Origin of the sequence: Paraburkholderia piptadeniae (genome assembly GCF_900007165.1) — a bacterium.
Classification (GTDB): domain Bacteria; phylum Pseudomonadota; class Gammaproteobacteria; order Burkholderiales; family Burkholderiaceae; genus Paraburkholderia; species Paraburkholderia piptadeniae.
In genome coordinates this window covers 3,641-118,983 of record NZ_CYGY02000008.1, presented here as the reverse complement: position 1 = coordinate 118,983, position 115,343 = coordinate 3,641, and the positions used below count along the sequence as shown (strand labels likewise).

At 64.0% G+C, this 115,343-nt stretch carries 100 protein-coding genes, 1 tRNA gene, 1 pseudogene and 1 riboswitch (1 of these 103 cut by a window edge); of the genes and pseudogenes, 60 read left to right on the top strand and 42 right to left on the bottom strand.

Going from position 1 to position 115,343, the window contains the following annotated elements:
* From BN2476_RS02875 to BN2476_RS02865, 3 genes are all read left to right on the top strand, one after another.
* Window positions 1-278, top strand: the 3' portion of a protein-coding gene (locus tag BN2476_RS02875) for an ElaB/YgaM/YqjD family protein (RefSeq protein WP_007584918.1). The gene continues 25 nt to the left of window position 1, outside the view; the window shows 278 of its 303 coding nt (coding positions 26-303); its start codon lies off the left edge, out of view; its stop codon occupies window positions 276-278.
* Between the two features lie 123 nt (window positions 279-401).
* Window positions 402-785 (top strand): phage holin family protein, encoded by a 384-nt coding sequence (locus tag BN2476_RS02870; RefSeq protein ID WP_087732681.1) that lies wholly within the window; start codon window positions 402-404, stop codon window positions 783-785.
* Window positions 786-857: 72 nt separating this feature from the next.
* Window positions 858-1,334 (top strand): DUF3318 domain-containing protein, encoded by a 477-nt coding sequence (locus tag BN2476_RS02865; RefSeq protein ID WP_087732641.1) that lies wholly within the window; start codon window positions 858-860, stop codon window positions 1,332-1,334.
* 415 nt (window positions 1,335-1,749) lie between these two features.
* On the opposite strand, the gene BN2476_RS02855 is transcribed toward BN2476_RS02865, so the two are convergent.
* The 4 genes from BN2476_RS02855 to glyA form a co-directional block, all read right to left on the bottom strand.
* Complete coding sequence (locus BN2476_RS02855; protein WP_235850672.1) at window positions 1,750-2,682, bottom strand: RNA-guided endonuclease InsQ/TnpB family protein; 933 nt, start codon at window positions 2,680-2,682, stop codon at window positions 1,750-1,752.
* A gap of 155 nt (window positions 2,683-2,837) precedes the next feature.
* Window positions 2,838-3,449, bottom strand: coding sequence for a GspH/FimT family pseudopilin (locus BN2476_RS02850; protein ID WP_173819577.1), 612 nt, complete (start codon window positions 3,447-3,449; stop codon window positions 2,838-2,840).
* 172 nt (window positions 3,450-3,621) lie between these two features.
* Window positions 3,622-4,113 carry a transcriptional regulator NrdR gene (gene nrdR, locus BN2476_RS02845; protein WP_087732639.1) on the bottom strand — a complete coding sequence of 164 codons (492 nt, stop codon included), beginning with the start codon at window positions 4,111-4,113 and terminating at the stop codon, window positions 3,622-3,624.
* Between the two features lie 6 nt (window positions 4,114-4,119).
* Entirely contained in the window at window positions 4,120-5,367 is a 1,248-nt protein-coding gene (gene glyA, locus BN2476_RS02840) for a serine hydroxymethyltransferase (protein WP_087732638.1), read from the bottom strand.
* Between the two features lie 184 nt (window positions 5,368-5,551).
* Window positions 5,552-5,666, bottom strand: a riboswitch (ZMP/ZTP riboswitch).
* 190 nt (window positions 5,667-5,856) lie between these two features.
* On the opposite strand from glyA, the gene ydfG reads away from it, so the two are divergent.
* From ydfG to BN2476_RS02785, 10 genes are all read left to right on the top strand, one after another.
* On the top strand, window positions 5,857-6,603 hold the full coding sequence (gene ydfG, locus BN2476_RS02830) for a bifunctional NADP-dependent 3-hydroxy acid dehydrogenase/3-hydroxypropionate dehydrogenase YdfG (RefSeq protein WP_087732637.1): 747 nt from the start codon (window positions 5,857-5,859) through the stop codon (window positions 6,601-6,603).
* A 421-nt stretch (window positions 6,604-7,024) separates the two neighbouring features.
* Window positions 7,025-8,404, top strand: coding sequence for an RNA-guided endonuclease IscB (gene iscB / locus BN2476_RS02825; protein ID WP_143810885.1), 1,380 nt, complete (start codon window positions 7,025-7,027; stop codon window positions 8,402-8,404).
* 25 nt (window positions 8,405-8,429) lie between these two features.
* Window positions 8,430-8,900 carry a tol-pal system-associated acyl-CoA thioesterase gene (gene ybgC, locus BN2476_RS02820; RefSeq protein ID WP_087732636.1) on the top strand — a complete coding sequence of 157 codons (471 nt, stop codon included), beginning with the start codon at window positions 8,430-8,432 and terminating at the stop codon, window positions 8,898-8,900.
* 164 nt (window positions 8,901-9,064) lie between these two features.
* Window positions 9,065-9,742 (top strand): protein TolQ, encoded by a 678-nt coding sequence (tolQ, locus tag BN2476_RS02815; RefSeq protein ID WP_087732635.1) that lies wholly within the window; start codon window positions 9,065-9,067, stop codon window positions 9,740-9,742.
* Window positions 9,743-9,752: 10 nt separating this feature from the next.
* Window positions 9,753-10,199 (top strand): protein TolR, encoded by a 447-nt coding sequence (tolR, locus tag BN2476_RS02810; RefSeq protein ID WP_087732634.1) that lies wholly within the window; start codon window positions 9,753-9,755, stop codon window positions 10,197-10,199.
* Window positions 10,196-11,215 carry a cell envelope integrity protein TolA gene (gene tolA, locus BN2476_RS02805; protein WP_087732633.1) on the top strand — a complete coding sequence of 340 codons (1,020 nt, stop codon included), beginning with the start codon at window positions 10,196-10,198 and terminating at the stop codon, window positions 11,213-11,215. The genes tolR and tolA overlap by 4 nt, the downstream gene beginning before the upstream one ends.
* Window positions 11,216-11,341: 126 nt before the next feature.
* Window positions 11,342-12,634, top strand: a complete 1,293-nt coding sequence (tolB, locus tag BN2476_RS02800) for a Tol-Pal system beta propeller repeat protein TolB (protein WP_087732632.1) — start codon at window positions 11,342-11,344, stop codon at window positions 12,632-12,634.
* A 19-nt stretch (window positions 12,635-12,653) separates the two neighbouring features.
* A complete protein-coding gene (gene pal / locus BN2476_RS02795; protein WP_087732631.1) occupies window positions 12,654-13,160 on the top strand; it encodes a peptidoglycan-associated lipoprotein Pal in 507 nt (168 codons plus the stop codon).
* A gap of 15 nt (window positions 13,161-13,175) precedes the next feature.
* Window positions 13,176-13,925: a tol-pal system protein YbgF gene (gene ybgF, locus BN2476_RS02790; protein ID WP_087732630.1), complete on the top strand. Its 750-nt coding sequence runs from the start codon at window positions 13,176-13,178 to the stop codon at window positions 13,923-13,925.
* A 222-nt stretch (window positions 13,926-14,147) separates the two neighbouring features.
* Window positions 14,148-14,223: transfer RNA gene (locus BN2476_RS02785), tRNA-Lys, on the top strand.
* Between the two features lie 153 nt (window positions 14,224-14,376).
* Here BN2476_RS02785 and BN2476_RS02780 read toward each other — a convergent pair.
* Together BN2476_RS02780 and BN2476_RS02775 are read right to left on the bottom strand one after the other, a co-directional pair.
* Window positions 14,377-15,441: a glycosyltransferase gene (locus BN2476_RS02780; RefSeq protein WP_087732680.1), complete on the bottom strand. Its 1,065-nt coding sequence runs from the start codon at window positions 15,439-15,441 to the stop codon at window positions 14,377-14,379.
* Entirely contained in the window at window positions 15,441-16,688 is a 1,248-nt protein-coding gene (locus tag BN2476_RS02775) for an oligosaccharide flippase family protein (protein ID WP_087732629.1), read from the bottom strand. The genes BN2476_RS02780 and BN2476_RS02775 overlap by 1 nt, the downstream gene beginning before the upstream one ends.
* Before the next feature lie 284 nt (window positions 16,689-16,972).
* Between BN2476_RS02775 and BN2476_RS02770 the strand changes: the two genes are divergently transcribed.
* Window positions 16,973-18,232: a glycosyltransferase family protein gene (locus BN2476_RS02770; protein ID WP_087732628.1), complete on the top strand. Its 1,260-nt coding sequence runs from the start codon at window positions 16,973-16,975 to the stop codon at window positions 18,230-18,232.
* 115 nt (window positions 18,233-18,347) lie between these two features.
* Here BN2476_RS02770 and BN2476_RS02765 read toward each other — a convergent pair whose 3' ends face one another.
* A complete protein-coding gene (locus BN2476_RS02765) occupies window positions 18,348-19,493 on the bottom strand; it encodes an acyltransferase family protein (RefSeq protein WP_087732679.1) in 1,146 nt (381 codons plus the stop codon).
* A 390-nt stretch (window positions 19,494-19,883) separates the two neighbouring features.
* On the opposite strand from BN2476_RS02765, the gene BN2476_RS02760 reads away from it, so the two are divergent.
* Window positions 19,884-21,392 carry an O-antigen ligase family protein gene (locus BN2476_RS02760; RefSeq protein WP_087732627.1) on the top strand — a complete coding sequence of 503 codons (1,509 nt, stop codon included), beginning with the start codon at window positions 19,884-19,886 and terminating at the stop codon, window positions 21,390-21,392.
* Between the two features lie 72 nt (window positions 21,393-21,464).
* Complete coding sequence (locus tag BN2476_RS02755; protein WP_087732626.1) at window positions 21,465-22,724, top strand: glycosyltransferase; 1,260 nt, start codon at window positions 21,465-21,467, stop codon at window positions 22,722-22,724.
* A 128-nt stretch (window positions 22,725-22,852) separates the two neighbouring features.
* On the opposite strand, the gene BN2476_RS02750 is transcribed toward BN2476_RS02755, so the two are convergent.
* Together BN2476_RS02750 and BN2476_RS02745 are read right to left on the bottom strand one after the other, a co-directional pair.
* Window positions 22,853-24,598 (bottom strand): FAD-dependent oxidoreductase, encoded by a 1,746-nt coding sequence (locus BN2476_RS02750; RefSeq protein WP_087732625.1) that lies wholly within the window; start codon window positions 24,596-24,598, stop codon window positions 22,853-22,855.
* 255 nt (window positions 24,599-24,853) lie between these two features.
* Complete coding sequence (locus BN2476_RS02745) at window positions 24,854-25,525, bottom strand: LbetaH domain-containing protein (RefSeq protein WP_235850671.1); 672 nt, start codon at window positions 25,523-25,525, stop codon at window positions 24,854-24,856.
* A gap of 198 nt (window positions 25,526-25,723) precedes the next feature.
* On the opposite strand from BN2476_RS02745, the gene BN2476_RS02740 reads away from it, so the two are divergent.
* Window positions 25,724-26,404 (top strand): hypothetical protein, encoded by a 681-nt coding sequence (locus tag BN2476_RS02740; protein WP_087732624.1) that lies wholly within the window; start codon window positions 25,724-25,726, stop codon window positions 26,402-26,404.
* Window positions 26,405-26,574: 170 nt separating this feature from the next.
* Here BN2476_RS02740 and BN2476_RS02735 read toward each other — a convergent pair whose 3' ends face one another.
* The 9 genes from BN2476_RS02735 to BN2476_RS02695 all read right to left on the bottom strand — a co-directional run bounded on the left by BN2476_RS02735 (window position 26,575) and on the right by BN2476_RS02695 (window position 39,057).
* Window positions 26,575-27,900 (bottom strand): glycosyltransferase WbuB, encoded by a 1,326-nt coding sequence (locus BN2476_RS02735; RefSeq protein ID WP_087732623.1) that lies wholly within the window; start codon window positions 27,898-27,900, stop codon window positions 26,575-26,577.
* Window positions 27,901-28,017: 117 nt separating this feature from the next.
* Window positions 28,018-29,160, bottom strand: coding sequence for a glycosyltransferase family 4 protein (locus BN2476_RS02730; protein WP_087732622.1), 1,143 nt, complete (start codon window positions 29,158-29,160; stop codon window positions 28,018-28,020).
* Between the two features lie 104 nt (window positions 29,161-29,264).
* Entirely contained in the window at window positions 29,265-30,236 is a 972-nt protein-coding gene (locus BN2476_RS02725; RefSeq protein ID WP_087732621.1) for a GDP-L-fucose synthase family protein, read from the bottom strand.
* Between the two features lie 9 nt (window positions 30,237-30,245).
* Window positions 30,246-31,367, bottom strand: a complete 1,122-nt coding sequence (gmd, locus tag BN2476_RS02720) for a GDP-mannose 4,6-dehydratase (RefSeq protein ID WP_087732620.1) — start codon at window positions 31,365-31,367, stop codon at window positions 30,246-30,248.
* A gap of 59 nt (window positions 31,368-31,426) precedes the next feature.
* On the bottom strand, window positions 31,427-33,649 hold the full coding sequence (locus BN2476_RS02715) for a polysaccharide biosynthesis tyrosine autokinase (RefSeq protein ID WP_087732619.1): 2,223 nt from the start codon (window positions 33,647-33,649) through the stop codon (window positions 31,427-31,429).
* Between the two features lie 80 nt (window positions 33,650-33,729).
* Window positions 33,730-34,869, bottom strand: a complete 1,140-nt coding sequence (locus BN2476_RS02710) for a polysaccharide biosynthesis/export family protein (RefSeq protein ID WP_087732618.1) — start codon at window positions 34,867-34,869, stop codon at window positions 33,730-33,732.
* Window positions 34,870-34,923: 54 nt separating this feature from the next.
* Window positions 34,924-36,309: an undecaprenyl-phosphate glucose phosphotransferase gene (locus tag BN2476_RS02705; RefSeq protein WP_087732617.1), complete on the bottom strand. Its 1,386-nt coding sequence runs from the start codon at window positions 36,307-36,309 to the stop codon at window positions 34,924-34,926.
* 65 nt (window positions 36,310-36,374) lie between these two features.
* Window positions 36,375-37,979: a mannose-1-phosphate guanylyltransferase/mannose-6-phosphate isomerase gene (locus BN2476_RS02700; RefSeq protein ID WP_087732616.1), complete on the bottom strand. Its 1,605-nt coding sequence runs from the start codon at window positions 37,977-37,979 to the stop codon at window positions 36,375-36,377.
* 76 nt (window positions 37,980-38,055) lie between these two features.
* Entirely contained in the window at window positions 38,056-39,057 is a 1,002-nt protein-coding gene (locus tag BN2476_RS02695; RefSeq protein WP_087732615.1) for a GlxA family transcriptional regulator, read from the bottom strand.
* A 946-nt stretch (window positions 39,058-40,003) separates the two neighbouring features.
* On the opposite strand from BN2476_RS02695, the gene BN2476_RS02690 reads away from it, so the two are divergent.
* The 3 genes from BN2476_RS02690 (at window position 40,004) to BN2476_RS02685 (ending at window position 43,103) form a co-directional block, all read left to right on the top strand.
* Entirely contained in the window at window positions 40,004-42,202 is a 2,199-nt protein-coding gene (locus tag BN2476_RS02690) for a hypothetical protein (RefSeq protein ID WP_235850670.1), read from the top strand.
* A gap of 201 nt (window positions 42,203-42,403) precedes the next feature.
* Window positions 42,404-42,544, top strand: coding sequence for a hypothetical protein (locus tag BN2476_RS47140; protein ID WP_162849224.1), 141 nt, complete (start codon window positions 42,404-42,406; stop codon window positions 42,542-42,544).
* A gap of 85 nt (window positions 42,545-42,629) precedes the next feature.
* The gene (locus BN2476_RS02685; RefSeq protein WP_087732614.1) at window positions 42,630-43,103 is read left to right on the top strand and encodes a GDP-mannose mannosyl hydrolase; all 474 of its coding nucleotides are present in this window, start codon (window positions 42,630-42,632) and stop codon (window positions 43,101-43,103) included.
* 131 nt (window positions 43,104-43,234) lie between these two features.
* Here BN2476_RS02685 and galU read toward each other — a convergent pair whose 3' ends face one another.
* A complete protein-coding gene (gene galU / locus BN2476_RS02680; protein WP_087732676.1) occupies window positions 43,235-44,152 on the bottom strand; it encodes a UTP--glucose-1-phosphate uridylyltransferase GalU in 918 nt (305 codons plus the stop codon).
* 184 nt (window positions 44,153-44,336) lie between these two features.
* Here galU and BN2476_RS02675 point away from each other — a divergent pair, with 184 nt between their 5' ends.
* From BN2476_RS02675 to BN2476_RS02665, 3 genes are all read left to right on the top strand, one after another.
* Window positions 44,337-45,398 (top strand): GlxA family transcriptional regulator, encoded by a 1,062-nt coding sequence (locus tag BN2476_RS02675; protein ID WP_087732613.1) that lies wholly within the window; start codon window positions 44,337-44,339, stop codon window positions 45,396-45,398.
* 302 nt (window positions 45,399-45,700) lie between these two features.
* A complete protein-coding gene (locus BN2476_RS02670) occupies window positions 45,701-46,069 on the top strand; it encodes a hypothetical protein (protein ID WP_087732675.1) in 369 nt (122 codons plus the stop codon).
* A 270-nt stretch (window positions 46,070-46,339) separates the two neighbouring features.
* Window positions 46,340-47,152 (top strand): mechanosensitive ion channel family protein, encoded by an 813-nt coding sequence (locus tag BN2476_RS02665; protein WP_087732674.1) that lies wholly within the window; start codon window positions 46,340-46,342, stop codon window positions 47,150-47,152.
* A 117-nt stretch (window positions 47,153-47,269) separates the two neighbouring features.
* Here BN2476_RS02665 and BN2476_RS02660 read toward each other — a convergent pair whose 3' ends face one another.
* A complete protein-coding gene (locus BN2476_RS02660) occupies window positions 47,270-47,959 on the bottom strand; it encodes a DedA family protein (RefSeq protein WP_087732673.1) in 690 nt (229 codons plus the stop codon).
* A 320-nt stretch (window positions 47,960-48,279) separates the two neighbouring features.
* Between BN2476_RS02660 and mutL the strand changes: the two genes are divergently transcribed.
* Both mutL and miaA read left to right on the top strand, forming a co-directional pair.
* Window positions 48,280-50,313, top strand: coding sequence for a DNA mismatch repair endonuclease MutL (mutL, locus tag BN2476_RS02655; protein ID WP_500043118.1), 2,034 nt, complete (start codon window positions 48,280-48,282; stop codon window positions 50,311-50,313).
* Between the two features lie 34 nt (window positions 50,314-50,347).
* A complete protein-coding gene (miaA, locus tag BN2476_RS02650) occupies window positions 50,348-51,334 on the top strand; it encodes a tRNA (adenosine(37)-N6)-dimethylallyltransferase MiaA (RefSeq protein WP_087732612.1) in 987 nt (328 codons plus the stop codon).
* A 72-nt stretch (window positions 51,335-51,406) separates the two neighbouring features.
* Here miaA and purM read toward each other — a convergent pair whose 3' ends face one another.
* Window positions 51,407-52,474, bottom strand: coding sequence for a phosphoribosylformylglycinamidine cyclo-ligase (purM, locus tag BN2476_RS02645; protein ID WP_087732611.1), 1,068 nt, complete (start codon window positions 52,472-52,474; stop codon window positions 51,407-51,409).
* Window positions 52,475-52,581: 107 nt separating this feature from the next.
* On the opposite strand from purM, the gene BN2476_RS02640 reads away from it, so the two are divergent.
* The 8 genes from BN2476_RS02640 to BN2476_RS49260 all read left to right on the top strand — a co-directional run bounded on the left by BN2476_RS02640 (window position 52,582) and on the right by BN2476_RS49260 (window position 59,334).
* Window positions 52,582-53,658 (top strand): AI-2E family transporter, encoded by a 1,077-nt coding sequence (locus tag BN2476_RS02640; RefSeq protein WP_087732610.1) that lies wholly within the window; start codon window positions 52,582-52,584, stop codon window positions 53,656-53,658.
* Window positions 53,659-53,701: 43 nt separating this feature from the next.
* A complete protein-coding gene (gene hda / locus BN2476_RS02635; RefSeq protein WP_087732609.1) occupies window positions 53,702-54,454 on the top strand; it encodes a DnaA regulatory inactivator Hda in 753 nt (250 codons plus the stop codon).
* A 34-nt stretch (window positions 54,455-54,488) separates the two neighbouring features.
* Window positions 54,489-55,175 (top strand): histidinol-phosphatase, encoded by a 687-nt coding sequence (locus BN2476_RS02630; protein ID WP_087732608.1) that lies wholly within the window; start codon window positions 54,489-54,491, stop codon window positions 55,173-55,175.
* Window positions 55,172-56,803: a polynucleotide adenylyltransferase PcnB gene (pcnB, locus tag BN2476_RS02625; protein WP_087732607.1), complete on the top strand. Its 1,632-nt coding sequence runs from the start codon at window positions 55,172-55,174 to the stop codon at window positions 56,801-56,803. The genes BN2476_RS02630 and pcnB overlap by 4 nt, the downstream gene beginning before the upstream one ends.
* A 48-nt stretch (window positions 56,804-56,851) precedes the next feature.
* On the top strand, window positions 56,852-57,454 hold the full coding sequence (gene folK / locus BN2476_RS02620) for a 2-amino-4-hydroxy-6-hydroxymethyldihydropteridine diphosphokinase (protein ID WP_087732606.1): 603 nt from the start codon (window positions 56,852-56,854) through the stop codon (window positions 57,452-57,454).
* An 11-nt stretch (window positions 57,455-57,465) separates the two neighbouring features.
* Window positions 57,466-58,146 carry a deoxynucleoside kinase gene (locus BN2476_RS02615; RefSeq protein ID WP_162497857.1) on the top strand — a complete coding sequence of 227 codons (681 nt, stop codon included), beginning with the start codon at window positions 57,466-57,468 and terminating at the stop codon, window positions 58,144-58,146.
* 42 nt (window positions 58,147-58,188) lie between these two features.
* Window positions 58,189-59,004, top strand: a complete 816-nt coding sequence (panB, locus tag BN2476_RS02610; protein WP_087732604.1) for a 3-methyl-2-oxobutanoate hydroxymethyltransferase — start codon at window positions 58,189-58,191, stop codon at window positions 59,002-59,004.
* A 198-nt stretch (window positions 59,005-59,202) separates the two neighbouring features.
* The gene (locus BN2476_RS49260) at window positions 59,203-59,334 is read left to right on the top strand and encodes a hypothetical protein (RefSeq protein WP_268957851.1); all 132 of its coding nucleotides are present in this window, start codon (window positions 59,203-59,205) and stop codon (window positions 59,332-59,334) included.
* 33 nt (window positions 59,335-59,367) lie between these two features.
* On the opposite strand, the gene pabB is transcribed toward BN2476_RS49260, so the two are convergent.
* From pabB to grpE, 5 genes and pseudogenes are all read right to left on the bottom strand, one after another.
* Entirely contained in the window at window positions 59,368-61,248 is a 1,881-nt protein-coding gene (gene pabB, locus BN2476_RS02605; protein ID WP_087732603.1) for an aminodeoxychorismate synthase component I, read from the bottom strand.
* Window positions 61,249-61,272: 24 nt separating this feature from the next.
* Window positions 61,273-62,406: a molecular chaperone DnaJ gene (dnaJ, locus tag BN2476_RS02600; RefSeq protein WP_087732602.1), complete on the bottom strand. Its 1,134-nt coding sequence runs from the start codon at window positions 62,404-62,406 to the stop codon at window positions 61,273-61,275.
* A gap of 261 nt (window positions 62,407-62,667) precedes the next feature.
* Window positions 62,668-64,620 carry a molecular chaperone DnaK gene (gene dnaK, locus BN2476_RS02595; RefSeq protein WP_087732601.1) on the bottom strand — a complete coding sequence of 651 codons (1,953 nt, stop codon included), beginning with the start codon at window positions 64,618-64,620 and terminating at the stop codon, window positions 62,668-62,670.
* 281 nt (window positions 64,621-64,901) lie between these two features.
* Window positions 64,902-65,306 (bottom strand): annotated as a pseudogene (locus BN2476_RS02590) (thioredoxin family protein); the annotation flags it as partial.
* Window positions 65,307-65,324: 18 nt separating this feature from the next.
* Window positions 65,325-65,924 carry a nucleotide exchange factor GrpE gene (gene grpE, locus BN2476_RS02585; RefSeq protein ID WP_087732599.1) on the bottom strand — a complete coding sequence of 200 codons (600 nt, stop codon included), beginning with the start codon at window positions 65,922-65,924 and terminating at the stop codon, window positions 65,325-65,327.
* Window positions 65,925-66,268: 344 nt separating this feature from the next.
* On the opposite strand from grpE, the gene BN2476_RS47135 reads away from it, so the two are divergent.
* On the top strand, window positions 66,269-66,430 hold the full coding sequence (locus BN2476_RS47135) for a hypothetical protein (protein ID WP_162849223.1): 162 nt from the start codon (window positions 66,269-66,271) through the stop codon (window positions 66,428-66,430).
* Here BN2476_RS47135 and BN2476_RS02580 read toward each other — a convergent pair.
* From BN2476_RS02580 to hrcA, 3 genes are all read right to left on the bottom strand, one after another.
* Complete coding sequence (locus BN2476_RS02580) at window positions 66,402-66,809, bottom strand: RNA-binding S4 domain-containing protein (protein ID WP_087732671.1); 408 nt, start codon at window positions 66,807-66,809, stop codon at window positions 66,402-66,404. The genes BN2476_RS47135 and BN2476_RS02580 overlap by 29 nt on opposite strands.
* A gap of 97 nt (window positions 66,810-66,906) precedes the next feature.
* Entirely contained in the window at window positions 66,907-67,977 is a 1,071-nt protein-coding gene (hemH, locus tag BN2476_RS02575) for a ferrochelatase (protein ID WP_087732598.1), read from the bottom strand.
* A 184-nt stretch (window positions 67,978-68,161) separates the two neighbouring features.
* Window positions 68,162-69,181 carry a heat-inducible transcriptional repressor HrcA gene (gene hrcA / locus BN2476_RS02570; protein WP_087732597.1) on the bottom strand — a complete coding sequence of 340 codons (1,020 nt, stop codon included), beginning with the start codon at window positions 69,179-69,181 and terminating at the stop codon, window positions 68,162-68,164.
* A 306-nt stretch (window positions 69,182-69,487) separates the two neighbouring features.
* Between hrcA and BN2476_RS02565 the strand changes: the two genes are divergently transcribed.
* The gene (locus BN2476_RS02565; protein ID WP_087732596.1) at window positions 69,488-70,390 is read left to right on the top strand and encodes an NAD kinase; all 903 of its coding nucleotides are present in this window, start codon (window positions 69,488-69,490) and stop codon (window positions 70,388-70,390) included.
* Window positions 70,391-70,471: 81 nt separating this feature from the next.
* Window positions 70,472-72,139: a DNA repair protein RecN gene (recN, locus tag BN2476_RS02560; protein ID WP_087732595.1), complete on the top strand. Its 1,668-nt coding sequence runs from the start codon at window positions 70,472-70,474 to the stop codon at window positions 72,137-72,139.
* Window positions 72,140-72,209: 70 nt separating this feature from the next.
* On the opposite strand, the gene glnE is transcribed toward recN, so the two are convergent.
* Window positions 72,210-75,002, bottom strand: a complete 2,793-nt coding sequence (glnE, locus tag BN2476_RS02555) for a bifunctional [glutamate--ammonia ligase]-adenylyl-L-tyrosine phosphorylase/[glutamate--ammonia-ligase] adenylyltransferase (RefSeq protein WP_087732594.1) — start codon at window positions 75,000-75,002, stop codon at window positions 72,210-72,212.
* Between the two features lie 186 nt (window positions 75,003-75,188).
* Here glnE and BN2476_RS02550 point away from each other — a divergent pair, with 186 nt between their 5' ends.
* From BN2476_RS02550 to BN2476_RS02525, 6 genes are all read left to right on the top strand, one after another.
* Entirely contained in the window at window positions 75,189-79,427 is a 4,239-nt protein-coding gene (locus BN2476_RS02550) for a YhdP family protein (RefSeq protein WP_087732593.1), read from the top strand.
* Between the two features lie 167 nt (window positions 79,428-79,594).
* Complete coding sequence (locus tag BN2476_RS02545) at window positions 79,595-80,443, top strand: carbon-nitrogen hydrolase family protein (RefSeq protein ID WP_087732592.1); 849 nt, start codon at window positions 79,595-79,597, stop codon at window positions 80,441-80,443.
* Between the two features lie 99 nt (window positions 80,444-80,542).
* Complete coding sequence (gene tldD / locus BN2476_RS02540) at window positions 80,543-82,009, top strand: metalloprotease TldD (RefSeq protein ID WP_087732591.1); 1,467 nt, start codon at window positions 80,543-80,545, stop codon at window positions 82,007-82,009.
* A gap of 386 nt (window positions 82,010-82,395) precedes the next feature.
* Window positions 82,396-83,469 carry a 3-deoxy-7-phosphoheptulonate synthase AroG gene (aroG, locus tag BN2476_RS02535; RefSeq protein ID WP_087732590.1) on the top strand — a complete coding sequence of 358 codons (1,074 nt, stop codon included), beginning with the start codon at window positions 82,396-82,398 and terminating at the stop codon, window positions 83,467-83,469.
* Between the two features lie 185 nt (window positions 83,470-83,654).
* Complete coding sequence (locus BN2476_RS02530; RefSeq protein ID WP_087732589.1) at window positions 83,655-83,993, top strand: type II toxin-antitoxin system RelE/ParE family toxin; 339 nt, start codon at window positions 83,655-83,657, stop codon at window positions 83,991-83,993.
* The gene (locus BN2476_RS02525; RefSeq protein ID WP_087732588.1) at window positions 83,990-84,325 is read left to right on the top strand and encodes a helix-turn-helix domain-containing protein; all 336 of its coding nucleotides are present in this window, start codon (window positions 83,990-83,992) and stop codon (window positions 84,323-84,325) included. The genes BN2476_RS02530 and BN2476_RS02525 overlap by 4 nt, the downstream gene beginning before the upstream one ends.
* Window positions 84,326-84,437: 112 nt before the next feature.
* On the opposite strand, the gene BN2476_RS02520 is transcribed toward BN2476_RS02525, so the two are convergent.
* The gene (locus BN2476_RS02520) at window positions 84,438-85,007 is read right to left on the bottom strand and encodes a cob(I)yrinic acid a,c-diamide adenosyltransferase (RefSeq protein WP_087732670.1); all 570 of its coding nucleotides are present in this window, start codon (window positions 85,005-85,007) and stop codon (window positions 84,438-84,440) included.
* A 245-nt stretch (window positions 85,008-85,252) separates the two neighbouring features.
* On the opposite strand from BN2476_RS02520, the gene BN2476_RS02515 reads away from it, so the two are divergent.
* The 8 genes from BN2476_RS02515 (at window position 85,253) to proC (ending at window position 94,156) form a co-directional block, all read left to right on the top strand.
* Complete coding sequence (locus BN2476_RS02515) at window positions 85,253-86,668, top strand: FAD-binding oxidoreductase (protein ID WP_087732669.1); 1,416 nt, start codon at window positions 85,253-85,255, stop codon at window positions 86,666-86,668.
* Window positions 86,669-86,732: 64 nt separating this feature from the next.
* The gene (locus tag BN2476_RS02510; protein WP_087732587.1) at window positions 86,733-88,238 is read left to right on the top strand and encodes an FAD-linked oxidase C-terminal domain-containing protein; all 1,506 of its coding nucleotides are present in this window, start codon (window positions 86,733-86,735) and stop codon (window positions 88,236-88,238) included.
* Window positions 88,239-88,471: 233 nt separating this feature from the next.
* Window positions 88,472-89,560, top strand: coding sequence for a glycolate oxidase subunit GlcE (gene glcE, locus BN2476_RS02505; protein ID WP_087732586.1), 1,089 nt, complete (start codon window positions 88,472-88,474; stop codon window positions 89,558-89,560).
* 7 nt (window positions 89,561-89,567) lie between these two features.
* On the top strand, window positions 89,568-90,794 hold the full coding sequence (glcF, locus tag BN2476_RS02500) for a glycolate oxidase subunit GlcF (RefSeq protein WP_087732585.1): 1,227 nt from the start codon (window positions 89,568-89,570) through the stop codon (window positions 90,792-90,794).
* A 144-nt stretch (window positions 90,795-90,938) separates the two neighbouring features.
* Window positions 90,939-91,637, top strand: coding sequence for a YggS family pyridoxal phosphate-dependent enzyme (locus BN2476_RS02495; protein ID WP_087732584.1), 699 nt, complete (start codon window positions 90,939-90,941; stop codon window positions 91,635-91,637).
* Window positions 91,638-91,912: 275 nt separating this feature from the next.
* A complete protein-coding gene (gene iscB, locus BN2476_RS49460; protein ID WP_328590273.1) occupies window positions 91,913-92,704 on the top strand; it encodes an RNA-guided endonuclease IscB in 792 nt (263 codons plus the stop codon).
* Between the two features lie 25 nt (window positions 92,705-92,729).
* The gene (locus BN2476_RS49455; RefSeq protein WP_328590272.1) at window positions 92,730-93,344 is read left to right on the top strand and encodes a hypothetical protein; all 615 of its coding nucleotides are present in this window, start codon (window positions 92,730-92,732) and stop codon (window positions 93,342-93,344) included.
* The gene (gene proC / locus BN2476_RS02485; protein WP_087732583.1) at window positions 93,341-94,156 is read left to right on the top strand and encodes a pyrroline-5-carboxylate reductase; all 816 of its coding nucleotides are present in this window, start codon (window positions 93,341-93,343) and stop codon (window positions 94,154-94,156) included. Before BN2476_RS49455 ends, proC begins: the two co-directional genes overlap by 4 nt.
* 87 nt (window positions 94,157-94,243) lie before the next feature.
* On the opposite strand, the gene ubiA is transcribed toward proC, so the two are convergent.
* The 7 genes from ubiA to recG form a co-directional block, all read right to left on the bottom strand.
* Complete coding sequence (gene ubiA / locus BN2476_RS02480; RefSeq protein WP_087732582.1) at window positions 94,244-95,107, bottom strand: 4-hydroxybenzoate octaprenyltransferase; 864 nt, start codon at window positions 95,105-95,107, stop codon at window positions 94,244-94,246.
* A 181-nt stretch (window positions 95,108-95,288) separates the two neighbouring features.
* Window positions 95,289-95,777: a Dps family protein gene (locus BN2476_RS02475; RefSeq protein WP_087732581.1), complete on the bottom strand. Its 489-nt coding sequence runs from the start codon at window positions 95,775-95,777 to the stop codon at window positions 95,289-95,291.
* Window positions 95,778-95,950: 173 nt separating this feature from the next.
* The gene (locus BN2476_RS46350; protein ID WP_160111663.1) at window positions 95,951-96,109 is read right to left on the bottom strand and encodes a hypothetical protein; all 159 of its coding nucleotides are present in this window, start codon (window positions 96,107-96,109) and stop codon (window positions 95,951-95,953) included.
* A gap of 256 nt (window positions 96,110-96,365) precedes the next feature.
* Window positions 96,366-97,814, bottom strand: coding sequence for a catalase (locus tag BN2476_RS02470; protein WP_087732580.1), 1,449 nt, complete (start codon window positions 97,812-97,814; stop codon window positions 96,366-96,368).
* Window positions 97,815-97,879: 65 nt separating this feature from the next.
* Window positions 97,880-98,014, bottom strand: a complete 135-nt coding sequence (locus BN2476_RS49255; RefSeq protein WP_268957850.1) for a hypothetical protein — start codon at window positions 98,012-98,014, stop codon at window positions 97,880-97,882.
* A 173-nt stretch (window positions 98,015-98,187) separates the two neighbouring features.
* Entirely contained in the window at window positions 98,188-99,147 is a 960-nt protein-coding gene (locus BN2476_RS02465) for a LysR substrate-binding domain-containing protein (protein WP_087732579.1), read from the bottom strand.
* A gap of 113 nt (window positions 99,148-99,260) precedes the next feature.
* Entirely contained in the window at window positions 99,261-101,483 is a 2,223-nt protein-coding gene (gene recG, locus BN2476_RS02460; RefSeq protein ID WP_087732578.1) for an ATP-dependent DNA helicase RecG, read from the bottom strand.
* A 238-nt stretch (window positions 101,484-101,721) separates the two neighbouring features.
* Here recG and queA point away from each other — a divergent pair, with 238 nt between their 5' ends.
* The 5 genes from queA to secF all read left to right on the top strand — a co-directional run bounded on the left by queA (window position 101,722) and on the right by secF (window position 107,791).
* Complete coding sequence (queA, locus tag BN2476_RS02455) at window positions 101,722-102,783, top strand: tRNA preQ1(34) S-adenosylmethionine ribosyltransferase-isomerase QueA (protein WP_087732577.1); 1,062 nt, start codon at window positions 101,722-101,724, stop codon at window positions 102,781-102,783.
* Between the two features lie 128 nt (window positions 102,784-102,911).
* Complete coding sequence (gene tgt / locus BN2476_RS02450) at window positions 102,912-104,117, top strand: tRNA guanosine(34) transglycosylase Tgt (RefSeq protein WP_235850669.1); 1,206 nt, start codon at window positions 102,912-102,914, stop codon at window positions 104,115-104,117.
* 209 nt (window positions 104,118-104,326) lie between these two features.
* Entirely contained in the window at window positions 104,327-104,656 is a 330-nt protein-coding gene (yajC, locus tag BN2476_RS02445) for a preprotein translocase subunit YajC (protein ID WP_012401902.1), read from the top strand.
* 120 nt (window positions 104,657-104,776) lie between these two features.
* On the top strand, window positions 104,777-106,822 hold the full coding sequence (gene secD, locus BN2476_RS02440; protein ID WP_087732576.1) for a protein translocase subunit SecD: 2,046 nt from the start codon (window positions 104,777-104,779) through the stop codon (window positions 106,820-106,822).
* Window positions 106,823-106,840: 18 nt separating this feature from the next.
* Window positions 106,841-107,791: a protein translocase subunit SecF gene (gene secF, locus BN2476_RS02435; RefSeq protein ID WP_087732575.1), complete on the top strand. Its 951-nt coding sequence runs from the start codon at window positions 106,841-106,843 to the stop codon at window positions 107,789-107,791.
* Between the two features lie 98 nt (window positions 107,792-107,889).
* Here the strand turns inward: secF and BN2476_RS02430 are convergent, their stop codons facing one another.
* Window positions 107,890-109,167, bottom strand: coding sequence for an MFS transporter (locus tag BN2476_RS02430; RefSeq protein WP_087732574.1), 1,278 nt, complete (start codon window positions 109,165-109,167; stop codon window positions 107,890-107,892).
* Window positions 109,168-109,235: 68 nt separating this feature from the next.
* Here BN2476_RS02430 and BN2476_RS45280 point away from each other — a divergent pair, with 68 nt between their 5' ends.
* The gene (locus BN2476_RS45280) at window positions 109,236-109,448 is read left to right on the top strand and encodes a hypothetical protein (protein WP_143810884.1); all 213 of its coding nucleotides are present in this window, start codon (window positions 109,236-109,238) and stop codon (window positions 109,446-109,448) included.
* Here the strand turns inward: BN2476_RS45280 and BN2476_RS02420 are convergent.
* The 3 genes from BN2476_RS02420 to BN2476_RS02410 are packed head-to-tail and all read right to left on the bottom strand — an operon-like array spanning window position 109,438 to window position 111,192.
* A complete protein-coding gene (locus BN2476_RS02420; RefSeq protein ID WP_087732572.1) occupies window positions 109,438-110,007 on the bottom strand; it encodes a YceI family protein in 570 nt (189 codons plus the stop codon). The genes BN2476_RS45280 and BN2476_RS02420 overlap by 11 nt on opposite strands.
* 40 nt (window positions 110,008-110,047) lie before the next feature.
* Window positions 110,048-110,611, bottom strand: coding sequence for a YceI family protein (locus tag BN2476_RS02415; protein ID WP_087732571.1), 564 nt, complete (start codon window positions 110,609-110,611; stop codon window positions 110,048-110,050).
* A gap of 8 nt (window positions 110,612-110,619) precedes the next feature.
* Window positions 110,620-111,192: a cytochrome b gene (locus tag BN2476_RS02410; RefSeq protein WP_087732570.1), complete on the bottom strand. Its 573-nt coding sequence runs from the start codon at window positions 111,190-111,192 to the stop codon at window positions 110,620-110,622.
* A gap of 408 nt (window positions 111,193-111,600) precedes the next feature.
* Between BN2476_RS02410 and BN2476_RS02405 the strand changes: the two genes are divergently transcribed.
* The 4 genes from BN2476_RS02405 to BN2476_RS02390 form a co-directional block, all read left to right on the top strand.
* On the top strand, window positions 111,601-112,329 hold the full coding sequence (locus tag BN2476_RS02405) for a paraquat-inducible protein A (protein ID WP_087732569.1): 729 nt from the start codon (window positions 111,601-111,603) through the stop codon (window positions 112,327-112,329).
* A 7-nt stretch (window positions 112,330-112,336) separates the two neighbouring features.
* Window positions 112,337-113,005: a paraquat-inducible protein A gene (locus BN2476_RS02400; protein ID WP_087732667.1), complete on the top strand. Its 669-nt coding sequence runs from the start codon at window positions 112,337-112,339 to the stop codon at window positions 113,003-113,005.
* Window positions 113,002-114,642 carry a PqiB family protein gene (locus tag BN2476_RS02395; RefSeq protein ID WP_087732568.1) on the top strand — a complete coding sequence of 547 codons (1,641 nt, stop codon included), beginning with the start codon at window positions 113,002-113,004 and terminating at the stop codon, window positions 114,640-114,642. The genes BN2476_RS02400 and BN2476_RS02395 overlap by 4 nt, the downstream gene beginning before the upstream one ends.
* Window positions 114,639-115,343, top strand: a 705-nt coding sequence (locus BN2476_RS02390) for a PqiC family protein (protein ID WP_143810888.1), incomplete at its 3' end; no start/stop codon positions are given. The genes BN2476_RS02395 and BN2476_RS02390, both read left to right, overlap by 4 nt.

Here is a 115,343-nt window from a genome sequence, read left to right as displayed (position 1 = left end):
TGATGTCGGATATCAAAACCGTACTCGCAGACGCGGAAGATCTGCTGAAGCAGGCCGCGAGCGCCACGGGCGAACGCGCTTCTGAACTTCGCGAGACGGCGCTCTCGCGTCTCAAGCAGGCGAAGGAAAAGGCTGCCGACGTGCAGGTCGTGGTTGTCGAAAAAGGCAAGAAAGCCGCTCGCGCCACCGACGACTATGTCCATGAACATCCGTGGGCGTCGATTGGCATCGCAGCCGGCGTTGGCGTGCTGGTGGGCCTGCTGATCAATCGCAAGTAACACGCGCGACGCGCGCCGGCTGCGCAATCGAGCGGCCGGCGCGCTTTGCTGACTTGCAGACCGGCGCGCGAGCGGCCGGTCGGCTCCATCTACGCGCATCCTCGCGCGCAACACGCTCAAGCCATGATCGACACACAATCGCACAGCGGGGACCGTGGGCCATTGCGGCGCATCCTCAGTTCGTCCTTTTCGATCCTGCAAACGCGGCTCGAACTGATCGGCATCGAGCTGGCCGAGGAAAAAGACCGGTTGCTGATGGTGCTCTTCATGGGGCTCGCCGCCATGATGCTCGCGACAATGGCGTTGATCGCGCTGACCGCGCTCATCGCGATCGCCTTCTGGGACACCTACCGATGGCAGGCGCTCGCCGGCATCACGATCGTCTACGCAGTCGCGGCGATCGTTTTTGCGCTCAAGGCTCGCAGCGGCTTGCGCAATGCGCCGATGATCTTCGAAGCCACGCTCCACGAATTCCAGAAAGACCGCGAGATCTTCCGCAAACACTGAAGGCAGCGCGCCGCCCTTGGCTGTCCGTCGACAACGCCTTTGATCAACCCTTCGATCAACCCGCGATCCACCATGAGCCAGGTCCATTCCGATAACGCATTTCGAAGCCACGGCCATACCGGCAAAAACCTGAGCGCGCCACATCTGCGCGCGCTGCGCAAGGAACTGCTGATCGTGCGAGCGGACGTCGAACGCATGGAACTCGCGCGGGCGACGCTCGATCTGCGCAGTGCCGTCACGCATTTCAGCTGGCTCAAGTTCATCGTGCCGGGCTTCGGCGCGATGCCCTGGGGACGCCGTCGCGGCGCGGCTGGCGGAATCGGCGCGCTGCTCAGGGAGTACCCGCTGATCAGTTCGATCGTGTCGCTCGTGCTCGCGAAGCCGATCCGCAACAAGGTAACGGCGACCGCGAAGCCCGTGCTCAAGTGGGGCAGCCTCGCGCTGGCGGCATGGGAAGCGTATCGCATCTACAGACAGGTCAGGCGTGAAGCTGACAAACCCGCGGCGACCTCCGCTGGCGCGAAAGACGCCGATATGAACCCGCCCTGACGTGGCTCGTGTCGATTGTTCAATCATCGATCGCGTGCTCCAGCATTCGTCAGAGACTGCGTCCGCTGAGCCACGGTTGAACCTCGTGCCCGTCGCGTCAAGAATGAGCGTGCCGCACGCGTCGTCAGCCATCGGTCCGTTCCCGACCGGTTGCGCTTCGAGCGTATAGCCGCCGTTCGAATCGTCGGCGGACAGAATACGCAAGTGATAGTTCGCCTTCCCCGCCTGCGGCGCCTGGTTGAAACCAATGGGTAACGGCGCTCCATCCACGTACGCGGACAACTTCACGAACTGCGCCGCAGAGCGTCCATCCTGTGCGACTTTGCGATATGCGGGAGACAGGACGGTACTTCGAAGACGGCGAGCGTCGCCGCGATCGCCATCGCAACCACGAGTTCGATTGACGTCCCCGCCCTCAGCCTAAGGCTGCCGCTGTCGCGGAAACGACGGGGATTCCTTCTGCAAGTGGGTCACGTCCGACCCCGGCTATCGGCTCATTCGCGGTGGCTTGACCGGCCCCCGCTGCAAACTGCGCTTCCATACGTTCCAGCCCCCGCTGCAGAATGATGCGGGCCGCGTTGGTGTCCCGGTCGTGCAGGACGCCACACAAGGCGCAGGTCCACTCGCGTACCGCGAGTCCGGTCGGCCCGCTGGGCCCGGTGCGCGATCCGCAACAGGAACAGGTCTGGGTGGAGTAGCGCTCATCGACTTCCTCGAACCACACGCCCGCGTCATCGCTCTTGTATTGCAGCATGGTCCGGAACGCACTCCAGCCTGCGTCGAGTACGGACTTGGCCATACCGGTCCGTGCCAGGGCAGAGGCGTTCACATTGCTGACGAAGATGGCACCGTGCTTGCGCACGAGTGCCGTTGAAGCCTTGTGCAGGAAATCCTTTCTGCTGTTTTTGATCTTTGCATGCAGCGCGGCGACTCGCTTCTTTTGCCGCGCGCGCTGCGCTACGCCCAGCGCCGCCTCGTACCTGCGGTAGAAGCGCTGTGCCTCGAGCGGCTCACCGTGACTGGTCTTTGCGAAATCCTTCAGGCCCAGATCGATGCCGATCGCACTGCGTCGCTGTTGCGGCTCCACCTTCTTCACCTTCACCGTCACGTTCAGGTACCAGCGTCCGCGCGCATCCTCGCTGAAGCAACCGGCCCCGAGCTCGTAGCCGGACAGACCGTAGCTGTCCCAGAGCGACAGAGGCCGGTCGAAGCCGGACATGAACAACTGCCCGTTGCGAAAGCGTAGCGCTGACGCCTTGAACGGCACCCACCCAAGACTGCGGCGCGAACCGGACGATACCCGCCGGCGCAGCTTCACCTTGCGGGCCTGAACCCCGCCGCGTGACATACTCGGCGCTGACCGCCTGGATCGTCTGGGAGTGCAGCCTGACGCCAGCCTTTGACGCGCCGCTGGTGTACCGATCTATCTCGTAGTTGCCGATAAAGCGCCGTTCGCGCTCCCACACCTTGTGCGAGAGCTCATTCGAATAATTCCAGACCCGGTTAACCCAGAACGCCTTGTCCAGCAACTCCGACGCGTGCCGGTCCTTCAGGCGGACTCTGAGCACGCGTGTCGTGGTTGTCGGACCAGGCTTGATTATTGGCATAGAGCAAATTTAATGACAATGCAACCAAAGTCAAGTCGACCTGCAGTCGACGCGCTCTACATCCCCCATGTGAACGAACGTGAACGAAGGGCTTTCCGCGCTTCCTGGTAAAGGTGAGGTTGGTGAGCGCGCCCGCGATGCTGACATCTGTGAGGTCGGGTTGCACGCGCAACGGATAGAAGCCTCCCGGGTGCTCGATCATCACGGCCCATCCGCATGACCAATCCACAGCGCCCGTCTTGCACGCCTGTCCGACGGCAAGGCAATGACGCGCCGAATCGACCCGGCACACTGTCACGCGCACGCCGCGCCTCAGTGCTTCGCCGCGTGCGTAACTGAGCGTGAACAGCAGCACGCGGGCACGCGCGTCGACCTGATCGCGCATGTGCCAGGCCACGAACGAAGGCACGCTCATCGTCGTGACGATCACGAGCAACGCGATTACGACAAGCGTCTCGAACAGTGTGAACCCGCGACAGACACGCCATGAATGAGCATCACGTTTCATCAGCATTCCTCGATTTCTGCCAAGAACGCGACGACTCTAACGGCCTGCGGCGACGCTCACAATTAGCCGGATGGCCAGGTGGCGGACGCGCGAATCCCTGCACGACAATGCACGTGCATCAGATGGATTCGCGGGTGGACTTCAGGGAGAAAAAATGCGGATGCGCGAACAATCAGCGCTTGCGGGAAGGCTTCGCGGGAGCGGCCGGTGCGTTCATCCGGCGAAACTCTTCGATGACGTCTTCAAACTCGGAAACGTCTTCGAAGCGCCGGTAGACGGAAGCAAAGCGCACGTACGCGATGGTGTCGAGCGCGCGCAACTCGTTCATCACGAGTTCGCCCAGACGCTCGCTGCGCACTTCGCGCTCGCCGCTGCCAAGCAGCTGATACTCGATGCGCGACGCTGCGGCATCGACCGCGTCGGCCGCAACGGGGCGCTTGCGCAGCGCCAGTTGCATGCTCGCGACGATCTTGCGGCGATCGAACTCCGTGCGGCTGCCGTCCTTCTTTACGACGGCGGGCAACGCCAGCTCGACCCGCTCGTATGTCGTGAAACGCTTGTCGCAGGCCGGGCAGCGGCGACGGCGCCGGATCGCGGCGCCGTCCTCCGATACGCGCGAGTCGACGACCTGCGTATCGTCATGCCGGCAAAAGGGGCAGCGCATGGCAGCTTAACGGTAGACCGGGAAACGTTGCGTCAGCTCGGCGACCTGCGCGCGTACGCGTTCGATCGTGGCCGTGTCTTCCGGATTGTCCAGCACGTCGGCGATCAGGTTGCCGACCTGCTCGGCTTCCTTCGTGCCGAAGCCGCGCGTCGTCATTGCCGGCGAACCGAGACGGATGCCGCTTGTGACGAACGGCTTTTCCGGGTCGTTCGGAATCGCGTTCTTGTTCACGGTGATGTGCGCCGCGCCCAGTGCCGCTTCCGCGGCCTTGCCCGTGATCTTCTTCGCGCGCAGGTCGACCAGCATCACATGGCTTTCCGTGCGACCCGACACGATGCGCAGACCGCGCTTGACGAGCGTCTCGGCGAGCACGCGTGCGTTCTCCACCACGCGCTGCTGGTATTCCTTGAATTCCGGCGACAGCGCTTCCTTGAACGCGACCGCCTTGCCCGCGATCACGTGCATGAGCGGTCCGCCCTGAATGCCAGGGAAGATCGCCGAATTGATCTGCTTCTCGTACTCGGCCTTCATCAGGATCACGCCGCCGCGCGGACCGCGCAGGCTCTTGTGCGTGGTCGTCGTGACGAAGTCGGCGAACTGCACGGGGTTCGGGTACACGCCCGCAGCGATCAGGCCGGCGTAGTGCGCCATGTCGACCATCAGATACGCGCCGACCGACTTCGCGATCTTCGACAGACGCTCGAAATCGATGCGCAGCGCGAACGCCGATGCGCCCGCGATGATGAGCTTCGGCTTGTGCTCCTGGGCGAGCTTTTCAGCCGCGTCGTAGTCGATGTCTTCCGCTTCGTTCAGGCCGTAGCTGACCACGTTGAACCACTTGCCCGACATGTTGACGGGCGAGCCGTGCGTCAGGTGGCCGCCGTGCGCGAGGCTCATGCCCATGATTGTGTCGCCCGGCTTGAGCATCGCGAAGAACACGCCCTGGTTCGCCTGCGAACCCGAGTTCGGCTGGACGTTCGCGGCTTCCGCGCCGAACAGCTGCTTCACGCGGTCGATCGCCAGCTGCTCGACGACGTCGACGTACTCGCAACCGCCGTAGTAGCGCTTGCCCGGATAGCCTTCGGCGTACTTGTTCGTGAGCTGCGAGCCCTGCGCGGCCATCACGGCCGGGCTCGTGTAGTTTTCCGACGCGATCAGTTCGATGTGCTCTTCCTGACGGTGGTTCTCGTCCTGGATTGCCTTCCAGATTTCGGGGTCGACGTTGGCGATGGTGCTTTGGGCTCTGTCAAACATGCTGGTTCCGTTAAGTGTGTTCAGGTTGACCGGATCGTGCGCAGGTCGTGTGCCGGGAGCGTAGTGGGTACGCAGCACTGCTGGCCGCTGCTGATGGTGGGAGCCTTGACGTGGCGCGTGAAGGAGGTGCCGCACACGCGAAGCAGGACAACCACCGGCAGCGCAAACGACGGCGCGCTCGAAACATGGCTGCCCAGGCGAACGGCAAAACGGCACCCTGCGCTTCACGGTGGGATGCTCCACCTTGAACCCGTCAGGCTTGACAGCTTCGGGTTCTATCGCCAGTCACGCAGGGGTGAGCGCGTTAGTTTATTGGAACCAGGGGGAATAGGCAACCGAACCGCCAGGCGCGCCGCGCCCGCCGCCAGAAGCCCCGCAGCGCCGCTCGGCGTGCCGCCCGGACGTGCCTTCGCGCGGCGGGGTCATTCTTGCCGCAGCTCGCCATTGGAAGTAGGCTTGTGGCCTTTCTCCACCGACCAGGGAACAGCAATGATCGTGTTCGTTACGGGGGCGTCCGCTGGGTTCGGCGCCGCTATCGCCCGGGCTTTTGTCAAAGGCGGCCACCGCGTCGTCGCCACCGCGCGCCGCAAGGACCGTCTGCAGGCGCTCGCGGACGAACTCGGCGATAACCTGCTGCCGATCGAACTCGACGTGCGCGACCGCGCGGCCGTCGAGGCGGCTCCCGCCGCTCTTCCCGCCGACTTCGCCGCCGTCGACGTGCTCGTCAACAACGCCGGCCTCGCGCTCGGACTCGAGCCCGCCCAACGCGCGGATCTCGACGACTGGACGACGATGATCGACACCAACTGCGTGGGTCTCGTGCAGGTCACGCGAGCATTCCTGCCCGGCATGCTCGAACGCGGCCGAGGGCATGTGTTCAATCTCGGATCGGCGGCGGGCTCGTGGCCGTATCCGGGCGGCAACGTGTACGGCGCGACCAAGGCGTTCGTGCGCCAGTTCAGCCTGAACCTGCGCGCCGACCTCACGGGCACGCCGATTCGCGTGACGGACATCGAGCCGGGCCTGTGCGGTGGCACCGAGTTTTCGAACGTGCGGTTTCGCGGCGACGACGCAAAGGCCGCAGGTATGTACCAGAACGTGCAGCCCCTCACGCCCGAAGATATTGCCGATTCGATCTACTGGGTCGCGACGCGACCCGCGCACGTGAACATCAATTCGATCGAGCTGATGCCTATCGCGCAATCGTTCGCCGCCCTGAGCGTTCATCGGGGCTGAGCGTCGCCGCGACGTCACATCGAACGGACACAGTCGGGTGCGGCCGTGCAATTCATATGCCTTAAAATGCGGCGGTCTTTTGCGTTCCGGTAAAATGCGCCGCTGTCAATCACCCCGGCCTGAAGGCCGAGGCTTGAGGAGGAGCACCTCTTGAGTCTGAGATTGACCAGACCCAGCGCGGTGACGCGCTACGTTGTGCAGAAGGCAGCCGACCCACCGTCGAATCCTTCCTCAGTTCGACGCTCTGGAAGTTGCAGCAGCAGACAAGCCCCGGGTAGGTACGAAACGGGCTGCGACGGGTGAGCTACCTCACCACCTGCTACACAACATGGTCGAGGGGAGCGGAGCCACACGGCTCCCGTCACAAGGCCCGTAAGGGCTGGCAGCCGGAAAGACGGCATGGATTAAAAAAGGAGCTGTTTTGGCGGTTTTCGTTCTCGATAAGACAGGCAAGGCGTTGATGCCGTGCACCGAGAAGCGGGCGAGGCTGTTGCTCGCGCGCGGCCGGGCACGCGTGCATCGCGTCATGCCGTTCATTATCCGGCTCGTGGACCGCGGCGCAGCTGCGAGCAACCTTCAGCCCCTCCGCATCAAGCTCGACCCGGGCAGCAAGACTACCGGAGGGGCACTGGTGCGTGACACCGATGTGCTCGCCCCCTCTACAGGCGAGATGCAGCGCGGGGCCGCGGTTCTCAACCTGTTCGGTCTCGTCCATCGCGGCCGGCAAATCAGCGCGGCGCTCACCGCGCGCCGCGCGATGCGCCGCCGGCGCCGTGGCAACCTGCGCTATCGGGCGCCACGATTCCTGAATCGCACCCGTACAGAGGGATGGCTGCCGCCCTCGCTGCAGCACCGGGTCGACACCATCATGGCCTGGGTTCGGCGCATTTCGCGCTGGGCTCCGGTGACGGCGCTGTCCAGCGAGCTGGTCCGCTTCGACATGCAGGCCCTCGACAACCCAGACATCGAAGGTGCCGAGTACCAGCAGGGCACGCTGGCGGACTACGAAGTGCGCGAGTACCTGCTCGAGAAGTGGGGTCGCGTGTGTGCCTACTGCGACACGACTAACGTGCCGCTGCAGACTGAGCACATCGTGGCCCGAGCGAGGGGCGGCTCGAACCGGGTTTCCAACCTGACGCTGGGGTGCGCGCCGTGTAATCAGAAAAAGGCAGCCTTGCCCGTTGAAGTCTTCCTGGCGAAGGACCTCAAGCGATTGAGCGCAATCCTCGCGAAGGCGAAGCGCCCGCTCAAGGACGCGGCGGCGGTCAACACCACCCGCTGGGTGCTAGCCAATGCGCTCAAGACAACCGGGATGCCGGTGGAGTTGGCGTCAGGTGGGCAAACAAAGTTCAACCGCACCCGGTTTGCGATCCCGAAAACGCACGCACTGGACGCAGTTTGCGTCGGCGCGGTCGCGGCGGTGTCGGGCTGGCGCGCGCCGACCCTGGTGGTGAAATGTGCGGGCCGGGGCAGTTACCAGCGCACGCGCCTGGACCGATATGGTTTTCCACGCGGGCATCTGACCCGCGAAAAGCGCGTGCACGGTTTCCAGACTGGTGACCTGGTGCGCGCCAAGGTTCCCTCCGGTCAGAAGGCGGGAACGCACATAGGCCGCGTCGCGGTGCGCGCGACGGGCTACTTCAACATTCAGTCGGCTGGCGAGGTGGTGCAAGGCGTTGCGCATCGCCATTGTCAGCTGGTTCAGCGTAGCGACGGTTATGGTTACTCAAGACAGCTTTACCCAAAGGAGACGCAGGAGAAGGCCGTGCTTCGTACGGCGCGCTATCCCTTCCCGGCCTGAAGGCCGGGGTTTCCCGCACAAACTGATGAATATGTCTGAAAGTCAGCCTGGCGCCGAAATTGGCTTTATCTGGCCGATTCGCGTGTATTACGAAGACACCGACGCTGGCGGCATAGTGTTTTACGCAAACTACTTGAAGTTTTTTGAGCGTGCCCGCACCGAATGGCTGCGGGCATGCGGCGTCGATCAACGCAAGCTGGCCGAAGAAACGGGCGCGCTTTTCGTCGTGCGTAGCACCGCGCTCGACTATCGAGCCCCGGCGAGGCTCGACGACTTGCTGCGCATCGTCAGCCGGATCGAGCGGATCGGCCGCGCGTCGGTGGATTTCGTCCAGGAAGCCTGGCGCGACGACACGCTGCTGGCAACGGGCACGATCCGCGTGGGCTGCGTCGACTCGACGGCGATGAAACCGGCCGCCATTCCTCCGCCTGTTCTCACTGCGTTGCGGCGCGGATCGGACTCAAACGGCGCGAGCGTGTCAACGGCAGGCAATTAAGTGTCGTTGTTACCTCGACAGTGAATTCGTAACGGTCACAACAAGACCAAGCATGGTTCGGCGAAGGATCCGCCGAAGCTTCCGGTTTGCCGACTGAATGCCAACCGACCGCTTCGAACCGCCTTTCAGCCGGATGCCCTCCCGGGACGTTACAGCGAAACTCTATGAACACTACTCAAGATCTTTCGATCATTTCTCTTGTTCTCAATGCGAGCCTGCTGGCGCAGGCGGTGATGGGGCTGCTGCTGCTGCTGTCGCTGATGTCGTGGACTTTCATCTTCCGCAAGTGGTTTGCGATTCGCCGCGCGCGGGCGCAGACTGAACGTTTCGAACGCGATTTCTGGTCGGGCGGCGACCTGCAGGCGCTGTATCAGAGCGCCGCGAACAACCGTCACACGATCGGGGCGCTCGAACGTATCTTCGAATCGGGCATGCGTGAGTTTCTGAAAGGCAAGGAAAAGCGGATCAACGATCCGGGTGCGATTCTCGACGGCGCGCGCCGCGCCATGCGCGCCGCATTCCAGCGCGAAATGGACGTGCTCGAAGCCAACCTCGCGTTCCTTGCATCTGTCGGTTCCGTCAGCCCGTATATCGGTCTCTTCGGCACGGTGTGGGGCATCATGAACGCGTTCCGCGGTCTCGCGAACGTCCAGCAGGCGACGCTTGCGAACGTCGCGCCCGGCATCGCCGAAGCGCTGACTGCAACGGCCATTGGTCTCTTTGCCGCCATCCCCGCCGTCGTCGCGTACAACCGCTACGCGCACGACATCGATCGCCTGGCGATCCGCTTCGAAACCTTCATCGAAGAGTTCTCGAACATCCTGCAACGCCAGGCCCATTAAGGAGTCCACGATGGCCGGTTCAGTTCGTTCCAGCATGCGCGGCAGCCGCTCGCGCCGCGCGATGTCCGACATCAACGTCGTGCCGTACATCGACGTGATGCTCGTGCTGCTCGTGATCTTCATGGTGACGGCCCCGCTCGTCGCGCCGTCGATCGTGAACCTGCCGACTGTCGGCGGCGCCGCGCCCCAGCAGCAGACGCCGCCCGTCGTCGTCAACATCCGCGCGGACGGCAACATGAGCGTCAAGTACAAGGACGACGCGGGCACGACCCAGCAGGAGACGATGACGCAGGCCGACCTGCGCAGCTTCGTCACTGACCGTGAGGCATCGCATCCGGATCAACCCGTCGTGATCGCCGCCGACAAGACCGTGAAGTATGAAGTCGTGATGAACGTGATGTCCGACCTGAAGGCTCGCGGCGTCAAGCGCGTTGGATTGCTCGTCAAATCGCAATGATCCGCCGACCGAAAAACGTCTATCCGCTGCAACCGCCGCGCGAGCGCGGCACGGGGCGCGCGTTCGCGCTCGCCGCGCTGATGCACGTGCTTCTCGGGTTCTTCCTGTATCACGGCATCCACTGGCAGAACAGCACGCCCGCGGGCGCGGAAGCCGAACTGTGGACACAGGTGCCGGATACGCCGGCGCCGCGGCCCGCTCCGCCGCCGCCCGCGCCCGTGAAGCCCGCGCCGCAGGTCAACAACGAAGAGGCTGACATCGCGCTGCAGGAAAAGAAGCGTAAACAGCAGGAAGCGCAGCGTCAGGCCGAACTCGCCGAGCAGCAGCGTCAACAGAAATTGCAGGCCCAGCAGGAAGCGGAAGCGAAGCGCCAGCAGCAGCTGGCCGCGGACCAGGCGGCGGCCGCCGCGGCCGCGAAGCTCAAGCAGCAGCAACTTCAGCAACAGCAGCAAGCCGAAAGGTTGAAGCAGCAGCAACTGGCCCAGCAGAAGCAGGAGCAGTTGAAGAAGCAGCAGGAAGAGCAGCAGAAGGAACAGCAAGCGAAGCAGGCTCAGGCCGAAGCACAGGCCAAGGCTGAGGCGGCGAAAGCCGCGAAAGCCAAGGCACAGGCGCAGGCCGAGGCTGCGAAGAAGCTCGACGCGGAGCGTCGCGAGCGTCTCGCCGCGATGCAGGGTATGGCGGGCGGCGAAGGCTCGACGGGCAACGGTCTGGCGAAGAGCGGCACGGGCAGCGGCGCGGGCGGCAACGCCACGTCGCCGGGCTATGCGGAGAAGGTGCAGCGCCGCGTGCGTCCGAACATCATCTGGTCGGGCGATACGGCGGGCCTCGAAACCGTGGTTGACGTCCGCTGCGCGCCGACGGGCACCTTGCTGAGCGCAACGATCAGGCGCAGCAGCGGCAACTCGGCGTGGGACGACGCTGCGTTGCGCGCCGTCCAGCGCTCGGACCCGATGCCGCAAGACGTCAACGGCAAGACGCCTCCGAGCTTTACGATCACACTGCGTCCTGCCGCCTGAACGCGTGGAACCGCGTTGAACGGTCCGCCCGCCTTGCAAGTGGGCGACCGGGAACGATTTCTGCGTATGGCGGTCTGTTTGTAATCCTGGAGTGTTAGAAATTCGTTTTTGGGGAATTTATACAGAATGAGTTTGATGACCAAGCTAGGCCTGCGAGCGCTCGTAGCGTCGTGCCTGATCGCCGCCGGCGGTGCCGCCCATGCACAACTCAACGTCCTCGTGACGGGCGTAGGGTCCACCCAGTTCCCGATTGCCACGGCAAATTTTGCCAACGAGGCCAATTCTCCCCAGCAGATCAGCGCGATCGTCCGTCAGGACCTTCAGCGCAGCGGTAAATTCACCAACATCGATGCCGGCGGCTCGCCCGTTTCGGAAGGCGATTCGGTCGATCTGGGCGCGTGGAAGGCCAAGGGCGCGGATGCGTTCGTTGCGGGCAGCGTCACGCGTCTGCCGAACGGCCAGTACCAGGTGCGCTTCAAGCTGTACGACACCGTCAAGCAGCAAAACCTGGGTGGCCTCGAGTTGACCAGTCCCGAAAGCGGCCTGCGCATGAGCGCGCACAAGGTCGCGGACTATATCTATGCAAAGTTGATGGGCGGCCGCGGCGTGTTCGCGACACGCCTGTCGTATGTGATCAAGACGGGCGGCCGCTACCAGCTGCAGATTTCGGATTCGGACGGTCAGGACGCGCACATCGCGCTCTCCAGCCCCGAGCCGATCATTTCGCCCGCCTGGTCGCCGGACGGCACGAAGGTCGCGTACGTGTCGTTCGAAAGGAAGAAGCCGATCGTCTACATCCACGATCTGCCGACGGGCCGCCGCGTCGTCGTGTCCGATCAGAAGGGCAACAACAGTGCACCGGCATGGTCGCCTGACGGCCGCACGCTCGCCGTCGCCCTGTCGCGCACCGGCAATACGCAGATTTTCGCCGTCAACGCCGACGGCAGCGGCCTGCGCCGTCTGACGCAAGGCACGTCGATCGATACTGAGCCGTCGTACTCTCCCGACGGCCAGTGGATCTATTTCACCAGCGACCGCGGCGGCCAGCCGCAAATCTACAAGATGCCGGCCAGCGGCGAAGGCTCGGGCGGCGCGCAGCGCGTGACATTCAGCGGGAACTACAATACGAGTCCACGCGTGAGCGCGGACGGTAAGCAACTCGCATACATCTCGCGCACGGGTGGGGGCTTCAAGCTGTACATCCAGGATCTGCAGTCGGGCGTCGCGACGGCGCTCACCGATACGACACATGACGAATCGCCGAGCTTCGCGGCGAATGGTCAGTACATTCTTTACGCCACTCAGGTGAACGGCCGTGGCGTGTTGGCCGCAGTTTCGACCGACGGTCGTACGCGGCAGGTCCTGTCCGTTCAGGGGGGCAGCGTACGCGAGCCTTCCTGGGGCCCGTTTATGCAATAACACACAAGGAGAATGAAGCATGATGTCCAAACTTCGTATCGCGTTTGCCGTGACCATGGTCGGCGCGCTGGCTGCCTGTCATTCGGGCGTCAAGCTCGACGAGAACGCCAACAAGGGCGGCGCAGGCGCGCAACCCAACCCGAACGATGTCGCCACGGTGAACGTCGATCCGTTGAACGATCCGAACAGCCCGCTCGCGAAGCGCAGCATCTATTTCGATTTCGACAGCTACTCGGTCAAGGACGACTACCAGCCGCTGCTGCAGCAACACGGACAGTACCTGAAGAGCCATCCGCAGCGTCACATCCTGATCCAGGGCAACACGGACGAGCGCGGCACGAGCGAGTACAACCTGGCACTCGGCCAGAAGCGTGCTGAAGCGGTCCGCCGCGCGCTGTCGCTGCAGGGCGTTTCGGATTCGGAAATGGAAGCCGTGAGCCTCGGCAAGGAAAAGCCGGTGGCATCGGGTCATGACGAAGCGTCGTGGGCGCAGAACCGCCGCGCCGATCTCGTCTATCAACAGTAATAGGTGGCAAGCCGTATGACGCACCGTTTCTCCTGGCTGCGCATGGCCGCAGCCGCTTGCGTCGCAGGGACGGTCGCGATGGCCCTGCCCGCTCACGCAGGCATGTTCGACGACGATCAGGCTCGCCAGGCGATCCTCGATCTGCGCAGCAAGACTGATAGTCTGTCGAGCCAGCTGTCGGCGGCTCAACGCACGATCCTCGATCAATCCAACCGTCTCGACCAGCTGAACCAGCAGGTCGCGACGCTGCGTGGGCAGAACGAGGACCTCGCCAACCAGCTCGCCACGTTGCAGAAGCAGCAGAAGGACTACTACACCGACCTCGACGGTCGTCTGAAGAAGTTCGAGCCGCAGCAACAGACGGTCGATGGCGTCGAGGGCACCGTGCAGCCCGGTGAAACGGAGGCGTTCAACGCGGCTTCGCAGCAGTTCCGCAACGGGGACTTCAAGAACGCGGCGACATCGTTCCGCAGCTTTATCGCGAAGTACCCGCAAAGCCCGTATCAGCCGACTGCGCAGTACTGGCTCGGCAACGCGCTGTACGCGCTGCGCGACTACAAGGGCTCGACGGCCGTCTGGCAAGGCGTCGTGCAGCGGTATCCGCAGCATCCGCGCGCGCCGGAAGCGTTGCTGGCAATCGCGAACAATCAGCTCGAACAGGGGCAGAAGGCCGCCGCCAGAAAAACGCTCGAGCAGATCGTCGCGCAATACGGCGGCTCTGATGTCGCGCAGTCTGCGCAAAGCAAGCTTTCGCAGATCAAGTGATTTTGCGGCGTCCGGTTTGCGCCGGGCGCCGGGTTGCTGGATGTAGGCGCAGTAAAACACGCAGTGTCGAGGTTCGATAACCGATACGCGTGCCTCTCGCTGGAAAGCCCGGGACCTGGCGGTTTCGGGCTTTTCGTTTTTCGGGCTGCCCGCCGTCGGCTAATTTGCTCGGCGCATTGTTGACAGCCCATGCCCTCGCCGATATAATTTCGCTTCTCTTTTGGGTCGTTAGCTCAGCTGGTAGAGCAGCGGACTTTTAATCCGTTGGTCACTGGTTCGAATCCAGTACGGCCTACCAAAGGATATGGTGTTACACGAACGGCCTGCCTATAAGCAGGCCGTTTGCTTTGGCGGCCCAGTTGCAACTCAGACGAGCGCAAGGCTCGAATGTTATGCACTGCCAATCAAACTGAAATCAGAGCGCCGCGGTGCAACAAGTGCGATCGACGATCTAAACCCGCGCCGCCACCTTCCTCGCGACATCGAGATACCGCTCGGCCGTATCCTTCAACGTGAGCCCGACGAGCGTCCGCTGCACCCGAGGCTGCGCGAGCGCGCCGAGCAGCGCGGCGGCATAAGCGGCCGTATCGTCGGTATCGACCAGTTGCACGCACGGCAGCGTCTTCGCGAACTGGAACGGCATGATCGTACTGGCGACGACGGGAATCCCCGAAGCCAGCGCCTCCAGAAACGCGATGCTGTGCCCCTCAGAACGCGACGGCATCGCGAACACATTGGACGCCCGAAGCACGCCGCACACATCCGGGTGCGGCCCCTCCACGGTCACCCGCTCTTCGAGCGCAAGCTTCTTCACCAGATCCTGAACCGCCGCCAGATAAGCCGGGTCCTCGACCACGCCATACAACTGCAGCCGCACATCCTTCACCTGCGCCGCGACCTCGCGAAACGCGTGCACCGTTTGCAACTGGTTCTTCACCGACGTGTATCGCCCGATCTGCACGATCTGCAGCGGCGCATCGCCGTCGCGCGGGCGATCGTCGAATGCGAAGCGCGTCGTGTCGACGCCGTTCGGGATCAGCGTCAACGACGGATGCGCGCGAACACTGTTCGTATAGTCATGCAGATTGGCCGGCGATACGCCGATCACCGCCCTCGCCCGCGACGACAATACCCGTTCGACGTAGCGAAAGAGCGCCCGCTCGAAATCGTTGACGGCCGAATGCATCACGTAGATTACGGGCACTTTGGTCGGGAGCGCGCGTGCGTAGAAAGCGGGAATCGTCGCGTGAGCGAACATTACATCGGGCCTGAAATGCCGCAGCACGCGCGCCAGAAAGACTAGCTTGCCCGGCAGTGTCGAACGCCTGCAAGGAAACACGCACTCGACGCCGTGGCTCGCGAGCTCGCGCGTGAGCGGCGCGAAATCCGCATGCTCCGGCAACAGCGACGTCACGCCGACCACGCTTCCCTCGCGCTGCTGATGGATCGCGAGATCCTTCGCGAGCACCTCCGCGCCCGACAGACGCGGCTCAAGCACGAGATGAAGTATCCGCATCAAAGCACCCTTGCCGTCCGATACGCCATCCATATCGCCGCGCAACTCAGTCCAAGCGTCATGGCCCATGCAATGCCAATGACGCCCCAGTAGTGCGTCGCGGGCGGCACGCAGGCGAGCAGCACGATCACCTGGATCACCGACGCCTGCGTGGTCACCTTCGCGTCGCCGACCGCACGCAGATACGAGACCAGCACCGCAATCAGCGCGCCAATCGCCATGTTGATCACGAAGATCTTGAAGAGCGGCACGGCAGGCAGCCACGCCGGTCCGAGAATCAGCGAAAAGAGCAGGTGCGCCGCGAGCCGCAGCACGATCACGACGACGACGAGCCCCAGTGCGATCAAACCAATATAGCGCCTGAAAAGCCGCGCCGCGACCTTGGGATCGGCCCGATGTCGCGCCGCGAAGGTGGGAAACAGGTACTGCGACATCGCGATCGCGGCATCGGCGAGCAGCATCTGTGCGAGCCGCGACGACATCTGATACGCGCCCAGTTGCGCCGGGCCCAACAGTTTGCCCACCACCACCTTGTCGAACTGGTTCAGCACGAGATTGACGACACTGCCCGCCCAGATCCAGCGGCTGAATCCGATGTAGTGACCGATGCCCGACCAGCGCAGACGAATGGGCGGACGCGGATTCATCGTGATCCACGTCAGCGCCGTTTTCAGCAATTCGCCGACGATCATGCCTAGCAGCACCGAATACGCGCCCGCACCCGCCAGCGCGAGCGCCAGTCCGAAGCAGCAATCGACGAACGCGGCCGATATCTCGACGAGCGCGACATGCTGGAAGCGCCGGTCGCGCTGCACGACGTAATACGCCGGCGACGCGACGCCGCGCAGCAGCGGCAGCAGCGCCGCGAGCTGCAACAGCAGCAGCGCGCCGCCCAGATGGAACTGGCTGTTCATGAGCGGCGCAAGCGCGACGAGCGCCGCGCCGATCAGCACGCCGCGCGACGCGAGCGTGGTCCAGACGGCGCCCAGCTCATCGCGCGTCGGCGCGGCCTGCCCCTGTATCACGGCCTGGGACAGGCCCGTATCGGACAGCGCCTCCGCAATCGCGACGGCGAGCAGCGCGACGCTCACGCTGCCGATCGCCTCCGGCCCGAGAATGCGGCCGATCGCGAGAAACTTGATGGCCACGAGCCCGCGCATCAACACCTGCTGCAGCAATACCCATGTCGCCGCGCTCGAACCCAGACTCGCCCTGAACGAAAACGCCGGTAGCCTCATCGTCCGCAATCTACTTCTCCTTGTTCCGTCAATGCAGTGCATCGTCACGAGAAAGCGCGGTGTCGAGGCGATGCGCCATGTCTCACGCACACGCGCAGGGACGACGCGCCGCCGGCGCAAACACGTCGTTCTTCAAGGTAACTCGCCACACCCGCGCGCGAACGCCATCAGTCAGTCAGAATCGGCAACACGCAATGCGGGCTGTCCGTTCGCGCCAAAGATATGGCGAAATTGTCGGTTCGCGCCGAAAGCAGGATGCTAAGGTGGACCCAATACTGCCCGTCATGATCACCATGGAACGCGCAACTCACCTCGTGCCCATCGAAGCTCCCATCGCCGATGCCGCCAGGCTCGGCTACGTCGTCATCATCGAGCCGAATTTCACGGGGCATCGCTGGCGCTACGTCGAATGGATCGCGCAGACCTGTCTCGAAGCGGGCTATCCGTGCCTCGTCGTGACAGAGAACTCGAACGAGGACCATCGGCTCGCACGCGAGATCATGGCCGCGAACCGCGAGGACCTGCAGATCGCGTTCGTCGATGCGGAAAGCCAGCGTCCGAGCCGCGGCCTGAGGCGCGTCAGCTACGCGCGCTTTCATGCCTATTTCAAGCTCGCTTACGACTCCGTCAAACGTGTCGAGCGCGTGCGCCTCGTCGTCGTGCCCTACGTCGACTACTTCTTTCATGCGCTGCCGCTGCTCGGCACGCCGTTCGGCAGGGCGCCGTGGATCGCCATCACGATGCGCGCGACCTTCCACCATCGCAAGGTCGGCGTGCGCACGCCGGGGCGGCCGCTCGTCAATATGCTGAAGTCGCTGCTGTTTCGCCGGGCCGTGCATACGAAAGGGCTGCGCACGCTGCTGTCGATCGATCCGACGCTGGCCGAGTGGGTCGGCCGCGCGAAGCCGAAACATGGCGCGAAAGTCGAATACGTCGCCGATCCGTTTCCCGATGCGAAAGCGGAAGACCCGCTCGTCGCGCGCGAGCGCCTCGGGCTCGATCCCGACGGCCGCTATCTGCTCGTCTACGGCTCGATCAGCGAGCGCAAGGGCGTCTGCGAACTCACGGAAGCGCTCGCGGGCATGACGGACGCGCCGACCTTGTTGCTCGCGGGCGAACAGGACCCGGACATTCGCGGCTTCATGCGCGCATTCATTCCGATTCTCAAGCCTGCACCCGTGATCCTCGACCGCTTCATTTCGAACGAGATGGAACGCGACCTGTTCTCCGCCTGCGACGTCGTATGGCTCGGCTACAAGGGCCACTACGGGATGAGCGGCGTTCTGGTGCAGGCGTACCGCTTCGACAAGCCCGTCGTCGCGACGAGCGAGGGGCTGATCGGCTGGTTCAGCCGCGGCGGGCAGCTCGGGCCGTGCCTCGACGATCTGTCCGCGCAATCGATCAAGCGCGCGCTCGACGACATCGCCGCGAAGTGGCGCAGCGGGGAACCGCATCGGCGGCCTCTCGATCATCTGCTCGCGCGCAACACGCTCGGGCAATTCAAGGAAACGCTGCGTCAGGCGATCACCGAAGCCGTTGCGACGCGTGCCTGAGCCCCGCTTCTTACGACCAGCGGCGAGATTCGCGCGGACCTCACGCGGCGAGCTCGCGTGGCGTTTTCGACGGAGATGCCTCACGGGCAGTTATCGCTACGCGGACATCAGCGCATCAGGACAGTTGGCCGCCAACAGGCATTTCTTCGCGCACCGACGCATTTCGCTTGGCCGGAAACAGCGCATTGCGCAGCCGCAGGAACGGATACTCGACGGCGCGCGTCATCGCGTAGCCCGCGATGATGGCGACGGCCGCCTGCGCGGTCAGCGCGAGCGCCCATACGACGATGGGCGGCATGCCGAGCGCCGTCGCCTTGTGGATCACCATGTCGCCGGGCGCGAGCGCGAGCGAGTGCCACAGATAGATACCGTATGAGTAGACGCCGAGCCACGCGATCGCGCGATACGCAAACGACGTGCGCACCTTGGCCGAGTGCTCGAGCATCAGCACGATGAACGCGCAAAAGCCGAGCGCCTGAATCGTGTAGCCGATGCTCTCGTCGAGTGCAATATGCTTTGTCGCGAACGCGAGCCACGCGACGAGCACAGCGACGACAGCGAGCAGCATGCCCGTCTTTTTCGCAAGACGCTGATACACGTCGGGCTTCATCCAGTAGATCGCGGCGAGAATCACGCCGTAGAGCAGGCTATCGATCCGGTACTGCGTATAGAAAAACGCCGGGTCCACGCCGCCTTTCGCCACTTCGATGCAACGCGCGATCAGCACGATTACGCAAATTCCCCCTAGAACGCCGATGATCGAACGGGCGCGCATCTGCCAGCGCGCGAACAGCAGTAGCACGGCGGGCAGGAACAGATAGAAGTGCTCTTCGACGGCGAGGCTCCACGTCTGCGTAATCGACGTGCCGAAGTAGTTTTGCAGGTGGGTCAGGTTCTGCCACAGGAACGAGTCCAGCGGGTGACGTCCGACGATTGCGTGAAAGAGGATCAGCACGTAATACGCGGGCCAGATCTTGAACATCCGGCGCACGATGAAGCGGCGCGCGTCGACGTGCCCCTTCTCGGCGTATTGCCGCAGCAACAGTCCGCCGACGAGGAACCCGCTCAGCGTGAAGAACAGGTTCACGCCTTCGCGGCCGAAGTTCTTCAGCGGATACTCGATGATCGAGATCAGCGTGCTGCCCGTGTTGACGGTGTGGAAGTGAAAGCCCATTACGGCGAGGATCGCGATACCGCGCACGAAGTCGAGTTCGACCGACCTGCCCCGCACCATCGATTCCGCGCTGCCGAATAGCTTCATGTTGTTCCCCTCCGACATCGTTTGCTGTCGTTGGTCGTTGGTCGTTTCGTTGTTCGCGAGCCGCCGTGCGCAGAACCGCCCACCCTGTTTTTGGCCCATGCATGGCCGCGTTCGACGGGCACTGCCGGCACGGTATCAGTCATGTTGCTTGCTACTGCGTGCACCCGTGCGCCAAGTTGCCGTCGTTCTCGGACAGCGTCGTTAGACGTGCGAAACCGTCTGACGAACGGCATCTGGCCGCATCGGTCGACCCCGCCAGAACCCAGGCGAAATACGCCTCGCGCGGACTTGAGCGGAAGCCGGCCATTTATATTCAGACTGAACAGTGGCGCGCGTCGCCCTGCCACGATGAACGCACCGCACACCCCACCGGGAGAGGGAGAATCGTCGATGCGCAACAAGTACGCTACGTTGTGGATCTGGATGTGCATCTTTCCGCTCGCGCTCGACTACAAGGCTCCCGACGCAGATTCGGGTCACGCCGCCCAGGTGCTGCTCGTCCTCCCCGTCCTCGCGGCCGCCGTCGCGCTGATGTTCATCGCGCCGCGCTTCAAGCAGCCATCTCCGTTGCGCAGCTTCGTCACGTTCTGCCTCGTGCTGAGCGTGCCGTGCAGCCTGATTTCGCAACTCGTGCAGGGCAACGATTTCGGCAACTATATGCGCGTCATCCTGCCCTTTCTGCTGTTTCTGCTCGGCTATGAGATGGCTTGCCATCCATGGCACGAAGACCGCATCGGACAGATGGAAAAGGCGCTTTTCTGGGCCAACCTGGTCGCTCTGATCTTCACGCTGATCTTCGGCATCGCGACGAGCGGCGGACTCGGCGCGATTGCCGACGTGCGCTATCGCATCGTCTCCGTGACGCTGCTCGGATTGCAGGGCGTGCTGCTGCACGAGTTCGTCCTCGCGCGGCGCTTTTCGCCCTTCATGCTGGCGACCTTTCTCGTCACCGTGCTCATCGAGCTGCTGAGCGTCACGCGCAGCCTGCTGGTGGGCACGGTGGTGCTGTTCCTGTTAGCCGCGTGGATGAGCGCGCCATCGGCGCGCCATCTGCTGAACTCGGCCGTGCGCGTGTTCATCGTGAGCGTCGTGATCGGCTCGATGGCCGCTGCCGCCGTATGGAGCTTTCCGTCCGTCAGCAAGCACTGGACGCAGCGCTTCGACGCCGCGGCCAACACCGAAACCGGCAAGGACCCGACGACGATCACGCGTCTTGCCGAAATCAAGGACCAGTTCGACCAGGTCACCTCGTCGACGCAGACGCTGCTGCTCGGCGAAGGCTACGGCCACTACTATCGCTATTCGCCGCAGTATCTGCCCGATCTCGCGGGACAGATCACCAAGAAGGATTTCTATGCGATCCACGAGTGGGCGGCAGGCCACAACTTCTGGATCTATCAGTTGTTCGCGGGGGGAATTCTGTTCGGCATTGCGCTGCCCGTCGCGGTGGTCTTCGTGCTCTGGCGTTGCTCGCTTGCCTACCGGAGATGGCGCGCGCGCTCGCCCGGCACGCCGCTGCTGCCCGTGTTCGGCCGCGCGATCCTGCAACTGGCCGCGCTGCCCGCGACGTCGATCGGCGGCAATCCGCTCGGCCCGCGTTTCTCCGGCCTCGTATTCGGCGTCGCGCTCGGCCTGACAGTCGCCACCTATTGCCGGCTGCGTCGTGAGCTGGATGCGAAAGCACGCTCGCGCGTCGAACCCGTGGTGCCGCCGCAGGCATCGAGGACGCCGGTCGGCGCAAGACGTCCAACGCCAGGGCCAACGGGACAACCGACGCGGCCCGCGCCGTTTGCATCCGCTGCGCAGCACGACGCGCTTCAGGACACGAGCGACACCGAGCCCTTCGATGCAAGCCGCGCGGGCGGCATGCGTCAGCGCCGCATGCCGGCATCCGCATGAGCGGCCCACGCCTGGCATCCGGTTCGATTGCGTCACGCCATTTCCTTTTGCACTACGCCGCATGACTTGCCAATGAAAATCCTTCATCTGCTTTCGACAGTCGATCCGCGTGCAGGCGGGCCGACTGAAGGTGTCCGACAGAGCGGCGTCGCGATGGCGTCGCTGGGTCACGAGATCGAAGTGGCATCGCTCGATGCCACCGATGCGCCCTATGTGCGCGACTTCCCGCTGCCCGTGCATGCGCTGGGCCCCGGGCGCAATTACTACGGCTTCACGCCCAGCTATGTGCCGTGGCTGGGCCGCGAAGCACAGCGCTTCGACGCGGTGATCGTGCATGGCCTGTGGCAATACCACGGCTTCGGCGCGTGGCGCGCGCTGCGCGGGTCCAACGTGCCTTATTACGTGTACACGCACGGCATGCTCGACCCCTGGTTCAAGCACACCTATCCGCTCAAGCATCTGAAGAAATGGGCGTACTGGCCGTGGGCCGAATATCGCGTGCTGCGCGACGCGGCCGCCGTGATCTTCACGACGGAGGAAGAGCGGCTGCTCGCGCGCCAGTCGTTCTGGCTGTATCGCGTGAACGAGCGCGTCGTGCCGTTCGGCACCAACGCGCCGCCGCCGCATGCGCGAGCGCTGCGCGAAGTCTTCCTGAATGCGTATCCGCAATTGCGCGGCAAACGGATCGTGCTGTTTCTCGGACGCATTCACGAGAAGAAGGGCTGCGACCTGCTGATCCACGCATTCGCCGATCATGCGCAGCGCGACCCCGAAGCGCATCTCGTGATCGCCGGTCCCGATGCGACGGGTTGGCAGCGTCCGTTGCAGGCGCTGGCGCGCGCGTGCAGCATCGAGGAGCGCGTCACGTGGCCCGGCATGCTGCAAGGCGATATGAAGTGGGGCGCGTTCTATGCAAGCGATGTGTTCGCGTTGCCGTCGCATCAGGAGAACTTCGGCGTCGCCGTCGCCGAGGCGCTGGCGTGCGGTCTGCCCGTACTGCTGTCCGACAAGGTCGGCGTATGGCGCGAGGTGGAAAGCGATCACGCGGGATTGGTATCGAGCGATACCGTCAGCGGCACGCAGCGCAACCTGCTGAACTGGCATTCGCTCGACACAGTCGACAAGGCAAAGATGCGCGAGCAGGCGCGCAGAACCTTCGACGCGCGCTTTGGGATCGCGAGCATGGTCGATGCGTTGACGGCGTTACTGCAGCCTCAGGCGGTCGGGACGACGATCGCGTCACGCGTGGCCGATGCGCAGCAGAATGCACCTGGGGCTGCTGCGGGCAGGGCTTCGAAGGCGGCGGCGCAGAAGGAGCATTCGGTCAGTTGAAGCCGCGTCACGCGCCGCAAGACGCTGCGCCCAAATAACAAATCCCGCGACACATATCGCGGGATTTTTACTGTCAGATCCGTATTCGCTCTTTGAGCGCTCGCCTGAATCCGAGCGCATGCAGCCCCTCACACCGCCTCATTACCCCCCGCCCGGACCAGCGACTGCGCCGCAATCGGCAGCGTGCTCACTTCGGGATTCGGCACGTTGCCGAAGCGCGCGTTGGCGGCTTCGCCGATCGGCACCACGGTCGCCGTGTCGGGCTTGCCGAGCCGTTGCACGAGATGCTCGCCGAGCCGCAGCGCGAGAGCCGAGATCGTGATCGTCGGGAAGTTCGCCCCGACGGTCGGAAACACCGAACTGCCCGCGATATACAGATTGCTCACGCCGTGCATCTTGCAGTCGCGATCGACGACGCCCTCGCGCGACGAATCGTGCATCCGCGTCGTCCCCATGTGATGCCATGTGCCTTCGAGCTTCGCGGGCCACGACGTGCGCCCCGTCAGCGGCTCGTCGAGTTCGACCTCGCCGACGCCCATCATCTTCAGTTCGTCGGCGAGCAGCTGGAAGGTGCGGTCGAACGTGCGCTGCACGAGCTCCGTCAACCGCCAGTCCACTTTCACGCGCGGCAGCCCGAGCCGGTCCTTGCGATCGGACAGCGTCACGCGGCTGTCGCGATTCGGCTCCGCTTCGACGATCGCCTGCAGCTTCACGTCGGATATCAGCGCGCGCAACTGCAACAGACGCGTCAGCCCGAAGCCGATCGTATCGACGGGATGCGCGGCCATCGTCATGTAGTCGTCGCGCGCGCGCCGGCCAGGCTGCTCCTTGCGATGCAGCGCCTCGCGGCAGCGGATCAGCGCCTCCGATCCCGCACTGCCTTCGCCGAAGAAGCGCGAGAAGAACCACACGCGCGAGTTGAGCAGCTTCTCGCGCATGATCACGTCGTGCGTCAGCGCGAACTGCGACGAGATTTGCGTGCCGTGCGCCGCGACGACGGGGTTCTGATAGTGGTACTTGATGTCGTAAAGCTTGTTGCGCGCCCATCGCTTCGAGAACTTCACGTTGCCTGTCATCAGGCGCGGATGGTCCATGAAGAAGCGGCCGACCAGATCGTTTCCATTGCCGAGGCCCGCCGCCTGCACCTTGTTCGACGCGAGCAGAAGACGCGCGTTTTCGATGCCGCCTGTCGCGAGCACGAATAGCTTCGCGTTCATGCGCACGCGCTTGCCCGTGAGCGTCGCGATATCGACGCCCGTGACTTCTTTCGCTTCGCTGTCGGTGTCGATGTTCACCACGTTCGCGTACAGGAACACGCGCACGCGCTCCGAGCGGCGCAGCACTTCGCGATACACCTTGCCGAAGCGCACTGGCGGGCTGAACTGCGAGACGGTGTCGCGCACGTTGCCCGACATCAGCGGATAGCGGCGCACATCGTGCCGGTTGATCTGCTGCTCCCACCACGCCGGATCGAAGTTGTCCGGTCCGAGCTTGAGCAGCGTGTGCGTGCGCTGATAGTACGGCATGAGTTCGTCGAGGCCGAACGGCCAGCCGCTGTGCGCGACCCATTCCTTTTTGTCGAAGTCCCAAGGATCGAGCGGCCGGCACCAGCCGCCCCAGCAATTGCTGCTGCCGCCGAGATAACGGCTCCTGCAGCCGTCCGCGAATATGTATGGGATGCCGACGTTGTCGCCGCGATAGAGATCGCGCGTCTCGTCGTCCGCCTTATAGCCGCCGCTTTCGAGCACGCAGCATTCGATGCCCGCGCGATCCAGTTCCATCGCGAGCGTGATACCCGCGACGCCTGCCCCGATGATGCATACGGTCGTCGACACAGCGACGCCCTCTTCGACACTGCGGGTATCGATAAACATCCCCTGCTCCCAGCCTTGTGTTCTGTTCGTACCTTCTACGGCCGTATGCGACTCCGTCCGTTCTGGCCCCTCGCCGAGCCTGCGAGCCAGGCTCGTCGTGCAGCAACGCATTGCAGGTTTGCGCCGTCGCGGCGCGTCGCGGCGAGTAGTGATTTCCCCCAGCCGCCCATGCCTACGTAGGATGATGGCTCTGCGCTACTCCGTTCATCCGCCAACATCGCGCTTCCGGCAGACAGACCATGCATCCGATGCACGTTATGAGGCGCCGCCCACATCCCCTTCGAAACGCTTGCGAATGAAGCGGCAAGGATTGCCACCGTACACGCCTTCAGCATCGAGCGAACGGTGCACGACCGAAAGCGGCGTCACCACTGCGGATCGCCCTATCGTCACGCCCATCTGCACGACGCACTTCGACGAGATCCACGCGCCGTCTTCGATGACGATCGGCGCGACGCGCAGATCCATGTTCGTGCGCATCTCATGCGAGCCTGAACTCAGGAAAGTCCCCTGCGAAATGCAGACATTCGAGCCGATACGAATCGGCGCCTGGTTGTAGATCCATACATCGACGCCGAACCAGCAGCTGTCGCCGACCGTGAGATTCCACGGTGCCTTTACGCGCACGGGGTGCACGAAGCGACAGTTCGCACCGATCTTCGCGCCGAAGAGCCGCAGCAGCGCAACGCGCACCGACGACACGGGCAGCAGCTTGTTGTTGATCACACAGGCTTCGACAAAGAACCAGATGAACTCGGTGAGAAAACCGCGCGACGCGACATAGTTGCCCTTGCCCGCGCGGCTCAGGTCGATCACGCGGCCCGTCTGCGAGGACTGCTGCGCGGCGGCCGGCCCCGATGCGCGCGTGTCTTGCACGTCTTCCTGCTGAGCGTTCCGGCCGATCGTGGAGCCGATCGTATTGTTCATACTCTTCTCCAGTGATGGAGCGCTGTCTCGTGTCCGGCCATCAGGCCGTCTGTCGCGCCCTTTCGTCATCGATTATCTGGTCCGTGCACCCGCGCGGACGATGGCTGGCCGCGCGGGGCGCAATTTTGGCGGATCCATGCAGAGTGTCCGGTTCACCATGGAAGCAGACTTCGACGTTTGCACGGGAGGAAGACGACGATGGCCGCTCATCTTCATTCGCGACAACGCTCGCCGCTTGAGTATCCGCTGCGCAGTGCGAATCGTTCGCGTGCGTGGCTGCAGTCGATCGCGCTCGCGTCGGCGCTGCTGTCGAGCGTTGCGCTGATGCCGGGCGCCCATGCGCAGAACAACAACGCTGCACCCGGCAATGGAGCGAAGGCCGCTGCGGCGGCCAAAAACAATGCGAACGGCGCACCTCCAAAAAAGACAGCGGCGCAACGCACGCAGGAAGACGCGCAGCGTCTGCTCGGCGGTCCGAACGCATCGCTCGGTGGCTATGAAATGGACGGCGCGACACCCGATTCGGAACGCGAGTCGCTGCTGAACAGCGAACGCATGCGCGTCGCGAAGCCCAATGCGCAGGCCGCGGGCGGTCCTGCCGCGGCGGGCGGCAATGGCGGCAATGGTGCAAACGCAGGCGCGGCGGGCGGCAAAGGCGCGGCGAACGCCGTCGCCATCAAGCGGCCCGCGCGCGGCGGCGCAGCGGCAAATGCTGGCGCGGCAAACGGCGCCGTTGGCGGCGTCGCGGGCCCGGCAGGAGCTGCGGGACAGCGCGGCGGCGCGATGCCTCCCGGCGATGCGGGCGTTGCCGCCAATGCCGTCTACGGCAACCCTTACATCAACAAGGGAGGACGCGACATCTATCGGTCGCCGTGGTGAGCGCGTTCGTTGCATCTGTGTCAATCGACTCGACGTGACATGTAAAAACGAAGAGGCTGCATTCGAACTGCTTTCGTGCCGTTCGAATGCGGCCTCTTCACTTCAGGCGTTTGACGCGTTGGAACGCGTCTATCGTGAAGGCGCGCCGCAAGCAAAGCCGGCGCTGCACCTCACTGATGCACTTCACCCACTTTCGACTCGTCGACGGGCGCCGACAGGACGCCGCCATTCGTCGTGGGCGCGACGACAGGCGGAGCCTCCGTCGTGGGCGTTCCCTCGCCCGTGAGCAGCGCGAGACGTGTATCGAGCGTCAGCAGCGTCGAAAGCGGCGAGAGCATCGTCTCGGCATAACGCCGCCCCGCTGCGCCGAGCGCGGCACGCCGCGTCCCATCGCCGGCGAGTGCCGCGATCGCCTCGACGAGCGCGCCCGTGTCCTCGGGCGGCACGATCACGCCGATGTTCGCGACGGCTTCGTACAGCGACGTGCCCGGGCGCGCCATCGCGATCACGGCGCGGCCGCTCGCGAGCATGCCTGTCAGCTTCGACGGCATCACGAGATCGGCGGCATCGCCGCGCTGAGGCAACACGTGAATGTCGGCGATGTTCAGCAGTTCGTTGAGCGACGATGCCGGCTGCAGCGGCAGAAAGCGGCAGTTGCGCAACCCTTCGCAGCGCTTCACGAGGTCCGCCCGCGCCGCGCCGCTACCGCAGAACACGAAGCTGATGTCGTCGCGCGCGTCGAGCGCGGCGGCCGCCGCAGCAAGCGTCTCGATGCCCTGCTTCGCACCCATGGCGCCCGAGTAGAGCACCACGGTATGGCGCGCCGGGATGCCGAGCGTCTCGCGATACTCGCTCGCGCGCTCGAGCGGAAAGATCGCGCGCGTATCGACCCAGTTCGGCAGGAACTCGGTCTTCGCCGTCTCGACGCCTTTGCCGACCGCCCGCTTGACCATCTGACTCGAGATCGACGACACGACGTCGAAGCGCTTCAGGATCACGCGCTCGACCCAGTAGGCGAGGCGCGCGGCGCGTCCGCTTTTCAGAAGGCCGAGATCGAAGGCCGCGTCCACTTCGTAGTCCTGGATGTGCAGCCACGCCTTCGCGCCCGTGACGCGCGCGAGCGCAAGTGCGCCGGGCGCGCACAGCATGGTCGGCGCGATCAGTATCACGGCGTCGGGCCGCCATGCGATCTGTCGCGCAAGCAGCGGTAGCGACGACAGCGCGAACGACGCCAGATGCGTCATCCGCTTCAGCCCGCTTTGCCGCGCGGGCACCCATAGCGGCGCTCGCCAGATACGCACGCCGCGCATGACGTCGCGCCGGTAGCGCCACATCGAATAGCCTGCTGCGACTTTCCATTCAGGGTAGTACGGCGGCGCGCAGACTACGCGCACCTCATGGCTGCATTCCGCCAGCATCTGGGCCATTTCGGCTGTGTATTTCCCCGCTCCCGAAAGCTCGGGTGCGTAATTGAGGCCATAGATCAAGATCTTCATATTTGACATCCACGTCGAATGCCCGTCATGCGGCAGCGGACGGCGCTACGCCTTCCAACCACTACCTTGCGCGGCCACGGCATGGTCAGGCTGTGGTAGCCGCGCAATCGATCGATCTCAATCGCTCAGCATCAGCGCGCAACCGCGCGCAATGTTGGCCGCGGCGGACGGCGGATCGAAACGCCGTATCACGTCCATGCAGCGGCGCGCCGTCGCTTCGGCGTCCGCGAATGCTTCCGTCGCTTTCAGCAGCGTGCGCTCCAGACCCGCCGCATCGCCCGCGCTGAATGCATAGCCGCTCACGCCGTCGTGCACGAGCTCGGGCACGCAGCCGCAGCTCTCGCTGACGACAGTGGGACATCCATGCGCGAGCGCCTCGTTGACGACGAGCCCCCAGGGTTCGCTGCGGCTCGGCAGCACCAGACAGGTCGCGCCGTAGTACTCGCGCGACAGCGGCTCGTCCTGCAGGCTGCCAACGAACGTAATCGCATGCTCCATGCCCAGCTCGCTGACCCTCTTGCGCAACGCGCCTTCGAACGCCCCCGTGCCGATGATGCGCAAGTGCGGATCGGGCAGACGCTTCGCGAGTCCCGCGAATGCGTCGATCAGCGTCGTGATGCCTTTCTCTTCGGACAGACGCCCGACGAACAGGAACACGTGCGGATTACCCGCGCGATAGTGCAAGCGCTCGGCAAGCGCGCGCTCCGGTGAGAACGTGACAGGCAGCGCGGCCGCCTGGCACGGAATGAAAATCTTGTCGGCCTTCGCGCCAAGCGACATCAGATATTCGCGGCTGCGTTCGCCGAAGCCGAAATAGCCGTCGCACAGCGAGAAGAACACGCGCTTTGGAATCGACGTCAAGAGGCGCTTTGGACGATCGCGCGCCGTCGAGTCGCAGAACACGGCGCGTCGCTTGCCGGTGACGATGCACGCGGCGAGCATCGCCCAATACTCGGGCCGGTGATAGCCGGGCAATACGATCAGATCCGATTTTGCCTTCATTACTTCCCACACGAGGCGCGAGGTGAGGCGCAATGTCGGCACGTCCTCGTAGCAGCCGTCGAAGAGCTTGTGCATCGGATAACGGTGATACGAATAATCGACGTCAGAAAAACCCAGCCGGTCGTGCTCCGTGTCCGCGATCTGCACCATCGAATAGCGGATCGCACCCGCGGCCGAAATGCTGTGCAACGCAGAGAACACGGCGCCCTTGTGCCGTGACCACACGACGTTATGAAAGATCGTGACCGACGCATCCATTTCTTACAGTCCTCATTCGGTCGAAACTGTCGACTGCCCTAGAAAAAGAACGGACGTCACCCTAATCCCGGTCCCAGGCAACGTCCGTCACCAGGAACGGTACTTCAGGCGCGCGCAGCCGTCTCAAAGGAAGGCGTGGCGAATTTCTCCTCGTACTTCGCAGCAAACTCCCGATACGTATTGCTTATCCCATCGACTAGGCCGATGCTCGCGCGCCAGCCCATTTCCGCCAGGCGCGATACGTCGAGCAGCTTGCGCGGCGTGCCGTCCGGCTTGCTCGCGTCGAACTGCAACTCGCCTTCGAAGCCGACCACATCGCAGATGATCTGCGCCAACTCGCGGATGCTCAGGTCTTCTCCGACACCGACGTTGAAGACACCCGTGTTCACATCGTGCTCGAGCACGAAGAGCGTCGCCGCAGCGAGATCGTCGACGTGCAGGAACTCGCGCCGCGGCGTGCCGCTGCCCCACACAGTCAGCGTCGGATCGCCATGCAGCCGCGCTTCGTGCGTCTTGCGGATCAGCGCGGGCAGCACGTGGCTGTTCTTCAGGTCGTAGTTGTCGTTCGGTCCGTACAGGTTGGTCGGCATCAGCGCGACGTAGCGCGTGCCGTATTCGCGGTTGTACGCGTCGCAGAGCTTGAGGCCCGCGATCTTCGCGATCGCATACGCGTCGTTGGTCGGCTCGAGTTCGGAAGTCAGCAGATACGCCTCGCGAATCGGCTGCGGGCACATCTTCGGATAGATGCACGACGAGCCGAAGAAAACGAGCCGGTCGACCTTCGCGCGATACGCCGCGTGAATCACATTGGTTTCGATCACGAGGTTCTCGTAGAGAAACTCGCCTGGCTGCGTCGCGTTAGCCATGATGCCGCCGACCCGCGCCGCGGCGAGCAGTACGACGTCGATCTGGTCGCTCGCGAAGAAGCGGTTCACGGCGGACTGATCGGTCAGATCGAGTTCGGCGTGGGTGCGCGTGATGACGCCCTCATAGCCCGCCGCCTTGAGCTTGCGCACAAGCGCGGAACCGACCATGCCTCGATGTCCCGCGACAAAAATACGTGTCTGCTTGTCCATTTCAGTGACTCACTCGTGATGTTCAAGTGCCTTGAAGCCGGCCAGTGTCACCAGCGCATCGCGTCGTGCGATCTGATAGTCGGAACGCACCATCTCCTTCACCAGTGAATCGAACGATATCGTCGGCTGCCAGCCGAGCTTCGCGTAAGCCTTGGAAGGATCGCCCAACAGCGTCTGTACCTCCGCGGGGCGGAAGTATCGCGGATCGACGCGCACGATGATGTCGCCGGCCTGGACTCGCACTTCCGTGTGTGGATTGACATGTTCAACGACTCCCACTTCATTCTCGCCAGAGCCCTGGAAGCTGATCGTGATACCCAGTTCGGCAGCTGCACGTTGAACGAAATCGCGTACGCTGTACTGCGCACCCGATGCGATCACGAAGTCTTCAGGCTGATCCTGCTGCAGCATCATCCACTGCATTTCCACATAGTCCCGCGCATGCCCCCAGTCCCGAAGCGCCGACAAGTTTCCGAGGTAGAGCACTTTCTGCAGGCCTACCGCGATCCTCGCGATCGCTCGCGTAATCTTGCGGGTGACGAAGGTTTCCCCTCGCACTGGCGACTCATGGTTGAACAGAATCCCGTTGCAAGCATAAATCCCGTACGCTTCGCGATAATTGATCGTCGTCCAGTATGCGAACAGCTTGGCGACGGCGTAAGGGCTACGCGGATAGAAAGGCGTTGTCTCGCGCTGCGGCACTTCCTGCACGAGACCAAAGAGTTCTGATGTCGACGCCTGATAGAAACGCGTCTTCTTTTCGAGGCCATTGGCGCGAATCGACTCTAGCAGGCGCAACGTCCCGAGGCCATCGGCGTTCGCGGTGTATTCGGGCTCTTCGAACGATACGGCAACATGGCTCTGCGCAGCAAGGTTGTAGACTTCATCCGGCTTCACGTGCTGCATGATACGCATCACGCTGGTTGAATCGGTCATGTCACCGTGATGCAACTGGAGACATCGGTCCGGATCATGAACATCACGATAAAGGTGATCAATACGATCAGTATTGAACAGTGAAGTGCGACGCATGATGCCATGCACTTCGTAACCCTTGTCGATCAACAACTCCGCCAGGTATGAACCATCCTGGCCGGTGACGCCCGTAATCAAGGCAACCCTCTGAGTCATTATGTTCTCCTGATGAATGACGTCGGACCACGGCGCGGCCCGCCGCACAGGAACAGCGTTTAGCCTGCGATACTCTCGTAACCGTAGTAACCGCCGCGATAACCCGAGCCGATAAACGCGCCCGCCTGCGGTACGTCGGTCAACAACACCCCCTGCAAATTCACGCCGCCATTGCGCAGACGCTTCGCGGTCTCCGCGAGCTCGCCTACCGGATGGCGTCCGTGACGAATTACGAGCAACGTCGTCCCCACGTGCTTGCCGATCACGGTCGAGTCGGTGACGGCGAGGACGGGTGGCGTATCGATGATGATCAGGTCGTACTGCTTCTTGAGTTCGTCGAGCATCGTTTCGAACCGCTTGCTCATCAGCAGCTCGGACGGATGCGAGGGCAATGAGCCCTTGGTCAGCACGTCGAGACCCGGAAGCACTTCGCGCTGGATCGACGATTGCAGGTCGCCGCCGCGCAGCACGTCGGATAGACCCGGCTGATGCTGCAGGCCGAAGTGCGAATGCACATCGCCGCGCCGCATGTCGCCGTCGATCACCAGCGTGCGCTTGTTCACGGAGGCGACGAGCGCCGACAGGTTCACCGACAGGAACGACTTGCCCGCGTCGGGACGCGAGCCCGTCAGCATGACGACGTTGCTCTTGCTGTCCTCGACGGTCAGTTGCAGCGAGGTGCGCAGATTGCGCACGCCCTCGACGGCAATATCCTGCGGCGCCTGTTCGGCGAGCACGTGCAGGCCGCGCCGGCGCATCATCACGTCCTGCTGCAGGCGCAACTGCTGCTCGCTGCGCGGCACGACGGCGAATACGGGCACGCCCAGCGCGGCTTCGAGTTCGTCCGGACGTTCGACGCCGCCATACAGCGTCTTGCGCACGAACGCGAACACGATACCGATGAAGAGGCCCGCGCCGAAGCTGATCACGATCACGACCAGGCGCTTCGGACGCACGGGATCGTCGGCCGCTTCAGCGAAGTCGACGATGCGCACGTCGCCCACCTGGCCCGCCTTAGCGATGCGCAGTTGCTGCGCGCTGTTCAGTAGGTTCGTGTACAGCTCGGTATCCACGTGCACGTCGCGCAACAGGCGCAGCGCAGTCTGCTCGGTATCCGGCAGCGACTGCACGCTCTTGCCCATCGTCGCGAGATTGCCTTGCAGCGCCCTGATCTGCGCGTCGAGCGCCGCCACGGCCGGGTGATTCGCTGTGAAGCGCTGCGACATCTCCGCGCGCTGTGTCTGCAGATCGACGAGCTTGGTCTTGTTGTCGACGATCTGTTGCAGCAGCAGCCGGCTTTCTTCGCTCAGATCGACGGTGCCGTGCTGGTTGCGGAACGAGTTGTAGCGTTGCTCGGCGGCGTCGAGTTCCTTGCGCAACTGCGGCAATTGCTGGTCGAGGAACGCGAGCATGTGCTCGGCTTCCGACGAGCGGCTCTCGATGTCCTGGCGGATGAACTCGCGCGCCATGTTGTTCATGATGTCGGACGTGAGCTTCGGATCGCTGCCTTCGAGGCTCGCGCGAATCACGCCCGACTGCAGCGTCGATTCGGCAACCTCCATCGACTTCTGCAGACGTTCGACCGTCGTCAGCGTCGAGCCGCGCGTGATGTCGTAGCGCGTGCCCGGCGCACCGATGAGCGCATCGACGCGCAACGCGATCGGGCCGACGGGCGTTTCGCGCACGACGTTTTCGCCGACATGCCCTTCGAGGATCGCGACGCCGTCAGGACTGTTCAGCACGAAGTCGCCGTTCTGTCCGGCGATCAGCGTGAAGTCCTTGTCGTACATATCTTTTGCGGTGTCGAACTGCGACACCTTGATGCTCTCATTGCCCCACGCGTAGCTCGAAAGCTGCAGCGCCGGCGGCAGCCTGAAGCCCCACTTGCCGTTCATCAGCGGGGCGATCAGCCCGCCGACGAACGGCAGTGCGTGGGGGCGCGCGGCAATATCGAGGTGCAACGCCTTGACGGTCTCCTCGGTCACGAGCCGTGACTTCATCAACTCGATCTCCGCGGCCGTCGACGGCTTCGTATCGAACATGCCCGTCAGCGGTTGGAGGCCGTCCTGCTTGTTGTTGTCGGCCTTATCCACCACATGAAAAAGGACATCTGCGCGATACACGGGCGTCGCCAGAAATGCGTAGGCGGCGCCCAGCGCCGTGATGGCCAGCGTAATCAACAGAATCGACTTCCAGTTCGCAACGATGGCCTGCAGATAATCTGTCAGGTGCATCTCATCGGAACTGACGTCCGTATAGCGATTGTCAAAGTTGATAGCCATTTGCGTGATCCATCAAGTAACCACACTGTCGGAAGCATTGCGTTGCTGCACCCCGTTATTGCACGACGCATTCGTCACCCTTACTTCGCGAGCAATGCAGCCGTCACGCCAGCATTGATTGCAGGCAACAGCAGCGACAGCACGCGGTTGAATTTCACGAGACCGTTGTTGTCGACGTACACCACGTCCTTCGGCTCAAGATTGAACTGGTTCGCAAGCACCATCGAAGTCGGCGACGTCGCGTCCAGGTGGTAGATCTGGGGCTTGTCGCTCATCGAATTGCGGATCACGAACGTTTGCTTCGCGTAAGCCGTGTTCGGGTTGAGGCTGCCCGCCTGCGACAACGCTTCCGCCAGCGTCAGGCGGCCGTCGCGCATCGGCAGGATCGTCGCCGGCTTGTTGACTTCGCCCATCAGATAGATGCCGTACTCGTCGCGCGACCCGACCCGAAGCAGGTCGCCGCCCTGCAGATAGAGTTGCGTCGGCGCGCGGCCCGCCCTGATGAGGCCCGGCACGTTGATTTCATACGTCTTGCCGTCACGCACGAGTTCGACATGGCTCTGATCGGCATTCGGCGTGAAGCCGCCCGTGCGGTTGATCGCTTCCGTCAGCGACATCGGAATATCGTTGACCTGCGCGGGCCCCGGCGCATGCACTTCGCCATCGACATACACCTGCGCCGCACGGAACGCAGCGACACGCACTGTCACTTCAGGCTTCTGAAAGACGACGCTCAGCTTGCGATACAGCTCTTTCTGCACCGTCGCTGCATCTTTGCCGCCCACATGGATCGTCCCTGCGTACGGGAACTGGATATTGCCGTCGGCGTCGACGAGAAAGCCGATGCCCGGATCGTTCTTGCTGCTCGAAGGCGATGGCTGGCCGAGCGCGGCCGCCAGCTCAGGGTGATCCCAGACGGTGATCTGCAGCACGTCACCCGGGCCGAGCTTGTAGGTGGGCGCCTTGGGGCTCAACAGCGACGCGATCTGCTGATCCACTTGCGTCGCCTGCCCGTTCATCGAGCGCACGAGCTTCAGGTTGATATCGGTGATGGGAATCTGGACATTCTGTTCGGGTTCGCTGCTGTATTCACCGCCCGTCTCGGGCAGCGTGGGAGGCGATTCGAACCGTTGTCCGGGGACGATGCTGCAGGCGGAGAGCAGCATCACGGACATCGATAGCACCAGCGGCGCGCACACGCTTATTCGTTTCTGGTTCATGGCATTTCCTCCTTGCAGGGGAGCTTGATCCTTGTTCATTGGCTTGCCCCCATCTCAGTACGCGTTGGTATGAATGAAGCCCTTGACGATCGTGGCGCCGATGATTCGCATGTCGAGCCAGAAGGTCCAGTGCCCCAGGTAATACAGATCGTGCGCGACGCGCCGCTCCATCTTTTCGATGCGGTCTGTTTCGCCGCGAAAGCCGTTGATTTGAGCCCAACCTGTGATACCCGGCTTGATCCTGTAGCGATGGATATAGCCGGCCACGACCTTCTGATACAGATCGTCGTGTTCGAGTGCGTGGGGGCGTGGCCCGACCACGGACATGTCGCCGCGCAGCACGTTGAAGAACTGCGGCAACTCGTCGAGACTCGTGCGGCGCAGGAATGCGCCGACCCTGGTGATGCGCGGATCGTCGCGGGTCGCCTGGCTGACCTTGCCGGCTTCCTCAGTGTGCACACGCATCGAACGGAATTTATAGATTGTGAAAACGCGACCATCGGCCCCCTTACGTTTCTGCCTGAAAAAAACGGGACCGGGCGACGATAGCTTGACGGTAATCGCAATCGCGATCAGAAGCGGCGCGAGGCCGATGATCGCGCAAGCGGCGAACACCCGGTCGAAAAGATCCTTCTTGAAGAGCGCGCGCGACGACAGCGGCGACGCGACGAGGTTGATCGCAGGCACCCCGAGCAGCTCGATCACGCTGCTGGTGTCGAACAGCGCAAGGCTGCGCACGTCCGGCATGAAGCGGATGTTCACGAGGTCGTTGCGAAACTCGGTGACGATGCGAAAGATCGTGCGCTCGTCAGTGAGCGACAGCGCGAGCCATAGCTCGTGCACGTCGTTGCAGCGTACGTACTCGGCGAAACCCTGCTGCGAGTCGAAGCAGGTCACACGCGGATTCGTCAGCGGCGACTCTTCGGGATGCGTGTTCAGCACGGCCATCGCGCGAAAACCCGTGGCCGGCTGCGATTCGATGCGTCGCAGGATCTGGTCGCAATGGCCGCCGCTGCCGACGATCGCCACCTGATGCAGGTTCCAGCCGGCGCGGCGCGCGCGCGCGAGCACTGCGTGCGCGATCAGCCGCCAGGCGATCAGCAGACCGCCCGCCATCGCGGTCCAGTACGCGAACCACAGCCGCGAGACGATGTCGATCCGGTGCAGCGAATACATCAACGCGAGCGCGCAGCCCTGCACGACGAGCCACGCGAGCGCGACCTGTCCGGCGAGCGCGAGCTTCGAGCGGCCGCGCCAGGACTCGTAGACTCCGAAAGCAGGGAACATCGCGAGCGCGAAGGCCCCCGAGAAAAGGACAAATGCGTCGTAGAACCCTCGCTGCGAGAATTCATCGAAGCGAATCTGCGATGCGACGGCGGCGCCGAGGAGGATCAGCGCCACGTCTGCAACCCGCGCAAAAAAGTCCTGTAAGTCCCGCATATCAGTCACCCTGCCATTCGTCGTTCGTTGCCTTTCGTCCGGGTGTTGCGCATTTCAGCGCCGCGCTAACTCGCTGCGGGAGTCGGGCCGTGCCCTGTGTCCTGACTCTCGCCCTTGTCCTGCGTGTGGCTTTCGCCGTGCGACTGACTCTGGCCTTGCGCCGGACCGCAGCGCCCATACGTGTCGTCGAAGCGCACGATGTCGTCTTCGCCCAGATACGAACCCGACTGCACCTCGATGATTTCGAGCGGCACCTTGCCGGGGTTTTCCAGCCGATGCCGCACGCCGAGCGGGATGTAGGTCGATTCATTTTCAGTCAGCAAGAACTGGTCCTCGCCGCGCGTGACGAGCGCCGTGCCGCGCACGACGATCCAGTGCTCCGCGCGATGGTGATGCAGTTGCAGCGACAGCTTGGCCCCCGGCGTGACCACGATGCGCTTGACCTGGAAGCGATCGCCGTGATCGATCGAATCGTAGAAGCCCCACGGACGGCGCACCTTGCGATGCGAGTCGGCCTCGGGCGCCTTTTGCGCCTTGATGCGGGCGACGAGTCCCTTCACGTCCTGCACGCGCGAGCGATCCGCGACGAGCACGGCGTCCGCCGTTTCGACGACGACGACATTCGTCGTGCCGACACACGCGACGAGCCGCCCTTCCGAATGCGCATAGCTCGTGACGGCGCCTTCGAACATCACGCGGCCGCGTCCCACGTTGCCCGCTTCGTCCTTCGGCTGCGCGGCCCACACGGCGTCCCACGAGCCGAGATCGGACCAGCCCGCGTCGAGCGGGACGACGACGCCCGTCGACGTCCAGCCCTCCGACACGTTCAGACGCTCCATCACCGCGTAGTCGATCGAATCGGCGGGCGAACGTGTGAACGCGTCCGCTGCGGGACGGAAGGTCGTGCCGTCGAACTGCCCTTGCACAAACGACGCGAGGCACGCGGCGTGCATGTCGGGCTGAAGCGATTGCAGCGTCGCGAGCCACACGCTCGCGCGCATCACGAAGATGCCGCTGTTCCACCAGTACGTGCCCGCCGCAACGTATTGCCTCGCGAGCTCGGCAGCGGGCTTTTCGACGAAGCCGTCGATCTCGCGCGCTTCGTCATCCAGCTTCCTGCCGACGCGGATATAGCCGAAGCCCGTTTCGGGCCCACGCGGAGGCACGCCGAGCGTCGCGATCGCGCCGCGCCGCGCATGGCGCGCGGCAACCTCGATCGCGCGCTGCAACGCGGGCACATCGGCGATCGAATGATCGGACGGCATCACGACGAGAATCGCGTCGTCGCCGTTCGCGCACGCGAGCGCGGCCGCGAGCGTGAGGGCGGGCGCCGTATCGCGCCGTGCCGGCTCGACGACGAGCCGCGGCGTGCAGCCGTTGCACGTCAGCTGTTCGGCGATCACGAAGCGATGCTCTTCGCCGCACACGACGATAGGCGTGCTCGACACCTCCCAGCCCGCAGGAAAGCCTTCCATCCGGTGAACGGTGTCCTGCAGCAGCGATTCCGAACCGACCACGCCGATCAATTGCTTCGGAAAATGTTCACGCGACATCGGCCACAGTCGGGTGCCCGATCCGCCCGCCAGTATCACCGGCACGATGTGCGTGCAGTCCGGCAACGAACTCGCCGGCGCTTCCGCATTCGTCGGATTTTTCTGGTCGACTGTCATGTACGCACTCCTTAATGTCTGCCCTTGATGGCCAGGCATGTCTACCTGAGACGCGTTTTCAGATCGCGGCCGGCGTTCAGATGCCGGCTTCGCGCCGGGTCTTCATCCGATATTCCGTCGGCGAGACTTTCATCCGCTTGCGGAAGATCTTCGCGAGGCGATCGCCGTTGCCCATTCCCGTGCGCCGCGCGATCTTGTCGACGGGCAGTTCGGAGTCGGTCAACAGGCTGCAGGTGATCGCGAGCCGTGCGTGCAGCAGGTAGTCGGACGGAGTGACGCCCACTTCCATCTTGAAGCGGCGCAGGAAATTGCGTTCGCTCATCGCGGCCACCTGGGCCGCGTCCGCGATCGAAATCGACCGCTGGCAGTTCTCCTGTAGCCAGCGCGCCGCCGCGCGCACCTTGTCCGCGGGGCTGCGGCCCGTGCTGTCGCCCAACAGCGACATCAGACTGTCGCCCGCATCGGGCATCAGTCGTTCGGCCACGTTACGCGCCACGTCGATGCCCAGATCGCGCTTGATCAGCATCAGCGCGCTCTTCATCGATTCGAGGCGATCGTTCGCTTCGTTGCCGTTTTGGTCGTCGCGCTCCTCGCGCACGTTGTAGCTGCCGAAATCGCGTTGCTGCACGCCGTTGATGCACGCCGCTTCGAGGAGCGCGCGCCCTTCGCCGATCGGACGCACGGTGCTCGTGTTCGCATGAACGCGCCGCAGCCACGCAATGAGCCGTTCGTCGCGGGACGCGCTGCGCGCACCCTTGCCACCCGCCACGAACAGCGCATCGAATCCCATGTAATGCCGCGCATCGAGCCCGTCCGTCCAGACGCGAATCGATGAAGAGCACGTGATGTTGCCGCCCGAGGCCGACAGGAAACTGACGTCGTAAGTCCAGCCGTGGCTGGCGGATGACGCCAGTTCGTTAGCTGCGTGAAAGACCTCGGCGACGATCCCCGCGCCAAGAAGGGAGCAACCGTCGAACAACAAAATAGCAATGTGGCGAGTGGCGGTTGCGTAGTGCGCGCTGCGCTCAGGCGCTCGTACCCAGCCGACCATTGGAGTTTCCAAACTTGCATACGCCATGACTCTTCCCCCTTGACCTTCCGGCGTGGAAAGAACTAGTTAAATCCAAGCGATGTGCAGTGCATCATACGCATTAAAAAAACAATCCCGGCGGACAGTGACTGAAACTGACGATGTATTGGCGTATTCGGTCCGATTGCTGATCGAAGCCTTTCAGCCCGCATTTGACAATCACATAAAGCCGATTAATACGGCTTACGCGCCGGCGAACGAATTCGCCATTTCATATCACAAATAGGGCGCTTCCGGCTCCGCCCCGCCAGGCTTGACACAAAGCATTACAATTTGTTGCAATTACTGGACCACCCCACAAGGGAACAGCAATTTTTTCAGCCTCGCTTTAGCGCCTGTAATAGTTACTCACGAAACAGCCATTCGAGCTCTGACTGGCATTTTGCTAATATGAAATTAAAGCCTTATTAATATGATGAAAAAAGCGATCGCAATGCTCAGATTACGAATTATAAGAAGACGAAAACCAGCCCGAATAATTAATTCTTTTCGTCTTTAGATTCGGATATAAATAAAACCATTAATGTTTCAAAAGCGAAACATTAAAGCCGGATAACGGGTGCCGCAGCGCTGGCGAAACGGGGTGAAGCGGCGACTTTGGCGGCTCTTGCCGGTCCGTCCGGGCGCGCAAACGCTTGTCGTATGGCCGCCGAGCCTTATGCGACACGGATAATGCGCATTAGGCGAATGACGCCAATTGACGAGCGTCGCGACGACGCAACATTCGCATTCATCCGCCATTGAAGTTGCGTACGAACACTAAAGAACGTCCAATTCCTGCTAAGTGCGGGGTGTAATCTTGGTCGCTCCAATGCGTACCAGGTCATCTATTACCGTCACGGGGGAGAGAATGACTGATGGCGACCACTCGCCTTGCAAAAGATACGTACTCCGGCCGAAGTGCATCGCTGATGCGCTCGATGTGTCCCTCGTCATGCGTGCGTCACTGCTTGCCCTAGCGGTCGCGATGGCGAGCGGCTGCGACAGTGCCTCAGCCGATAACGCGCAGGCTCCGGTCTGGACGAAATGCGCCGACGAGCATGGCACCTGCTCGTTCAGCGGCACGCGCGACGTCCGTTATGGGACAGAAGCGCGCAATACCGTCAAATCGCTGACGAACGGCACTTCGTGCGATAACGGCGTATTCGACGATCCAGCGCCCGGCGAAGAGAAGCAGTGCTGGATTTCAGGAAGCAACAGCGCGGCCGGTGCGTCCGGCGCTGCGGCGAAAGCCAGCGGGACACCCGCTGCGTCGCCTCGCGCAACGGCCGACAACGACGCCAGGCAAGCGACAGCACAACCGTATTCGAGCCACTCTCAGGCACTCCGCTGTAACGGCTCACCGGATGTCGCGGCGGCGAATCCGCAAGGCGGCCTCATCGAAGCGGACACGCCGGATAGCGACGGCACGCGTCTTTTTACGCTCGATCGTTCGTTCCGCGTCGCCATCACGACCCGCGCATCGCGCAACGACAAGCTCGCATGGCAGATCCGCGATGCGTGGGGCACCGTACAGGCAAGCGGCGCATACGAGGTCGCGCAGGGCGCGCGTCAGGTCACGTTGAATTGCACGTCGACGCTTGCGGGCTACTTCGCGTTGTCGGCCTCGCTCGAACAGGAGCATGGGCAGTTGCCCGCGCGCGGCACGCGTCCCGAAGGCATCGCCACGTTCGGCGTGCTGCCCGATGTGTCGGCAAGCGTGCCGCCCGTGCATTTCGCGCGCGCGGACCTGCACCGCTTCGGCGGCCAGGGCACGGCGTTCGTCGCGCAGGGACAGCACTGCTGCGACGGCGACGGCTATCGTCCTCTGTATCCGCAGCTCGGCCTCACGTGGGTCAACGACAACCGCAACTGGTACACGGAAGAGCCGGACCGCGCGAACACGTTCGACCCCGCTACCGCGAAACTCTCGCCGTGGTTTCGCAAAGGCGACCTGTTGCGTCTGATCCAACTCGACGGCTTTCCTGGCTGGGCGAGTCCAACAGGCAAGCAGACGCACAGCTATCTGCCGAAATCGACGGGCGCATTGCGCGAGTACATGCAGCGCGTCGGCACCGAATCGAGCCGCGTGCGAACCACGGTCTTTGCGGCACAGTCGAGCAACTACTATCAGGTCACGTGGGAGCCCGATGCGGGAGGCGGCCTGCCCTGGAAAGACACCGACGCAAATTTCGTCGAGCTATACAAGGCCGTGTACGAAGGCATCCACGCGACCGATCCGAATGCCGTCGTGATGGGGCCGACGTATGGCTCCGTGACGGGCAATATCGAATCGCTCAGGCGTCTCGCGCCGCTCGGCCTGGCGAAGTACCTCGACGGCATCGCGATTCACGGCTACTACGATCCGAACGGCCCCAGTCCGTCGCATCCGCCCGAGCGCCTGATGAACGCCAGCGATCCGCAACAGGCTCAATACGCGCTGCCCACTTCGATGCGCGCGCTACGTCGCTTGATGGCCGCGCAGTACAAACCGGGCGCAAAGCTCTTCGCGACGGAAACGGGCATCAGCTACGACGTCGGCGAACAATACGGCCCGCACTATCCGACGGGCGACGTGCTCTACGCGCAAGGCGCCGTCGTCGCGCGCACGCATCTGATCCTGCTCGGCGAAGGCGCGGACATGACCTACATCTTCTATTCGAACGACACGCCCGATGCCACTCCGGGCTACGGTGTGTTCTTCGACCTCGATCATCCGAAGGGCGATTTCGGTCCGGGCGCGATCAGTCCGAAGCCCGCGGCGCTCGCGGTCGCGGCGATGACGCGGCTGATCGACGGCACGGCCACGCTCGGTCCCGTCAAGCGCACGCCCGCCGGCGTCTATGCGTATGCTTTCCAGCGGCTGAACGGCGGCAAGATCGTCACGGCCGCATGGACGCACGACAACGCGAAGTGGAACAAGTCGACGCACTTCGATCCGAAGGCGGGCGTGCCGTGGCGTCTGCAAGTGGATGCGCCCGGCACTTCGGGCAAGGTGACGGTGTTCGACATGATGGGCAATCCGTCGAGCGTGCCCTATCAGAACGGCTACGCGACGCTCGCGCTGACGGAGACGCCCGTCTATGTGGTGTCGTCGAACGCCGCCGTGATGAAGGCGAACGTCACGACACCGGCGGGCTATATCGCGCCTTGATGCGGGCTGCGATGCGCACGTGACGCGTGCCGTCCGCACGCGTCACGTACGCGGATTTGTCCATACGTGACGAGATTTAGGCGTGATACGACAGAACCGCCTTTTATTGCTGCGGATAGACTCTTTGCAATGCCGCAAGCGAGGCGCCGCCCGCGCGCTGCGCAGCGGGCGCGCGCGAAGGCACGACTAGGGAGTGGTCGGATGAGTGGCTTCGCCTGGATCATGGTGGTGGTCATCGCAGTGCTGGCTTCCGGGCTGATTCTGTGCGCGGCCATCGTCATTGTCATTGCCGTTCTGTTCGCCACGTCGTCCCGGCTTTTCACCCGCGAATCCGATCAATAAACCCGCAGGCCTGCGTACGCCGGCTTCGCGCTAACGCGTCGACCTCGCCGCGACTGCACCCACACGACATTGACGAGAGACAGACATGGCCACCACATGTGCCGATTTCCTCGAAGCAGACGATTTCCTTCAGGTCGTACGGATGACACCTCTCGTGTCGATCGACCTGATCGTGTGCGACTACGCGGGGCGCGTGCTCGTCGGACACAGACGCAATCGTCCCGCGCTCGGCACATGGTCCGTGCCCGGCGGGCGCATCTGCAAGAACGAGCGGCTCGACGCGGCCTTCACGCGCGTCGTCGACGCGGAGCTGGGGATTTCGGGCATGGAGCGCTCGGCCGCGCGTTTCGGCGGCCTGTTCGAGCATCTCTATAGCGACAACTTCGCGGGCGCGGACGAGATCACCACGCACTACGTCGTGATCGCGTATTTTATGACGCTCGAGAGCACGGCATCCGTGGGCCGCTTCGATCAGCACAGCCGCTATATCTGGCTCACGCCCGAAGACCTGCTCGCGCACGACGGCGTCCACGAGAACACGAAGGCGTACTTCCGTTAGCGCCACAGTCGGTCCGCCGTCGAAAGATGTCGCGGACGCGAATGAAATGCGGCGCTGCGGAGTGCGCCGCATTTCGTGGTCGCGCGATACCGGATGCGCGCGAAACCGGATGCGCGAAGCAGCCTACGCAATCAGACGCTGCTCGCCAGGTCCGCCAGCGTTTCCCGCGCGCCCCCGGCGCGATGCGCGCGGCCGCGCAGATACGCTTCGAACGGGCCCTTGACCTCGGGGTGGCGCAGCGCGAATTCGACGGTCGCTTTCAGGTAGCCGAGCTTGCTGCCACAGTCGTAGCGCTTGCCGTGGTACTCGTACGCGAGCGCCTGCTCGCCGCCGAGCAGCGCCTGAATCGCGTCGGTCAGCTGGATCTCGCCGCCGGCGCCCGGTTGCTGACGGCGCAGGTGATCGAAAATCGACGGCATCAGCACGTAGCGGCCCACTACGCCGAGATTCGATGGCGCGTCTTCCGGCGCAGGCTTTTCGACGATGCCCGACATCTTGTAGAGCCGCTCGTCCCAGCGCTTGCCGCCGATCACGCCATACGAGCGGGTTTCGTGTTTGCCGATTTCCTCGACGCCGACGATCGAGCAGTGATAGTGGCTGAAGAGCTGCACCATTTGCGACAGCACGGGCGGCTCGCCGTCGAGCAGATCGTCGGCGAGCATCACGGCAAACGGCTCGCCGCCGACCAGCTTTTCGGCGCACAGCACCGCGTGGCCGAGCCCGAGCGGCTCCGGCTGGCGCACGTAGCAGCATTCGACGTGGCTCGGCTTGATGTTCTGCACCAGCTCCAGCAACGCGAGCTTGCCGCGCGCGAGCAGCTCGCATTCGACCTCATACGATTTGTCGAAGTGGTCCTCGATCGCGCGCTTGCTGCGTCCCGTGACGAAGATCATCTCGGTGATCCCCGCCGCGATCGCTTCCTCGACCGCGTATTGAATCAACGGCTTGTCGACGACGGGTAGCATTTCTTTCGGGCTTGCCTTCGTCGCCGGAAGGAAGCGCGTGCCGAGTCCGGCCACGGGAAATACGGCCTTGCGCAGGGTGAGCATGCTCGCCTCTTTGAGTGGATTGATCAGCATCGATACGCCAGCGTATTCCGCGAATATCGAGCCGATCTGCCAACTTCTCGTTTTTTTCCGACTCCAATCGACAGCGGGTAAAAACGTCGGCCTATGATTGACGCAAAGCATACAGACCTTACTCTTTCGCCGTCCTCGGCACTGGAGACAGACGATGCGATATGAGCATGCGGTGAATCAGTGGCTGGATTCATCCTCGTACAGCGCAGTCGTCAACGTCGGGCACATGGTCAAACGCATCGGTATTCTCGTTTTTGAACGATTTCCGTTAAGCGACGTGTGTCTGCTTGCCGACGCATTCCGACTCGCCAATGAAGCCCAGGCGGATCAGTCTGGCGAGGGTTCGGGCGTCGAACCCTCGTATTCGATCGTGATGCTGTCCGAAATGGGCGGCAGTGTAGTCAGCAGCTGTTCGCTGCGCGTGTGGACAGAGAGCCTGAATGGCCCGCTGCTGAACGGCTTCGACACGCTGTTCATCGTCGGCGGTCCGGGCGCGTCGCGCGCGAAGGCGAACGAGCGGCTGATCCGGCGGCTGCGCGCAATCGCGCCGAAAATCCGCGTCGTCAAGGCGCTCGACGAGGGCCTCGGCGTGCTCGCCGCCGCCGATCTCGCATTCGAACGGCGCGGCTGGCGCAACGTGCCCGGCGCGGCCGATCCGTTCGGCAGGCCGCTCGCGCCCGTCCCGAACGATCCGCAATGGCAGATCGAGTCCGGCGCAACGCTCGATGTCGACGCGCCCGTGCGTTCGATCGCGGCGGCGCTCACGGTCATCAAGCGCGACCACGGCACGCCGATGGCGCGGCTCGTGTCGGAGCGCGCGCTGTCGGGCGCGTCGCGCCGCCTCGATGCGCTTCTCGACGACGACGAGAAGAAAGGCATCAGCCGCAAGATCACGACGGCCGCGCACTGGATACGCGAGAACTACACGCGCCATATAACGGTAGCCGAGGCGGCCGAGGTCGCGAAGATGAGCGAGCGTAATTTCCTGCGCCGCTTCAAGTCGCAAATCGGGCTCACGCCGTCGGAATACCTGCTGCGCGCGCGGCTCGACGCAAGTTGCCTGCTGCTCGCGGAGACGGACATATCGATCGACGGCATCGCGCGCCGTTGTGGCGTGCGCAGCGGCGATGGGCTCGCGAAGATCTTCCGCAAGCGCCTGTCGATCTCGCCGACCGACTATCGCGCGGCGCACCGGCGCACCGTTTCCAAAGGCTGACAGGCGGGCGGCTCGCGGACGCGGCGACAAGCGATCCGCGTCACGTTCGCCGTCACGATGAAAGCGCAAGGGTCTCCGGGCAACAGGAGACCCTTGCGCTTCTTGCATTCGCCCTGCCAAGCAGGCGCGCTGGCTCATCGCCTGTCGTGCGCGGCCAACGCGTTATTGGGGACTCCGTATATTTGCATTTATCGAGATGAAAAGACGTGCAATCATCCCGCGGCTACTCGCGGTGCCGGTTGCAACACGTCGACGACACATGGCGAGCAGCGTTCGCAATACAACGCTTTGATCTCAACGTCATGGTCAATTTCCTGCTCGATCTGATTTCGAACCTGGTCATCCTCGCCGTCATGCTGACAGCATGCAGCCTGTTCAACGGGATGAGGCCCGGCGCGAAAGCGAACGGCTATCTCGTGTTCTTCGTGTTCATCGCGATCGCGCTGGCGTTCGATGCCGCGCTGACCTTTCTGGTGTTCGCCGATTCGCAGACGCGCTACGGCAAGTTCAGCACCACGGAATCCTTCATGCAGCGCTTCGCCGCGTATCTGACGGCATCCGGCATCGCGATCTGTCTGGCGCGCATGCGCAGCCGCAAGGCGTCACAGGGGGCGCAAGGCTCTGCCGTCATCCGGACGTCGTCGTACACCAAATCGCAACTCCCCATGTAGGCAGGCCGGAAGGCCGGGAATACGTCTTGCTAACCGCCGCGCCGTCGCCTATAACATTCGATGATTGCAGGCGGCGCGACTTGCGCCGTCCTTCTTGCATATCGGGAAACCAGCCTCCTCCAGCCGTTCGCCGTACCAGATAAAACGTCGTGCAGCACAAGCGATGGACGCGGCGTCGCTTCCTCCAGCGGACTCGTCCGCGCCGTGTTCCTTCGCGTCGTCGCATGCACGCAGGTCAGTCAAGCGCAAACCGACTCAAGCGAGGGAATCGTGGACATTGAAGCCGTACGCGTCTTTCTAATGACCCGGGGCATCGACTTCGGGACCAAGGTGCTCGGTGCGATCGTTCTATGGATCGTCGGGCGATGGGTGATCGGGCTCATCACCGGCCTGATCCGCAAGCTGCTCTCGCGCAACAGCAAGGTCGATCCGACGCTTGCGCACTATCTCGGCTCGATACTCGCCGGCATCCTGAACCTGCTGCTGGTGCTGGCGATTCTGCAGGTGTTCGGCGTGCAGACGACCTCGTTCGCCGCGTTGCTCGCGGGCGTCGGCCTTGCAGTGGGCACGGCCTGGGGCGGGCTGCTCGCGCATTTCGCGGCGGGCGTCTTCATGCAGGTACTGCGGCCGTTCAAGGTCGGCGATTTCGTGACGGCGGGCGGCGTCACGGGCACGGTGCAGGAGCTGGGCCTGTTCGGCACGACGATCATCACGCCCGATAACGTGTTGACCATCGTCGGCAACAACACGATCTTTTCCGGCGTGATCTCGAACTTCAGCGCGCAGCCCGTGCGGCGCGTCGAGCTGACGGCGAAGGTGGCAAACGGCGTCGATCCCGTCGATGCCGCCAATCGCCTGCGCGCGGCCGTGACGAAGATTCCGAATGTCTCGCAGAATCCGGCGCCCGATGTCGAACTGATGTCGTTCACGCCGGAAGGTCCGCTGCTGTGCGTGCGGCCGTACACGCACAACGACAACTACTGGCAGGTCTACTTCGATACGAACCGCGCGATCGTCGAGACGTTCCGCGAAGCGGGGTATCCGACGCCCGAAACGCCTTTCGTGCGGCGCGCGGCCGCGTAGCTCTTTGTGCGGCGCGCGGCTTCGCCGTTCTCTGTTTGTCGCGTGGGGATTGCTTCCTTTGCGCGTGCGGGCGTTTGAGGGCACTCCCCTCGCACGCCCCCGCGCTTATTGCCCCGCTCATTGCCCCGTATGGTTGCTCGCCGACCCTGTCGGCTGACGCTTGCCGCGCATCATCTTCCACACTGCGCCGAGCGCCACGGGAACGATCGCCGCGCCGATACCCACCAGCACGATCACATTCAGATACTGGCGAATAAACGGAATGTTGCCGAAGAAATAGCCGAGCAGCGTGAGCAGCAGCACCCAGAAGAACGCACCCGCGATATTGAACAACTGGAAACGCCGGACGCCCATCTGCGACGCCCCCGCTACGAATGGCGCGAACGTCCGCACGACGGGAATGAAACGCGCGAGCACAATGGTCTTGCCGCCGTGGCGCTCGTAGAAGTCGTGCGTCTTGCGCAGCGCCTCGCGATCGAGAAAGCGTTCGAGCACGGGAATGTGCGAGTTGAACACCTTCGGTCCGAGCGCGCGGCCGATCAAATAGTTCACGGTATTGCCGAACACGGCCGCGGCCAGCAGCAGCACGATCAGCAGTTCGATGTTCATTGCGCCCGCCGCGCAAAACGCGCCGCCGATGAAGAGCAGCGAATCGCCGGGTAGAAACGGCAGCACCACGAGACCCGTCTCGCAGAACACGATCAGGAACAGCACCGCGTAGACCCACGCGCCGTATTGATGGATGAAGACTCCTAGAAACTTGTCGATGTGCAGGACAAGATTGACGAATTGCAGCAGCGTGTCCAAAGATCGTCCTTTAAAAAGCAGATGGCTGACATGACGGGCGCGGCGGCCGTCGCGTGCGGCATGCGAAGCGAAATCACGATTCGCGACCGAGCCTAGACTTGACCGCGCCATGATACCGAAGTGCCATGACGTCTTGAAAAAAAGTCGCGGGCCTCGATCGGCTCGATCGCGGACTCAACCGCACGTTCAATCGCAGATTCAGTCACGCGCTCAGACGATCTGCGACGAATCGCTATAATTTCGCCATGTCCGCGATCCCCGAATCCTCCGAAACGCCCGACGGCAACAAGCCCGCGACGAGCCCTGCACCCGGTCCCGCGTTGGACCAGGCTTCGGACCCGGCTTCGAGTCCCGCTGCGAACGCTGTCGACAGCGCCGTCACGCCGCGTGCATTGCGCGCGATCCAGCCGCTTCCCGACCAGCTGATCAGCCAGATCGCCGCTGGCGAAGTGGTCGAGCGGCCGGCATCCGTCGTCAAGGAAGTGCTCGAAAACGCGCTCGATGCAGGCGCGAAGACGCTGCGCATCCTGCTCGACGAAGGCGGCGTCAAGCGCATCTCGATCACCGACGACGGCTGCGGCATTCCCGAAGGCGAACTCGCGCTCGCGCTGATGCGCCATGCGACCAGCAAGATCCGCTCGCTCGCCGAACTCGAAGCCGTTGCGACGCTCGGGTTTCGCGGCGAGGCGCTCGCGTCGATCGCGTCGGTATCGGAAATGTACATCACGAGCCGCACCGAGCATGCTTCGCACGCGATGCGTATCGATGCGCAGACGGGCGCGCTGTCGCCCGCTGCCGGCACGCGAGGCACGACGATCGAAGTGCGCGAGCTGTACTTCAACACGCCCGCGCGCCGCAAGTTCCTGAAGAGCGAGCAGACCGAACTCGGCCATTGTCTCGAGATGATCCGCCGCGCCGCGCTCGCGCGCCCGGACGTCGCGATTTCAGTGCTGCACAACGGACGCGCCGTCGAGCACTGGAATGCGAGCGATCCCGCGACGCGCGTCGCGAAGATTCTCGGCGAGACGTTCGCGACTGCGCATCTGCCCCTCGACGAATCGGCGGGACCGCTCGCCGTGTATGGCTGCGCCGGTCTGCCGACGGCGAGCCGCGGACGCGCCGATCAGCAGTATTTCTTCGTCAACGGCCGCTTCGTGCGCGACAAGCTGCTCACGCACGCGGTGCGTGCCGCGTATGAGGACGTGCTGCATGGCGACCGCTTTCCGTCGTACGTGCTGTTCCTCGATCTGCCGCCCGAGGCCGTCGACGTGAACGTGCATCCGTCGAAGATCGAAGTGCGCTTTCGCGATTCGCGCTCGATTCACCAGTTCGTGTTCCATGCGGTGCAGCGCGCGCTCGCACGACATGCGGGCGCGTCGCCGGAGACGACATCGGGTGGCCACGCCGCGCGCATCGAGCCGATGCCGTCCGCGACGCCTACATCGACACCGTCTTCGTTCGGCTCGACGCCGCTCGGCGGCGGCTTCAAGGTCAGCGACGGCGGCAGCTCGCAGCCCGGCAACACATGGCTGCGCCAGGCGCGCATGACGCAAGGCACGCTGCCCGTCGCGCAACCGCTCGCGCTCTACGATGCGCTGTTCGGGCGCAAGGACATCGGCGCGGGCACCGCGCAAGGCACGACGGCGCTCGAACTGCGCGACGCGGACGACAGGCCCGGCACGGCCGATTATGGCCGCGCGCCCTCGCCTTCGGGCTTCGCGCCACAGCAGCAGCCGCAAGGCGCGCCGCAGACTTTCGACACGAACGACGAGCAGCCGCTCGGCTTCGCGCTCGGCCAGATCCACGGCATCTATGTGCTCGCGCAGAACGCGCGCGGCCTCGTGATCGTCGATATGCACGCGGCGCACGAGCGCATCCTGTACGAGCAGTTCAAGAACGCGCTCGCCGACCGGACGATCGCGGTGCAGCCGTTGCTGATCCCGTTGTCGATGACCGCCGATGGCGTTGAAATCGGCGTTGTCGAAGAAGAGCGCGAGACGCTCGATGCGCTCGGCTTCGATCTCGCCGTGCTGTCGCCGACGAGCATCGCGATTCGCGCCGTGCCCGCGCTCCTGAAGGATGCCGACTTGCAGTCGCTCGCGCGCGCGGTACTGTCCGATCTGCATGCGTACGGCGGCTCGCGTGTGCTGACCGAGCGGCAGCACGAACTGCTCGGCACGCTCGCGTGCCATCACGCGGTGCGCGCGAATCGGCGTCTGACGCTCGACGAGATGAACGCGCTGCTGCGCCAGATGGAAGCGACTGAACGCGCGGATCAATGCAATCACGGACGTCCGACGTGGTATCAGCTGACGCTTGCCGATCTCGACCGCCTCTTCATGCGCGGACAATGAGCGGCTCCGCTGTCCCATTCCGCTCACGCCTGTCATGACGCAGCACGGACCGCACCAAGAAGCGCAGCAAAAAGCGCAGCCCGTCGCCTGTCTGCTCGGCCCGACCGCCTCCGGCAAGACGGCCGCCGCGCTCGCGTTCGCCGCGCGCGCTCCCGTCGAAATCGTCAGCGTCGATTCGGCGCTCGTCTATCGCGAGATGGATATCGGCACCGCGAAGCCGTCGCCTGAAGAACGCGCCGTCGCGCCTCATCATCTGATCGATATCGTCGATCCCATCGACGCGTACTCGGCGGCCGATTTTCGCGCCGATGCGTTGCGGCTCGTCGGCGAGATCGTCGCGCGGGGTAATGTGCCGCTGCTGGTCGGCGGCACGATGCTTTACTACAAGGCGCTGACGCAGGGCCTGAACGATCTGCCCGCCGCCGATCCCGACATGCGCGCGACGCTCGACGCCGATGCCGCGCGCGAGGGCTGGCCCGCGCTGCACGCGCGCCTCGCCGACGTCGATCCCGTCACGGCCGCGCGCCTCGCGCCGAACGATTCGCAGCGCATCCAGCGCGCGCTCGAAGTGTTCATGCTGACGGGCCAGCCGATGTCGGCGCTGCTCGCCGCGCCCGCTCGCGACGACGACGCCGCGCGCCGCTATCGTTTCGTCCCCATCGCGCTGGAGCCGTCCGATCGCGGCGTGCTGCACGCGCGCATCGCGCAGCGCTTCGATGCGATGCTCGCGAACGGTTTCATCGACGAAGTGAAGGCGCTGCGCGCGCGCGGCGATCTGCATCCGGGCTTGCCGTCGATGCGCTGCGTCGGATACCGGCAAGCGTGGGAATATCTGGACGGCGAGACCGACTACGACACCATGCGCGACAAGGGCATCTTCGCGACGCGCCAGTTGTGCAAGCGCCAGCTGACGTGGCTGCGCGCGATGCCGGAGCGCATCGTGATCGACTGCTGCGCGGGCGATGCGACGGCGCAGGCGTTGCGTGCGATCAAGCGCGTGACCTCGGGCGCTGACAAATAAGACGCGAACATATGAAAAAAGCCGCCGGGCTTCGCAGCCGGGCGGCCTTCTGACCTTTCAGCGACGCAACGCTCAGACCACGACGGTCTGCGCCTCGCCTTCCTTGCTGGCGCGCACCGCGCCGATCTTCCACACCTGCTCGCCCGCTGCGGACAGCAGGCCGATCGCCTTTTCCGCATCGGCGGCGGACACGATCACGGCCATGCCGATGCCGCAGTTGAACACGCGATGCATTTCCGCATCGGCGACACCACCGTGCTTTTGCAGCCACGAAAACAGCGGCGGCAGCGGCCATGCGCGGTGATCGAGCTCAGCCGTCAGGCCCTCTTTCAGCACGCGCGGAATGTTTTCGACCAGACCGCCGCCCGTGATGTGCGCCATCCCCTTCACTTCGAGCTGTTGCATCAGCGCAAGCAGCGGCTTCACGTAGATGTGCGTTGGCGCCATCAGCGCTTCGGCGAGCGAGCGGCCGTCGAAATCGGCGTTCAGGTCCGGCTGCGCGCGCTCGATGATCTTGCGCACGAGCGAGTAGCCGTTCGAATGGATGCCGCTCGACGCGAGGCCCAGCACGACGTCGCCGGGGACGATCTTGCTGCCGTCGATGATCTTGCTCTTTTCGACCGCGCCGACGGCGAAGCCCGCGAGGTCGTATTCGCCATCGGGGTACATGCCCGGCATTTCAGCCGTTTCGCCGCCGATCAGCGCGCAGCCGGCCAGCTCGCAGCCCGTCGCGATGCCCTTGACGACGGTGGCCGCCGTGGCGACGTCCAGCTTGCCGCACGCGAAATAGTCGAGGAAGAAGAGCGGCTCGGCGCCTTGCACGAGGATGTCGTTGACGCTCATCGCGACGAGGTCCTGGCCGACGGTATCGTGCCTGTTCAGCTGGAACGCGAGCTTCAGCTTGGTGCCGACGCCGTCCGTACCCGACACGAGCACGGGCTCCTTGTACTTCTTCGGCACCTCGAACAGCGCGCCGAAACCGCCGATGCCGCCCAGCACGCCGTCGCGCAGCGTCTTCTTGGCAAAGGGCTTGATCGCGTCGACGAGGGCGTCACCCGCGTCGATGTCCACGCCTGCGTCGCGATACGACAGACCTTGGGCCGAATCAGGGGAATTCGGGGCGGATTTCGGTTGATTCATGAGGGGAGAGCTCGGAAGGTCGGTAAAATGCGATTTTACCCGATGCCGGCCGCGTGGCTGGAATTTGAAACGCCGCCTCCGACGACACGACACCTGGGAAAGCCGCTTTGCAGCAAAACAGTCCGATCCTCACGCCGTATCAGCGCCGCGCCTTCATCTGGCTTGCCATCGCGCTAGCCGTGGGCATTCTCATCTGGCTGCTGAGCCCCGTGCTCACGCCGTTCCTGCTCGGCGCAATCCTCGCTTACATCCTGCAGCCGGGCGTCGCCTGGCTCATGCGCCGGCGCGTGCCGCGCGGCCTCGCCGCGCTTCTGATGATGCTGCTGTTCGTGTTGATCGTCACGCTGCTGGTGCTGCTGGTGCTCGCCGTCATCCAGAAGGAAGTGCCGCAACTGAAACAGCAGGTCCCCGGATTCTTCTCGCACCTGCACGTGTGGTTGCAGCCGAAGCTCGCCGTGCTGGGCCTGACCGATCCGCTCGACTTCGCGAGCATCCGCGACATGGTGATGAGCCAGCTCGAAGGCAGCGCGCAGACGGTCGCGCTGTATGCGTGGACGTCGATCCGCACCAGTTCGAACGTGATGATCACGTTGGTCGGCAATGTGGTGATGGTGCCGCTCGTGCTGTTCTACCTGCTGTACGACTGGAACGCGATGCTCGCGCGCCTGCGCGGCTTTATCCCGCGCCGCTGGTTCTCGAAGACGATCCACCTCGCACGCGACATGGATCACATGCTGTCGCAATACCTGCGCGGCCAGTTGCTCGTGATGGGCGTGCTCGCCGTGTTCTACGCGGTCGCGCTGTATATCGCCGGCTTCGAGATCGCGCTGCCCGTGGGCATCTTCACGGGGCTCGCCGTGTTCATCCCGTACATCGGCTTCGCGACGGGCCTCGCGCTCGCGCTCGTCGCCGCGCTGCTGCAGTTCGGCAACTGGTACGGCTTCGGCGCCGTTGCCGTGGTTTACGGGATCGGCCAGATACTGGAGAGCTTCTTTCTGACGCCGCGGCTCGTCGGCGAGCGGATTGGCCTGCATCCGCTCGCGGTAATCTTCGCGCTGCTCGCGTTCGGCCAGCTGTTCGGCTTTTTCGGCGTGCTGCTCGCGCTGCCCGTAAGCGCGATCCTGTCGGTCGCGCTTCGAGAGTTGCGGCAGAGCTATCTGTCGAGTTCGCTTTACAAGAATTGATCACCTGTCGGGTTATTCAGGGCTCATTTACGGCTTATCTATCGTGTCGCGCCAACTGACGCTCGATCTCGGCACCCCGCCGCCATCGACATTCGACAACTTCTTCGCCGGCGCCAACGCCGAGCTGGTCACGCGCCTGCGCGAACTGGACGCGGCGCTCGCGGCGGGCCCCGTCGCGGACCGCACGTTCTACGTGTGGGGCGAGACGGGCAGCGGCCGCACGCATCTGCTGGAAGCGCTCGTCCACGAAGCGCCGCCGGGACACGCACGCTATGCCGGCCCGCAGAGCAGTCTCGCCGCGTTCGCTTTCGACCCTTCCGTCGCGCTGTATGCAATCGACGATTGCGACCGCCTGTCCGGCGCGCAGCAAATCGCAGTCTTCAACCTGTTCAACGAAGTGCGCGCGCATCCGACGAGCGCGCTCGTCGCGACGGGCAACGCCGCGCCGATGGGGCTCGAAGTGCGCGAGGACCTGCGCACGCGCCTCGGCTGGGGCCTCGTGTTCCACCTCGCGCCGCTCGCCGACGAAGGCAAGGCAGCCGTGCTGAAGCACGCGGCGCGCGAGCGCGGCATCAATCTCGCCGACGACGTGCCCGCCTATCTGCTCACCCATTTCCGCCGCGACATGCCGAGCCTGATGGCGCTGCTCGACGCGCTCGACCGTTTTTCGCTCGAACAGAAGCGCGCGGTGACGCTGCCTCTGTTGCGCACGATGCTCGCGTCGCCCGGCAACGGGGGCAACAGTGGCAACAGCGGCGGCGACGGGCCCGACGGCCCGCGCCGTATCGCGTCCTGAGCCTCGTCATCCGCTTCAAGTAAAATAGTCCCCCATGGCCAACCTCGCACTCTTCGACCTCGATCACACGCTCATCCCCACCGACAGCGACCACGAATGGGGACGCTTCATGGTGAAGCTCGGCATTGTCGACGCCGAGAATTTCGCGCGTGAGAACGACCGCTTCTATGCCGACTACAAGGCCGGCAAGCTGGATATTCATGCGTATCTGGTCGCCATGCTGACGCCGCTCGCGAAGTATTCGCGCGAGCAGCTCAAGGCGTGGCACGACCAGTACATGCACGAAGTGATCAAGCCCGCGATCATCCCCGCCGCGATGGAACTGGTGCGCAAGCATCGCGACGCAGGCGATCTGTGCTGCGTGGTCACTGCGACCAACGAGTTCATCACGGCGCCGATCGCCGAAGCGTTCGGTGTCGAGAAGCTGATCGCGTGCGAAGTGGAGACGGTCGACGGCCATCCGGCGTCGGCCTACACGGGCTTTCCGAAGGGCACGCCTAGCTACCGAGAAGGCAAGATCGTGCGCACGGAGGAGTGGCTCGCGTCGCTTGGCAAAACCTGGTCGGACTTCGAGCGCAGCTATTTCTACAGCGATTCGCACAACGACATCCCGCTGCTCGAAAAGGTCACCGACCCGATCGCGACCAACCCTGACGACACGTTGCGCGCGCACGCGCAGAAGCACGGCTGGCGCATCCTCGAACTCTTTCAACCCACGTGATCAAGAAACTCATTCGCAAGCTTTTCGGACAGGACGCGGACTCCGCCGACGAGGCCGTGCCGTCCGCTCCAACCGACAACAATCCGCCCGACGGCAATGGCCATGAACGCGCTCGCACGGGCCGCACGGCCGCCGCGTCGAAAGGCAGCGCTGCATCGCCAAAAGGCGGCTCGCGCCGCAAGCCGGCCCCGGCAGCCGTACCCGAGCCGGACGCGCCCGTCATCATCTCTTCCGATATTCACGGCATCGACCCGTCGCTGATTTCGCGCAACGCGATCCGCGTCACGGAAGGCCTGCAAGAAGCGGGCTTCCGCGCGTTCATCGTCGGCGGCGCGGTGCGCGATCTGCTGCTCGGCATCGCGCCGAAAGACTTCGACGTCGCTACCGACGCCACGCCCGAACAGGTGCAGAAGCTCTTTCGACGCGCGCGCATCATCGGACGGCGCTTTCAGATCGTGCACGTGCAGTTCGGCCAGGAAATCATCGAAACCTCGACGTTCCGCGCGCTCGTCGACGCGCCGGCCGCCGACGCCAACGTCAGCGCCGCGCCGCCGCGCCGCCTGAAGCGCGACGAACTGGACCGTCGCACGCATGCCGTCGACGCGAGCGGCCGCGTGCTGCGCGACAACGTCTGGGGCGAGCAGCACGAAGACGCGACACGCCGCGACTTCACCGTCAACGCGATGTACTACGACCCCGCCACGCAGACGGTGCTCGACTATCACAACGGCATGTCCGATGTGCGCGCGCGCCTGTTGCGCATGATCGGCGACCCGGCCACGCGCTATCGCGAAGACCCGGTGCGCATGCTGCGCGTCGTGCGCTTCGCCGCGAAGCTCGATTTCGAAATCGAGGAAGCGACGCGCGCGCCGATCACGGATCTCGCCGATCTGATCAACAACGTACCCGCCGCACGTCTCTTCGACGAGATGCTGAAGCTGCTGCTGTCGGGCCATGCGCTCGCGTGTCTGCAGCGTCTGCGCAAGGAAGGGCTGCACCACGGCCTGCTGCCGCTGCTCGACGTCGTGCTCGAACAGCCGCATGGCGAGCGCTTCATCACGCTTGCGCTGAACAACACCGACGCGCGCGTTCGCGCGGGCAAGCCGGTCTCGCCGGGCTTTCTGTTCGCCACACTCCTGTGGCACGACGTGCAGCAACGCTGGCAGCAATACCAGGCGAACAGCGAATACCCGGTGCCAGCGCTGCATCAGGCGATGGACGACGTGCTCGACATGCAGACGGAAAAGCTCGCGATTCACAAGCGCTTCTCGTCGGACATGCGCGAGATCTGGGGCCTCCAGCATCGCCTCGAAAAACGCTCGGGCCGGACCGCGCTGAAGCTGCTGGAACACCAAAGATTTAGAGCGGGGTATGATTTCCTCCTGTTGCGCTGCGAATCGGGCGAACTGGATGAGTCGGTCGGTTCGTGGTGGACGGAGTTCATCGAAGGAGACGCCGCCGCGCGCGAGGCACTGCTTGCGCAAGGCGGGAAGGACCGGACGCCCAGAAAACGACGGCGACGCAGCAGCCGCAACCGCAGCAAACAGGGCGACGGAATGGAGGGCGGCACGGGTTCAGGAAACCGCGCAGCAAACGATGCGAGCCAAGACGGCCCGTGTGAAGACTGACGCAGTTCCGGCGCGCGCCGTCGAACGCAAGTTGCAGGAAGTTATGCCATGACGGTTGCCTATCTCGGCCTGGGCGCGAATCTCGGGGACGCGCGCCAGACCCTGAAAGACGCGGTGGTGTGCCTCGCACAACAGCACACCATCACCGTGCTCGCGAAATCGAGCCTCTATCGAACCGCCCCGATCGACGCGGGCGGCGATGACTATCTGAATCTCGTCGTGAAGCTCGAAACGACGATGCCCGTGCGGCATCTGCTCGCGCTGTGCCACAAGATCGAGCATCAGTTCGGCCGCGAGCGCCCCTTTCGCAACGCGCCGCGCACGCTCGATCTCGACATCCTGCTTTACGGCGAACACGCAATCGACGAACCGGATTTGATCGTGCCGCATCCGCGCATGACGGAGCGCGCGTTCGTGCTCGTGCCGCTCGTCGAAATCGAACCCACGCTGATCATTCCGCAACGCGGCCGCGCCGATTCGTTTCTTGCGGCCGTCGCCGATCAGCGCATCGAAAAGATGAAGTCGGCATGTCAATGTCCGATGATGAATGCGGCAAATTCAGCGGCAAACTCGGCGACAGACGCAGCGACAAGCTCGACAAAAAGCGGTGACAACGAAGCGGGCCGCGCCCCCAAGGGCGGTAGCCGATGAACTCGCTGCCGATGACCGCCCCGCCACTTACCGTCACCGCACCCGACCTGCGTCCGCCGCACGGCTATCTGACGATCGAAGGACCGATCGGCGTCGGCAAGACCTCGCTCGCGCGCCGTCTCGCGCAACGCTGGTCGATGCACGAACTCTTCGAGCGCCCGCACGAGAATCCGTTTCTCGAACGCTTCTATCGCGACACATCGCGCTATGCGTTGCCCGCGCAACTTAGCTTCGCGTTGCAGCGCGCGCAGCAGGTGCAGGACATCGACGCGCTGCGCACGGCGGGCACGCCGCTCATCACCGATTTCATGACGCAGAAGAACGATATCTTCGCGCGTCTGACGCTGCAGGACGACGAATATCAGCTGTATCGCGCGCTGGCTGCGCGGCTCGAAGTGCCTGGCCCGGCGCCGGATCTGATCATCTATTTGCAGGCGAGCCCCGAGGTGCTGTTCTCGCGCATCCAGAAGCGCGCGGTGCCGATGGAGTTGCAGATCTCCGATGCGTACCTGCGCTCGCTGTGCGACGCGTACAACGAGTTCTTCTATCACTACGACGGTGCGCCCGTTCTCACAGTCAACGCCGAACATCTGAATCCGCTCGATTCCGACGCGGACCTTGCTTTGCTCGTTGAGCGCGTCGAAACGATGCGCGGGCGCAAGGAATTCTTTGTCAAAGGCTCCGCGCTATAGCGTCTGGCTGTAGCGCGCTGCCGCACTTCCAACGGACATCCCATGACCTATTTGCAGGAGACGAGCCGCAGCGCCGTCACGGTCCCGAAACTGCAGGCGATGCGCGCGGCCGGCGAGAAAATCGCCATGCTCACGTGCTACGACGCGAGCTTCGCGGCGCTGCTCGACCGCGCGGGCGTCGACGTGCTGCTGATCGGCGACTCGCTCGGCAACGTGCTGCAAGGGCAATCGACGACGCTGCCCGTCACGCTCGATGACATCGCTTATCACACGGCCTGCGTCGCGCGTGCGCAGCCTTCCGCGCTGATCGTCGCCGACATGCCGTTCGGCACATACGGCACGCCCGCCGATGCGTTCGCGAGCGCCGTGAAGCTGATGCAGGCGGGCGCGCAGATGGTGAAGCTCGAAGGCGGCGAGTGGCTCGCGGACACGGTGCGCTTTCTCGTCGAACGCGCGGTGCCCGTGTGCGCGCACGTCGGGCTCACGCCGCAATCGGTGCACGCGTTCGGCGGCTTCAAGGTGCAAGGCAAGACGGAAGCGGGCGCGAGCCAGCTGCTGCGCGATGCGCGCGCGATGCAGGACGCGGGCGCGCAACTGATCGTGATGGAAGCGATGCCGACGCTGCTCGCCGCCGAAGTCACGACGCAACTGCGCATTCCGACGATCGGCATCGGCGCGGGCGTCGAGTGCTCGGGTCAGGTGCTGGTGCTGCACGACATGCTGGGCATTTTCCCCGGCAAGCGTCCGCGCTTCGTGAAGGATTTCATGCAGGGACAGCCGAGCATTCTGGCTGCCGTCGAAACGTATGTGCGTGCCGTGAAGGACGGCACGTTTCCGGGTCCCGAGCACACGTTCTGAGTGCACGCCGTGAACGCACGCGGCGGCGAGTGGTGATACATACATCCGGCGCCGCTACTGTTGGGGTTCAGTCGCCAACTGAAGCTGAACCGGACGTCTCGAATCTTTTCGGACCGGTCCGATCCGGCGTGCAATTCCCATCGTCTATCTTCGTTCTCTTTCCAACGCGCTGACCCGCGCGTCAACGGAGAGACGACCATGAGCCCCTTTTGCCTGATCGACGTCACGAGCATTCGTGACCACGCAAGCCACTCGCATCAACACGACGTCACCTGGCACGAGCGTCTTGCCGCTTGGATCGGGCGACTGATGCATCGCCATCACGGCTGATGCGTACCCTCTCCGATCTGCCGGCCAGAACGATCAACCGATAATCCGCGCCGGCAACGCTCCGCGCAGCGCATTGCAGAGCATCAGCGCTTCTGCGTTCGACACATCGTCCCGAGTCAATACGCGCTCGCCCGCCTGCATCGCGGGATCGTCGAGCAGCACGCTCCGCATCACGCCCGGCAACACGCCAGACGACAGCGGCGGCGTCCACCACCGGCCCTCCAGCTTCACGAACACGTTTGATCGTCCACCCTCGGTCAACTCGCCTTTCTCGTTGAAGAAGAGCGTATCGAACGCATCATGCGTTTCGGCTTCGCGCCAGCCGCGATCGTATTCCGCACGACGCGTCGTCTTGTGCAGCAGCAGCGGATCTGCCGCCTGCGTCGTCGCGAACCCGTGATCGGGGCCGAGCAGCACGCCGACCACTTCCTCCGTCAGCGGAACGAGTAGCGCGGAGGTGATTTCCACCTCGCCCGCCTTGTCGAGCATCAGCCGCATCCGGTGCGGCGTGTGGGCTCGCAGCGCGGCGCATTGCGCGGCGAGCTTCGCGCGCACGGCCCCTTCGTCGAAGGCGAAGCCCAGCCAGCGAGTGCTGTTTCCAAGCCGCGCGATATGGCGATCGAGGTAGCGCACGCCATCCTCGCGCGTCGCATACATCGTTTCGAACAGCTGGAAACCGGGATCGGCTTCTGTCAGGAAACGCGCTTTCAATTTGCACTCCGCGTATTCGTCTTGCGCGACGCTATCGAGCACGATACCCGCGCCGATGCCCATTTCGCCGCGCCGCCGGCCATCTTCCGTCGGCGCACCGAGCGTCAGCGTGCGGATCGCCACCGACAGGCAAAAATCACCGCACTGCCGGCCGACCGCTTCGCCGAGATCCGGCTGCGCATCGAGCCAGCCGATTGCGCCCGTGTACAAGCCGCGCCGCGTCGATTCGAGCTGTTCGATCAGTTGCATTGTCTTGTGCTTGGGCGCGCCCGTGATCGAGCCGCACGGAAAGAGCGCGCGCAGGACCTGGGCGAGGGTGGTGCGCGCCCGCATCGTCGCCGTGACGGTCGATGTCATCTGCCACAGCGACTGATACGGCTCGATCGAAAAGAGCGCCGGTGTCTTCACCGTGCCCGTTTCGGCGATCCGCGACAGGTCGTTGCGCAGCAAGTCGACGATCATCACGTTTTCGGCGCGATTCTTGGGATCGTGGGCGAGAAAGTCGGCGGCCGCGCGGTCTTGCGCGGCATCCGCCGAGCGCGGCATGGTGCCCTTCATCGGTCGTGTACGCAGCGAAGCGCCCTTCTTCTCGACGAACAGCTCCGGTGAGCACGACACGACCCAGCGGCCGTCCGGCAACGCGATCAGCGCGCCGTAATGCACCGACTGCCGCGCGCGCACCCGCCGGAACAGCGCGGTGGGCGTGCCGAACACGTCGAAGTCGAGCCGGTATGTGTAGTTGATCTGATAGGAGTCGCCGGCGCGCAAGGCGTCGTGGATCGCGCCGATGGCCTGCGTGAACTCGCGTTCGTCAACGCTCGCCTCGACGCCGCCGATGCCCGCCACCGATGGCTCGACAGCCGCGCTGTCATATAGCGCGAGCCATGTGTCGACCTCGTCGCGCGACATCTTCTGGCAGGAATCGAACAACAAAAAACGCAGCGTGCCGGCGGCGCGCTGCGTCTTCTGATGCATGGCCTGTCCGAACTCGTAGTCGGCCAGCACGACCGCGAAAAGGCCGCCGTCCACATCGGCCGACGTCGCCTCGCAGACGGCATCCAGCCGCGCGACGTCAGTGCAGGCGCGCTCGTGCCGGAAGCCGGTATAAAGCCTGCTCGACCGGCGATCTGGAGTCGAGTCGCAGTCGTCCAGCAACGCGAAGACGGTGCCTCTTTCGTGAGCCGCTGTTTCGTGAGACGTCATGCATACCGCCAACTTCAGAGCGCGTTAGTCGAAGAAACTCTTGACCCGGTCGAACCAGCTCTTGCTCTGCGGGCTGTGACGCGCGCCGCCTTCGACCAGCGATTTCTCGAACTGCTGCAACAACTCGCGCTGCGACTCGGTGAGCTTGACGGGCGTTTCCACCTGCACATGCACGTAGAGATCGCCAGCAATGCTCGAGCGCAGACCCTTGATGCCCTTGCTGCGCAGACGGAACGTCTTGCCCGACTGCGTGCCTTCCGGCACCGTGAAGCTCGCGCGCCCTGCGAGCGTCGGCACTTCGATCTCGCCGCCCAATGCTGCCTTCGTGAACGGAATCGGCATCTGGCAATGCAGGTCGTCGCCGTCGCGCTCGAACACCGGGTGCGCCTTGATGTGAATCTCGACGTACAGGTCGCCCGACGGACCGCCATTGATGCCCGGCTCGCCGTTGCCTGCCGAACGGATGCGCATGCCGTCGTCGATGCCTGCTGGGATCTTCACTTCCAGCGTCTTGGTTTCCTTCGTCTTGCCCGCGCCGTGGCAATGCGTGCAAGGCTCAGGAATGTAGGTGCCCGTGCCGTGGCACTTCGGACACGTCTGCTGGATGCTGAAGAAGCCCTGCGACATCCGCACCGCGCCCGCGCCGTTACAGGTCGGGCACGTCTCCGGCTTCGTACCCGGCTTTGCGCCCGAGCCGTGACAGACTTCGCACGACACCCAGCTCGGCACGCGGATCTGAGTATCGTAACCGTGCGCGGCCTGCTCGAGCGTGATTTCCATGCTGTAGCGCAGGTCGGCGCCGCGATAGACCTGCGGACCGCTGCGGCCGCCGCGTCCACCGCCCGCCGCCTGGCCGAAGATGTCGCCGAAAATATCGCCGAATGCGTCGGCAAAACCGCCGAAACCCTGAGCGCCCGCGCCCGCCATGTTCGGATCGACGCCCGCGTGGCCGTACTGGTCATAGGCCGTGCGCTTTTGCGAGTCCGACAGCATTTCATAGGCTTCCTTCGCCTCTTTGAAATGCTCTTCCGCATCCTTGTTGCCGGGATTGCGGTCGGGGTGGTACTTCATCGCGAGCTTGCGATAAGCCTTCTTGATTTCGTCGTCGCTCGCGTTCTTTGCGAGGCCCAGAACGTCGTAGTAATCCCGTTTCGCCATATCGGTTCAACGCCATCCGCGCAATGCGGCGCGGCGGCTCCTCTTGAATGCTGGAGTCTCGCGACTCGTAAGGCTCGGGCCTCGACCGCAATTACGGGTCAAAAGCCGCGCCCTCCATAAAACAAATGTGCCCGGAGAGCCAAAAAGGCTCGCCAGGCGCGTGATCCGGTCGAACGTCCAGACTTCCGTCAGACGCCGACCTCCTGCAGCCGGGCTGCGCATATCGCCATGCGCAGCCTTGCGGTCAAAGAGCAACCCGGCTTAGTCCTTCTTCACTTCCTTGAACTCGGCGTCCACGACGTCGTCGGCCTGCTGCTGGCTCGCGCCCGAAGCTTCCGCGCCGGCCGCGCCACCCGCACCCGCGGCGCCTGCTGCACCTTGCGCCTGCATGTCCGCGTACATCTTTTCGCCGAGCTTCTGCGACGCCGTCGCAACCGTCTCGATCTTCGCTTCGATCGTAGCCTTGTCGCTCGAGCCGTTCTTCAGCGTCTCTTCGAGATCCTTCAGCGCGGCTTCGATCTTTTCCTTCTCACCCGCGTCCAGCTTGTCGCCGTACTCGGTGAGCGCCTTCTTCGTGCTGTGGACCAGCGCGTCGCCCTGGTTGCGGGCATCCGCCAGTTCACGCAGCTTGTGATCTTCTTCCGCGTTCGCTTCCGCGTCCTTCACCATCTTCTCGATCTCGGCTTCGGACAGACCCGAGTTCGCCTTGATCGTGATGCGGTTTTCCTTGCCCGTCGCCTTGTCCTTCGCGCCGACGTGCAGAATGCCGTTCGCGTCGATGTCGAAGGTCACTTCGATCTGCGGCACGCCGCGCGGTGCGGGCGGAATGCCTTCCAGGTTGAACTCGCCCAGCAGCTTGTTGCCCGCCGCCATTTCGCGCTCGCCCTGGAACACCTTGATCGTCACGGCCGACTGGTTGTCGTCCGCCGTCGAATACACCTGAGCGTGCTTCGTCGGGATCGTGGTGTTCTTGTTGATCATCTTCGTCATCACGCCGCCGAGCGTTTCGATGCCCAGCGACAGCGGCGTCACGTCGAGCAGCAACACGTCCTTACGGTCGCCCGACAGCACCTGGCCCTGGATCGCCGCGCCGACAGCGACGGCTTCGTCCGGGTTCACGTCACGGCGCGGTTCCTTGCCGAAGAACTCCTTCACCTTTTCCTGCACCTTCGGCATGCGCGTCTGGCCGCCGACGAGAATCACGTCGTCGATTTCGCCGACCTTCACGCCTGCGTCCTTGATCGCGATGCGGCACGGTTCGATCGTGCGCTCGATCAGGTCTTCGACCAGCGCTTCCAGCTTGGCGCGCGTGATCTTCAGGTTCAGGTGCTTCGGACCCGATGCGTCCGCCGTGATGTACGGCAGGTTGATTTCCGTCTGCTGACCCGACGACAGCTCGATCTTCGCCTTTTCAGCGGCTTCCTTCAGGCGTTGCAGCGCGAGCACGTCCTTCGACAGATCGACGCCCTGCTCTTTCTTGAACTCGCCGATGATGTAGTCGATGATGCGCTGGTCGAAGTCTTCACCGCCGAGGAACGTATCGCCGTTCGTCGACAGCACTTCGAACTGTTTTTCGCCGTCCACGTCCGCGATTTCGATGATCGAGATATCGAACGTGCCGCCGCCCAGGTCGAACACCGCGATCTTGCGGTCGCCCTTTTCGGCCTTGTCCAGACCGAACGCGAGCGCAGCCGCCGTCGGTTCGTTGATGATCCGCTTGACTTCCAGGCCGGCGATGCGGCCCGCGTCCTTCGTGGCCTGGCGCTGGCTGTCGTTGAAGTAGGCCGGCACCGTGATGACGGCTTCCGTGACCGTCTCGCCGAGGTAGTCTTCAGCCGTCTTCTTCATCTTGCGCAGGACTTCGGCAGACACCTGCGACGGTGCGAGCTTTTGCCCGTGTGCTTCGACCCATGCGTCGCCGTTATCGTGCTTGACGATCTTGTAGGGCATCAGGCCGATGTCCTTCTGCACTTCCTTTTCTTCGAAGCGGCGGCCGATCAGGCGCTTGACCGCGTACAACGTGTTCTTCGGATTGGTGACCGACTGACGCTTCGCCGGCGCGCCGACGAGCACTTCGTTGTCGTCCATGTAGGCGATGATCGACGGCGTGGTACGAGCACCTTCCGAGTTCTCGATCACCTTGACCTGGTTGCCTTCCATCAGCGCCACGCACGAGTTGGTGGTGCCGAGGTCGATGCCGATGATTTTGCCCATTTTTACTAATCTCCTGACTTTGATCGTTGCGGGCATCGCTGGCTGGCCCATCCGGCCACCGGGCGCCCCGCCCTGAATTTCAACCTGCACTCAACATAAGTGCAGCCGCATCGTTTTCAAGACCCCAAATACGATGCGGTCATTAAATTTTTTCAATCGGTACGGCCGTTGTCCGAGGCTGGTTTGCCGGTCTCGCCAGCGGCGCCCGGGCCGGATGCGCCCGAGCCGGCCGCTGCCCCGGCGCCGGACGCGCCTTGTCTGGCCGTGCCTACGCCGGACGCGCCTAGACCGGCCGTGCCTACGCCGGCCGCGCGAATTTTCTCACGAGCCGCTGCGACGGCCGCCTCGAACTGCGTAAGGCCGTGCCAGCCGGTCGCCCGGCCGAGGCGCTTGCCGCGATGAAAGAAGAACCACGTCGGCACGCCGTGCAGCATGAAGCGCCGGCCGAGATCGCGATGCTCGTAGACGTTGCTGTGAAACCACCGCAGGCCGAGCGCGCGGATCGCGTCCGGCTGCGCGAGCATCGCCTTCTTCGCGATCTCGCAGTTATAGCAGTCGAGCCCCCAGAAAAACACCACGGCCAGATCCTCCCCCGCGGACTGCAGCCCGACGTCGAAGGTCTCAGCGGTGAGTTCCTGCATGTCGAAGGCCGCGAACGCGGCGCTGTCGACGGGTATGCCGGCCATGTCGGTACGGACAGGCGCTTACTTGGGCGCCGCGACCGTCACCAGCGCCGGACGCAGCACGCGATCTGCGATCACGTAGCCCTTTTGCAGCACGGAGACGACGGTGTTCGGCTCCTGCTCGGCCGGCACCATTGAAATAGCCTGATGGCGATGCGGATCGAACTTCTCGCCGACCGGGTTCAGCGCGACGACCTTGCCCTTTTCGAGCGCGCCCGTCAGCTGACGCAGCGTGAGTTCGACGCCTTCGCGCACCTTGGCCAGATCGTCGGTCGAATGCGCAACGGCGGCTTCGAGGCTGTCGACGACGGGCAGCAGATGCTCGGCAAAACTTTCGATCGCGAATTTGTGCGCCTTCGCGACGTCTTCCTGGCCGCGGCGGCGGACGTTTTCCGTCTCCGCTTTCGCGCGCAGGAAACTTTCCTGCAGTTCCGCTACTTTCGCCTGAGCTTCCGCCAGCGCGGCGTCGACACCTGCCTGCGCGGCTTGCGCCGGCTGTTCGGCAGCACCCGCTTCCGGCTGCTGTGCCTGCTGCTCGCCCGATGCAGCTTCTGCGGCCTGGCGCGCTTCGTCGGCGGGCGTGGGGTTCTGGCTCGTCGGTTTCTCTTGCGTGTTTTCCATGTCGCTGAAATTCAAAAAATTAAGGCCAAGAAACGGCGGCAGGGTCATGCGGATCACCCGATGGGCGTCGTGCCGCTACACCCGCCGGCCGCGCATCAACCATTCAAGTTAGGGCGCATACGCCGTATTTCAAGGCACCCGCAGGTCTTTTTGCACCTTGCAGACGCCCGGAAATGCGCGGTAACAAGCATTTCAGGCGCGTCATCATAATAAGATTGAGCGCGCTGCGCGAGTGTCCTAAACTCATCTTGAGCGTCCGAAAAGGCACGTTAACCCTAACCTGACGCCCACCTTACCACTGGCTGAACTGCCCGTTTCCGCTTGCAATCTCCAAGGGGAGTACCGTGAAACTGACCTTCGCTATTTCGGTGGTCGCAATGGTACTCATTGCAGGCACGACGACCATCTGCATGTCCGGGGCCGTCAACGACCGCACCACCGAGTACGGCGGCGTGCACGCGACGATCGAACAGCTGTTCAACCCCTACTGGAAATTTTGTCGATAACGCGTCTGTCGCGCTTGGTCGGCCGGCCATGTAATCCGGCGGCCGGCTCTCGATACGTCTTGCGCCGCTCGTGCTCGATCTGGCGCTTCTGCCTGCTCTCTTCGGTTTCCGCGTAAAGCGTCTGCGCGACGCTCGCCGGGCCGCGCACGTCGCATACGCCGAGCACCTCGACCTGCCACACGATCCGTTCGATTTCGATCTCGACCATATCGCCGACGCGCACATCCTTCGCCGGCTTCACGGCCGCACCGCCGATCCGCACCCGGCCTTTCTCGACGGCGTCCGCCGCGAGCGAGCGCGTCTTGAAGAAGCGCGCGGCCCACAGCCATTTGTCGATGCGCAAGCGCGCGCCAGGTTCGGTGGAAATCTTGTAGTTCATCAGTCCTTCTTCGAGCGCCCGAGGCGCGGTCATACGGAGCACGTCTGGAAAGACGTCAGCCGCACATGAATGCACATTGCATGCCGGACACGGAATTTCAAGCCACGGATGCGTTTTGAGGCGCGTTCGCCTGAACCGGCCAGCCTTGCAGATGCTGCGCGACGATTTCGCCGAGCGCCGCGATCCATGCCGGCGACGCGTTCAGACAGGGAATCGCGTGAAAAACTTTCCCGCCCGCATGAATGAATTCATCACGCACTTCCATGCCGATTTCCTCGATGGTCTCGAGGCAGTCGGCCGTGAAGCCCGGGCAGAACACATCCGCGCGACGCACGCCCGCCGCGCCCAGCTCCTTCAGTGTCGGCGCCGTATAAGGCTGCAGCCACTCCGCCTTGCCGAAACGCGACTGGAACGTCACGCGGCACTCGACGGACGAGAGCCCGAGCGCGTGCATCAACAGCGACGCCGTCTGCTGACATTGCTCGTGATACGGATCGCCCAGGTCGAGCGTGCGCTTCGGCACGCCGTGGAAGCTCAACACGAGCTTGTCGCCCGCCGCGAAATCGGGACGGCCATGCGTGTGCCAATAGTGGTTCACCTGCGCGGCCAGCGCCGCGATATATGCGGGATGGTCCGCGTACTGGCGTACGGTGCGGATTTCCGGCTGGTTGCGCATCCGCTTGAGCGCGGCGAATGCATCGTCGAAGGCTGTGGCCGTGGTCGACGACGAATACTGCGGGTACATCGGCATCAGCAGGATGCGCTCGGCGCCTGCCAGCTTGAGCTGGTTAAGCATCGCGGGAATGCCGGGCGTGCCGTAGCGCATCGCGTAATCGACGATCACCGCGTAATCGTTCACCTGCAGCAGATGCCGCAGCCCTTCCACCTGCTTCTCCGTATGCACGCGCAACGGCGAGCCCTCCTGCATCCACACGGCCGCGTACTTCTTCGCCGATGCCACGCCGCGAAACGGCAGGATCAGCAGACGCAGGATGATCTGCCACAGGAACGATGGAATCTCGACCACGCGCGGATCGGACAGGAACTGCGCGAGATAGCGCCGCACGGCGCGAGGCGTCGGCGCATCGGGCGTACCGAGGTTGATGAGCAGTACGGCGACACGATGTGCCGCGGCAGGCTGCGAAGGTCGCTCGAGGTCGAAGCGCATAGGCGGGAGATACGCCGCGCAGGCGCGGCACGTAATGGTCGTATCGAACGTATTGGGCTGGAGAACATTATAGCGGCGCGGTCTTCCGCCGATACCTGGCCATTCGGCCAATTGGCACGGCGAAAAACGCCGCGCATGATGACCATCAGGACGGCGGCGATGTGCCCACGAATGCAGCGCGCCTTTATTGCTGGCTTAGCGTCATCGAAAGCAGGCGCGCGGTGATGTCGACGATGGGAATCACGCGGTTGTACGCCATACGCGTCGGCCCGATCACACCGAGCGTCCCAACGATCTGGCCGTTCACCTCGTACGGCGCGGTTACGACGCTCATCTCCTCGATGGGGACGAGATTCGACTCGCCGCCAATGAATATCTGCACGCCTTGCGCGTGACTCGACACGTCGAGCAACTGAAGGAGACTCGTCTTTTGATCGAACACATCGAAAAGCTTGCGCAGCCGCGCCATGTCCGAAGAAAGATCGGCCACTTCAAGCAGGTTGCGCTCGCCCGAGATCAGCACGGTTTCGCCCGTGTCTGTGACGTCGGTGCTCGCGGTGACGGCCGCGTGCATCAGCGTCGTCATGTCGCCGCGCAATTCGTCGATCTCTTCGCGCAGGCGCCGGCGCACCTCGTCGAACGACAGGCCCGCGAAGTGCGCGTTGATGTAGTTGGATGCCTCGGTGAGCTGCGACGGCGTGAAATCGCGCTGCGTCGCCATGATGCGGTTCTGCACGTCGCCTTCGGGGGTCACGATAATCAAGAGGATGCGCTTGTCGGACAGGCGCAAGAATTCGATCTGCTTGAATACGTGGCTGCGGCGTGGCGTGAGGATCACGCCCGCGAACTGCGACAGGTTGGACAGCACGCTCGCCGCCGCTGCGACCACCTTCTGCGGTTCGCCCGGCTGAAGCGTGGTCTTGACCGCGCGCATCACGGCATCGTCGTCGGCGGCGGGCTCGACGGTCAGCATCGTATCGACGAAAAGCCGGTAGCCGCGTGGCGTCGGAATGCGTCCCGCCGACGTATGCGGACTGATGACGAGGCCCAGTTCCTCCAGATCGGACATCACGTTGCGGATGGTCGCCGGGCTGAGCTCGAGCCCGGAGTACCGCGACAATGTGCGCGAGCCAACCGGCTGACCCTCGGCAATATATCGCTCGATCAGCGTTTTCAGGAGGGTTTGTGCGCGAGGATCTAGCATGGCGAGGAAATTTTAGCGTAATGACCGAACAGCGAACCGAACAGCCGTCCATACAGCGGCAAACACACGCCAGCACGCAACGCAACGGGTGCGCCGCAGCAGGCCACGCGCCGCGCGGCACCCCATCCGCGCTCGCGCCGCCGCTCGTTCGCCTATGCAGTCGTCACGTCTGTCATCAGGACTTCACCATTCTAACGATAATCGGCCAATGGCTGGACGGTTGCGCGCGGCGACGGGGCATCCGCCGGCCCGGCGCGCCCGCCGCCAACGGTTCTTTTCGGGTCGCACCTATGGTGTAATGCCGGCATGCAAGCTAACAGCCAGTTCAAGACCGTTGCGCTCGTCGGGCGCAGCAATACGCCGGGCATCGGAGAGCCGCTGACCGCGCTCGCCACGTGCGTCGAAAAGCTCGGCTTCGAGGTCGCGTTCGAGGCGGAAACCGCGCAGGAAATCGGCGTGACGCGCTGGCCGATGCTGCGTCCCGCCGAGATCGGCGCGCGCGCGGACGTCGCGATCGTGCTCGGCGGCGACGGCACGATGCTCGGCATCGGCCGCCAACTGGCACCGTACAAGACGCCGCTCATCGGCATCAACCACGGGCGGCTCGGCTTCATCACCGACATCCCGTTCTCCGACATGCGCGAGATCATCCCGCAGATGCTGTCGGGCAGCTTCGAGCGCGAAGAGCGCACGCTGCTCGAATCGCGGATCATGCGTGCCGGCCAGCCGATCTATCACGCGCTCGCATTCAACGACGTCGTCGTGAACCGTTCGGGCTTTTCGGGCATGGCGGAACTGCGCGTATCGGTGGACGGGCGCTACATGTACGACCAGCGCTCGGACGGTCTGATCGTCGCCACGCCGACGGGCTCGACGGCTTATGCGCTGTCGTCGCAGGGGCCGATCCTGCATCCGCAGCTTCAGGGCCTCGTGCTCGTGCCGATCGCGCCGCACGCGCTGTCGAACCGTCCCATCGTGCTGCCCGACGATTCGAAGGTCAGCATCCAGATCATCTCGGGCCGCGACGTCAACGTGAACTTCGATATGCAGTCGTTCACCGCGCTCGAACTGAACGATACGATCGACGTGCGCCGCTCGCGCCATACGGTGCCGTTCCTGCACCCCGTTGGCTACAGCTATTACGCGACGCTGCGCAAGAAGCTGCACTGGAACGAGTACCCGTCGCGCGAAGACGACCCTGACGACTGAACCGGCCCGCACCGCCCGCAAACGTAGCAAGACACTGTAACGCCAACCATCACACGCAAAGCCACGCCAGACAGACGAGCCATGCTCCGCCACCTCTCGATACGCGACTTCGTCATCGTCGCCGCGCTCGACCTCGAATTCGACAGCGGCTTTACCGTCTTCTCCGGCGAAACGGGCGCCGGCAAATCCATTCTGATCGACGCGCTCGCGCTGGCGCTCGGCTCGCGCGCCGATGCAAGCGTCGTGCGCACGGGCGAAGCGCGCGCGGACATCACGGCGGAGTTCGAAACGCACCCGCTCGTCGATGCATGGCTAGACGAGCAGGCGCTCGCCGCGGGCGAACCGGAACATGACGACACGGTGATGCTGCGGCGCGTGATCGATGCGAACGGCCGCTCGCGCGCGTTCATCAACGGCACGGCAGCGACGCTCACGCAACTGCGCGAAGTCGGCGAAATGCTCGTCGACATACACGGGCAGCACGCGCATCAACTCCTGATGCGGCCCGACGCGCAGCGCGATCTGTTCGATACGCACGCGGGGCTGCTCGACACGACGGCTGCCGTCACACGCGCGTGGCGTGCATGGCGTGACGCGGCGCAAGCCGTCGAAACAGCGCAAACAAAAGACCGCGAACTGCAACTGGAACGCGAGCGGCTCGCGTGGCAGCTCGCCGAACTGGACAAGCTCGCGCCGCAGCCCGGCGAGTGGGAAGAGGTCAACGCGGAGCATCGGCGGCTGTCGCATTCGGCGAATCTGATCGACGGCGTGCAGGGCGCGCTGTCCGCGCTGTCCGAATCCGACGGCGCGATGATCGGGCATCTGTCGTCGATCATCTCGAAGCTGCGTGATCTCGCCGAGATCGATCCCGAACTGAACGACGCGCTCGCCGCGCTGGAGCCAGCCGAAATCCAGCTGCAGGAAGCCGCGTACTCGCTGAGTCATTACGCGCAGCGGCTCGAACTCGATCCCGATCGGCTCGCTCAGGTCGAAAAGCGCCTCGACGCGCTGCATTCGGCTGCGCGCAAGTTCCGTCTGCAACCCGAAACGCTGCCGCAAGAGCATCAGGAGCGCCGCGAGCAACTCGCGAAGCTCGACGCCGCCGCCGACCTCGACGCGCTGCGTGCCGCCGAGGCCAAGGCAAAAAACGCGTACGTCGCCGAAGCGAAGGTGCTGTCGAAGGCCCGCACGAAAGCTGCGAAGGCGCTGGGCGCGGCCGTGACGACGGGCATGCAGGAGCTGTCGATGGCGGGCGGCAGCTTCGAAGTCGCGCTCGTGCCGCTGCCTGAAGGCGGCGCGCATGGGATGGAGCAGATCGAATTCCGCGTCGCCGGTCATGCGGGCGTGCCGCTGCGGCCGCTCGCGAAAGTGGCGTCGGGCGGCGAGCTCGCGCGTATCAGTCTCGCGCTCGCGGTGATCGCGAGCACGGCGAGCCCCACGCCGACGCTGATCTTCGACGAAGTGGACACGGGTATCGGCGGCGGCGTCGCGGAAGTGGTCGGACGCCTGCTGCATCAGCTGGGCGAGCATCGCCAGGTGCTGTGCGTGACGCACCTGCCGCAAGTCGCGGCACGCGGCGATCACCACTACCAGGTCGCGAAGAGCGGCAACGGCAAGGGCGGCACGATCAGCACCGTCACGTCGCTGGACAAGACGAGCCGTGTCGAAGAAGTCGCGCGCATGCTGGGCGGCCTGGAGATCACGGCCACCACGCGCAAGCACGCGAAGGAAATGCTCACGACAGCCTGAATCCCGAACGGCGCTCGTCCTCAGAAAGCGCAGTGAAACGAACGCCCTCGCCGCAGCACCGCGCCATCAACTATCCAAACACCCGCTTCCACAAGCGCAACACGGCCTCACGTTCCTTCTCGACGGTCCGCGGCTCGACGCGTGCTTTCTCCATGCCGTCGAGCCGCAATTTGTGTTGCAGCTTGCGATACGTCCGGTAAGCCGCGCCGACGGTATCCGCCTCCTCGCCGCTCATCAGGCCGAAGCGCGATACTTCGCGCAGCAACGCGATGTTGCCCGTGTTGCGGATCAGCTCGGGATCGCGCGCGGCATGTAGCAGCACCCAGTACTGCACGGCGAACTCGATATCGACCATGCCGCCGCGATCGTGCTTCAGATCGAACAACTCGGTGCGATTCGGATGGCCTTCTTCGACACGCCGGCGCATATCGACGATCTCGGCGGCAAGCGCAGCCGCGTCGCGCGGCGTCGTCAGCACCTGCTCGCGGATCGCCTCGAACTTCGCGCCGATCTCGGGATCGCCCGCGCAATAGCGCGCACGCGTGAGCGCCTGGTGCTCCCAGACCCATGCCGTATTGGCCGCGTCGCCTTCGCGCAGCTGATAGCGGCGGAATGCGTCGAGGTCCGTCACGAGCAGACCCGACTCGCCGTTCGGACGCAGCCGCAAATCGACGTCGAACAGAATGCCCGCGCCCGTCGCCGTCGTGAGCCACGTGATCAGACGGCGCGTGAACGTCGCGTAGATGTCGGATGCGTTGTCGTCCGGGTCTTCGTAGAGAAAGATCAGATCGAGGTCCGATGCGTAGCCGAGCTCCTTTCCACCGAGCTTGCCGTACGCGATGATCGCGAAGCGCGGCACGTCGCGATGGCGCTTGGCAAGCTGGTTCCAGACGGCTTCGATCGTCACGTCGAGCACGGCGTCCGCGAGTTCGGACAGGCGGTCGCTGACATGCTCGACGCTCAGCTTGCCCGCCAGATCGATCAGCAGAATGCGGAACACTTCGGCCTGATGCGCGTGGCGCAGCAGGTCCATCTGCTGTTCGACGCCATCGGCCGCCGCGAGCCGCGCGCGCAGCGCGCGCTTGAACTCGGGCCAGTCGAAAGGACTGGCCATCGCTTCGTCGTCGAGCAATTCGTCGAGCAATTGCGGATGGCGGATCAGATAGCCGGCCGCCCAGCGCGACGCGCCCAGCACCGACAGCACGCGATGCAGCGCCTGAGGATACTCCGTCAGCAGCGCGAGATACGCGCCGCGCCGTCCGACGCCTTCGAGCAGATCGAACAGGCGCACGAGAATATCGGCGCGCCGCTCGGGCGGCTCCAGTGTGCGCGCGGCCTCGAGCGCGCGCTGCGCGACGATGTCGAAGCGCTCCCGGCTGCGCTCCGCGAGACCCGCATAGCGCGACGACTGCCACACGGCCTTCAGACGCGCCAGCAGATCGCCTGGCGCGTCGATGCCCAGCTCGACGAGGCGCGCAACGAGCGCTTCGTCGGCGCCGTCGTCGGCGAGCGCGCTGCTCCACACCCACGCCGCCGCGCCGTCTTCGGGCGCGCCGCAGCCGCCCTGCCCGCTCACCTTGTCGGCGAAAATCTGGTCGAACTGCTGTTCGACCAGCTCGCGATGCGCTTCGAGCTTCGCCATCAGCGACGCGTAATCGTCGAAGCCCATCGACTTCGCGAGATGCGCGCGCTCGCCGGGATCGACGGGCATCGCGTGGGTCTGCGCGTCGTTGCGGTACTGCAAGCGGTGCTCGAGCTCGCGCAGGAACAGATACGCGCTCGACAGATCCGCGCACACTTCCGGCGAAACGAGACCGCGCGCGGCCGCGTGCGTCAGCACGGCGAGCGTCGGACGCACGCGAAAGCCCGCATCCTGGCCGCCGCGTATCAGCTGGAACACCTGCGCGCTGAACTCGATCTCGCGGATGCCGCCGCGGCCGAGCTTGATGTCGTCAGCCTTGTCTGGCCGCATCGACGCGCGCCGCTGCGCTTCCTGGCGAATCTGCAGATGAAGCGAACGGATCGCGCTGATCACGCCGAAGTCCAGGTAACGCCGGTACACAAACGGCTTCACGATCGAGTCGAGCTGCTTCGAGAGCCTGCGCGCCGACTCGCTTGCCATCGCGGACACGAGCCGCCCCTTGATCCAGGCGTAGCGTTCCCATTCGCGGCCCTGCACGTAGAAATACTCTTCGAGCATGCCGAGACTGCACACGAGCGGCCCCGAATCGCCATTCGGCCGCAGCCGCATGTCGACGCGAAACACGTAGCCGTCGGCCGTCACTTCGGCGAGCGCCGCAATCAGCCGCTTGCCGAGTCGCGTGAAGAAGTCCTGCGTCGCGATGGGCGAGCGCTGGCCGCCCGTCGTCTCGCCGTCGTCTTCGTAGACGAAGATCAGGTCGATGTCCGACGACACGTTCAGCTCGCGCCCGCCCAGCTTGCCCATGCCGACCACGCCGAGCGACAGCCGCTCGCCCTGCGAGCCGCGCGGCTCGCCGAAGAGCGCTTCCAGATCGGCTGAAACGACGGCCATCGCGCGCTGGATGGTCGCTTCGGCGAGGTCGGTCATCGTGCCCGTCACTTCGGCCACGTCGGCCGCGCCCGTCAGGTCGCGCTCCATCACTGCGCAAAACACTTCAGTACGAAGCTGACGCAGCGCCTTTTTCAACGCGTCTTCGGAAAGAGGCGCATTGGGCGCCGCCCGCAATGCGTCGGCAAGCGCGTCGAGCCGCGCCTCGATGCGCTGCCGGATGATGGGCGCCGCCGCCAGCGCCGCGACGCGCGCCGCGAGACCGGGTTGCGCCGCATAGGCACGCGACGCGTAGTGCGAATAGCTGGAACTCAACAGGGATGGTTCGGTCATCAAAGATCTGGCTCGCTTGTTGCTCGTTTGAGGCTCAGGGTTATCGCGGCCATTGCTCGCGCAAGCCGCCGGCGCCCCGTGTGGCCTCGCGCACACGCACCGCGCCTCACGGCCTTGGCCGCTGGCCCGTGTGATACATTTCGTCGTTAGAACCGCAAAACTACCATATGCCTACCCCGTCGCAGCATGTCCGAGCGAAACTCATCCGCCGACCCGCATGAAGCCGGACGCGTCAAGCCCGTAGGCGGAAGCGATCATGCGGTGCTGCGCCACACGCTGCGAGTCCTGCTCTCCATTGCGCTCTTCCTGTACTTCGTCGTCCTGCTGGCCGTGCTCGGCCTGCGTTACCTCGTGCTGCCGTACGCCGACTCCTTCCGGCCGAGAATCGAGGCAGCCGTCTCCGAAAAGATCCACGCCCAGCTCAAGATCGGCAAACTCGCGCCGCATTGGACAGGCTTCCAGCCAGGACTCGAAGCCACCAACGTCACCATCACCAATCGCGACGGCAAGGTCGCACTGATGATTCCGCATGCGAGCGCGACCGTGTCGTGGTCGTCCGTCTGGAAGCTCGCGCCCATTCTTTCCAGCGTGATCATCGACAAGCCGGACCTGCTCATCGAGCGCGAGACGGACGGCTCGCTCACCATCGCGGGCGTGACGGTGCCGACGGTTCACACGGGCAACGACACGTTCAGCACGTGGCTGTTGCGCCAGCAGGCGATGATCCTGCGCGGCGGCACGCTGCGCTGGCACGATACACGCCGCGACGCGCCCGAGATCGCCTTGCAGAACATCCGTCTCGCCATTCTCAGCGACGGCTACGATCACAAGCTCGCGCTTCAGGCGCCGCCCGACGGCAAGGTGCTGTTCGGCCCGCTCGACTTTCGCGCGCACTTTCGCCATGCGCGCCTCGGGGCGATGGGCAAGCCGATCAACTGGACGGGCGAGGCGTATATCTCGACGGGCCCCGTCGATCTGCCGATGCTTGCCCGCTACATGGATTTCCCGATCGAAACCTACGCGGGCCGCATCGACAACGCGATCTGGCTGCAGTTCACGCAAGGCCGCGTGAGATCCGCGGCCGGTGAGCTGTCGGGCAACAGCATCGCGCTGCGCGTGAAGCCGACGCAGCCGAAGCTCGATGTGCCCGTCGCGCGTTTTTCGTGGGCCGTCGCGCACGACGCCGACGAATGGACGCTCGATCTACGCGATCTGCGCGCCGAACTCGGGCAGCCGCCGCTCGACGACGGCACGCCCGTCGCCCGCATCCTCGCCTTTCATACGCTGTCGAGCCGTTACCGGGTGCCGAGCGTCCAGCACGGACAGCTGATCAGCATCACGGGCGACCGTGTCGACCTCGGCATCCTCGCGGAATTCAGCCGCGCGCTGCCGCTGCCGAGGCGTCTGTTGAACAACCTCGTGCGCTACAACCCGCGCGGCCTCGTCGCCGACTACACGATCGAAGTCGAGCGCGGCAAGCCCGATTCGGGCGAAGCCGCGAGCGAGCATCGCGAGCCGGGCGCGGAGCCGATCATCCGCTATCGCTTCAAGGGCGACCTGCAAGGCATCAGCATCGCCGCGCAGGAGCCGCCGCCTGGCCTCACCGCGAGAAATCACCCGCGCGCGGGCATCCCGGGCATCGAGAATCTGTGGGGCAACGTCGACGCCGACGAACGGCACGGTGCGCTCACCATCGACACGGCGAACGCGGTGATCACGATGCCCGGCGTGTTCGACGATCCGCGCCTGACGTTCGACCATCTGAGCGGCAAAGGCACGTGGACGATCGCGCCCGCCGTCGCGCCGGGGCAACGGCACAAGGCATTCGACGTGCAGGTGTCGGAAATGAAGGTGTCGAACGCGGACACGGCCGCGAAGGCGACGGCCAGCTATTCGAACATCGGCAGCGGGCGCGGCTCGCTCGATCTCAAAGCCGAGTTCGAGCGCGCGCAGGTCGCGCGCATCACGCGCTATCTGCCGACCAGCATCAGCGAAAAGCTGCGCATCTATCTGGGCCACGGCTTGCAGGCGGGCATGTCGCGCGGCGCGACCATCGAGATTCACGGCAATCTCGACAAATTCCCCTACTCGCGCGATCCGAAGGCGGGCGTCTTCCGTATCGTCGCACCGTTCAAGGGCGGCCGCTTCGATCCGTCGCCGTACCCGCCGCGCACGCTGAAGAACGGCGCGCCGAACGTATGGCCCGCGCTCGACGGCATCGACGGCGAGTTCCAGCTGAAAGAGAACCTGCTGCGCTTCGACGCCGAGCGCGCCCATTACAAGCGCATCGCGATGAACAACGTGACGGGCAAGATCGACGACCTGGGCACGCGCGCATCGAGCCTCGTCATCACGGGCGACGCGCACGGGCCGCTCGCCGACATGCTCGACTACGTGAACAACAGCGCGCTCGGCGGCATGGCGAAACATCAGACGGAAAAGCTCCATGCCGACGGCCCCGCCGCGCTCGCGCTCAAACTGACGGTGCCGCGCACGTTGCCCCCGCCCGGCGCGCCGCCGAAGCCGCGCGTCGCCGTGGAAGGTGCGCTTGCGTTCGAGAACGACAGGCTCTCGATGGATAACGTCCCGCCGCTGTCGCAACTGCGCGGCAAGGTGCGCTTCACCGAGCACACGGCGCAGGTCGACGGGCTCACGGGGCAGTTCATGGGTGGCGACGTGCGCGCGAAAGGCGGACTGAACGCAAGCGGCGCGTATGCACTCGACGTGTCCGGGCAGGTCGCCGTCGATGCCGCTCGCGGATTGAATCTGCGCGGCCTGCCCGCGCAAGTGCTGACGCGGATGAACGGCAGCGCGCCGTATGACATGAGCGTGCGCGGCGCCAAAGGCCGCTTGCCGGATGTCGCCGTTCATTCGGACCTGACGGGGCTCGCGCTCGATTTCCCCGCGCCGTTCAACAAGCCGGTCGGCACGCCGATGCCGCTCGATTTCACGTTCCGGCCGACTGTTGCAAACGAAGGCGGCAGCGCCGTCGCGGAAGGCAACGGCAATACCTTGCAGCGCGCCGATCTCACCTTCGGCCCGATCGCGGCGACCTATCTGCTCCGGCACGCGCCCGGCCAGCCGCCCGAAGTCGTGCGCGGCGCCGTCGGCGTGAACCGGCCGGCCGATCTGCCGTCGGAGGGCGTGACGGCCGCCGTCGACATCGACGCGCTCGACGCCGACGCCTGGCGCGCCCTCTTCGTGCAGATGCGCAAGGCGAACGAAGGCGTCGCGCCGATGCCGCCCAGCGCGACGGCCGTGCAGTTCATGCCGAACCGCTTCGCCGTGCACATCGGCACGCTGACGCTGCTCAAGCGCCGCTGGGAAAGCGTGGTGGTCGGCGCGTCGCACTACGACAAGCAGTGGCAGGCGAACATCGCATCGAATCAGGTGTCGGGGCACGTGTCGTGGCTGCCGGGCGCGACGCCGGGTTCGCCGGGTTCGCCGGGCACGCTGCAGGCGCGCCTCGCGCGGCTCGTGATTCCATCCGTGGCTGAAAACGATCTGCTCGGCCCGGCCATCAACCAGCCGGCGCAGAACATTCCGTCGATAGATCTCGTCGTCAACGAGCTGATCGTGCGCGGGCGCAATCTAGGCAAGCTCGAAGTCAACGCGCACAACTTCGAGGACAACGGCACGCCCGTCTGGCAACTCGATTCGCTCGATATCAGCAACCCGGCCGCGACGCTCAAGGCGACAGCGAACTGGCGCACGGGCCGCAACTACGGCGCGAACCAGGACGACGAGGCCGAACGCAGCACCGAACTCGATTTCAGCCTCGACATCAAGGATGCGGGCGCCCTGCTCGAGCGCGCGGGACTGCCGCGCACGCTGAAGGCGGGCGAAGGATCGGTGTCGGGCAAGCTCGCCTGGCGCGGCGGTCCGACGAAACCCGACTATCCGACGCTCAACGGCAACCTCGCCGCCGATCTGCGGCACGGGCAGATTCTCAAGGTCGATCCGGGCGTCGCGAAGCTGCTCGGCGTGCTGAGCCTGCAAAGCCTCGCGCGCTACGCGACGATGGATTTCCGCGACGTGATCGGCGAAGGGCTGCCGTTCGAGCACGTGACGGGCACGGCACGCGTCGAGAACGGCATCGGCACGACGAACGACTTCGAGATGGTGACGGCGCCCGCGCGCGCCCAAATGAAGGGCTCCGTCGACCTGCCGCACGAAACGCAGGACCTGAAGGTGCATATTGTGCCGACCGTCAGCGCGGGCGCGGGCGTGGTCGCGGCAGCCGTGATCAATCCGCTGCTCGGACTGGGCGCGCTGGTCGCCGATATCGCGCTGTCGCATTCGATCGAGCATGCGTTCGCGGTCGACTACGCGATCACGGGTTCGTGGGCCAAGCCGCACGTCGAGCGGGTCCACACCGATCGCGGTAATATGAACGCGCCGGCCGCCGTCGCGGCGCCCAACTGAGCGAATCACACGCCTGAGCCGCTCGGGCACTGCATGGCACGTGCCCGTGTCGGCCACCCGGAAGTGCAGAGCCGCTGCTGGCATCCCTTATCCGCAGTGCCCCGGTGCCGTGCCTTTGCGCCGATCCATTTGGCCGGAGCCTTTTGGCAGGAGTCTTTCGAACGCCTATGAGCGACCTGAACACGCAGTCCGCGAAGTCATCTCCTCACGCTTGCCCCTTCCGCGTCGCCGCGCTGCAGATGGTGAGCACGCCGGAGCGCGACCGCAATCTCGCCGATGCCGAACGCCTGATCGCGCAAGCCGCCGCCGATGGCGCGCAACTCGTCCTCCTGCCCGAGTACTTCTGCTTCATGGGCTACAAGGACACCGACAAGCTCACCGTGCGCGAACCCTACGGCGACGGCCCCATTCAGCGCTTTCTCGCCGACGCTGCGCGCCGGCACAAGGTGTGGGTGATCGGCGGCACGCTGCCTTTGACGGCGCCCGAAGCGACGCGCGTGCTGAACACGACGCTCGTGTTCGATCCGCAAGGCAACGAGGCCGCGCGCTACGACAAGATCCACCTGTTCAACTTCGAGAAGGGCGAGGAATCGTTCGACGAAGCGCGCACGATCCGTCCCGGCGACACCGTCCGCACGTTCGACGCGCCGTTCGGGCGCGTGGGCCTGTCGGTCTGCTACGATCTACGCTTTCCCGAGCTGTACCGGCGCATGGGCGACTGCGCGCTGATCGTCGTGCCGTCCGCGTTCACGTACACGACGGGCCGCGCGCACTGGGAAACGCTGCTGCGCGCGCGTGCCGTCGAGAACCAGTGCTACGTGCTCGCCGCCGCGCAGGGCGGCAAGCACGAGAATGGCCGGCGCACGTGGGGCCACAGCATGCTGATCGACCCGTGGGGCGAAATCATCGACGTGCGCGACGAAGGCGCGGGCGTCGTCGAGGGCAATATCGAGCGCTCACGCATCGACGAAGTCCGGCAAAGCCTGCCGGCCTGGCGTCACCGCGTGCTCAGCTGACTACCTTTGATTTGAACCGCATGCATTGAAAGTGCCGCAGCCGTCACCCATCTGACGGGTGTGCACGCAACCGAATACCCTGAATCGAGCGAACTTCGCATGAACATCATCGAACCCAGCATCCGTAATCTCGCGACGGCCAAAGACGTGCTCCTCACGCCCTACGGCCTCGACGAAGCCGTGCTGACCCGCACGCTAGCCGAGATCTTCACGCATCGCGTCGATTACGCCGACCTCTATTTCCAGGCGACGCGCAGCGAGGCCTGGAGCCTGGAGGAAGGCATCGTCAAATCGGGCAGCTTCAGCATCGACCAGGGCGTCGGCGTGCGCGCCGTGTCCGGCGACCGCACGGCCTTCGCATATTCGGACGACCTGTCGCCCGAAGCGATCCGCCAGGCCGCGATCGCCACGCGGGCGATCGCCAAGGCAGGCGGCGGCAAGCAGAAAATCAAGGCGGCGTCGACGCTGACGGGCGTGTCCGGGCGCGATCTCTATCTGCCGTCCGATCCGCTGCATTCGCTCGATGCAACGGCCAAGGTCAAGCTGCTGGAACGCATCGAGCAGATGGCGCGCGGCCGCGATCCGCGCATCACGCAGGTGATGGCGGGTCTCGCGGGCGAATACGACGTGGTGCTGGTCGCACGCAGCGACGGCGCGCTGGCGGCGGACATCCGCCCGCTCGTGCGAGTGTCGGTGACGGTGATCGCGGAGCAGAACGGCCGCCGCGAAATCGGCAGCGGCGGCGGCGGCGGCCGCTACGACTATGGCTATTTCACCGACGAGATCCTGTCGAAGTACGTGGATGACGCGGTTCACGCGGCGCTCGTCAATCTCGACGCGCGTCCGGCGCCCGCCGGCGCGATGACGGTCGTGCTCGGACCGGGCTGGCCCGGTGTGCTCCTGCATGAAGCGATCGGCCATGGCCTCGAAGGCGACTTCAACCGCAAGGGGTCGTCCGCGTTCGCGGGCCGCATCGGCGAGCAGGTGGCGGCCAAGGGCGTCACGGTCGTCGACGACGGCACGCTGCCGAACCGCCGTGGATCGCTCAACATCGACGACGAAGGCAACCCGACGCAGTGCACGACGCTGATCGAAGACGGCATCCTGAAGGGCTACATCCAGGACACGCTAAACGCGCGCCTGATGAAAATGCCCGTGACGGGCAACGCGCGCCGCGAATCGTACGCCGCGCTGCCGATGCCGCGCATGACGAACACGTACATGCTCAACGGCGACAAGGACCCGCGGGAAATCATCGCTTCCGTGAAGAACGGGCTCTATGCGGTGAACTTCGGCGGCGGCCAGGTCGACATCACGAACGGCAAGTTCGTGTTCTCGGCGTCCGAGGCGTACATGATCGAAGACGGCAAGATCACGTATCCCGTCAAGGGCGCGACGCTGATCGGCAGCGGCCCGGAATCGCTCAAGTACGTGAGCATGATCGGCAACGACATGTCGCTGGATACGGGCGTCGGCGTGTGCGGCAAGGAAGGCCAGAGCGTGCCCGTCGGCGTGGGCCAGCCGACGCTGCGCATCGAGAAGATGACGGTCGGCGGGACTGTCTGATTTCGTGTTTGCCGCATGATTCGCGCATCCTCAGCGCGAATCATGCGGATTTTCCGCATTTTCCGGGCATACAGCTTGCCAGCCGAGCAATCTCCGGGTTATAAAGCGATTCAACCTTTTTGACGAGCCATCCTTTTTCGCCATGTCCGCCAAGTTTTATTTTTATTTCTTTTGGGCATCTCAGACCGCTGGCGGATCGAGAGGGGTGTGAACGTACATAGGCACCTGAAATTCCCGAAAAAACCGCCAGCGAGTCTGGCGGTTTTTTTTTCGCCCCTAACGACTTTGACTTTGACCGTTTTAGCTTGTTGACCCGTTCGCTGCAGCGCCGTCGTTGAATCGAAGGCCGCGCGAACCGCGCTACGAACCGAATCGAGGAGAAAACCATGCCCCCGCACAATACCGACGATGTCCGCATCCGCGAACTGAAGGAACTGACGCCGCCCGCTCACCTGATCCGCGAATTCCCCTGCGACGAAAAGGTGTCCGACCTGATCTTCAACGCGCGCTCGTCGATGCATCGGATCCTGCACGGCATGGACGACCGTCTGATCGTCATCGTCGGACCCTGCTCGATTCACGACACGAAGGCCGCGATGGAATATGCAGGCCGACTGATCGAACAGCGCAAGCGCTTCGCGAGCGAACTCGAGATCGTGATGCGCGTGTACTTCGAGAAGCCGCGCACGACGGTGGGCTGGAAGGGTCTCATCAACGATCCGTACATGGACAACAGCTTCAAGATCAACGACGGCCTGCGCACCGCGCGCGAGCTGCTGATGAAGATCAACGAGCTGGGCCTGCCCGCCGGCACCGAATATCTCGACATGATCAGCCCGCAGTACATCGCCGATCTGATCTCGTGGGGCGCGATCGGCGCGCGCACGACGGAATCGCAGGTGCATCGCGAACTCGCGTCGGGGCTGTCGTGTCCCGTCGGCTTCAAGAACGGCACGGACGGCAACGTGAAGATCGCCGTCGATGCGATCAAGGCTGCGTCGCAGCCGCACCATTTCCTGTCGGTGACGAAGGGTGGCCACTCGGCCATCGTATCGACGGCGGGCAATGAGGACTGCCACATCATTCTGCGCGGCGGCAAGGTGCCGAACTACGACGCCGACAGCGTGAACGCAGCGTGCACCGACATCGGCAAGGCGGGCCTCGCCGCGCGCCTGATGATCGACGCAAGCCACGCGAACAGCTCGAAGAAGCACGAAAACCAGATTCCCGTATGCGCGGATATCGGCCGCCAGATCGCAGCGGGCGACGAGCGGATCGTCGGCGTGATGGTGGAATCGCATCTCGTCGCAGGCCGCCAGGACCTGCAAGATGGCTGTGCGCTGACGTACGGCCAGAGCATCACCGATGCATGCATCGGCTGGGACGACAGCGTCGCCGTGCTCGAAGGTCTCGCGGATGCCGTCAAGCAACGGCGCGTCGCGCGCGGCAGCGGCAACTGACCATCACCCATCCTTGCTTCACGCAGACTTTTGCCCGGCTCATGCAGCCGGGCATTTTTTTGGCCATTCGGCCGAATCGCGCTTCATGTGCTGCTTCTGTACCTTCGAATCTCGTGCCGGTGTTTGCGAAAAGTCGTTGAACACTGGGGAATTTGGGTATAAAATTTTGTACATGAAGGGAGCACATGGAGCTCGAAAAAGAGATTCGCTGGATCGGCTCCAGCTATGACGATCTGCTTTCGTTTCCGGATGAACCTCGCCGCCAGGCCGGCTTCCAGCTCGCCAAGGTTCAGGCTGGCCTCGATCCGGACAACTGGAAGCCGTTCGATATCGTCGGCGCGGGCACGCGTGAAATTCGCATCAGCGAACAGGAAGGCGCTTTTCGCGTGATGTATGTCGCCAAGTTTGTCGAAGCCGTATATGTACTGCACTGCTTCCGGAAGAAGACGCAGTCAACCAGCCGGCATGACAGGGAAATCGCCGAAGCGCGCTATCGCGCCGCGGCCACTGTGAGGAAAGTATGAAGACCACCGACACCACGATCCGTCATGTCACGAAACCGGGCGCGAATCTGTTTCTCGAACTCGGCTTCCCCGCAGACGAAGCAAAACGGCTGCACGCCGCATCGCAGAAGCAGATCAACGACACGCGCCTGCTCAAGGAGCAGTTGATGACCGAACTGTCCACGTGGATCGAACAGCATCATCTGAAGCAGTCCGAGGCTGCGGAAATCCTGATGGTGTCGCGGCCGCGCGTGTCGGATGTCGTCAACAAGAAGACTTCGAAATTCACGATCGACACGCTCGTCGAAATGATGAGCCGTATCGGCAAGCCGGTCACGCTCGCGGTCGGCTAAGCGGTTGGACGGGCGGCCCGTCGATTCGCTTTTTGTCTCGCTTTTTGTTTCGCTCTTTGTCAGGCTTTTTCCCGCGTTTCATGCGCGGCCGGCCGTGCCCTTGCCCACTGAGCTAGCCGCCTTTGTTGCTTTTCGAGCCGCGGTCGTGTTGCCACAGCACGTCGCTGCCGCCATCCACGCGGTTGAGTACGCGAGCCAGCACGAACAGCAGATCGGACAGCCGGTTCACATATCGACGCGGCGCTGCGTTGATCGTATCGACGGCACCAAGCGCGACGATCGAACGCTCCGCGCGCCGGCAAACCGTCCGGCACACATGCGCGAGCGAAGCGGCGCGCGTGCCCGCTGGCAGGATGAACTCCTTGAGCGGCGGCAAGGTAGCGTTGTATTCGGCGAGCCAGGCATCCAGTTGCGCGAGATGTGTATCGGCGATCATCGAATGGCCCGGAATGCATAGCTCGCCGCCCAGATCGAACAGATCGTGCTGGATCGCTGTCAGCGCGGCACGCACGCTGTCGGGCAAGGTCTCGCACAGCAGCACGCCGATATTCGAGTTCAGTTCATCGACGTCGCCGATCGCGGCAATGCGCGCGTCATCCTTGCGCACGCGGCGGCCGTCGCCGAGACCCGTAGTGCCATCGTCGCCCGTGCGCGTCGCGATCTTGCTCAAGCGGTTGCCCATGATGTGCGTTTCCTCGTGTCGATTGACGATGCGTCCACTCGGATACATCGTGATATGCCATCGCGCTTCATTATAAAGTTGCCGCGTTTAAAGTTGCCGCGTTCCCCGCTCGCGAACGCGCACGCCGCTGGGCCAAACGCTGCGTCAAAGGCTGCACATCGAGCTTGCGAGTCCGACGCCCGGCCGCGGTCGAAGGGCGTAAAATGGGCATCAACCATCAGAACATTCGCCAACAGGAGACGCAGGTGAATCATCCCGTGCCGCCCACCCCCGTGCGCCGCCCTTTTCCTGCAGAACTGCTCACCGCGCTCAAATCGGCATTCGGTGAACGCGTATCGACATCCGACGCCGTTCGTGCCCATCATGGCCGCGACGAATCGCCCTTCGATCCGCAACTGCCCGACGCCGTCGTCTTCGCACGCAACACCGAAGACATTCAAACCGTCGTCACGCTGTGCGGTCAATATGGCGTCCCCATCATTCCATATGGCAACGGCTCCTCGCTGGAAGGCCATCTGCTGGCCGTACAAGGCGGCGTGTCGATCGATCTTTCCGAAATGAACCGCGTGCTGTCGATCAACGCGGAAGATCTGACCGTCACCGTCGAGCCCGGCATCTCGCGCAAGCAGTTGAACGAAGCGCTGCGCGACACGGGCCTGTTCTTCCCGATCGATCCGGGCGCGGACGCGAGCATCGGCGGCATGTCGGCGACGCGCGCGTCGGGCACGAACGCCGTGCGTTACGGCACGATGCGCGAGAACGTGCTGGGCCTGACGGTCGTGCTCGCCGATGGTCGCGTAATCCACACGGGCACGCGCGCGCGCAAGTCGTCCGCGGGCTATGACCTCACGCGACTGTTCGTCGGCTCCGAGGGCACGCTCGGCGTGATCACCGAAATCACCTTGCGCCTCTATCCGCAGCCGGAAGCCGTGTCCGCGGCTGTCTGCGCGTTTCCGTCAATGGGCGACGCCGTGCGCGCCGTGATCGAGACGATCCAGATCGGCGTGCCGATCGCGCGCGTCGAGTTCGTCGATTCGCTCGCGATCCGCTCGATCAATCGTCACTCGAATCTGACGCTGCGCGAAGCCCCCACGCTGTTCTTCGAGTTCCATGGCACGGAAGCCGGCGTGAAGGAGCAGGCTGAACTCGTGCAGGAAATCGCCGCGCAAAACAGCGGCGAAGACTTCGAATGGGCGACGCGCCCTGAAGACCGCAGCCGCCTGTGGAATGCGCGTCACAGCGCTTACTTCGCGATGCTGCAACTGAAGCCCGGCAGCCGCGCGGTCTCCACCGATGTCTGCGTGCCGATTTCGCGCCTCGCCGAATGCGTGGTCGAAACGGAAGCGGACCTCAAGGGGTCGCCGCTGCCCTGCCCGATCGTCGGACACGTCGGCGACGGCAACTTCCACGTCTGCATTCTGATCGATCCGAACAAGCCGGAAGAGATGGAGGAAGCGGAGCGTCTGAATCACCGCATCGTGCAGCGCGCGCTGCGCATGGACGGTACCTGCACGGGCGAACATGGCGTCGGCCTGCACAAGATGAACTTTCTGCTCGAAGAACACGGTCCCGTCGCAGTCGATGTGATGCGCTCGATAAAGCACTCGCTCGATCCGCGCAACCTGATGAATCCAGGCAAAATCTTTACGTGGGCGGCATAGCGTAACCGCATGTCCGGCCGCGCAGCACAAAGAGGCGCGCGGCCATCCAACGAGGAGACATTCCATGAACGCACCCGGCGAGCTGTCCCCCGAGCTGTCGCCCGAGATGCTTGCGCAACGTCAGCGCGAGGTCGTGCAGGCGTTGATGGCCGTACTGCCCACACATTGCCTGCTCTTTCGCGAAGAAGACACGGTCGCATACGAATGCGACGGACTTGCCGCGTACCGACGCTTGCCGCTTGCCGTCGCGCTGCCGGAAACCGAGTCGCAGGTGCAGCGCATCGCGCAGATCTGTCAGCGGCTCAATGTGCCCATCGTGCCGCGTGGCGCGGGCACGAGCCTGTCAGGCGGCGCAATGCCGATCCGGAACGGCGTTGTCGTCTCGCTCGCGCGCTTTCGCAAGATCATCGAAGTCGATCCGTATGCGCGCACGGCAACCGTGCAGCCCGGCGTGCGCAATCTGTCGATATCGGAAGCGGCTGCGCCTTACGGCCTTTACTACGCACCCGATCCGTCATCGCAGATCGCCTGCACGATTGGCGGGAACGTCGCGGAGAATTCCGGCGGCGTGCACTGCCTCAAGTATGGCTTGACGGTGCATAACGTAATGCGCGTACGTGCCGTCACGATGGACGGCGAGATCGTCGAGTTCGGCTCGCTGAGCCCGGACGCGCCCGGCCTCGATCTGCTGGCCGTCATGATCGGCAGCGAAGGCATGTTCGCGATCGTCACGGAAGTCACCGTCAAGCTGATACCGAAGCCGCAGGCCGCGCAGGTCATCATGGCGAGCTTCGACGATGTCGTGAAAGGCGGCGATGCCGTCGCGGGCATCATTGCCTCGGGCATCATCCCCGCCGGCCTCGAAATGATGGACAAGCCGGCCACGCGCGCCGTCGAGGAGTTCGTCAACGCCGGCTACGATCTCGATGCGGCCGCGATCCTGCTCTGCGAGTCGGACGGTACGCCTGAAGAGGTCAGCGAGGAAATCGTGCGCATGACGGCCGTACTGCGCGAACACGGCGCGACGCGCATCCAGATCTCGCGCACGGAAGCCGAACGGCTGCGCTTCTGGTCGGGCCGCAAGAACGCGTTTCCGGCCGCCGGCCGCATCTCGCCCGATTACTACTGCATGGACGGCACGGTGCCGCGTCGCAGCATCGGACCGCTGCTCGCGCGTATCGAGGAGATGGAGAAGAAGTACAACCTGCGTTGCATCAACGTGTTCCATGCGGGCGACGGCAACATGCATCCGCTGATCCTGTTCAACGGCAACGACCTCGACGAGTGGCACCGCGCGGAGGCCTTCGGTTGCGACATCCTCGAGACGTGTGTCGAACTGGGTGGCACGGTGACGGGTGAACACGGCGTCGGCATCGAGAAGATCAACTCGATGTGCGTCCAGTTTTCGCCCGAAGAGCGCGATGCGTTCCACGCCGTCAAGCGCGCCTTCGATCCCGCGGCACTGCTCAACCCCGACAAGGGCATTCCGACGCGCGCCCGCTGCGCCGAGTACGGCAAGTTGCATGTACGCGGCGGGCTGCTGCCTCATCCCGAACTGCCGCGTTTTTGAGCGCCTGACCGGCGGTTGCCGGGATCACTCCGCGCACCGCCGGCATTTCGCCTGAGTCCGGCCGATGCTCAGCCTGTCGATGTTTCGGCTCGCAGCAGGCGGCGCGTACGCGTTGCACTTGAACGCCCATAAGGCATATCGAACGCCATCGGGTTCGTGATACGGGTCGGAACCGGGTTGCCAGCACGGCTTGCCTCGGTACAATCGAAAGCACTACAACGAAACAACGCACCATGAAAGAGGACGACATCGTCGCCGCGTGGTCGGAACGGGTTCGCGCGGCCACGGCCGCCGAGCAGCCGCTCCGCATCCGAGGCGGTGGCACGAAGGACTGGTACGGCCAGTCATTGCAGGGTGAGATCCTCGACACGCGCGCGCATCGCGGCATCATTGCGTACGACCCGGCCGAGCTGGTCATCACCGCGCGCGCGGGCACGCCGCTCCTCGAAATCGAAGCGGCGCTCGCCGAGCACGACCAGATGCTGGCTTTCGAGCCGCCCCACTTCGGCCCGCAGGCGACGCTCGGTGGCTGCATCGCGGCGGGCATCGCCGGTCCGCGCCGCCATTCGGCAGGCGCGCCACGCGATTTCGTCCTCGGCACCGTCGTCATGAACGGCCAGGGGCAGGTGCTCACCTTCGGCGGACAAGTGGTGAAGAATGTCGCCGGTTACGACGTTTCCCGCCTGATGGCCGGATCGCTCGGAACGCTTGGGCTGATTCTCGAGTTGTCGGTCAAAGTGCTCCCACGACCGAAGGCCGAGGCGACGCTCAAGTTCGACATGAACGGCACCGATGCCGTGCGCAAGCTCAACGAATGGGGCGGCCGCCCGCTGCCGATCACGGGCAGCGCGTGGCGCGACGGCACGCTGGCCGTGCGGCTGGGCGGCGCGGAAGCAGCCGTCAAGTCGGCGCGCACGTCGCTGGGCGGCGAAGTCGTCGACGCTGTGGAAGCCGAACGCTTCTGGGCCGGCCTGCGCGAGCAGACCGATCCGTTTTTCGCGGCCATTGCGCCGAAGTCCGCGCTCTGGCGTCTCGCGCTGCCGACCATCACCGAGCCGCTGCAACTGCCCGGCGCGCAGCTGATGGAATGGGGCGGCGCGCAACGCTGGTGGATCACCGACGCCGACGCGCAGACCGTGCGCATCAGCGCGAAACAGGCGGGCGGCCACGCGACGATCTTCCGCACGGGCCACGGCTACGATCGTGGCGCGGGCGTCTTTACGCCGCTGCCCGCCCCGCTGATGAAAATTCATCGCGGCCTGAAGGCTGCATTCGACCCGGCCCGCATCTTCAATCGCGGCCGGCTGTACCCCGACTTCTGAGCGCGCGATGCAAACCAATCTCGCCGACTTCATTCGCAACACGCCCGACGGCGACGAAGCCGACGCCATCCTGCGCAAATGCGTGCATTGCGGCTTTTGCACCGCCACCTGCCCGACGTATCAACTGCTGGGCGACGAACTCGACGGGCCGCGCGGCCGCATCTATCTGATCAAGCAGATGGTGGAAGGCGCGCCCGTCACGCGCAGCACGCAACTGCATCTGGACCGCTGCCTCACGTGCCGCAATTGCGAATCGACCTGCCCGTCCGGCGTGCAATACGGCAGGCTCGTCGAGATCGGCCGCAAGCTCACAGAAGAAAAAGTGCCACGGCCTTTCGGCCAGCGGCTGATGCGCCGCGTGCTCGCGAGCTTCGTGCCGAACAGCACGCTCTTCACGCCCGCGATGCGTATCGGCCAGCACTTCCGTCCGCTGCTGCCGAAGAAGCTGCGCGACAAGGTTCCGCAACGGCAACGTCAGCTCGAATGGCCGACGGCCACGCATCCGCGCAAGATGCTGATGCTCGCGGGCTGCGTGCAGCCGTCGATGATGCCGAACGTCAATATCGCGACGGCACGCGTGCTGGACGCGCTCGGCATCCAGACCGTCATCGCGCCGGAAGCGGGCTGCTGCGGCGCGATCCGTCTGCATCTCGGCTACAACGACGAAGCGCTGGACGACGTGCGGCAGAACATCGACGCGTGGTGGCCGCATGTCGAACAGGGCGCCGAAGCGATCGTGATGAACGCATCCGGCTGCGGCGCGACCGTGAAGGAATACGCGCACCTGATGCGCAACGATCCTGCTTACGCGGAGAAAGCGAAGCGCATCGTCGAACTGACGCGCGACATCAGCGAAATCCTGCCCGACTTCGAAGAAGCGCTGACGCCGCTCACGCGCCGCCGCGCGATTCACACCGTCGCGTTTCACCCGCCGTGCACGCTCCAACATGGCCAGCAGATTCGCGGCAAGGTCGAACAGCTGCTGACGGCGCTCGGCATCGACGTCAGGCTGCCCGCCGACAGCCACCTGTGCTGTGGTTCGGCCGGCACCTATTCGCTCACGCAACCCGCGCTGTCGTATGCGCTGCGCAACCAGAAGCTCGAAAAGCTGAAGGCGCAGGAACCGCAGATCATCGTCTCTGCGAACGTGGGCTGCATCGCGCATCTGCAAAGCGGAACCTCCACTCCTGTCGTGCATTGGATCGAACTCGTCGAGCACATGCTCGCAGCCTGAGCTTGCGTCCTGTGCTTGTGTCCTGATCGACAGCATCGCTTGCGGGCGATGCACGCGCAACCTGGCCATTCGGCCAGGTCGTGACGCATGAGAGGGGTCCGTATAATTCGAAACGTCGCCCCTCGCATCGGTAATCAAGGTTTCATGCCCGATCTCGCTCACAATCTCGACGCAGTGCATCAGCGCATCGCTCTCGCCGCGCAGGTCGCGGGCCGCGATCCGCGCTCGATTGCGCTGCTCGCCGTCTCGAAGACGTTTCCCGCCGAAGACATTCGCGCCGCCCATGCAGAGGGCCAGCGCGCGTTCGGTGAAAACTACGTGCAGGAAAGCCTGACGAAAATCGAAGCGCTGTCCGATCTGCGCGCGTCGATCGAATGGCATTTCATCGGCCCGCTGCAGTCGAACAAGACGCGCCCCGTTGCCGAACATTTCGACTGGGTGCATTCCGTCGATCGCCTGAAGATCGCGCAGCGGCTGTCCGAACAGCGGCCCGACAACTTGCCGCCGCTCAATGTGTGCCTGCAGGTCAACATCAGCGGTGAGGCATCGAAGAGCGGCGTCACGCCTGAAGAAGCGTTGCGTGTCGCGCGCGAAGTCGCGTCGCTGCCGAAGTTGCGGCTGCGCGGCCTGATGGCGATTCCCGAACCGGCAGGCGACGTCGAACAGCAGCGCGCGCCGCATCGCGCGTTGCGCGAACTGTTTGAAAAACTGCGCGCGGAGGGTCTCGAACTCGACACGCTGTCGATGGGCATGTCGGGCGACCTGGAAGCAGCCGTGCTCGAAGGCGCGACAATCGTGCGCATCGGCACGGCTATCTTCGGCGCCCGTGACTACTCTCACTAACTCCCCGTACATCGTCAATAACCCCGGCCTGAAGGCTGCCTGAAGGCCGAGGCTTGCTGAGGAGCATCTCACAAGTCTGAGATTGACCAGACCGAGCGCCTTATGGCGCTACGTTTTGCAGAAGACAGCAGACCCACCGGCGAATGCTTCACTCAGTTCGCCGCTCTGGAAGTCGCAGCAGCAGACAAGCCCCGGGTAGGTACGAAACGGGCTGCGACCGAAGCGAAAGCTTCACCTGCTGCACAACATTGTCGAGGGGAGATATCCCGCAAGGGATGCGTCACCAGGCCCGTAAGGGCAATATTTTTAAAGGAACCGACATGTCGGTGTTTGTTCTGGATCGAAGCGGCACGCCGCTCATGCCGTGCAGCGAGAAGCGCGCGAGGCTGTTGCTCGCCCGTGGCCGTGCGCGCGTGCATCGCGTCGTGCCGTTCGTGATCCGCGTTGTCGACCGCAAGATGGCGGATTGCGCCACCCAGCCGCTGCGCATCAAGCTCGATCCCGGCAGCAAGGTCACCGGGATCGCGCTGGTGCGTGAATTGGGTTCGGGCATTGCGGTGCTGAACCTGTTCGAACTCGTGCACCGTGGTCGCCAGATCAGCGAGGCGCTGACGGCCCGCCGGGCTATGCGTCGTCGGCGGCGGGGCAATTTGCGCTATCGCGCACCCCGCTTTCTGAACCGCGCAAAGAGAAAAGGCTGGCTGGCGCCATCGCTCCGGCACCGCCTCGATACGACGATGGTGTGGGTCAAACGTATCCGACGCTGGGCGCCGATCGTCGCGATCTCCTCCGAACTCGTACGCTTCGACATGCAGGCGATGGAGAACCCGGATATTTCCGGTGTCGAGTATCAGCAAGGCACGCTGGCCGGGTACGAAGTCCGTGAGTACCTGCTGGAGAAGTGGGGACGACAGTGCATCTACTGCGATGCCACGAACCGGCCTCTGCAGATCGAGCACGTAATGGCCCGCGCTCGCGGCGGCACCAACCGGATCGGCAATCTCGGTCTGGCCTGCCCGGACTGCAATCAGGAGAAGGGTTCGCTCGATGTGCGCGAAATATGTTAGGGAGCCGAAGCGCCGAGCCCGGATCATGGCGACCGCTTCACGCCCGCTGAAAGATGCTGCTGCGATTAATGCGACGCGCTGGGCGCTGGCTAATGCCTTGCGTTCGACGGGCTTGCCCTTGGAACTCGCCTCGGGCGGGCGAACCAAGTTCAACCGCATCACCCACGGCATTCCCAAGTCGCACGCACTGGACGCGGCGTGCGCGGGCCAGGTCGATGCGATCCGTGGTTGGTGCCGCCCGACGCTCACGATCAAGGCGACCGGTCGAGGTAGCTACCAGCGCACCCGCCTGACGGCGCAAGGATTTCCTCGCGGCTACCTGATGCGCCAGAAGCAGGTTCATGGGTTCCAGACCGGTGACCAGGTTCGAGCCGTGGTGCCCGCTGGCAAGAAGGCCGGAACGCATGTCGGCCGCGTCGCTATTCGCGCCACCGGTTCGTTCAATATCCAGACGCCGCATGGCGTTGTTCAGGGCATCAGTCACAAATATTGCCGCCTCGTCCAGCGTAGCGATGGATATGGTTATTTCTTCCAACCCAAGGATAGCTTCGATACAGGAGTAGCGGGTACAGGGCGTGCTTCGCACGCCGCGCTATCCCTCCCCGGCCTGAAGGCCGAGGTTTCCCGCGCATTTGGATGAAAATTGCCTTCATCGGCGGCGGCAATATGGCCGCCGCACTCATCGGCGGTCTGATCAAGCGCGGCGTCGCGCCGTCGGACATTCGAGCCATCGATCCCAACGAAGACGCGCGCAAGCGCAACGAACAGCAGTTCGGCGTCGGCACGAGCGCTTCGGCGGATGCATCGCTGAAATCGTTCGATGCCGTCGTGCTCGCAGTGAAGCCGCAGATCGTCAAGGACGTCGCGGCCGCGCTCGCGCCGCATCTGTCGCCGTCGCAACTGGTCATCAGCATCGTCGCGGGCATTCGCGGCGCGGACCTCACGCGTTGGCTCGGCGGTCACGCGCGCCTCGTGCGCACGATGCCGAACACGCCCGCGCTGATCGGCATGGGCGTGACGGGGCTGGTCGCGCTCGGCGGCGTCGACGAAGCGGGACGCGCGCTGGCGTCGCAGGTTCTCGGCGCGGTCGGACAGACGGTATGGTTCGATGACGAAGCGAAGATCGATGCCGTAACGGCCATCTCGGGCAGCGGCCCCGCCTACGTGTTCTATTTCATCGAAGCCATGCAGGAAGCCGCGCGCCAGCTAGGCATGGACGAAGAGCAAGGCCGCGCGCTCGCCGTCGCGACGTTCACGGGCGCCGCGCAACTCGCCGCGCAGTCGGGTGAGCCGGCGAGTGTGCTGCGCGAACGCGTCACGTCGAAGGGCGGCACGACGGCAGCCGCGCTGGCATCGTTCGAAGCGCAAGGCGTGAAGGACGCAATCGTGCGCGGCGCGCTCGCCGCCGATGCGCGTGCCCGGGAAATGGGAGAGGAATTCGGCAAGCAGTGAAGGCGCTTGACGTTTGACATAGACAGACGCTGCGGCACGATACAGACAAGGCAATCGGCACCGCCGCAGCGCCTTATCGAAAAGCGTTCAGAACGCCTGCGCCGCGTAATGCGCGGCAATGCCGGCAAACAACGCGCCGCCCAGCCAGTTGTTATGCCGGAACGCCGCGAAGCACGGCATGCGCTCGCGGTCCTTGATCAACGTGTAGTGATACACCGCGCAGCCGACAGCGGCGGCAAGACCGATCCAGTACAGCACGCCGAAGCCCAGCACGACGCCGATGCCCACGTAAATGCCGAGTGTGACCGCGTAGCAGATCATGATCGCGAGCACGTCGAAGCGGCCGAATGTCAGCGCGGACGTGCGTATGCCGATCTTGATGTCGTCGTCGCGATCGACCATCGCATATTCGGTGTCGTACGCGACCGACCAGAACACGTTCGCGAGCAGCATCACCCACGCGAGCAGCGGCACCTGATTCTGTATCGCGGCGAACGCCATCGGAATGCCGAAGCCGAACGCAATGCCCAGATACGCTTGCGGAATCGCGAAGAAGCGCTTCGTGAACGGATACGTGCCCGCGACGAAGAGCGCCGCCACCGACAACTCCTTCGTCAGCGTATTGAGCGGCAGGATCAGCAGGAACGCGAGCAGCGACAGCCCCACCGCCAGCGCCACAGCTTCCCACGCCTTGACCTTGCCCGACGTGATCGGCCGGTTTTCGGTGCGCTTCACGTAGCGGTCGAAGTCGCGGTCGGCGTAGTCGTTGATCGCACAGCCTGCCGAGCGCATCAGCACCGTGCCGATCGCGAAGATCGCCAGCAGCGACAACGACGGATGGCCGTCGGACGCAATCCACAGCGCGTTGAGCGTCGGCCACAGCAGCAGCAGGCTGCCGATCGGCTTGTCCATGCGGACAAGGCGCAGATAGAGCGGGAGTCGGGCGAACATGGCGGTGCGCAGAAATACAGATCCCCGTATTCTAGAGCAGCGCGTGAGAGAAACCCGATCAGCCGTGCAGGCACGGGAAAGGCGACAAAAAAGCCCGACGGGCTTGCACCCATCGGGCTTCACGTTCGGCTGCCCGGACCACCGACGCTTCGACCCGCGCCAGATGGCCCGCCAAAGCGAATCAAGCCAGCATCGAACGCAGCATCCACGCGTTCTTTTCGTGCGTCTGCATGCGTTGCGTCAGCAGGTCGGCTGTCGGCTCGTCGTTGGCGGCGTCCGTCACCGGGAAGATCGCGCGCGCGGTGCGCACGACGGCTTCCTGGCCTTCCACCAGCTGGCGGATCATGTCTTCGGCGGCGGGCACGCCATCCGCTTCCGCGATCGACGACAGCTTCGCGAATTCCTTGTAGCTGCCCGGCGCCGCGACGCCCAGAGCGCGAATGCGCTCGGCGATCAGATCGACGGCGGCGGCCAGTTCCGTGTACTGCGTCTCGAACATCAGATGCAGCGTGTTGAACATCGGACCCGTCACGTTCCAGTGAAAATTGTGGGTCTTCAGATAAAGCGTGTACGTATCGGCGAGAAGGCGCGACAGACCTTCTGCGATCTTCTTGCGATCCTTGTCGCTGATACCAATGTTGACGTGCGGTACGGCTTCTTTCTTGGCCATGATGACTCCTTCTAAGAGTGATACGAACCTGTCTGCATGCCCGGAGTTGCGTGTGTGCAGTCCGTCAACGCTCGAACGTCCGCCAGTTTATCTTAGAAATGGCATGCGTTCGCGCGACGCAATACCTCGCCGATGCGCCCGCTCGGACCGCGGATGGCCATGCGCGCGGTTCGTCATCGGCTGATTGCGTGCAGCAGATTCGCGACGATCACCGCGTACCCGCTGCTGACGATCGCGAGCCCTGCGAGCTTCTGAAAAAGCATGGGGCCGCGAACCTGTTGCGCTACGTTGCCGGCGCCGTGGCCGACTGCGTTCATCACCATCTGAACCATGATCTTTCTCCTGTCCTGTCGACCAGAGTTGGCGCTTTAGCTGTCGGTTGGAGTTAATGCTTCAGCACTTACTCCAGCCCCATGCAGAGCACTTACTCTGGTCCCATGCAAAGCTGTCGACCAGAGTTGGCGCTTTAGCCGTCGGTTGGAGTTAGTGCTTCAGCACCCACTCCAGCCTCATGCAGAGCACTCATTCTGGTCCCATACAACATCGTTGCCTTGACGCGAGCGGCTCAATCACCGCTCGCCCAACGCCTCACTTCGCCTTCGCGAGCGCCTCGATGGCCGCGACCACGCCGTCCGCATACGCCGGATCGATCTTGCGGAAGTGCTCGACCTGGCGCGCGACGATGTCCGCCGGCACGCCCTCGATCGCCCGCGCGATATTGGCGAAAAGACGCTCGCGCTGGCCCGCATCAAAGATCCTGAAGAGGGCTGCCGGCTGGCTGTAGTAGTCCTCGTCCTCACGATGGTTGTAGCGATCGACGTTGACCGCTGCGAGCGGCGGCTCGATCGCGTTGCGGTCCTGCGCGAAGTCGCCGAAGCGGTTCGGCTCGTAGTTCACGTTGCCGCCGAGGTTGCCGTCCGTGCGCATGCCGCCGTCGCGATGGAACGAACGCACATTCGGCGCACGCGACGCGTTCACGGGAATCAGATGGTGATTCACGCCAAGGCGATAGCGCTGCGTGTCGCCGTACGAGAACAGGCGGCCCTGCAACAGACGGTCCGGCGAGAAGCCGATGCCCGGCACCACGTTGGCCGGCGTGAACGCAGCCTGCTCGACGTCCGCGAAGTAGTTCTGCGCGTTGCGGTTCAACTCGATCACGCCGACGTCGATCAGCGGATAGTCCTTGTACGGCCACACTTTCGTGATGTCGAACGGGTTGTAGCGATACGCCGCCGCGTCCGCTTCGGGCATCACCTGAATCTGGAAGCGCCACTTCGGGAAGTTGCCGCTGTCGATCGACCCGATCAGATCGCGCTGCGCGCTCTCGCGGTCGCTCGCGACAACCTGTGCGGCTTCTTCGTCGGTGTAGTTCTCGATGCCCTGCATCGACTTGAAGTGGAACTTCACCCAGAAGCGCTCGTCGTTCGCGTTGATGAACGAGAACGTGTGCGAGCCGAAGCCGTGCATCTGCCGATAGTTCTTCGGAATACCGCGATCGCTCATCACGATCGTCACCTGATGCAGCGACTCGGGATGACGCGAGAAGAAGTCCCACGCGTTCGTCGCGCTGCGCATGTTCGTGTACGGATCGCGCTTTTGCGTGTGAATGAAGTCCGGAAACTTCAGCGGATCGCGGATGAAGAACACGGGCGTGTTGTTGCCGACGACGTCCCAGTTTCCCTCTTCCGTGTAGAACTTGATCGAGAAGCCGCGCACGTCGCGCTCGGCGTCCGCGGCGCCACGCTCGCCCGCGACCGTCGAAAAGCGCATGAAAAGCGGCGTTTCCTTGCCGACTTCCGAGAACACCTTGGCCTTCGTGTAGCGCGAGATGTCGTGCGTCACCGTCAACGTGCCGAACGCGCCCGAACCCTTCGCGTGAACGCGGCGCTCGGGAATCACTTCGCGGTCGAAGTGCGCGAGCTTTTCGATCAGCCACACGTCCTGCAACGCGACGGGGCCGCGCGGGCCTGCCGTCAGCGAGTTCTGGTTGTCGGCGACGGGTGCGCCCGAGGCGCTCGTGAGATTGCGTTCAGACATATCTGTTCTCCTTGCTAGTTCTGGCGAATGCCGTCTTGGGGAATTCGAATAAGAGGAAAAGCGTGTCAGGCAGCCAGCGCGCGATCGACGAGCAGTGCAAACGCGACGATCCTGAAGCTGGACGCGGCATTCACCGCAGGGGCCGCTTGCTGCGGCGACGGGGAAACAGACGGGATCAACGACGACGTAGATGACTGCATGATTCCTCCCATTTGTTGTGACGGATCTCGGCGACCCATGGAGGAATCTTATTAAAAACTATCGAATACGACGATTTGATTAATTTTATGTATTCAATAGTCTCCGCCTCATGCAGAAGGCGGCGGCTGGCGGGCGGCGCATCCCGACGAACGGGATGCGTCAGCAAAGACTCTTAGTTGACGGCTGCGGGCAGATCGAGCTTCTTCACGCCCGGCAGATCGCACGCGGCGACGGCGTCGCAGATCGCGTCGATGGCGGGCATCCGCGTGAAGCTCTTGCGCCATGCGAGCACGACGCGGCGATCCGGCACCGGGTCGTCGAACGGCACGTAGCTGAGCAGCCCCGAATCGACGCCGCCCGCGTGCGCCTTCACTTCATGCACCGACATGCGCGGCAGCACGGTAATGCCGACGCCGCTCGCGACCATATGCCGGATCGTTTCCAGCGACGAGCCTTCGAACGTCTTCTGGATGCCGTCCGCGTTCTGCGAGAAGCGCATCAATTCCGGACACACGCCAAGCACGTGATCGCGGAAGCAGTGCCCGCTGCCGAGCAGCAGCATCGTTTCCTGCTTCAGGTCGGTCGGATCGATCTTGTGGCGCGACTCCCACGCGTGTCCCGACGGCAGCGCGACGACGAACGGCTCGTCGTACAGCGGACGCAGCATCAGACCCGTTTCCGGAAACGGCAGCGCCATGATCGCGACATCGATCTCACCCTGCTTGAGCAGTTCGATCAGCTTGAGCGTGTAATTTTCCTGCAGCATCAGCGGCATCTGCGGGACGCGCTTGATCATCTGCTTGACGAGCGTGGGCAGCAGGTACGGTCCGATCGTGTAGATGACGCCGAGGCGCAGCGGCCCGACGAGCGGGTCCTTGCCCTGCTTCGCGATTTCCTTGATCGCGAGCGTCTGCTCGAGCACGCGCTGCGCCTGCGTGACGATCTGCTCGCCAATCGGCGTAACGCTGACTTCGCTCGTGCCGCGTTCGAAGATCTGCACGTTCAGTTCGTCTTCGAGCTTCTTGATCGCGACCGACAACGTCGGCTGGCTCACGAAACACGCTTCCGCCGCTCGGCCGAAATGGCGCTCGCGGGCAACGGCGACGATATATTTCAGTTCTGTGAGGGTCATTGGGGACCAATCAGGGCGATAGATTCGATAGGTTTCTGTTATACACCTATGGGGCCAATTCGCCAACCTTCAAGCCGCCTTCACTTGTGCTGCGGCGCGCAAGCGCTTCCCCGTCACGCCTTCAGATACTGCTCGCGCGTATTCAGCCAGCGCAAAAGATGCTGCGTGACGACGTTCGGATACTGCGCAAGCAGCGTCGCGGCCGCTTCGCGCGCCGGTTCGATCAGCCAGCCGTCGTTTTCGAGATCCGCGAAACGCAGCATCGCGGCGCCCGACTGGCGCGCGCCGAGAAATTCTCCGGGGCCGCGAATTTCCAGGTCGCGACGGGCGATTTCGAAGCCATCGGTGGTTTCGCGCATCGTCTGCAGCCGCGCGCGCGCCGTCATCGACAGCGGCCCCGAATACATCAGCACGCACACCGACGCCGCGCTGCCGCGCCCGACCCGTCCGCGCAGTTGGTGCAACTGCGCGAGCCCGAAGCGTTCCGCGTGCTCGATCACCATCAGCGACGCATTCGGCACGTCGACGCCCACTTCAATCACCGTCGTCGCGACGAGCAACTGCACTTCGTTGCGGGTGAACGCGTCCATCACGGCCGCTTTCTCGACGGGCGTCAGGCGTCCGTGCACGAGGCCGACCTTCAGCTCCGGCAGTGCGGCGACAAGCGTTTCGTACGTTTCGACGGCCGTCTGCAATTGCAGCGTTTCGCTTTCCTCGATCAACGGACAGACCCAGTACACCTGGCGCCCCGTCAACGCTGCTTCGCGCACGCGGCCGATCACTTCGTCGCGGCGTCCGTCGGACACCAGCTTGGTCAGGATCGGCGTGCGGCCCGGCGGCAGTTCGTCGATCGTCGATACGTCGAGGTCCGCGTAGTACGTCATCGCGAGCGTGCGCGGGATCGGCGTCGCGGACATCATCAGCTGATGCGGCTGGAAGTCGCGCGCGCCGTCGGCGGCGTTCTGGGCTTTCGCGCGCAGCGCAAGCCGCTGCTCGACGCCGAAGCGATGCTGTTCGTCGACGATCACGAGGCCGAGCCGCGCGAATTCGACCGCGTCCTGAATGATCGCGTGCGTTCCAATCACGAGTTGCGCGGTGCCGAGCGCCGCCGCTTCGAGCGCACTGCGCTTTTCCTTCGTCTTGAGGCTGCCCGCGAGCCACGCAACGGTCACGCCGAGCGGCTCCAGCCAGCCGCGCAGCTTGCGCGCGTGCTGTTCGGCGAGGATCTCCGTGGGCGCCATCATTGCGGCCTGATAACCGGCGTCGATGGCCTGAGCGGCCGCGAGCGCCGCGACGATCGTCTTGCCGCTGCCGACGTCGCCCTGCAACAGACGTTGCATCGGATGCGGCTGCGTCAGATCGTGTGCGATCTCCGCGCTCACGCGCTGCTGCGCGCCCGTCAGCGCAAACGGCAGCGCCTTCAACAGACGCGCGACAAGCGATGCGTCGTCGGCAGGCGAACGGCGCGGCATCGCGGGCGCGGCGCGCGTGCGGCGCTCTTCGTGCGCGCGCTTGAGCGACATCTGTTGCGCGAGCAGTTCCTCGAACTTGATGCGCGTCCACGCGGGATGCGTGCCGTCGATCAGCGCCGTTTCGTCGGCATGTGAAGTGGGATGGTGCAGCGTGCGCACGGCGTCCATCAGCTGCGGCACGTCGAGCGGCTGCAAATATTGCCGCGCGACGGGCTCGGGCAACAGCTCCGGCAACGACGTGCGCGACAGCGCGTTGTCGATCGCCTTGCGCAGATACGCCTGCGAAACGCCCGCCGTGCTCGGATAGACGGGCGTGAGCGCTCGCGGCAGCGGCGTGTCTTCATCGACGACGCGCACCGCGGGATGCACCATCTCCATCCCGAAGAAGCCGCCGCGCACGTCGCCGCGCACACGCAGCCGCACGCCGACCGACATCTGCTTGACCTGCGAGCCGTAGAAATTGAGGAAGCGCAGGATCAGCTCGTCGCCCGCGTCGTCGCGCATCTTCACCAGCAACTGGCGGCGCGGCCGGTACGCGATCTCGTTGTCGAACACGACGCCTTCCGTTTGCGCGACTCCGCCGGGCAGCAGTTCGCCGACCGGCGTCAGCGAGGTTTCGTCCTCGTAGCGCATAGGCAGATGCAGCACGAGGTCGATGTCGCGCGTGAGGCCGAGCTTCGCGAGCTTGTCGGCTGTCTTGGCGAGCGTGGGCTTTTTCGCGGCGGGCTTCTTCGCGTCTTGAGCGTCGGGCACAGCGGGGTCCTGAGCCGCGTCCGCGCCCGCCTTGCTCCGCGCGGCGCGGCGCTTCTTCGGAGCGTCTGCGTCGTCGGTGTCGAGGGGTGAACGGCTATCGGACAAAGGCATGAGTCGCTTCGCAAGTACAATAACGGCTTCAGAAGTTTGGCGGCCAGCGCGCGCCAGTCGGGCACGCATGCATGACCGCTGCGGCAATGTCCCGCAATCATAGCCGCTCGACGGCCGCCGGCGTACCCGCTATGGATCGAGTCGTCGATCCCGTCGCCCGGCCGGCTTCGTTTCAGCCCTGTTCCGTCCGAGACGGCAATCCAGTTTCATATCGCATCAGCGCATCACATCAGTCCGCATGTTCACGCTTTCCGATTTCGATTTCGACCTGCCGCCCGAGTTGATCGCGCAAGTCGCCTTGCCCGAGCGCAGCGCGAGCCGTCTGCTCGAAGTGAATGGGCAGACGAAGCCCGCGACGTTCGCGGACCGCCATTTCGCCGAGCTGCCCGAGCTCGTCGACGCCGGCGATCTGCTCGTATTCAACGATACCAAAGTGCTGAAGGCGCGGTTCCTCGGCCAGAAGGCCAGTGGCGGCAAGATCGAAGTCCTCGTCGAGCGTCTGACGGGCGAGCGCACCGCGCTCGCGCAGATCCGCGCGAGCAAGAGCCCGGGGCCGGGCACGACGCTGCGTCTCGCCGACGCGTTCGAGGTCACGGTGGGCGAGCGCGTCGAGCCGTTCTACACGCTGCACTTCCCGGGCGACTGCCTGACGCTCATCGAGCAATACGGCCGTCTGCCGCTGCCACCGTATATCGAGCACGACCCCGACGCTTTCGACGAAACGCGCTATCAGACGGTGTACGCGCAAAACCCGGGCGCCGTCGCCGCGCCCACGGCCGGCCTGCATTTCGACGACTCGATCTTCGCGCGGCTCGACGAAAAAGGCGTCGAGCGCGCGACGCTCACGCTGCACGTCGGCGCGGGCACGTTCCAGCCGGTACGCGTCGACAACATCGCCGAGCACAAGATGCATAGCGAGTGGTATCAGTTGCCGCAGTCGCTGGTCGACAGGATCACGGCGACGAAGGCGCGTGGCAATCGCGTGATCGCGGTGGGCACGACGTCGATGCGCGCGCTCGAAGCCGCCGCGCGCGACGCCGAAGCCGCGGGCCGCCCGCTTGCCGCGACGAGCGCCGACACGGATATTTTCATCACGCCGGGCTACAGGTTTCGCGTGGTCGACCGGCTGGTGACGAATTTCCATTTGCCAAAGTCGACGCTGCTGATGCTCGTGTCCGCGTTCGCGGGCATCGAGACGATACGCGCGGCGTATCGGCATGCAATCGAGGAGCGCTACCGCTTTTTCAGCTACGGCGACGCGATGCTGCTCACGCGCAGCGACGACGCGCTGAACGCATAATCCATCACCGCCGCCGGCAATCTTCTGGCGGCGTTTATCATCTGCGCCGGACTGTTTAGCTTTGCATGGGACCGGAGTAAGCGCTAAAGCGCTAACTCCGGCTCGACACGGTAGCAAAGGAGTATTCAATGACCGACGGTCACAACAACGCTGCACGCGCGGACCACGTCGCCTACCTTGGCGACCACGTTCGCCCCGACAACGGCCTGAAGTTCGAGCTGCTGAAAACCGACGGCCAGGCGCGCCGCGGACGTCTGACGCTCAATCACGGCGTGATCGAAACGCCGATCTTCATGCCCGTCGGCACGTACGGCACCGTGAAGGCGATCCAGCCGCGCGAGCTCGAAGAAATCCGCGCGCAGATCATCCTCGGCAACACGTTTCACCTGTGGCTGCGCCCCGGTCTCGAAACGATCGCGGCGCACGGCGGCCTGCACGGCTTCATGGGCTGGAAGCGGCCGATTCTCACCGATTCGGGCGGCTTTCAGGTCTTCTCGCTCGGCGATCTGCGCAAGATCACCGAAGACGGCGTGACGTTCGCGTCGCCGATCAACGGCGACAAGCTGTTCCTGTCGCCGGAAGTGTCGATGCAGATCCAGAAGGTGTTGAACTCGGACATCGTGATGCAGTTCGACGAATGCACGCCCTATGCGACCAACGACGTGCCGACGTCGCACGAGGACGCCGCCGACTCGATGCGCATGTCGATGCGCTGGGCGAAGCGCTCGATCGACGAATTCAACCGGCTCGGCAATCCGAACGCGCTCTTCGGCATCGTCCAGGGCGGCATGTTCGAAGACCTGCGCGACGAGTCGCTCGCGGGGCTGTCGGAGATCGGCTTTCATGGCTTCGCGATCGGCGGGCTGTCCGTCGGCGAGCCGAAGGAAGACATGATGCGCGTGCTGAACCACATCGGCCCGAAGCTGCCCGCCGACAAGCCGCACTACCTGATGGGCGTCGGAACGCCGGAAGACCTCGTCGCGGGCGTCGCGGCGGGCGTCGACATGTTCGACTGCGTGATGCCGACCCGCAACGCGCGCAACGGCTGGCTCTTCACGCGCTACGGCGACATCAAGATCCGCAACGCGACGCACAAGAACTCGCTGCGCCCGCTCGACGAGCAATGCGGCTGCTACACGTGCCGCAACTTCACGCGCGGCTACCTGCACCATCTGCATCGCGTCGGTGAAATTCTCGGCGCGCAGTTGAACACGATCCACAACCTGCACTACTACCTCGAACTGATGCAGGAAATGCGCGATGCCATCGGCGCGCAGATGTTCGACACGTTCAAGAAGCTATTTCATGAAAACCGGGCGCGCGGGACGGACTAAAGTTAAACGAGGCGCGACGGAAGCACGTCGGGCGCCGCGCGAAAAGCATCCTCCCACATAGCGCAGCAGACATTACAATTTACTTTCGGAGAAACGCCCGAAACCCCTTGACAGCCTGTCAGGAAAACCTGTTCCGGGTGCCGTCCCGTAAATGGCCGGTGGTAGAATAACCGGCTGATTTTTTTGATTGTTATAACGGAGAGACCAACGTGTCGTTCATTTCCAATGCCTTCGCGCAAGGCAGTGCAGCAGGTGGCGCCGAATCGAGCCTGATGAGCTTCCTGCCGTTGATTCTGATGTTCGCGGTGCTCTACTTCATCATGATTCGCCCGCAAATGAAGCGCCAGAAGGAACACCGCAACATGCTTGCCGCGATGGCGAAAGGCGACGAAGTGGTGACGAACGGCGGCATCGTCGGCAAGGTGACCAAGGTCGGCGAAGCCTATGTTGGCGTCGAAATCGCGGAAGGCACTGAAATCACCGTGCAGAAGGCGTCGGTCACGACCATTCTGCCGAAGGGCACCCTGAAGTCGCTGTAAGGCCTGCTCTCTCGCGTCCGGCGCGGCCTCGCGCCGGTCGAAGCCCGCCCAGGCGCTTCCGCTCGCCGCGCTCATCGCCGGACGCATCGCACTCAAGCCAACCTCCCGTTGGACCACTCCATGAATCGTTATCCCCTCTGGAAATATGTCGTGATGCTGGTGGCGCTCGTCATCGGCCTCGTGTACACGCTGCCCAATTTCTTCGGCGAAGCGCCGGCGGTGCAGGTGTCGAGCGGCAAGGCCACGGTGAAGCTCGATTCGGCCACGCTGTCGCTGGTCGAAGCGTCGCTCGCATCGAGCCAGATCAAGCCGGACGACGTCACGTTCGACAACTCCACGTTGAACGCGAACATTCGCGTGCGCGTGAAGGACACCGACACGCAGTTGCGCGTCAAGGACCTGCTGCAAAAGTCGCTCAATAGCGACCCGACCGATCCGCAGTACATCGTCGCGCTGAACCTGCAGAGCGCATCGCCGCACTGGCTAACGGCCCTGCACGCGCTGCCGATGTATCTCGGTCTGGACCTGCGCGGCGGCGTGCACTTCCTGCTGCAGGTCGACATGGCGGGCGCGCTGAACAAGAAGCTGGATTCGGACGCCTCGGATGCGCGCACGCTGTTGCGCGACAAGAACATCCGCGACGGCGGCGTGAATCGCGTCGGCCAGTCGGTCGTCGTCAATTTCGCGGACCAGAGTGCCGCGGAAAACGCGCTCACGCAACTGCAAGCGGGCGTGAACGAACTGCAGTGGGCCACGCAGCCGAACCCGAGCGGTGGCTTCCAGGTGGTGGGCACGTTCACGCCGGCCGTGCAGAAGACGGTGCAGGACGCGGCGCTCAAGCAGAACATCACGACGCTGCATAACCGCGTCAACGAACTCGGCGTGGCCGAGCCGGTGATCCAGCAGCAAGGCCCCGATCGCATCGTCGTCGAGCTGCCGGGCGTGCAGGACACGGCGAAGGCGAAGGACATCATCGGCCGGACGGCGACGCTCGAAGCGCGTCTCGCCGATCCGAACGGCCTGCATCCGAACCCGAGCGATCCCGTGCCGGCCGGCGACGAACTGTTCACGCAGGGCAACCAGGCACCCGTGCTGCTGCGCAAGGCCGTGATCTTCACGGGCGACCGCATCATCGACGCGTCGGCGGGCTTCGACGAGCACCAGCGTCCTTCCGTCAACATCCGTCTCGATTCGGCGGGCGGCCGCGCGGTGCGCAGCGTGTCGCGCGACAACATCGGCAAGCCGATGGCGATGGTGCTGTTCGAAAAGGGCAAGGGCGAAGTGCTGACGGTTGCGACGATCCAGTCGGAACTGGGCGACCGCTTCCAGATCACGGGCCAGCCGACGCCGCAAGCGGCAACGGACCTCGCGCTGCTGCTGCGCGCCGGCTCGCTCGCGGCGCCGATGGACATCATCGAAGAACGCACGATCGGCCCGAGCCTTGGCGCGGACAACATCAAGAAGGGCTTCGATTCCGTCGTCTACGGCTTCATCGCGATCGCGGCGTTCATGATCGCGTACTACATGCTGTTCGGCCTGATCTCGATGATCGGGCTGTCGGTGAACCTGCTGCTGCTGATCGCGATCCTGTCGATGCTGCAGGCCACGCTGACGCTGCCGGGCATCGCCGCTATCGCGCTCGCGCTCGGTATGGCGATCGACGCGAACGTGCTGATCAACGAGCGCGTGCGCGAAGAGCTGCGCAACGGCGCGCCGCCGCAACTGGCGATCCAGAACGGCTACGCGCACGCATGGGCGACGATTCTCGACTCGAACGTGACGACGCTGATCGCCGGTCTCGCGTTGCTTGCGTTCGGCTCGGGCCCGGTGCGCGGCTTTGCCGTCGTGCACTGTATCGGCATTCTGACGTCGATGTTCTCAGCCGTGTTCTTCTCGCGCGGTCTCGTGAACATGTGGTACGGCGGCAAGAAGAAGCTGAAGTCGCTGGCTGTCGGCCAGGTGTGGAAGCCCGCTGCCGCCGACGGCGCAACGGCTTACCTCGACAACGCCGACACGGACACCGACACGGCGCGCGCGATGGCGGCAACAACGGCGCCGAAGGCCAAGGCGAAGGCGCCCGCCGGCGCGCAAGCCCGCACCGGCAAGCCAACGCTGCGCAACCGCAACGCGCCGGGTGGCACGAAGAAACCGGGTTCATCCCGCTGAGTCCCGGAGACAGAGAACATGGAATTTTTCCGCATCCGTAAAGACATTCCGTTCATGCAGCGCGCGTTGATCTTCAACGCGATCTCGCTGCTGACGTTCATCGCCGCTGTGTTTTTCCTGCTGCATCGCGGGCTGCATCTTTCCGTGGAGTTCACGGGCGGCACGGTCATCGAAGTGCAGTATCCGGGCGCGGTGCCGCTCGAACCCGTGCGCGACACGCTGACGAAAATCGGCTACGGCGACGCGCAGGTGCAGAACTTCGGCACCTCGCGCGACGTGCTGATCCGTCTGCCGCTGAAGCAGGGGCTGACCTCGGCGCAGCAAAGCGATCAGGTGATGTCCGCGCTGAAGGGCCAGGACGCTAACGCGAAGCTGCAACGCGTCGAGTTCGTCGGTCCGCAGGTCGGCAAGGAGCTCGCGACCGACGGCCTGCTCGCGCTCGCGTGCGTGGTCGCCGGCATCGTGATCTATCTGTCGTTCCGCTTCGAGTGGAAGTACGCGATCGCGGGCGTGATCGCAAACCTGCACGACGTCGTGATCATTCTCGGCTTCTTCGCATTCTTCCAGTGGGAGTTCTCACTGTCGGTGCTGGCCGCCGTGCTCGCGGTGCTCGGCTACTCGGTGAACGAATCGGTGGTTATCTTCGACCGGATTCGCGAGACCTTCCGCCGCGAACGCAAGATGAGCGTGATGGAAGTGATCAACCACGCAATCACGAGCACGATGTCGCGTACGATCATCACGCACGGCTGTACGCAGATGATGGTGCTGTCGATGTTCCTGTTCGGCGGCCCGACGCTGCACTATTTCGCGCTCGCGCTGACGGTCGGCATTCTGTTCGGCATCTACTCGTCGGTGTTCGTCGCGGCGGCGCTGGCGATGTGGTTCGGCGTGAAGCGTGAAGACCTGCTGAAGGAAAAGAAGGAACGCCACGATCCGAACGATCCGAACGCAGGCGCGCAGGTTTGATCGGTAGCGTTTGAGACGTTCCGAAGCATAAACAAAAGGCCGGTTCGAAACTGAACCGGCCTTTGTCGTTTACGGCTGCGGCGTAGCGGTCAAAGCGATCATCTGAACCCGAGCTTGCGCCGCGCCGCCACCAGCGCGATCACGCTCACGACGGCCGCGAACATCAGATAAAAGCTCGGCGCGACCTTCGAATCCGTCGCGCGAATCAGCCACGCGATGATGAACGGGCCGAAACCGCCGAAGATCGTCACGGCGATGTTATAGGCGAGCGACATGCCCGTCGTGCGCGTCTGCACCGGGAAGATCTCCGACAGCAGGCCCGGCAGCGAGCCGAAATAGCCCGTCATCAGGAAGCCGAACACGATCTGCATCAGCATCAACGTGCCGAAGGTCGGATGCGCGACGAGATACGTGAACGCCGGCAGGATCAGCAGGAACAGCAGCACGGCGGGCACGAGCATGATCCGCACGCGCCCGTAGCGGTCCGACAGATGGCCGACGATCGGCGAGAACACCAGCTGGATCACGCCCACGAGCGAGATGGCCGCGAATGCAACGGAAGGCGCGAGGCCCAGTTGCTTGATCGCATAAGTCGGCATGAACAGCACGAGATACGTCGACACCGTTCCGAGCACGACGATGCCCATGCCGATGAAGAGCCTCGCCTTCTGGCTCGCGAACGTATCGCGGATCGGCGTCTGCGTGGTTTCGGCGGCGAGGAATTCGGGCGTTTCATCGAGCTTCGTGCGGATATACCACGCGACAGGCCCGATCAGCAGGCCGAAGAAGAACGGCACGCGCCAGCCCCATGCGCTCAGCTGTTCCGGCGACAGCTCGCCCGTCAGCACGACACCGAACAGTGCGGCCAGCAGCGTCGTCAAACCCTGGCTCGCGATCTGCCAGCTCGCGAAATAACCGCGCCGGCCCGGCACGTGCTCGGCGAGAAACGCTGTGGCGCTGCCGAACTCGCCGCCCGCCGAGAAGCCCTGCATCAGCCGCGCGACGACAAGAATCAGCGGCGCGGCGATTCCGATCGACTGCCAGGTCGGCAGCACGGCGATGATCAGCGTGCCCATCATCATCAGCGCGATCGACAGCGTGAGCGCGGCCTTGCGCCCTGCCCGGTCCGCATAGGCGCCGAGCACGATCGCGCCCAGCGGCCGCATGAAGAACGACACGCCGAACGTGCCGAGCGTCAGCAGCAGCGACACCGTATCGTTGCCCGCCGGAAAGAACAGCTTCGAAATGACGACGGCGAAAAACCCATAGACGACGAGATCGAACCATTCCAGCGCATTGCCGATCGATGCGGCAATCACGGTGCGCCACGTATCGGGACGACTTTGCGCCGCGCTCGCGGCTATCGTTGAACTCATTGCGGATCTCCAGGTGCGCGCGAGGTAGTCGTTGTCGTGGCAATCAGCGGAGATTGCCCGCTTCTGTCATGTTTGCCGGACTCGATGCGCGCACAACCGGTCCGGCGTCTGCCGTCACTATGTACCGCAAAAAAGCAATCTGCACGAGACGTGAAAGCGCCAGGGTGCTCACCGTCTCGCCTGTCATCATGAAGAAAAAAACCAATAAAAAAAACCGCTTCGCCGCGAATGCGGACGAAGCGGCTTGCACGCCGGTTCAGGCGAAAGCGCTTACTGCTTGATGCCTTCCGCCTGGATATGCAGCACCGTCTTCATGCTGAAACCATATTTGGTGCCGAAGTCCATTCCATAGTCCGCGCGGTTGAACTCGCCCTCCGCTTCCACACCGCACACTTCGCGCTTCAGCACGGGATGCTGGATGCATTTGAACGATTCGATCTTCAGGCTCAGCGGCTTCGTGACACCCCTCATCGTGAACTGGCCGTCCACGGCGACGGGCGTATCGCCATCGAACCTGACCGCCGTGCCTTTGTACGTTGCAGTCGGATACTTGGCGACGTCGAAGAAATCGGGCGAACGCAGATGCTCCTCGAGCTTCGTGTTGCCGATCTGGATCGATGATGTATCCACCGAGACGTCCACCGTGCCCGTCTTCGCTCCGCGATCGAGCGTCACCATGCCCGAGCTTTTCGTGAACTTGCCGCGCCACGTGGACACGCCGCCCATATGATCGGCTTCGAAGCTCGGATAGGTGTGCGTCGGATCGAGCTGATACGTATCGGCAGCAAACGCACCTGCCGCAATCGACGACGCCACTGCGCCGGCAACAATCAAAAGCATCGGTTTCACTTCATTCTCCTTTCTGTGTGCATGCGATGAATCACTTGCTCGCGGCGACGATGTGGAACTTGATCGTCACATCGTCCGCGACCACCGACGTATCCTTCCATTCGCCCGTGCCGATATCGAACTGCGAACGCTTGACGGACAGCGAGCCGTCGTAAACTTGCGCGGCGCCCTGCTTCGTCACCGTGACGGGCACGACGACCGTCTGCGACTTGCCCTTCATCGTCAGCTTGCCCGTGACCTTGAACTGGTTGGTGCCTGCGGGCGCGATCGCGCTGGATACAAAGGTCGCCGTCGGATACGTCTTCGAATCGAACCAATCCTTGCCGCGCACCTGCTCGTTGTAGCTTTCGTCGCCGAGATCGTAGCTCGACGTATCGATCGTGACCTGCGCACTACCCGACGTCGGCTTCGAAGAATCGAACGAGACTTGCGCGGTGAACTTGCCGAACTTGCCTTCGACGGGCACGTTCATCTGCTTCGACGTCACCGTGACCGTGCTCTTGCCCATGTCGACCTGCGCGAACGCAACACCCGACGCGGCCATCGATGCGGCAGCAAACGCAGCGAGCATGTAGCGATAGAACGAAACCTTCATGTTTATCCTTATTTGAGGAAAGGGATCATCCGCGACAGCAAACCGTCGCGATCGAACCATTGATGTTTGACGGCCGCCAGCATGTGCAGCACGACCAGCCCGAGAAGCGTGTAATTGAGCACGATGTGGACCGACTTCAGCACTTCCTTCAGGTGCGGATCGGGGGCGATCAGACGCGGCAGCGGCACGAGCCCGAGATAGACGACGGGCACGTTCGCCGCCGAGCTGAACAGATAGCCCGACACGGGAATCGCCACCATCAGCACATACAGCAGGAAATGCGTGAGATGCGCGATGCCGCGCTGCCAAGCGGCCATATGAGAGGGCATCGGCGGCACGGCATGCGTCGCGCGCCAGATGAGGCGCAGCACGACGAGCGCGAACACGGTCACGCCGATCCATTTGTGCCACGAGAAGTACTTGAGCTTGGTCGGCGTGAAGCCGGGGATGTCCGTCATCACCCATCCGAGCGCGAAGCCGCAGACAATCAGCAGCGCGATCAGCCAATGCAGCGCAATGGCCGTCGACGTGTACGACGAAGCCCGTGCGGAGAACGAACGAAGCGAAGAAGTGTGTGCCATGACAGAAACGACGCCAATCTGTAAGTAAAACGACGCAGTCGATGCCGTTATTCCGCCGCGTCCGACTTCGGCGCACCAACGGCTCGCGGCGCTAATCGTACCGCAAGCCGCTTCGGCTGGCTGGCGGCTTTGCACGCGGCGCGAAATTTGCTGTCGCGGTTTGAACCCATGAGCGCTGCATCTGTCGGACAAAGCCCGCGGCAAGCCGACGAACGTCAGTCCATTCGCCGGGCATCCGTCAGTGCACACCGACGGACGTCATCCATGCGAGCTTTGATACTATTGCCCCCAAGCCGTGCCGCGCGCCTCCCGCATGCCCTTTCACGCCGCATGCAACGCGCCGTAACCGGCCGTAAGGTCCAACCACAGACACGACGACACATCGCTTCCTGTTTTCCGATCGCCTGCATGGAACATGACCATCTGATTGCCTGTCACGAATGCGACGCGCTGTTCCAGAAACCCCGCCTCGGACGCAGGCGGACGGCGCGCTGCCCGCGATGCGGCGCGATCCTGTACGGGAGCGCGTCGGGACGGCTGGAAGGCATCACCGCGATGACAATGGCCGCGCTGATCACGTTCCTGATCGCGCAGGGCTTTCCGATCGTTGAGCTTGAAACCAACGGCATCACGTCGCAGACCAGCCTGATCGGCGCCATCGTCGCGCTGTGGAACGAAGACATGCAGATCGTCGCGGTAATGGTGCTCTGCTCGACGTTTCTTTTCCCGCTCACCGAACTGACGGCGCTGCTCTATCTGCTGATCCCCATTCGCGCCGGCATCGTGCCGCCCGGCTTCAACCAGGTGCTGCGCGCGATCCAGTTCGTGCGCCCGTGGGGCATGATCGAAGTGTTCATGCTCGGCGTGCTCGTGACGATCGTGAAAATGGTGAGTCTCGCGCGCGTGATCCCCGAGGCGGCGATGTTCGCGTTCGGCGCGCTCACGCTGATGTTCGTCGTGGTCGTCACCTTCGATCCGCGCACGCTGTGGGACGTCGCCGAAAGTCTCGGCGTGCTGGAGGCGCGGCGCGAGCGCCATGCGCGCGAAGGCGAAGGGGATGACGGCGATGCCGATCAGGCCGGACGCGACACAGGCAAACCCGGCGTCGATGGACCGGCCGCGCCGCACCAGGGATGACCGGCCGATGAAATACACGACGGCCTCGCGCGCCGGTCTCGTCGGCTGTCACGCGTGCTCGCGCGTGCAGATGCGTGTGCGCTCGAAAGAGCCGCAACGCTGCAATCGCTGCGGCGCGCTCCTGCACCGGCGTAACCCCGACAGCCTGATGCGCACCTGGGCGCTGCTGATCGCCGCCGCGGTGCTCTACATTCCCGCGAACCTGCTGCCCGTGATGCATACGGCATCGCTGCTCGGCGCGGAGGACGACACCATCATGAGCGGCGTCGTCTACTTCTGGACGTCGGGCGACTGGCCGCTTGCCGTCATTGTGTTCGTCGCGAGCATTCTCGTGCCGATGCTCAAGCTCACGGTGCTCGCGCTTCTGACCATCACCGCGCAGCGCCATTCGACGTGGCGTCCGCTCGAGCGCACGAAGCTCTACCGGATCGTCGAGCGCATCGGCCGCTGGTCGATGCTCGACATCTTCGTCATCACGCTGACGGTCGCGCTCGTGCGCTTCAAGTCGCTCGCCGTCATCACGGCGGGGCCGGGCGCGCTCGCGTTCGGATCGGTCGTGATCCTCACGATGATCGCGTCGATGCAGTTCGATCCGCGCCTCATCTGGGACGACGTGGACAAAGGCACAGGCGACGCAGCCCGCGCGAACCGCAATACTTCAGGACCCACCACATGAATAGCCCTCAAGAGCCGACGCCACCGGGCGGCGCGCCGCGCAGCGAGCCGCCCGTCCCCGAACCCGAGATCGTCACGAAACGCGGCTGGCTGCCTTCGCTCGTCTGGGTGATTCCGCTGATCGCGGCGCTGATCGGCGTCGGGCTCGTGGTGAAGTCGGTGCTCGAAAAGGGGCCGACCATCACGATCACCTTCGTCAGCGCGGAAGGGCTCGAGCCCGGCAAGACGAAGGTCAAGTACAAGGACGTCGACATCGGCTTCGTGAAGTCGATCAGGCTCGCGAAGAACCATTCGCGCGTCAACGTCGAGGTCCAGCTGACGAAGGAAGCCGAAGACTTTGCGGTGAAGGACAGCCGCTTCTGGGTCGTGCGTCCGCGCATCGGCGCAAGCGGCGTGTCGGGGCTCGGCACGCTGCTGTCGGGCGCGTATATCGGCGTGGACGGCGGCCGCTCGACCGAGACGCAGACACAGTTCGTCGGCCTCGAATCGCCGCCCGCCGTCACCGTCGACCAGAAAGGCCGCCAGTTCACGCTGCGCGGCGAATCGCTCGGCTCGATCGACATCGGCTCGCCCGTGTTCTACCGGCGCGTGCAGGTCGGCCAGGTGACGGGCTTTTCGCTCGACAAGGACGGCACGGGCGTAACCGTGCAGGTGTTCGTGAGCGCGCCGTTCGATCAGTACGTCGGCACGAACTCGCGCTGGTGGCACGCGAGCGGCGTCGATGTGCGGCTCGATTCGAGCGGCTTCAAGCTGAACACGCAGTCGCTCGCGACGGTGATCGTCGGCGGGCTCGCGTTCCAGTCGCCGCCGGGCCAAGCCGTCGGCGCGCAGGCGCCGAACAATATGGCGTTCCGCCTCGGCTCGGATGAAGGGGATGCGATGCGCGAGCCCGACGGCGTGCCCGTGCACGTCGTGATGAACTTCAACCAGTCGCTGCGCGGGCTGTCGCCCGGCGCGGCCGTCGATTTCCGCGGCATCGTGCTCGGCCAGGTGACGAACATCGGCGTCGAATACGATCCGCAGACGAAGAACTTCACGATGCCCGTCACGATGGATCTGTATCCCGACCGTCTGCGCCGCCGCACCAAGGGCCAGCCCGTGCCCGATACGGGCACGGAAGCGAGCCGCAAGATGCTGCAGGCGCTCGTCAAGCACGGCCTGCGCGGCCAGCTTCGCACCGGCAACCTGCTGACGGGCCAGCTGTATGTCGCGCTTGATCTGTTCCCGAAGGCGCCGCCCGCGACGTCCGACGTTTCGCGCGATCCGATCGAGCTGCCGACGATCCCGAACACGCTCGACGAACTGCAGCTGCAAGTCGCCGACATCGCGAAGAAGCTCGATCAGGTGCCGTTCGACCAGATCGGCAACAACCTGAACACCGCGCTGAAGAACGCCGACCAGCTCTTCACGCGGCTTGACAAGGAAGTCGTGCCGCAGGCGCGCGACACGCTTGCGGCCGCAAAGCAGACGTTCGGCTCGGCGGAGGCGACATTGCAGCAGGACTCGCCGCTGCAATCCGACGTGCATCAGGCGCTGCAGGAGCTGACGCGCACGCTGCAGTCGCTGAATGCGTTGTCCGACTATCTCGAACGCCATCCCGAATCGCTGCTGCGCGGTAAATCAGGAGACAAGCCATGACGTTTGCCCGCGTCCACCGAACGATGCGCGTCGCCGCGCTGGCGCTGTCCACCGCGCTGCTTGCGGCGCTCGCCGCGTGCTCGTCGCCTGCGAGCCGCTTCTATACGCTTTCCGCCGGCGATACGTCGCAGGACGCCGTGCGCACCGCGAGCAACCCTGCGTTTCTGATCGAAGTGCCGCCCGTCGACGTGCCGTCGCAAGTGGCGAAGAACCAGCTCGTCGTGCAGACGGGGCCAACCCAGGTGCAGGTGCTCGAACAGGAGCGCTGGGCGTCGCTGCCCGGCGACGAGATCCGCCGCGCTCTGTCCGGCTCGCTGACGCAGCAACTGGGTACGATCGACGTGTACGGCACGCCGTATCCCGATCGCGTGCCCGTGTACCGCATCAGCGTGAACGTGCAGCGCTTCGAGTCGTGGCCCGGCTCGCACGCACTGATCGACGCCGTGTGGAGCGTGCGCGCGGTGCGCACGCAGGCGGTGCTGACGTGCCGCAGCGTGATCGGCGAACCGGTGTCCGGCGGCTATGATGCGCTCGCCGAAGGCCATCGGCGCGCGGTTCAGCAGCTCTCGACGGAAATCGCGGCCGCCGTGCGCAATCTCGCGGCGGCACCGGCGCGCGGTGCGAGCGTGACGTGTCCGGCGTCGGCGGCCGGGCCGGCTGCTGCATCAGCGGCACCTTCGGCGCCTTCCGCACCTTCCGCA

Excerpts from the sequence above, each read along its gene's own strand:
- hemH (WP_087732598.1), bottom strand. The coding sequence starts at position 67,977 with ATGCGCTTCGACCTCGAGCGACCTTCGCAGCCTGCCGCGGCACATCGT.
- BN2476_RS02760 (WP_087732627.1), top strand. The coding sequence starts at position 19,884 with ATGCGCAACAAGTACGCTACGTTGTGGATCTGGATGTGCATCTTTCCG.
- secF (WP_087732575.1), top strand. The coding sequence starts at position 106,841 with ATGGAATTTTTCCGCATCCGTAAAGACATTCCGTTCATGCAGCGCGCG.
- grpE (WP_087732599.1), bottom strand. The coding sequence starts at position 65,924 with ATGGAAAACACGCAAGAGAAACCGACGAGCCAGAACCCCACGCCCGCC.
- BN2476_RS02740 (WP_087732624.1), top strand. The coding sequence starts at position 25,724 with ATGGCCGCTCATCTTCATTCGCGACAACGCTCGCCGCTTGAGTATCCG.
- glcE (WP_087732586.1), top strand. The coding sequence starts at position 88,472 with ATGAAAGAGGACGACATCGTCGCCGCGTGGTCGGAACGGGTTCGCGCG.
- aroG (WP_087732590.1), top strand. The coding sequence starts at position 82,396 with ATGCCCCCGCACAATACCGACGATGTCCGCATCCGCGAACTGAAGGAA.
- purM (WP_087732611.1), bottom strand. The coding sequence starts at position 52,474 with ATGAATCAACCGAAATCCGCCCCGAATTCCCCTGATTCGGCCCAAGGT.
- BN2476_RS02695 (WP_087732615.1), bottom strand. The coding sequence starts at position 39,057 with ATGGCGTATGCAAGTTTGGAAACTCCAATGGTCGGCTGGGTACGAGCG.
- pabB (WP_087732603.1), bottom strand. The coding sequence starts at position 61,248 with ATGACGTCTCACGAAACAGCGGCTCACGAAAGAGGCACCGTCTTCGCG.
- BN2476_RS02685 (WP_087732614.1), top strand. The coding sequence starts at position 42,630 with ATGGCCACCACATGTGCCGATTTCCTCGAAGCAGACGATTTCCTTCAG.
- queA (WP_087732577.1), top strand. The coding sequence starts at position 101,722 with ATGTTCACGCTTTCCGATTTCGATTTCGACCTGCCGCCCGAGTTGATC.
- BN2476_RS02405 (WP_087732569.1), top strand. The coding sequence starts at position 111,601 with ATGGAACATGACCATCTGATTGCCTGTCACGAATGCGACGCGCTGTTC.
- miaA (WP_087732612.1), top strand. The coding sequence starts at position 50,348 with ATGACGCAGCACGGACCGCACCAAGAAGCGCAGCAAAAAGCGCAGCCC.
- BN2476_RS02430 (WP_087732574.1), bottom strand. The coding sequence starts at position 109,167 with ATGAGTTCAACGATAGCCGCGAGCGCGGCGCAAAGTCGTCCCGATACG.
- tolR (WP_087732634.1), top strand. The coding sequence starts at position 9,753 with ATGGCCGGTTCAGTTCGTTCCAGCATGCGCGGCAGCCGCTCGCGCCGC.
- BN2476_RS02420 (WP_087732572.1), bottom strand. The coding sequence starts at position 110,007 with ATGCTTTTGATTGTTGCCGGCGCAGTGGCGTCGTCGATTGCGGCAGGT.
- BN2476_RS02855 (WP_235850672.1), bottom strand. The coding sequence starts at position 2,682 with ATGTCACGCGGCGGGGTTCAGGCCCGCAAGGTGAAGCTGCGCCGGCGG.
- ydfG (WP_087732637.1), top strand. The coding sequence starts at position 5,857 with ATGATCGTGTTCGTTACGGGGGCGTCCGCTGGGTTCGGCGCCGCTATC.
- BN2476_RS02700 (WP_087732616.1), bottom strand. The coding sequence starts at position 37,979 with ATGACAGTCGACCAGAAAAATCCGACGAATGCGGAAGCGCCGGCGAGT.
- BN2476_RS02530 (WP_087732589.1), top strand. The coding sequence starts at position 83,655 with ATGGAGCTCGAAAAAGAGATTCGCTGGATCGGCTCCAGCTATGACGAT.
- BN2476_RS45280 (WP_143810884.1), top strand. The coding sequence starts at position 109,236 with ATGTTTGCCGGACTCGATGCGCGCACAACCGGTCCGGCGTCTGCCGTC.
- BN2476_RS02780 (WP_087732680.1), bottom strand. The coding sequence starts at position 15,441 with ATGCGGATACTTCATCTCGTGCTTGAGCCGCGTCTGTCGGGCGCGGAG.
- BN2476_RS02395 (WP_087732568.1), top strand. The coding sequence starts at position 113,002 with ATGAATAGCCCTCAAGAGCCGACGCCACCGGGCGGCGCGCCGCGCAGC.
- BN2476_RS02870 (WP_087732681.1), top strand. The coding sequence starts at position 402 with ATGATCGACACACAATCGCACAGCGGGGACCGTGGGCCATTGCGGCGC.
- BN2476_RS02735 (WP_087732623.1), bottom strand. The coding sequence starts at position 27,900 with ATGAAGATCTTGATCTATGGCCTCAATTACGCACCCGAGCTTTCGGGA.
- BN2476_RS49455 (WP_328590272.1), top strand. The coding sequence starts at position 92,730 with ATGGCGACCGCTTCACGCCCGCTGAAAGATGCTGCTGCGATTAATGCG.
- BN2476_RS02525 (WP_087732588.1), top strand. The coding sequence starts at position 83,990 with ATGAAGACCACCGACACCACGATCCGTCATGTCACGAAACCGGGCGCG.
- ybgF (WP_087732630.1), top strand. The coding sequence starts at position 13,176 with ATGACGCACCGTTTCTCCTGGCTGCGCATGGCCGCAGCCGCTTGCGTC.
- BN2476_RS02545 (WP_087732592.1), top strand. The coding sequence starts at position 79,595 with ATGAGCGACCTGAACACGCAGTCCGCGAAGTCATCTCCTCACGCTTGC.
- BN2476_RS02520 (WP_087732670.1), bottom strand. The coding sequence starts at position 85,007 with ATGGGCAACCGCTTGAGCAAGATCGCGACGCGCACGGGCGACGATGGC.
- BN2476_RS02710 (WP_087732618.1), bottom strand. The coding sequence starts at position 34,869 with ATGAACCAGAAACGAATAAGCGTGTGCGCGCCGCTGGTGCTATCGATG.
- BN2476_RS02675 (WP_087732613.1), top strand. The coding sequence starts at position 44,337 with ATGCGATATGAGCATGCGGTGAATCAGTGGCTGGATTCATCCTCGTAC.
- BN2476_RS02410 (WP_087732570.1), bottom strand. The coding sequence starts at position 111,192 with ATGGCACACACTTCTTCGCTTCGTTCGTTCTCCGCACGGGCTTCGTCG.
- BN2476_RS02865 (WP_087732641.1), top strand. The coding sequence starts at position 858 with ATGAGCCAGGTCCATTCCGATAACGCATTTCGAAGCCACGGCCATACC.
- folK (WP_087732606.1), top strand. The coding sequence starts at position 56,852 with ATGACGGTTGCCTATCTCGGCCTGGGCGCGAATCTCGGGGACGCGCGC.
- proC (WP_087732583.1), top strand. The coding sequence starts at position 93,341 with ATGAAAATTGCCTTCATCGGCGGCGGCAATATGGCCGCCGCACTCATC.
- BN2476_RS02565 (WP_087732596.1), top strand. The coding sequence starts at position 69,488 with ATGCAAGCTAACAGCCAGTTCAAGACCGTTGCGCTCGTCGGGCGCAGC.
- secD (WP_087732576.1), top strand. The coding sequence starts at position 104,777 with ATGAATCGTTATCCCCTCTGGAAATATGTCGTGATGCTGGTGGCGCTC.
- BN2476_RS02745 (WP_235850671.1), bottom strand. The coding sequence starts at position 25,525 with ATGAACAATACGATCGGCTCCACGATCGGCCGGAACGCTCAGCAGGAA.
- BN2476_RS49260 (WP_268957851.1), top strand. The coding sequence starts at position 59,203 with ATGAGCCCCTTTTGCCTGATCGACGTCACGAGCATTCGTGACCACGCA.
- BN2476_RS02495 (WP_087732584.1), top strand. The coding sequence starts at position 90,939 with ATGCCCGATCTCGCTCACAATCTCGACGCAGTGCATCAGCGCATCGCT.
- glnE (WP_087732594.1), bottom strand. The coding sequence starts at position 75,002 with ATGACCGAACCATCCCTGTTGAGTTCCAGCTATTCGCACTACGCGTCG.
- ybgC (WP_087732636.1), top strand. The coding sequence starts at position 8,430 with ATGAATATGTCTGAAAGTCAGCCTGGCGCCGAAATTGGCTTTATCTGG.
- tolB (WP_087732632.1), top strand. The coding sequence starts at position 11,342 with ATGAGTTTGATGACCAAGCTAGGCCTGCGAGCGCTCGTAGCGTCGTGC.
- glcF (WP_087732585.1), top strand. The coding sequence starts at position 89,568 with ATGCAAACCAATCTCGCCGACTTCATTCGCAACACGCCCGACGGCGAC.
- tolA (WP_087732633.1), top strand. The coding sequence starts at position 10,196 with ATGATCCGCCGACCGAAAAACGTCTATCCGCTGCAACCGCCGCGCGAG.
- BN2476_RS02510 (WP_087732587.1), top strand. The coding sequence starts at position 86,733 with ATGAACGCACCCGGCGAGCTGTCCCCCGAGCTGTCGCCCGAGATGCTT.
- BN2476_RS02475 (WP_087732581.1), bottom strand. The coding sequence starts at position 95,777 with ATGGCCAAGAAAGAAGCCGTACCGCACGTCAACATTGGTATCAGCGAC.
- iscB (WP_328590273.1), top strand. The coding sequence starts at position 91,913 with ATGCGTCACCAGGCCCGTAAGGGCAATATTTTTAAAGGAACCGACATG.
- ubiA (WP_087732582.1), bottom strand. The coding sequence starts at position 95,107 with ATGTTCGCCCGACTCCCGCTCTATCTGCGCCTTGTCCGCATGGACAAG.
- BN2476_RS02465 (WP_087732579.1), bottom strand. The coding sequence starts at position 99,147 with ATGACCCTCACAGAACTGAAATATATCGTCGCCGTTGCCCGCGAGCGC.
- BN2476_RS02550 (WP_087732593.1), top strand. The coding sequence starts at position 75,189 with ATGTCCGAGCGAAACTCATCCGCCGACCCGCATGAAGCCGGACGCGTC.
- BN2476_RS02400 (WP_087732667.1), top strand. The coding sequence starts at position 112,337 with ATGAAATACACGACGGCCTCGCGCGCCGGTCTCGTCGGCTGTCACGCG.
- tldD (WP_087732591.1), top strand. The coding sequence starts at position 80,543 with ATGAACATCATCGAACCCAGCATCCGTAATCTCGCGACGGCCAAAGAC.
- BN2476_RS02630 (WP_087732608.1), top strand. The coding sequence starts at position 54,489 with ATGGCCAACCTCGCACTCTTCGACCTCGATCACACGCTCATCCCCACC.
- glyA (WP_087732638.1), bottom strand. The coding sequence starts at position 5,367 with ATGTTTGACAGAGCCCAAAGCACCATCGCCAACGTCGACCCCGAAATC.
- BN2476_RS49255 (WP_268957850.1), bottom strand. The coding sequence starts at position 98,014 with ATGCAGTCATCTACGTCGTCGTTGATCCCGTCTGTTTCCCCGTCGCCG.
- BN2476_RS02765 (WP_087732679.1), bottom strand. The coding sequence starts at position 19,493 with ATGAAGCTATTCGGCAGCGCGGAATCGATGGTGCGGGGCAGGTCGGTC.
- BN2476_RS02580 (WP_087732671.1), bottom strand. The coding sequence starts at position 66,809 with ATGAACTACAAGATTTCCACCGAACCTGGCGCGCGCTTGCGCATCGAC.
- galU (WP_087732676.1), bottom strand. The coding sequence starts at position 44,152 with ATGCTCACCCTGCGCAAGGCCGTATTTCCCGTGGCCGGACTCGGCACG.
- tolQ (WP_087732635.1), top strand. The coding sequence starts at position 9,065 with ATGAACACTACTCAAGATCTTTCGATCATTTCTCTTGTTCTCAATGCG.
- nrdR (WP_087732639.1), bottom strand. The coding sequence starts at position 4,113 with ATGCGCTGCCCCTTTTGCCGGCATGACGATACGCAGGTCGTCGACTCG.
- BN2476_RS02850 (WP_173819577.1), bottom strand. The coding sequence starts at position 3,449 with ATGAAACGTGATGCTCATTCATGGCGTGTCTGTCGCGGGTTCACACTG.
- hrcA (WP_087732597.1), bottom strand. The coding sequence starts at position 69,181 with ATGCTAGATCCTCGCGCACAAACCCTCCTGAAAACGCTGATCGAGCGA.
- BN2476_RS02705 (WP_087732617.1), bottom strand. The coding sequence starts at position 36,309 with ATGCGGGACTTACAGGACTTTTTTGCGCGGGTTGCAGACGTGGCGCTG.
- BN2476_RS02770 (WP_087732628.1), top strand. The coding sequence starts at position 16,973 with ATGGAACGCGCAACTCACCTCGTGCCCATCGAAGCTCCCATCGCCGAT.
- BN2476_RS02730 (WP_087732622.1), bottom strand. The coding sequence starts at position 29,160 with ATGGATGCGTCGGTCACGATCTTTCATAACGTCGTGTGGTCACGGCAC.
- recN (WP_087732595.1), top strand. The coding sequence starts at position 70,472 with ATGCTCCGCCACCTCTCGATACGCGACTTCGTCATCGTCGCCGCGCTC.
- dnaK (WP_087732601.1), bottom strand. The coding sequence starts at position 64,620 with ATGGGCAAAATCATCGGCATCGACCTCGGCACCACCAACTCGTGCGTG.
- BN2476_RS02690 (WP_235850670.1), top strand. The coding sequence starts at position 40,004 with ATGCGTGCGTCACTGCTTGCCCTAGCGGTCGCGATGGCGAGCGGCTGC.
- BN2476_RS47140 (WP_162849224.1), top strand. The coding sequence starts at position 42,404 with ATGAGTGGCTTCGCCTGGATCATGGTGGTGGTCATCGCAGTGCTGGCT.
- pal (WP_087732631.1), top strand. The coding sequence starts at position 12,654 with ATGATGTCCAAACTTCGTATCGCGTTTGCCGTGACCATGGTCGGCGCG.
- panB (WP_087732604.1), top strand. The coding sequence starts at position 58,189 with ATGACCTATTTGCAGGAGACGAGCCGCAGCGCCGTCACGGTCCCGAAA.
- BN2476_RS02415 (WP_087732571.1), bottom strand. The coding sequence starts at position 110,611 with ATGAAGGTTTCGTTCTATCGCTACATGCTCGCTGCGTTTGCTGCCGCA.
- recG (WP_087732578.1), bottom strand. The coding sequence starts at position 101,483 with ATGCCTTTGTCCGATAGCCGTTCACCCCTCGACACCGACGACGCAGAC.
- BN2476_RS02470 (WP_087732580.1), bottom strand. The coding sequence starts at position 97,814 with ATGTCTGAACGCAATCTCACGAGCGCCTCGGGCGCACCCGTCGCCGAC.
- BN2476_RS46350 (WP_160111663.1), bottom strand. The coding sequence starts at position 96,109 with ATGGTTCAGATGGTGATGAACGCAGTCGGCCACGGCGCCGGCAACGTA.
- BN2476_RS02755 (WP_087732626.1), top strand. The coding sequence starts at position 21,465 with ATGAAAATCCTTCATCTGCTTTCGACAGTCGATCCGCGTGCAGGCGGG.
- BN2476_RS02670 (WP_087732675.1), top strand. The coding sequence starts at position 45,701 with ATGGTCAATTTCCTGCTCGATCTGATTTCGAACCTGGTCATCCTCGCC.
- BN2476_RS02615 (WP_162497857.1), top strand. The coding sequence starts at position 57,466 with ATGACCGCCCCGCCACTTACCGTCACCGCACCCGACCTGCGTCCGCCG.
- dnaJ (WP_087732602.1), bottom strand. The coding sequence starts at position 62,406 with ATGGCGAAACGGGATTACTACGACGTTCTGGGCCTCGCAAAGAACGCG.
- gmd (WP_087732620.1), bottom strand. The coding sequence starts at position 31,367 with ATGACTCAGAGGGTTGCCTTGATTACGGGCGTCACCGGCCAGGATGGT.
- BN2476_RS02725 (WP_087732621.1), bottom strand. The coding sequence starts at position 30,236 with ATGGACAAGCAGACACGTATTTTTGTCGCGGGACATCGAGGCATGGTC.
- BN2476_RS02750 (WP_087732625.1), bottom strand. The coding sequence starts at position 24,598 with ATGTTTATCGATACCCGCAGTGTCGAAGAGGGCGTCGCTGTGTCGACG.
- BN2476_RS02715 (WP_087732619.1), bottom strand. The coding sequence starts at position 33,649 with ATGGCTATCAACTTTGACAATCGCTATACGGACGTCAGTTCCGATGAG.
- tgt (WP_235850669.1), top strand. The coding sequence starts at position 102,912 with ATGACCGACGGTCACAACAACGCTGCACGCGCGGACCACGTCGCCTAC.